Here is an 84,745-nt window from a genome sequence, read left to right on the forward strand (position 1 = left end):
ACAAGGCAGACGACAAGGACGGGCATCTGGGGTTTATCGCAGAGGATGTGCCTGACATGCTTGCGACATATGACAGAAAGAGCCTCGACCCCATGGACATAGTGGCTGTACTGACAAAGGTTGTGCAGGAGCAGCAGAAGATATCCGAGCAGTCCGAAAAGGTTCTTCTTCAGCAGCAGAAGACTATATCAGAGCTGTCAGGAAAGGTGGCTGACCTTGAAAAGGCGTTAAAGTTAAAGAACAGCCTCGCATCTGCTGAAATTTATTTGCATTAAGGTTGTTTGTATTCTGTTATTGGAAGTTGGCAGCAGGAGAGGTGTCTTTTGACTATAGAGTCTTATTTCGGTATGTTACAATACCATGTATATTGAAGTTGATATACACAGACTCTCCTTTTAAATCTTAATGAATATTCCTAATACCGCGACAGATAGCACATGCACCCACTGTAAACTGCAAGGGCTGAAAGCTTTGCAGTTTGTGCTGATACTTGTTTTCCTGCTATCAATATTGCCCGTGGCCTCGCCTGAGGCAGCATTAATATCGGTCAACCCCGTATCCGCCCCGGCAGACACGCCGACCGGATTTACCTTCACTACGGAAGCATCTGCGGCAGGGGTGTCAGTTGAGCTTAGTATCTATAACGACTTCAATAATAACAGCATCATCGATTCAGATGAGTGGCCCATTATCAATGGCCCCATAACTGATAACGGGAGCAACACATTTAATGAACTTCTCACATGGGATGGAGACCCTGCTCCAGCAAGTATTACCGCTGTCCTGAACCCCTTTTCAGGTTACGGCGGCTTTCTGCCGCCCGGCAATTTCATTGTGCGTGTCCTGGACTCCATGAATGCATCCGCGACCGCCCGGTTCAGTGTCGCACCGGCATCCGGGCCCATGACCGTAAGCGGCACCGTCTATAAGGCGGGAACCCTTACACCGGTAGCCAATGCCGCAGTCGCCTGCATATCAGCGGCAGGAGGTGGCTCCGCCATCACAGACGGAAACGGCTTGTTTACATTGCAGATACCTTCTGCGGGGGAATACTATATCGAGACCAGAAAACAGGGGCACTTAAGTGATACAGGCAGCATAACCGTACCAGCCTCAGGTATCGGCAGCTATATCATTTACCTTATCCCGCAACTCACTGGAACAGTGACCGAGCAGGGAAGCACCTCCGCAGTGGCAGGGGCGGAGATATGGGCCCGGTCAACGGATGGGAGATATAGCCAGGCCCTGACAGATGCAAACGGAAGCTATGCCTTGCCGCTTCCGGGCGGCGTTGAGTGGTTTCTTGGGGTAAACGAACCAGACGGATATTTCGGCTCTCTCATCCCGTTACATAACTACAGCAGCGGCGCTTTCATTACCCCGGAGACATCACCCGGTTCAGCTGATAACGGACAGTACGCGCTTGATTTCAGTGAAGCGCCTCCAGATACGGGCCATGACGAAGAGGTCGGGTATGTCGGCCTCGGCCAAAGCCTTCCAAACCTCGCAGATACCGAGTTCACGATTGAGGCATGGGTAAAGAGAAACTCCGCCAACAGCCTCAACGGCGGCATATTCTCTCGCGCAGTGGACCATCGCGGTATCCTCATGTATGTGAACAACAGCATCCCGAAGTTCGCAATGAAGAAGGACGGGCTTGCTACGTACAACATTGACAGCCGGTTCACCCTTCAGAACGGCATCTGGACGCATATAGCTGCAACGCTTGTCAATGAAGACCACTCCGCAGTCCATGCCGCCTGCAACACATATGATGTCGGCATAAACTCATCCATCGCTGTTGACGCTTCCGGAAATCTGCACATCAGCCATTACGATGCGGACCATGGCGACCTGTTGTATACCACTAACTCATCAGGCTCATGGATAACCGAAACGGCCAGCAGTGCAGGTAATGTCGGGCAATTCACCTCTATCGCTCTGGACTCCTTGGGCAAGGTGCACATCAGTTACCATGACGCAACCGATCTCAGCCTGATGTACGCCACGAACGCATCAGGCTCATGGGCTGCTGAAATAGTGGATGACGGAGGAGTGGGTGGCAATGTCGGCAAATACACCTCTATCGTACTGGACTCATCGGGCAAGGTGTATATCAGTTACTTCCGGCAGAAAGACACCACCTCAGGCACCGCATACAGCGATCTCATGTTTGCTTCAAACGCTTCAGGCAGCTTCCAACACACGGTAGTGGACTCCGCGAACACGGCAGGCCGCTATACATCCATCAAGCTCGATTCTTCAGGCAACCCGCATATCAGTTATCTAAGGACATACAATGGCGGGCTGAGCGAAGATCTGAAGTATGCCACCAGAAGAGGCGTTACTCCTGGTGGAGGTTCCTGTGCCGGCACCGGCGGTTCATCCGACTGGGCATGCACATTCATTGACACCGGACTCGTTGGAAGATTTTCATCCTTAGCGACAGACTCTGCGGACAAGATACATATAAGCTATTATGATGCTGCGAATAAGCGCCTGAAATACGCTACAAACGCTTCCGGTTCCTGGGTAAATACGGTCGTGGACAGCACGGGTGATGCCGGTACTCACACATCTCTTATAACTGACGCTGCTAATAAACCTCACATCACATATTTTGATGCAGCCGGTCAAACGCTCAAATATGCCACAAACGCTTCCGGTTCCTGGCAAACAGAGACTGTGGACAGCAGTCCGGGGGCATGGGTGACAACTCCGATAAACCCCACAACTTCTGACATCGAGACAGGAGGGGCATCGATAGCCATTGATGGCGCAGGCGACATCCATATCAGTTTCCTGAAACAGCGCACCGGCGACCTTATGCATTCCAGCGGGCAGGCAGGTTCATGGAATACCGAGGCCGTCCTGGTCGGGAGCGACGCTGGAGAATCGGAGATGCCGCATGTCGATATGTATGTCAACGGGACATATCAGAACTGCGGCTCAACAGCAGGGAACTTTTCTGATGCGCTGGACTTGGGCAACAGCGGGAATCCTGTGAATGAAGTTATCGGAGAGTCACAGATAGTCAGTGTAGATACCGGAACCGGGAACGACTGGAAGAATATCCAGGACCCTAACTATATCAGCCCAAGGTCGCGGCTCCTTGCCGTTATCGATGAGGTAAGGTTCTGGAAGGTCGCCCGTACCGTATCTGATGTCGCACAGTGCATGAACAGCGAACTGCTTCCCGGCAGCGGCGCCTGCGGGATTGACAACAGCATACTGAAAGGGTATTGGAGGTTTAATGAAGGAACCGGAGCGACCGTTATTGACAATTCAGGCAGCGGAAATAATGGGGCGAAGGTCTACTGTGATCTGGATTGTGAGAACTTTACGGCAACCAATTTCTCATGGAATAACGGATGGACGGATGGCAATCCGTTTCAGGCATCTTCAGATACCTCCATTCCTGTCATCAACTTCACGGTGCATCAGGAGACTGCATGGATACAGGGTACTGTCAAAGATGAGACCGGAATAAATGCAGTAGAAAACGCCCTTATTTATGCGAGAAGGATAAACACGGCATCCCCGCCGCTCCGGAGCCTGCATAATGCAGGATTTACAGACAGCCTGGGGAGTGCGTCTATCGGGCTGGAACCGGGTGACTGGGAGATAGGGACATGCATGCGATGTCACAATAAACCAGTTATGATAGGAGGAGTGCAGAAAGATATCGTGCCCGCCTCTACGGTATCTGTAACCCTTGTGCCGGGTGAGACAAAGCAGGTCTCTTTATCGACGTATTACGCCGATGGCGCAATTGAAGGGGTAGCCTACCTTGCTAACGGGACGACTCTTGCCCCTGCAGGGACTGTGATTTTAGCGAGTACTGACAACGCATTCAACGGAGCCGGCCAGTCTTCCGTAGGATCTGTTCAGGCCAAGACGGAAGTGAACGCAAACGGGGAGTTCAGGCTCCCACTGCTCAGCGGGACCTGGATACTGCAAGCCGACTGGATGGGCAAGTATCAGTCCCCGAAAAGTGTGGTGACCCTGACGACAGATGGTGATGAAGTCATTGAAGCGGGTGAAATGATAACAGGCCATATCCTTTCCCTAAACGGCACCTTTGCCGTTAATACAGCGCCCTTTGCTGACGCAGGAGGACCGTACGCAGGGACTGAAGGATCATCTTTAACACTTAACGGTTCATCCTCAAGCGACCCGAATAACAATATCTCTACTTACGAATGGGACATAGACAACAACGGGACATACGACTACAGTTCAGCATCATCTTCACAGAGCCATACATACGCACAGCAAGGTACATATACGATCAAGCTGAGGGTAACTGATGCTATGGCCGCAACATCAGAGGCTACCACAACAGCCGTCATTTCTGACACTTCACCGACAGCAGGATTTACCGGCAACACAACAAACGGGAGAGCGCCGCTTACCGTAAGCTTCACAAACAGCTCAACAGGCTATGACACGCCGCTTACATACGAATGGGATTTTGACAACAACGGAACTGTTGACTCGACATTGTCAAATCCTTCATATGACTATACAAACGCAGGCACATATGCTGTAAAGCTTACAGTCACAGATTCAGACAGCAGCGCCAATTCGCTGACAAGGCTGAGCTATATAAGCGCCACCTCATGCTATTCACCTGTAAAGATCACAGGTGCGGTTAATTCATACCATACCTATATTCAGTCTGCATATATTGATTCATCGCAAGGAGACGACATCCGTTTCCAGAATGTTTCATTTAGCGAAAACCTTATATTCAATTCCAGCAAGGCGATAACGCTGAGGGGCGGATATGACTGTGATTTCAATCCAACAACCAATAAGACAGTCATAAACGGCAATGTGACCATCAGTGACGGTGTTGTAACAATGGAAAATGTAATAATCCAGTAAATTGGTTTTGTATTCTTAAAATAACAAGGTTTCATCATAAGCTTCCCCTTTAGGTTTACAGTTCTGAATTAGCGCAACCTCGCATATAGAATTACATTGACAAATCCGCTTAATATCGTTATTGTTTTACTAAATATAGCCACTCAACAATAGCGGTTACCGGTTTAACTTAATCAGAGTTATAAATAATTATTCATCCCGGAGGATACGTTGAAAAGAACCGCACTCCTTATACCGATCCTTTTTAAAAAAAAATAATTATCTTGTTAAACAAGACCATACTCATAACGGCAGTACTGATTCTTTCTTTAAGTCTTAATGCATCAACTTCTTTTGCGAGTCTGGAGAACCCCGAATCAGCGAAGAAGATCTTCGGCATTCAGATCCCATTTATTGAAAATAAGGGACAAATAGGTGAGAGTTCTGTCGTTTTCTATGCAAACACATTTGCCGGCACGGTCTTCATAACTGATAACGGTGATATCGTTTACAGTCTTACAAGATCTGCAGGCGGCCGTGAGGGTAGTGATAATGATCAGGCACCATCTTTTGTAACAGTCTCAATAATGGAGAGCCTTGATCGTCCCGGGCCCCTGAAGATTGAAGGTATTGATAAGGCTGTTACAAAGGTCAGTTACTTTGGCGGAGCAGAGGAGGAGTGGAGGACGGATATCTCGACATGGCAGGAGGTGAGTGTTGGAGAGGTTTATGAAGGTATTGAATTGAAGCTTAAGGCATATGGAAATAATATTGAGAAGCTCTTCACAGTCTATCCCGAAGGCAAGGTAGAGGAGATAAAGCTCAACCTCAAAGGAGCAAGCGGTTTAGCTGTTAATGAAGATGGGGAGCTTGAGATAAAGACAGGGTTGGGCATAGTAAAGATGACAGCACCTGTCGCCTATCAGGAGACAGGTGGAGAGCAAAAGCGTGTGCAGGTGGCATATATGGTTTCAGATGGTTCTGCAAGTTATGGTTTTGAAGTTGGAGAATATGACCATACAAGGCCGCTTGTTATAGACCCCTTGCTGGCATCTACTTTTCTCGGCGGAGGTTCCTCTGAGTCTGAAGGGATGATCGCTCAGGATTCATCAGGCAATATATTTATTGCAGGACGGACTTACTCCACTGATTACCCAGCGACCCCGGGGGCTTTTGATACAACACTTCCTGACTCTTATGGAAATATTTTTATATCCAAGCTTAACAGTGACCTTACGAGCCTCCTGGCATCCACCTTTATCGGCAGTTGGGGTACATATCCACTAGACATTGCAATAGACTCATCAGATAACGTCATTATTGCAGGATATACCAGAAGTGTAGATTATCCGACCACGTCCGGAGCATTTGATACCATAATTAATTCAAACCATTCTAATACTGATTCCTTTATATCCAAATTTGACAATGATCTTACGACTCTTATCGCATCAACGTTTCTTGGCGGGACTCTGGATGAACGCGGTAATTCCATAGCTGTAGATTCATCAGGTAATGTCATTATTACAGGATATACCAAAAGTGCAGATTATCCGACCTCAGGCGGAGCTTTTGATACAGCATATAATGGTTCTCTTGATGCTTTCATATCCAAGCTTGACAGCGATCTCACAACCCTTCTTGCATCTTCATATATCGGAGGAAGCAGAAATGATCAAGGAGAATCTGTTGCCATAGATTCTTCAGGTAATATATTTGTCTCAGGAGAGACGCTTTCAAATAATTACCCGACAACACCGGGGGCTTATAGCGGCTATTTGAATGATCTTTTCATATCCAAATTTGACAGTGGCCTCACGACTCTTCTTGCATCAACTTATATAGGTGGAAGCTCCTCTGAGTATGATGTAGTGATGGCCCTGGATCCATCAGGTAATGTATTTATTACGGGAAGGACATCTTCAACTGATTATCCAACTACCCCGGGGGCTTATGATACCACACATAATGGCGGTTTTGATTTTGTTATTTCCAAACTTGACAGCAGCCTTGCGAGTCTTCTTGCATCAACTTATATAGGTGGAGGTTCCACTGAGAGTGTGCGGCTCTTGGCCCTGGATTCATCAGGTAATGTATTTCTCTCCGGAACTACAAATTCAATTGATTATCCCGTTACTCCCGGGACTTTTGATGCCACATACAATGGCGGCGCTTATGATATTATTCTATCCAAATTTAACAGTGACCTTACCAGCCTTCTTGCATCCTCGTTTGTCGGTGGAAGTTCCGGGGATTCGGGCCGTGGATTATTGATAGATCCTTCAGACAATATCATTATTTCAGGGAGTACCAGTTCACCTGATTATCCTGTAGCTGCAGGTGCGTATAATACTATACATAATGGTTCAAGCGATATGCTGGTCTCAATATTTGATAACACATTATCCAGGATCGGCCCCAATACCTATGTGAGCCCATTAAATATAGATTTCGGCAGTGTGTACCTGGGGAGTTCGGCTGACAGCACAGTTACAGTAAGCAACTATGGTACTGAAAATCTTGTGATCAATTCAGTCGCTTTATCTTCATCAGAATTCAGCATTATATATCAGACCTGTACAGGGGCGGAGCTTGCGCCTCTGGCGTCCTGCACAATTGATGTCAGGTTCACCCCGCCATATATGGGCACATTTTCTGACCCAATCATCATTAGCTCAAATGACCCTATTAACAGCGAGGTTACAGTCAGCCTGAGCGGATCAGAGATAGGCCCTGAAATTACAGTTGATATGGAGTTTATATATTTCAATACAATAATGGAGGTCTCTACCGAACAGACGGTTACTGTAACTAATGACGGGCATGAGGACCTGCTTATAGGAACTATCACCTCACCGCCGGCCCCGGTCAGCATTGTTTCCGATACCTGCTCAGGAACTGCAGTGGCTCCTAATGATACCTGTGTCATAACATTGAGGATCGACCCTGCATCCGCATATACGTATACGGATTCTCTTATTATTCCCTCTAATGACCCTAATGAAGCCAGTAAAGAGATAATAATTGAAGGCTACTATAGAGCATGGCCTGTAAGTGCTGTCGGCAGCGGAAGGTCTATCTTGGATATCTCCATTGCTCTGGATTCAGCAGACACTGCTCATTTTGCCTACATCATCAAGCTGGATTCTATGCACTGTGTAGTGGCAAGAGTAGATCCAAGCGGAACCTATCAGTACTCTACTGATTTTACGGGAACTGGTGAGTGCTATTTTGAATGGGAACGAGTATCTATTGCTTATGATGAAACAGACACACTGCATGTGAATGATACCTTTGCTTATCAGTACAACTCAAATAAGAATCTCGACTCACTTGGCAATACACACAGTTGCGGATACGATTCAGTCAAAGGCACATTAACTCACAGTTATTACGACGGAGCAGTATTGCATACTGAGGATGTGGCTTCAGTAGATTACGCAGGAAGATGTGATATTGCAATTGACTCCGCTGACAAGGTGCATATTGTTTTCAAGGAATATACGGAACCTTACCATATGCCTTCTGCCGTCATGTACACTACGAACAAATCGGTCCCATTAAATGATGCTGACGGAGACGGTTACTCTGTGGCGCAGGGAGACTGCAACGATGATGATGCAAATGTAAACCCCGGAGCTGCAGAGATACCCGGCAACGGCATTGACGACGACTGTGATCCTGCCACACTTGATGATATATGCAGCCCTGCCTCAACCAGATGTGTCCCGTCGGAATATGCCACGATACAGGCCGCCATTGATGCGGCTATTGACGGTGACTCGATATTTGTTGCGCAGGGCACCTACACGGAGAACTTGAGCTTCTTAAAGGGAGGTACATACAGCATAGAGGGCGGGTGGGATTTCGTGACCCACAGCCATACCGCAGACCCTGCACTTACAACTGTAGACGGAAACAGTGCGGGTAGGGTCATTAATATAGACCCGGCTGATGCCGCCCTGAACCTGACTATCAAAGACCTGAAGATACAGAACGGTGCCTCGAGTTATGGAGCCGGCCTTTATGCCGGCAGCAACACAGCGTCATACATTATAACTCTCAGCCTCCTGAACAATATATTTACGGCCAACCAGGCGACCGGGCCGTGGAGCGGCGGCGGCGCCATGACGATAGAGGCTCAGAATAATGATATTGATGTGACATTAAGCGGCAACGATATCTATGGTAATCATGCAGACTATGATTCAGGCGGCATCCTCTTCCGCTCACCCGGCCACTACAGACAGCTGACAGCGACGGTGTATAACAATAATATCCATGACAACACCGCCAGATTCGGCGTAGGGATGTTTTTTTACAACGACGGGAACTACAGCATTCAGAACCTTACGGTCACAGGCAATACCGTCACAAACAACAGCACCACAGACAACACTTATGCTGAATGTTTTATACAATCTGACGATATTGGAGGGCCTGCATACGGGGGCGGTATAGGTTTTACAGTTAATAGTGACACAATCAGCAATATCACGTTAACAGGCAATACGATCTCAGGCAATAAGGCAGTGGCGGGAGCTGGTGTCTATCTGGGGGTGAGTGAAAACAGCGAAGACGGGTTTTATAACTCTCAAATAAACCTGACTTCATCTAATAATTCTATACTGAACAATACTGTTCCAGCTGCCTGCACATCGCTTACAAATATATCAAACGGCGGCGGGGTGGTTGTAAACGCAGATACGAACTTAACAAGTATATCAACCTTCTCATTTAACAATGACACAATCACAGGCAGCAGCCTTTATGACCTGATACTTGAGGCAGACAACAGAGGAGCTGTTGACATCAAAAAACTCAATTCAGGCATAGCGACAACCCACAGGTACGGATGGAGGGGATATGACGCTACGCTCTGCCCTTCAACCGGCTGGTGGAGAAGGCCGTGTTTATTGAATGATCTCGGAGCGTTTACTTTTAACACGACAGACCTTGCCGTGGACAACGACGGAGACGGATACACGGAGAATCAGGGAGACTGCGATGATACAACCGCTGCAATCAATCCCGGAGCTTCCGAAACCTTCGGCAACACAATAGACGATGACTGCAACCCTTCAACACCTGACACTAACATTGCTCCAACCGCAAACGCAGGCGGGCCGTACGCAGGGACTGAGGGAGTGGCTGTAACACTCAACGGTTCAGCCTCAAGCGACCCGAATAACAATATCTCAACATACGAATGGGACATTGACAACAACGGGACATACGTCTACAGCTCTGCATCATCTTCACAGAGCCATACCTACACACAGCAAGGCACATATACGATCAAGCTGAGGGTAACTGATGCTATGGCCGCAACATCAGAGGCTACAACAACAGCGGTGATATCAGACACCTCACCGACATCAGGCTTTACCGGCAATCCCATAAGCGGCAGGGCACCTCTTACCGTAACCTTCACAAACAGCTCAACAGGCTATGACACACCGCTGACATACGAATGGGACTTTGACAATAACGCTACTGTTGACTCGACATTATTAAACCCTTCATATGAATATGCAGGTACAGGAACATATTCCGTAAAGCTTACAGTCACAGATTCAGACGGCAGCACTAATTCACTAACAAGGCTGAATTATATAAGCGCTACATCATGCCTGTCACCAGTAAAGGTCACAGGCGCTGGAACTTCATATTACACATCCCTTCAGCCAGCGTATAATGATTCATCAGAAGGAGATGACATCCGTTTCCAGGATGATTCATTCAATGAGAACCTTATATTCAATGTTAACAAGGCGATAACACTGAGAGGCGGATATGACTGTGACTTCAATGCAACTGCCAACAAGACCGTCATAAACGGCAATGTGACCATAAGTGACGGCGTAGTAACATTGGAAAATGTAATAATCCAGTAAAGAATCAGGAAAAAGAAATAGGTTGTGACCATGCCCTGATTTTTCTAACTATGCTTATAGTTACAGTAGAAAACAGCAGGTGTTAGCAAGAAATAACTACTTATAAACCCTCTCAACTCTCTTGCCAATCGATGTAAGGACTTCGTATGAGATGGTGCCGATCTGGTCGGCGATGTCCTGCGCGGTGATTCTGTTTTTGCCTTTTGAACCTATCAGAATAACTTCGCTCTTCTGCGTAACATTAGGAATGTTTGTAACGTCCGCCATGAATGAATCCATACAGACCCTTCCCGCAACCGGAGCGAATTTGCCATTAATGATGGCCTTGCCTATGTTTGATAGCCTTCTGTCATAGCCGTCGGCATAACCAAAGGGTATGGTTGCAATGGCGCTCTTTCTCTTTGTAATAAAAGTTCTGCTGTAACTTATCGGAGTTCCCTCAGGCACACTTTTCACAAAGAGAACTTTGCTCCTGATGCTCATGACAGGCTTAAGCTTTTCATTCTCACAACAGCCGTATCCGTAAAGCATGATGCCGGGACGCACCATATTGAAGTGAGATTTTGGCAGGGTCAGGACAGCGGCGCTGTTTGCCATGTGAATATATTTAAAAATTATGTGCTTCTCTTTAAGAGAGTTTATGACATGGTTGAAAAGTTTGATCTGTTGATTGGCAAAACGCTTGTCTTTAAGGTCTGCTTCAGAAAAGTGGCTCATAATCCCTTCAAGTTTGATGTTGCTGAGAGCTGCTATCTTCGGAACATCTTTCAGCGCGCTTTCAGGATCAAAACCAACGCGCCCCATGCCTGTATCTATCTTGATATGGATCGGCACCAGCTTTTTCTTCCTGGCTGCGGCAAGAGATATCTTCTTTGCGATGCTGAGGTCAAAGACTACAGGCCTGAGGTTATATTCAATGAACGCGTCAATATTTTTTGTATCAAAGAAGACAACTATCGGAGCCTTTATTCCAGCCTCTCTTAATTCAACACCCTCGCTTGCGCAAGCTACGCCGAGCATAGTGACCTTGTTCTTGAGGAGGTGTTTTGAAACTTCCACCGCGCCGTGCCCGTAGGCGTCGGCTTTGACAACGGCAAGGATATTTTGATCGCCTGTCTTCTTTCTGACAAGCTCTAAGTTACTGGAGAGGTTTTTAAGGCTTATTTCAGCAACAGCTCTTTGAAGCTTCACTTATGAATTTGTTCCCTCTTTTTTTTCGTCCTTGCTGTCTTTCTCTTTATTTGGAGTTACATCAATTTCATCAGGCCCTGATACCGCCTTTTTGAAGTTCCTTATCGCCTTGCCTATCCCGTCTCCCAGTTGCGGCAGTTTTGAGCCGCCAAAGATCACAACGACAATAACCAGTATTATTATTAGTTCTGTTGCTCCAAGACCAAACATATTATCCTCCTTCTTACTGAATCCATATTAGAATTTAGTATATCCGATAATGCAAATAAAGGTTCACATCTTCAGGAGTATTGAGGTTAATAAATGACCTTGCTCCCGCATCAACCTTATTCACCTCTTTAGAATTGATGTATTTTACCTTTTTGCCTGTTAAAAAATCTTTCAGCCCTTTTTTGCCGGTGAGAAGTGATTTCTCCATGGATAACAGCAGGCTTCTGGAATAAAATGCAAATAGCGGCTCTGCATAATTCCCGCCCTGCCCTCCTGGGGATTCGGGCACCACGGCATCGTATTTTTTTCTCATCCCTGCCATGTAAGTTATGAGTTCCCTGTTTATAAAAGGCATATCGCAGGCTGAGACAAATATCCATTCAGTTGATGAATTGAACAGAGCCGTAAAGATGCCGGTCATCGGGCCTCTTATATCATAAATATCACCAAACATGGGCGTATCAAGATGAGCGTAAAGTTCAGGCTGATTGGTAACGATATAATTTTTCTCAAAGAGCTGCCCGAATGTCTCAAGATTTCTCTTGATGATAGTTTTTCCATCAACCTCAATGAAAGACTTCGGCACCGGCATCCGGGTATTCTCGCCGCCTGCTAGGATAACGCCTGTACAGTTATTGATAAATTTGTGCAAAGGAGATCACTTTTTTAAGGCTTGTATTATGCTGTGTACATCTAATGAGACTTTAGACTTTTCCCCGCTATCCATTACTTTCAACTCAGCAGTATTGCTCTTTAATTCATCTTCTCCAAGCACTATTACATTTTTCGCCTTTATGCGGTTGGCTTTATTCATCTGGCTGCGGATAGAGGCTTGCTCATAATTTATCTCGATCCATTTACCCTCTTTCCGTAACTGGTCAGCAAGCACAAGTGCTGCCTCAGCCTCTTTCCTGCCAAGTGTGCAGATGAATACATCAGGCCCTTCATGAGCATCCATTGAATCTTTTATAAGCGGGATGATCCTATCCATGCCGATGGCAAAGCCTATGCCAGGAGTTGACGGGCCGCCGAACTCCTTAACAAGCCCGTCATATCTGCCGCCTGCTGCAACGGCATTCTGGCTTCCGAGTGATTCGCTTGTCACCTCAAAGGCCGTCTTTGTGTAATAGTCGAGCCCCCTTATAAGATTAGGGTTGATTGTGTGCGGAACATTGAGGAGTTGCAGATAATGCTTAAGATCATTGAAATGTTCATTGCATCCCTCGCATAGATGACCGATAACAGCAGGCGAACCTTCTCTCTCTTTTATGCATGCCGGAACTTTGCAATCAAGTATCCTTAAGGGATTTGTATCAAAGCGCCTTTTGCAGTCAACACAGAAACTTTCCAATTTACCCTGCAGATAATCCCTCAGGGCTGCTATATAAGAAGGCCTGCATTGAGCACAGCCTATGGAGTTCACCTGAAAATTCAGGTTCTTTAAGCCAATGCCTTCAAGTATCTGCGAGAGCATGGCGATTATCTCGGCATCTACCTTCGGGTCCTCAACACCAAGCGCCTCAGCACCTATCTGGTAGAACTGCCTCTGCCTGCCTGCCTGAGGCCGTTCGTAACGGAACATCGGGCCCATGTAGTAATACTTTTGAGGCGCAGGCTCGTTGTAAAGATGGTGTTCTACATAAGCCCTGATAAATGGCGCAGTGCCTTCGGGCCTCAGTGTTACGCTTCGGCCGCCCTTATCAGTAAAGGTATACATCTCCTTCTCAACGATATCCGAGGTTTCCCCGATGCTCCTTGTGAATATATCTGTCGACTCGATTATCGGCAGCCTTATCTCAGAGAAGCCGTGGTTTTTAAATATGCCTCTGGATATATCCTCTATCTTGTGCCAGATAAAGATATCGGGCGGGCATACATCCAGAATGCCTTTGAGGCTTTTAAACTTCATCCGGCCTCTCTTCCTCGCGTTTCTTGTCAAATTCCAGCATGCTCATATGGCTTTCTATCAGCCGTTTAAGCTCTTCCTTGAAATGCGTCCTTACGCCCTTCAGGTCGGTGATATCCTCATGTATCTTTACGACACCCTCCTGAGCATGGTGGATCATCTCTTCCGCTCTTAGCTCAGCCTCTTTCCTTATCAGCTCAGCCTCTTTCCTGGCATTGTTCTGATAGTCTTCCACCATCTTCTGTGTCGCTATGAGAGTATCTTTAAGCGTGGTCTCAATGCTCTTGTAATCTTTCAGCTGTTTCTCATACCTCTTTACATCTTCCCTCAGGTTTGCATTCTCCCTCAGAAGCTCCTCCATCTCTTCCCTCACATGTTCAAGGAATGCATCGACCTCTTCTATGTCAAAGCCCCTGAACTTGGTTGCGAACTGCTTTTGCTGAATATCAAGCGGTGTTATTCTCATCTTATTCCTCCGTAATTAAAGCTCATATTATTTTCAACCTTTAAGCCTCATGGCTATATCAAAAAGCGACACTATCAGAAAACGCCTGATGAACATGATAATAAGTATTATGATCATAGGTGAAAGGTCTAAACCGCCCATACCACCCATATGCCTTCTTATAGGATAGAGGACAGGTTCAGTTATTCTATACAAAAACCTGACAATAGGATTATACGGGTCAGGGTTCACCCAGCTCAGGAGCGCGGAAATTATTATCGCCCACATATATAATCCCAGCGCTATGTCAATAACATACGCTGCGGCATAAAGAAAGTTGCCTAATATAAACATCTACTCTTTCCTCCCGAGTTCTTCTGCCCTTTTAATTGCCGCATCGATAGCCGACTGCACGATGTCACGCAAGCCGCCGTCTTCAAAGACCTTCAGCCCGGCTGCGGTTGTCCCTCCGGGAGATGTGACCATCTCTCTTAATTTTGCAGGGGTTATTCCTGTCTCAAGCTGTCTGGCGGTGCCGAGAAGGGTCTGGTTTGCAAGTGTTGAAGCATCATCTTTGCTGAGCCCATTCCTGATACCGGCCTCTATCATCGCTTCCGTAAACAGAGCGAAAAATGCAGGGCCGCTGCCTGAAAGCGCTGTAACCGCATTCATATGCTTTTCAGGCAGGGTGAGCACCTTTCCTACAGACATGAATATCTCCCTGACAATTGATATTTCATTGCCTGAAAAACATTCGCACATTGATAAAACAGTCATCCCTTCTCCTACAAGCGCAGGTGTATTAGGCATTACCCTGATCAATTTTTCAGTCTTTAGTTTTGAAGAGAGATAACCGAGCGTGATACCGGCTGCTATCGATACAACTGTTTTTGATTCGTCAATATCACCGGCAACCTCATTCAGTACGCCTTCCATATTCTGAGGCTTTACCGCAAGGATGATTATATTGCAGGAGGATACAACTGCTTTGTTGGAAGATGTAGTAGTTATCCTGTATTTCTCTTCCAGAAAATTCCTTCTCTCTTCCCTCGGCTCTGATACGATTATATCCTTCATGCCGCTGGAGGCCATCCCTTTTATCAGAGCTTCAGCCATATTCCCGCCGCCTATAAATCCGATCTTCATGATATATCCTTAATAGTTCCTTTCCCCGAAAATTGCACTGCCCACACGAACCATTGTAGCTCCTTCTTCTATGGCAACCTCAAAGTCGTTTGACATGCCCATAGAGAGATGAGCGATGTTGAAACCTCTCGTCCTTGCCTTTTCAGCAAGCCTTCTCAGCCTTATGAAGTAGGGCCTTGCCAATTCAGAATCCTCGGAAAAAGGAGGTATGGTCATCAGTCCGTCCAGTCTAAGATAATCCATCTTGGATACTTTCTCAAGTAGCCCGATTACTTCTTCTTCTTTGATGCCGTGTTTGGCAGTCTCGTCTGAAAGTTTAACCTGCACCAGCACCCTCTGTACCTTATTCATGCTGCCTGAGCATCTGTTTAATTCCTCTGCGAGGGATACAGAGTCTACCGAATGAATAAGGTCGAATAATCCGACAGCAGTCTTTGCTTTGTTCTTCTGGAGGTTGCCGATAAAATGCCATTCAACGCCGCCTATGACGCCCTGGATGAAGGGGGAGGTAGCTCTGAATTCTGTTATCTTGCCTACAGCTTCCTGCACCTTGTTTTCACCAAGAATGGATACCCCGGATCTCACCGCCTCTTTGATACTTTTGATGTCAACGGTCTTGGAGACCGCGACAAGCTTTATCTCATCAGGAGACCTTCCGGCTTTGACTGCGGCGTTAACTATCTTTTCCCGGACGTTATGCAGGGCTTCGGCAATCCCCATGGTATAGAAGATTAGCATTTTCTCCCTCTATTGGCAAGGCAGCCGAGTCTTAGAACTGATCCCTGTTTACAGATATATACAGAAAGTTTTTTTCATAACTACTTCATAAGAAATGTGCTATTATTTGAACATGAAAAAGAGCAGGATACTGATAGTTGAAGATGAGAAAAAGATTGCCGAGATAGTGACCGCGTATCTGGAAAAAGACGGCTTTGACGTGACAGTTGCGGAATCAGGGCTTAAGGCGATATCTTTACTGAAAAACGGCTATGACCTCGTTATCCTTGACCTGATGCTCCCTGATATGGAGGGTGAGGAGATATGCAAGACCATACGAAATGACTCGGATCTGCCTATCATTATGCTTACCGCAAAAAGCGAAGAGGAAGACAGGATAAAGGGGCTTGGTTTAGGCGCTGATGACTATGTTGTTAAGCCATTCAGCCCGAGGGAGTTGGTAGCAAGGGTTAAGGCTCTCCTTAGGAGGACCGGAAAGAAGAATGTTCACAAATTTAATAACGGAAACCTTCTTATTGACTCTGAGAAACTGCAGGTGACAAAGGGCAATGCAAATGTGGTTCTCACGCCTACAGAATTCAACCTCCTCAGGTGTCTTGCGGAACGTCCTGAACAGGTATTTACACGGCTGCAGCTTGTCAATGTAATACTCGGATACGACTATGAAGGATATGACAGAACGATAGATGCGCATATCAAGAATATCCGGCACAAGATAGAGGATGACCAGAAGAACCCCTCCTACATAAAAACGGTCCATGGTGTAGGTTATAAATTTATCGGCCTGCCAGATGAGGACTAAACTTTTTCTTGCATTCACGCTCGTAATCTTTTTAGCCATTCTCTCCAATACCGTCTTCGAGAGGTTTATCATCAGTGATTTTAATAACTTCCTCAAAGGAACCGAGGAGGACAAGGTCTATTGGGTGATGTCCTCAGTTGAAGGAAGTTATATGGATAATGACTGGAATACGGCGCACCTTAGTAATTCTATCCACTGGGGCATTATGCTGGGTTTTGAAACTTATGTGGAAGACATATCCGGCAATAGGATCATATCCTCCACAGAAGTGCTCTCTTATCTGCCGCACAATATGTCAAAGAGAATGCACTCCTTTTTTAAACTGCCGGAGGGAACAGGCGAATTCATCTGGTATCCGCTTTATGTAGATGGCAATGAAATAGGAAAGTTGTATATAAGGCCGCTGGAAAGGGTCGGCGTGCTTCCCCATAAAGAAGAGATATTCAGGGAGAGGGGAAAGAAGTTCCTTATCCTGTCATTTTTAATTGCAGGAGTGGGAGCGTTATTCCTGTCCATACTGCTTACCATTACCCTTTCCAGGCCGATAAGGCGCTTAACAAGATCTGCTGAGGATATCGCAAAGGGTGATTTCTCTGTAAAAGCTCCATACCGGAATAAAAAAGGGCTGCTCAGATACGATGATGAGATAGACAGGCTCACCAGCACATTCAACTATATGGCAGAGGCACTGAGACGAGAAGACGCACTGAGAAAGCACCTCACATCCAACATAGCCCACGAGTTGAGAACGCCTCTCACGATAATCAAGGGGAACCTGGAAGCGATCGAAGACGGCGTGATCTCCGACCCGCGTACAGTTATCAAAAACATCAATGCCGAGATACTGAGGCTCATATCGCTTGTGGAAGGGATCAAAGATGTGACAAGCGCCGAAGCCAGCTTCTTTAAAAAGGGCGAACTTCAGGAGGTCAACCTGAAGGAGATCATCTCTTCAGTAACAGATGGAATGCGCAAGCTCATAGAAGGAAAAGGGCTTTATTTAAAGGCCGAGGGACCTTCAATGAAGGTCATGACATATCCGGACAAGTTTCATATCATATTAAAAAACCTGTTAACAAATGCGTATAAATATACTGACAAAGGCGGCATTACCATAAGCTGGGATCAGTGTAAAGAGTCAGGCAAGGCAGGCTTTTACCTTACAGTTGAAGACACCGGCAGAGGAATTTCAGCGGATAACGCCTCAAAAGTATTTGAGAGATTTTACAAAGGCAGGGATTCAGACGGAAGCGGACTCGGGCTTGCTATTGTCAAAGAGCTTACTGAGGTTATCGGAGGCAAGATAGAGCTTCAAAGCAGTCTTGGCATGGGTTCGCAGTTTACTATAAAATTTATCGCAGGTTAGATATTCATATTTTATTCACCAAGATAATAGTATATATATATATGCATCTCCCACATAAAAAAATTGTAATAGCATTTGCAGCAGCAATAATTATTTTGTCTGCCTGTTTCCCTTCTGCGTTTGCCGGGCATGAGGGTAAAGAGGTGACGCCTTATGGTGATTCCTGTCGGTTATGCACTGAGTACGGAACATGCGATTCCCCAATGAGCAATGAAGGAGCGAATAAGGCCATTATGGAGTATTACCATGCAAAAGGGCTTAAAGTAATGATAGAGACGAACAGGGGACGGTTCATCAAGGCAAAGATAATTAACAAAGACGATGTGGTTGATGTAATAATCTTTGACCGCCGCACCGGCAGGGTCAGGTCTATTTATTAGAGGTATGTTTCAATGATCCGGCCTACAAAAAATCCTTCTGTATACCTCCCAGCTCTGCAGATGGTTTTGCAAAGAGATAGCCCTGCCCGTACTCAACACCGATATCCAGCAGCATCTCGTACTCTTCCTTTGTTTCAATGCCTTCCGCAATAAGCTGAGAGTTGATATTTTTGGCAAGATTGACGATAGCCTTGACTATCTCCTGCTTAATGTAGCTTTTATGGATAAGCCGGCTGAAAGAGATATCTATCTTAAGAAATCCCGGATTCAGCTCCATGATCCTCTCCAGCCCGGAGTACCCGGTTCCCATGTCATCACCTGCATGGACGATCCCGAGGTCTGAATAATCCTTCATCGCCTCCCTGAAGAGCGCGTAATTATCAATTGCCAGTTTTTCACTGACTTCGAATACCACATTTTCAGGCTTCAACTTCAGGTCATCAAGAAGATCCTTAAGATACACGCCGCGGAACTCAGGATCATGAATGGTCATGCTCAGAGTGTTAATGAATATCTTTTTGTCAGTTTCGAGATGGCGTGCGTTCTCAAGGGCTATTTTCCGGCAGAGGCTGTCAAGTTCAAAGGAGAGCCCGCATTTTGTAGCCAGGAGAAAAAGGATAAGCGGATTATGGAATTTTGAATTTTCCGGGCCCCTTGTAAGCGCTTCATAACCAAGGATATCCAGGGTTTTAAGATTTACAATAGGCTGAAAGACCGTAGACAGGTTCTTCTCAACTATTATCTTCTGAAGTTCATACCTGCCTGTATAATCCTGCTTCATTGCCGTGAACTCGCCCATCTTCTTGGCATTATTTACCAGCTGCATTATAAGGCGCATGTTGTTGACCATAGGGTTCTGTATCTCAAGGGCATACCCGACCGTGGGTATGGAATATTCTTTAAGGTACGGAAAGAGCAGCGTAAAGACAGCCTCTTCCAGTTTTATCCTGATCCGCTCAGCTATGTTCTCAAGATGGTATAAAAGATTGGTGCTGTCTTCCCTCGGAGAAGAGAGGAAGATCACGAAAGTATCAACATCATATATATCAATAATGAATATGTCGGACTTGCGAAGTTCGCCTTCTCTAAGCTCTTTAAGTGTATTGGTGAGGTGATTAAAAGTGTCAAGGTAGACGTTGCTCCCGTAGAGATGCTCTATCTTTCTAAGGTCCGGGATCTGGATCGTAATACAGGAGAGATACTTATATGAGACCAGCAGTTTCTCGATATTGTCATATTCCTTGATAACGGTAGGAAGCGACAGTTTGTTGTTAAAGTAAAAATTCTCATTTATCGAGACATTTATTTTTGAATTCTTAAAACCGCCATCATTATTACCGGACAACTCTCCACCTCCGAAGATCAATACCCAATTGAATTTCAAGGAATAGCTGATTGAGATTTTATATCTATTTAAATAATCTGTCAATATAAATATTTAATATTTCCATGCATTACATCTTCATGAATTATTCATGCTTCCTTCATCATTTCTTCAAGCTCTTAAAGTAAATTATTACCATGAAATCTTAAGAAACCAAAAATGGAGGTGAAGAGTATGAAAAAAATTGTAACAGGATTGGCGCTGATAGCTTTGCTTGCCGTTGGTGCCGTAGTTTATGCCCACGGTCATGGTTCCGGGGGAGGCCACAAGATGGGACAGGGCTTTGATGGCGGGGATATGATGGGCGCAGGATGCGGCGGCAGGCAGTGCGGGATTGACAATGAAGAAGGCCGGAAGTTCCTTGATGAGACATATTCGCTCAGAAAGGAGATGCATGACAAGAAGTTTGAGTACCGGGAAGCGCTGCGTAATCCGGACACAACCATAGCAGCCATCACAAAACTTGAAAGAGAGATACAGAGCCTTAAAGAGAGTATCCGTGAAAAGGCGCCAAAAGATTCACAGATGAGGATGGGCAGCAGAGATGGAAGCTGCAGGCATTAATTAAGCTGTGAGATATTAATCTTAAGGCAGTCGGAACCATCCGGCTGCCTTTTTTTAGCATCTAAGCTGAAACAGGTATTCAAAGGTTAAATCTTTCTTTACAAGTCTGTTATATTGACCTTGTCAGATATCTTTGTTAACATTCATACCCATGAAGAAAATATTAATAACAATAACATTACTCTTCTTTTCCTTTCATTCTGCTGCTGCTGAGTTACGCGATGAAAACACCGCAAGAGTACACGAAGAAGTTCTTCAGAACGGGCTTAAGGTCTTTGCCATAAAAGACACTAACGCTCCCCTCGCCGTCTTCCAGATCTGGTATGACGCCGGTTCTATTAATGAACAGGTCGGCAAGACAGGGTTGAGCCATCTGCTGGAGCATATGATGTTCAAGGGCACTCCCAAATACGGCGCCAAAGTATTTTCAAAAATAATACAAAGAGCAGGCGGGGTTGACAACGCCGGCACAAGCAAGGACTTTGTCTACTACTACCAGAAGCTTGCTCCTGACAGGCTTCATCTTTCCATTGAGCTTGAAGCTGACAGGATGCGGAATTTGATCATGGAGACGGATGAATTCCTTTCCGAGAGGGATGTTGTAATGGAAGAGCGGAGGATGCGCTATGATGATGACCCGCAGAACCTTGTTTATGAAGAAGTGCTGTCCGCTGCGTTCAAGAACCATCCTTACAGATGGCCGGTCATAGGCTGGATGGAGGACTTGAAGACAGTAACACGGGATGATCTCTGGGCATATTACAGAACACGTTATTCGCCTAACAATGCCTTCATAGTTGTTGCAGGCAATATTGATGTTGTGTCCATTATGGAAAAGATAAGAAAAGAATTTGGAGACATTCCGAGAGGGCCTGATATCCCGGCTATGAACATCACAGAACCTGAGCAGAGGGGTGAAAGACGGGTTTATGTTAAAAAGGAAGCAGAGCTCCCTTATGTCATGAGCGCGTATAAAACGCCCAACATACTTAATGATGACAGCTATGCGCTTGATGTCCTTGCCGGAGTGCTTTCAGGCGGGAAGAGCGCAAGGATATACAAAAGCCTGATAGATGAACAGCGTATAGCGCTTTCGGCAGGAGCCGGCTACAGCAATCTGGATAAATTTCCTTTCCTGTTTTATCTATACGGCACTTCACTGCCAGGTAAGAAGATAGAGAATGTTGAAAATGCCTTATATGCAGAGGTCGAGAAGATAAAAGAAACGCCGCCTACAGAACTGGAAATAATGAAGGCAAAGAACCAGATCGAGTCAGATTTCATCATGAACCAGGACTCCATATTTTATCAGGCGATGATACTTGCTGAATTTGAAATGCTCGGAGACTGGAGATTGAAAGACAGGTATATTGAAGGGATCAGAAAAGTCAGCCCCGAAGATGTTCAGCGGGTTGCTAAAAAATATATTGTAGAAGACCAAAGGACGGTAGGTATATTGATACCGGTAAAGAGAGAAGTGAAGAATGAGAATTGAGAGATTGCGGAAAATAATTTTTATTACATTAATTTTGCATTTTGCATTATTGATTTTCAACCCTTCATTGTTCGCTCTTGATGTAAAGAGAAAGGTGCTTGAGAACGGCCTGACCTTGATGATCGTTGAAAGGCATAACCTCCCTGTTGTAAAGGTTTCCGTAGGAATCAGCGCAGGCAGTCTCTATGAGACTGAAGCAAAGGCAGGGCTTGCGGATCTGGTCGCGAACATGCTGAGTGAAGGGACAAAGAACAGAACCGCCCAGCAGGTCAGCGGAGAGATCGAGTTCGTAGGAGGATCGGTCGGCGCGTCAGGCGGCGAAGATTATATAACAGTCAGCCTTTCTGTTCTAAAGAAAGATCTAAACCTTGGTTTTGACCTTCTTTCAGATATTATCCTGAATCCGGTCTTTCCGGAAGATGAGCTGAAGAAGAAGATAGAGCGTACCAAGGCGGGATTAATAGCCCAGGAAGAGGATCCAGGGTTCATCGCATCAAGGGATTTCAAAAAAGCGATCTTTGGTACACATCCCTACGGCAGGCTCGTTGCCGGTTCAGCTGAGACTCTTGATAATATAACCAGAAATGATCTTATTGATTTTCACTCCGTATATTACGCCCCTAACAACGCAGTTATCGCTGTAGTAGGCGATGTTACACCTGAAGAAGCTGAATCTCTGATAAATAAATATTTTGCACAATGGAAAAACAGGAAGATAGCCCCTCCGTCTTTACAAAATATTGTTATGCAGAGAGAACGGAAAGTTATAACCATAGACAAAGACCTCACACAGGCAACTATTATTCTCGGGCATCTGGGAGTCAGCAGGGACAATCCGGATTATTATGCTTTATCAGTCATGAACTATATCTTGGGCGGAGGCGGTTTTGGCTCAAGGCTTATGCAGAACATACGCGAAGATAAAGGCCTTGTCTATGACATTCACAGTTTCTTTGAACCTGATAAATACAGCGGCAGTTTCCAGGTCGGCCTGCAGACAAAAAATGAATCAGCCAATACGGCTATCGATGAAGTACTGAAGGAGATTAATAAGATAAGAAGCGAGCCTGTTTCTGATATGGAACTTTCTGATGCGCAGTCGTTTCTTACCGGCAGTTTTCCGATGAAGATCGAGACGAGCTCTCGCATAGCGGGTTTCCTTGTTGCCGTTGAATACTACGGCCTCGGACCTGATTATATTGATAACTACCCTAAATTGATAAACAGTGTAACAAAAGAAGAGTTGCTGAGAGTCGCACATAAATATCTCCACCCTGAAAATTACACCCTTGTTGTAGTAGCGAAAGAGAAAGAAGCTGCAGTAAAGGAAAGATTCGAAAAATAACCCCTCGCAGATAAATCCATATTATCAAAAGGTTGTAATAATAATTTGAAATATCTTGTATATTATGATAATTATTAAGCATGAAATGTCATTTAGATAAACCACGTATTAAATACAACCGGCAAGCAGGAATTTTTCATGGCTAAGATAGATAAATATTTTAAAATCGTTCTCCAGAATGAAGCCAGCGACCTGCACCTTGGTTCCGGTGCAAAGCCGACTATGAGGAAGGAAGGCGAGCTTATTGCGATAGAAGATGAAATATTGCTCAATGACATTCTTCAGGATATGCTTTTTGAGATTATTACTGCGGGTCAAAAAGATATTTTTATCAAAAGAAAAGAGCTGGATTTTTCTTTTGAGGTGCCGTCAGGCCCAAGATTCAGGGTAAATTACTATATCGGCAACCGAGGGATTTGCGCGGCATTCAGGATCGTGCCTGTACGCATACCTTCTGTTAAAGAGCTTGGGCTTCCTGAACATATCCTAAGGTTCGCAGACATGAGCAACGGCCTTGTGCTTGTAACAGGCCCCACAGGCTGCGGTAAATCTACCACACTCGCTTCAATAATAGATCATATAAATGAGACCAGAAAAGATCATATTATTACAATTGAAGACCCTATTGAGTTCGCCTATAAAAACAAAAATTGTCTTATAAACCAGAGGGAACTTGGCGCCCATACTAATTCTTTTGCAAATGCCTTAAGGGCATCGCTTAGGGAGGATCCTGATGTTATCCTTGTCGGCGAGATGAGAGACCTTGAGACTATCGAGCTCGCAATAACTGCCGCAGAGACAGGGCAGCTTGTCTTTGCGACCCTGCATACGCCTTCTGCCGCGCAGAGCGTGGACAGGATCATTGATGTATTTCCTGAAGGTAAGCAGGCACAGATACGCACAATGCTCGCAGATACGCTTAAAGGGATAGTTGCCCAGCAGCTCCTTAAGAGGGCTGATAAGACAGGAAGGATCGTTGCAGTGGAAGTGCTTTTTGTAAACTATGCGGTCTCAAACCTTATCAGGGAGGGCAAGACATATCAGATCCCTTCTGTCATGCAGACTTCGAAGCAGGAACAAATGCAGATAATGGACGAAGAGATAATGAAGTATTTAATGCATAAAATAATCAATCCTGAAGAGGCATATCTGAAGGCAAATAATAAGAAGCTTTTTTCTCCATACCTGACCGGCGATAGCCATAAAGGAGGCGCACAATGAGAGAAAGAATTTTTCATAGACATAACATCCTGTTAATCACACTATTTTTAGTTTTATTTATTTCGGTAGGCAGCAGTACGGTTGGGGCAATAAGGAATGATTCAGAGCTTAAGACAATTTCTACCGGGATTGATGATCAGGTAGGAATAGCCCTTACCGTTTATAACGTTAACCTGGGGCTTGTTAAAGATGTGAGGGAACTGACGCTGGATAGGGGGATAGGAAATCTCAGGTTTATGGATGTGGCCTCAGGCATCATCCCGACAAGCGTATCAATAAGGTCACTGATAGACGCAAACAGCTTCAACATACTTGAACAGAATTACGAATATGACCTGCTTAATCCGCAGAAGCTTATGGATAAGTACGTCGGGAAGAAGGTGAAGCTATTCAATAAAAACCCTTATACCGAAAGGGAAGATATTGTAGATGCCACGCTTCTTTCGGATAACGGAGGGGTCATATATCAAATAGGTGATGAAATAACATTCAACTACCCTGGCAGAGTCATATTCCCTGAAGTACCTGATGACCTTATCTCAAAGCCCACACTCGTATGGATGTTTGAGAACACGCTCCCTTCAAAACAAAAGGTCGAGGCATCCTATCTTACAAACGGAATCAACTGGCGCGCTGATTACGTGGTAACGCTTAATGATAAAGATGATATGGCTAACCTCTCAGGATGGGTGACTATAGAAAACATGAGCGGCACTACATATAAGGATGCAAAGCTGAAGCTTGTTGCAGGTGATGTGAACAGGGTAAAAGATGAACGTGAATATGATGAAAGGATGATGTATGCGGCAAAGGCTATGGTATCAGAGGAGCAGTTCAAGGAAGATGCGTTCTTTGAGTATCACATATATACACTTCAGCGAAATTCAACCATCAAGAACAACCAGACAAAACAGATAAGCCTTGTTACCGCTGATGATATTCCAGTGAAAAAAGAATTTATTTTTCAGGGAGCGGCATATTACTACCGCACACAGTATGGGCAGCCTTTATCAAACCAGAAGGTTGGAGTTTACGTTGAGATAGCCAACATGGAAAAGCACAATCTGGGGATTCCTCTGCCTAAAGGCACGATCAGGATATATAAGAACGATAATGAAGGGAGCCTCCAGTTCGTTGGGGAGGACTCTATCGACCATACCCCGAAAGATGAGAAGATAAAGGTGAAGCTCGGAGATGCATTTGATGTTGTCGGCAGCAGGAAGCAGACAAGCTGGGAAAAGATAGCTTATGATACTTATGAAGCCGGATATGAGATATCGCTCAGGAACCACAAGAAAGAAGATATTGTTGTAAAAGTTGTTGAGCCGGTCCAGGGTGACTGGAAGATGATAAGCTCATCCCATGATTACAATAAGACAGAAGCATTCACAGCAGAATTCAATATCCATGTTCCCAAAGATAAAGAATTTAAACTCAATTATAAGGTAAGAATGAAGTTCTGATAAATATTTTGCAGATATTTAGGACTGCTACAAAATCCCTCCCCTTTTAACAGGGAGGGATTTTGTGTTTGGATGATTATTTTATTTATTTGTAACGGTAATCGATTGCGCCGCATTGCTTTCTCCGGCTTCCTTGTAGCTGGCTGTAATCTTGTCTCCGACCTTTATATCGTTGATTGATACGCCTTCATTACATTGTGCTACCTTTGTTTTATCATCAGTAGTTAAAATGATAACTGTGTCTTTCTTTTTTACTGTAACTGTGTTGTTAGCTGCGTTAACATCAGAAACACTTCCGGTAATCTGCCTTGCCCCTGAACTCTTTTTCTCAGAAGCATTAACTGAAACAACAAAAAACATGATTAAAACCATTGCTAAAAATACTGCTGTTATCTTTTTCATCCTGTGTTGCCTCCTTTTGGGACTGTGTTAGTTCGTCTTAAAGACGAATGAAATTAGCATTAAACGAATCCGCGTTCACTTCCTTTTTATGATTCGATATATTGCTCTCCTTTTTAACCCGAACAATGTTGCGATGCCGCTGGAAAACAAGACAGCTGTGGAAGGTTCAGGCGCCATTGAAGGCATAGAGTCGCCATCCCGTGCAGCCCAGGCATATCTGGTTAATCCTTTATCACTTACTCCCTGGGTGCCATATTTAAAGCTGTAACGCCATGCCTGAGAATTGTTTGCAGCATACTCAGTTGACGACCAGTACATGAATGGCTTTACATTTATAAAAGAGCCCGGAGAATCTGATGTGATACCGGCTGATACGTATAAATGCCCCATCTCACTGCTTGAACAACCTGAGCCTGAACAACTGTCTGAATCAGGAAGTCTCCAGTCGTCAAAACTTTGGAAGATAAGGGCTGCAGCCCAGGCATTGGCTTCCTCCCAGGTCATTGTTTGGCCTGAGTAATTGGCATCCTGCAGCCAGGTTATATTAAGCGTATCATCGTATATCAGGCCGTTCCCTCTGTCAATAAGAGATGCTTCAGATGAAGTGACAAAGACCAGGAATACCAATATCCCAGATAGAAATATAAATGGAATTCTTGTCTGCATAATATTTCTTATTCTCATAGGCCAGTCTTTAGTTCATTCCTCATTTGATAGTTTATTTGACAGCGAATAACCGGTCATTGCGTTAATATCAGCCGTAAGTTCCTCAAGTCTAAGATCTTTTTCTATTTTCTCCTCTATTAATTCAGGAGGGTAAAGCAGTATTTCAATCTGGAGCCTGCGTCTTTCATAATAAAGCCTTGTGACATCATTCAGTACATCATCTCTAAGCTGTGTCATCAATCTTGATCTTGTATCTATCGATGTTTGGTCGCTGTTCCATATCAGATCCCCCAATTCCCAGGTCATTGAGATCGACCACCCGTCATCTTTTCCATCTGTAACATCATCGTCTTTGTATTTCTCAGATGATGTGCTGTAAAAATATGTGCTGCTCTGCCAGTTTTTTCCTATGCCATAATCTATCTTCAGGTCAGGAAGCCAGGCCTTTCTTGCTGCAGCATCACTCCATTTTCTTATCTTATCTGGATTTACCTCGGCATATTCGATTGCAGCTTTCTGAATATCTTCTATGCTCGGCTCATTATCAAAATAGGATAGATAGTTCTCTGCGATAAGGTTATTATCTTTATGAAATGAATGTGCTGGTTTGCGGACGGTCTTGTATACACCTTTATCAGTGGCTGCCCATAAGGTGACGGAATCTTTCATAGATGACGAGACAGTTGCCAGACGATTTATAGCAGTTGCCTTAATCCCTTTGTAAAGTTCTTCCCATCTGTCAGATTGTCTTGAGTATTTAAATACTCCTCTGTCAGTAGCAGAATATAGGATGTCTGTATCATCGGGATTAACAATAATGTGGTTTATGTTTCGGCTTAGCTGTCCGAAATCGCTAACATTACTCCAGGTCTCTCCTCTATCATCACTTTTTAACAATCCTTCAAAAGTACCTATATAGATAACATTTATTTCATGAGTGCTAAGCGCTACTGATTTGATCAACATTGAATATAGAATATCTATATCGGTCGTATCATCTTGGTCTGATAATTCAAGTTCGTCGCTGCTTTTTTCTGTGTAATAGCCGGTTCTGTAAATCAGAGCCCAGTTCATGCCGCTGTCTTCACTTCTGTATAGGTCATTCCCTGATGCGGCATATATGATATTTGGATCAATATTATTAATAGAGATGATTGATACGCCATTTTTTGATGGCAATGATAGGATCTTCAACCAATCTTTCCCCTTATTATCAGTCCTGAAAAGGCCTGCTTTAACCCCAATATAAATGATCTCATCATTATCAGGATGGACGGCAACTGATAACACTGCATTTTCAAGAGTTCCACTTCCTTTAAATAATTCTTCCCAACTGTAACCTTCATCTTTACTTCTGTACAGTCCACCACTTGTTCCTATATAAACTATTTTCGGATCTTCAGAAGATAGCGTGACAGAGTTTATCGTATTGCCTGTTCCTTTGAACGATAATATCTCTTTCCAGTTCACCCCGCTGTCATAAGTTAAGTAAATCGTATCGTACGAACTAACAAAGATTTTATTAGGATTGTCAGGTGTTATAGATATATTCAGAAGCTCAGTGTCTTTAATTCCATGGCTTGAGTATTCCCATATAAAATCAGAGGTTGTGTCATATCCAGAACCTGCAGAAGGCGACAAAACAATGAAAATAGATAGGATAATAAAAAGTATTATGTTAGCCATATAGTAATAAATTCACACTTTCTTCACAAAAAAAACATACAATTAACACAAATCATATTTGACTACTTGATTAATACAATACTATTTGACTTCTTACAATCAATTAAATTGATTACTAAACCGTATATTAATCACGCGGCCTTTTCGCTGTCAGGCCACAGTTCTTCCACTTTTTTACCTAATTCTTTAGCTATTGCCCATTTGATGCGCTTTGATTCGCAGGCACCTTTTATGACATTGCAAACGGCAACATTTGATACTCCCAGTTTTCTTGCTATGTCTGCCTGCTTTATGTCTTTCTGGATGAGTAGAATTTTTATTGTTTTTTTCATGATTCCATTACCTTTAATTAACATAAATCATTTCAATGAAGAGATTATAATCGTACAGACATAAATTGTCAAGTCAGATAATCATATGGGAAAAGAATTAGGTCAAAGAATGAAAATAGCCCGAAAGGGGATGAAGCTTACACAGGAGAAACTCGCCAAAAAATTAGGCATAGCTTATCCAACTCTGAACAAGTATGAAAATGGCCACAGAACTCCTGATGCTGAGCTTCTGTCAAAAATTTCAACCATTCTTGATTGTGACCCCGGCTGGCTTTTATCCGGAGGAGAGGCGAATATTGAGAATTTGCCTAAACCAAAAGGGATATCTGTCTTCAGGACCCCTGTGCTTAATAAGATATCTGCTGATTTTCCCAGGGACGCTTCAAAGGAGATAGTAAGCTATATTTGTTTGCAGGATATCCCTGAGCATGCTTATTCTCTGATCATGAAGGGGGAAAGCATGTCTCCTACAATGCGGGAAGGCGATTATATAATATTTTTGCCCGATGAGAAGATTCAGGATGGGGACGTTGTTGTGGTACTGAACGAATGGGGCGAATCCATGCTGAAAAGGTACAGAAAAAAAGAAGAAGAAATCTATCTTATAAGTGATAATGCTGAATATCCTAAGGTCAAACTTCAAAAAGAGTGCAGGATAGTCGGTAAAGTAGTCGGGGTTTTGAGAAGGATCAAGATTTAATTATTTTATAGCTTTTATAGCACAAAACTACATCACAATCTCTGTTCCGATACCTTCCTCTGTAAATATCTCCAGTAAAAGCGCGTGAGGCAGCCGGCCGTCAATTATGTGTGTCTTCTTGACCCCGCCGTCTAATGCAGTATGACATGCCTGAGTTTTTGGAAGCATGCCTCCCTTAATGATCTTTTTAGCAACAAGTGATTTTACTTTCTTTTTGTCCAAAGTTGAGATCAGCTTATTATCCTTGTCCAATACACCCTCGGTATCTGTTAGCAGGATCAGCTTTTCCGCCTTCAAGGCCGCAGCAATCATCCCGGCGACATAATCAGCATTGATATTCAGTGTCTCGTTTTTGTGTCCTGCGCTGATGGGCGCAATGACAGGTATAAAGCTGTCCCTTTCCATAGACAAAAGTATCTTCGGGTTGACCATCTCAACCTCACCGACAAGCCCGATATCGATAATCTCAGAAACTCCAGTTTCAGGCGATATTTTTTTAATGATCTTCTTTTTTGCCTTAATGAGATTCCCGTCTTTACCGCTTAAACCGATCGCATTGCCGCCATGACTGTTTATTAGAGTGACGATCTGTTTGTTTATCAGCCCGCCCAACACCATCTCTACAATATCTATAGTTTCTTCATCAGTGACCCGCTGTCCCTGAATAAATGAGGGTTCCTTGCCCATCTTCTTCATGATGCTGTTTATCTTCGGCCCGCCGCCATGTACAATGACAGTCCGTATGCCTATGAAGTTCATAAGAACGATATCCTGGGCAAATGCGTCCTTCAGCTTTTCATCCACCATCGCAGCGCCGCCGTATTTTATAACAAAAGTCTTTCCGTAAAACTTCTTTATATACGGCAGGGATTCGATAAGTATGTTTGCTTTATCAATAAGTTTTTTCATAATGTTTCCTCAGATTATGTTCATTATACCAGACATTTATTTAAGATGTCCTTCCAAGAAGTTCATTGATCTTTGCCCTTATGTCATGAGACTTCATAAAAGCAGAGCCTATAAGCATCGCATCTGCCTTGCTTCTTTCAAGAGATTCGACATCAGCCCTCGTCTCAATGCCGCTCTCGCTGATAATGATCTTATCATCAGGAATATCTTTAAGAATATCAAAAGTAGTATTTAGGTCTATATCCAATGTCTTTAAGTTTCTGTTGTTAATACCTATGATCTCAGACTTGCAATACAGAGCTGTGTCCAATTCCTTATAGTCATGCACTTCAACGAGACAATCCAAAGAGAGCTCTTTTGCAAGTCCCATAAGATCCTGAAGCTGAGATCTTTCGAGCGCCGCAGCTATAAGCAGTATTGCATCTGCACCGTATGCCTTTGCCTCGTAAATCTGATAATCATCAAAAATGAAATCTTTTCTAAGCAGCGGCTTGTCTGTCTCTTGCCTGACGCTCTTCAGGTAATCTATCTTACCCTGAAAATAACGTTCTTCAGTAAGCACAGAGATAGCAGCTACATCATTCATATCGTAAACAGAGATGATCCCATGAAGATCAAAATCTTCCCTTATAAGCCCTTTTGACGGTGATGCCTTCTTTATCTCAGCTATCAGATTCACAAGGCCGCCATTCTTCCGCTTAACAGCAGACTTGAAAGACCTTGTCTTCCTGAAATCATTCGCAATGGCCTTAAGCTCTGCCATAGGAACGGCTCGCTTTGTCGCCTTTAGTTCCTCGGCCTTATATCTGAGAATTTCTTTAAGTATGCTCATTACAAATTACTTTCTCTCGACCTTCTTTGCCTTTTTTAAAACCTCTTTTACCATCTTCTTTTTGTAGGCCTTAAGCGCTTTGGCCAGGCCGGCGTTATTGAACTGCATTATCTGGGCAGCAAAGATGGCGGCGTTCGTAGCGCCTGCACTTCCTAACGCCATCGTAGCAACGGGAATGCCTGGAGGCATCTGGACAGTTGAGTAGAGGGCATCAACGCCTTTAAGCGGTGAAGAGTCTATCGGCACGCCAATAACAGGGAGCGTTGTATGAGCCGCTATGACACCGGCAAGATGCGCTGCGCTGCCCGCACCTGCTATTATCACTTCTATGCCATTGCCTTCTGCTTCAACAGCCAGCTTTACCGCCCGCTCAGGTGTCCTGTGCGCGGATGCGACAGTCATCTTAAAAGATATCTTGAATTCCCTTAAGAGCTTGGCTGCCCTCTCCATTACCGGCAGGTCGGAATCACTTCCCATGATTATCAATACTTTTTCTTTCATATCTGGTCTCCTGTCTATTATCTGTTTATCGCCTTATCACCTATATCTTTTCTGTAGTGCATGCCTTCAAAATCGATAGCCTCTACCGCTCTGTAAGCATTCTCCTTTGCGCTCTGAATGTCACTGCCGAGCGCTGTCACACCAAGTACCCTGCCGCCTGATGTAATTATATCACCTTTATCATTACGGCTGGTGCCGGAATGAAAGACAAAGACATCATCACGCCCCTTTAAGGAATCAAGGCCGTTTATCACCCTGCCCTTCACATATGAATCAGGATAACCCTTGGCAGAGAGCACCACGCATATAGATGTATCATCCTTCCATGAAATATCTATCTCATTGAGCCTGCCCTGTGCAGTCGCCTTCATCAGATCATAAAGATCAGTCTCGAGTCGCATAAGTATCGGCTGTGCCTCAGGGTCTCCGAAACGGCAGTTATACTCAAGCACATAAGGCTTCCCGTCGCACACCATTATCCCGGCATACAGAACGCCCCTGTAATTTATCTCTTCCCTTATGAGCCCTTCCATGAACGGAGCCATCACTGTATCCATGATCTGCTTCTGAAGCTCTTCTGTCACTACAGGCGCGGGGCTGTATGCGCCCATGCCGCCTGTATTAGGCCCTGCGTCATTATCAAATATTCTCTTGTGGTCCTGCGAAGAGGCAAGCGGAAGAATGTTCTTGCCGTCTATTAAGACCATGAAAGATGCCTCTTCACCTCTTAAACATTGCTCAATAATTACCCTGTTGCCTGCCTTGCCGAACTTCCTGTCAAAGATGATCATCTTTAACGCATCCATGGCTTCATTGACCGTCTCTGCTATGATAACGCCTTTGCCTGCGGCAAGGCCGTCGGCCTTGATAACCAGCGGTGCGCCTTTCAATCTTACATAGTCTTCTGCTTCTGTCAGAGTTGTGAATGTCTTGTATTCAGCAGTCGGTATCCCGTACTTGAGCATGAAGTCCTTTGCAAAGACCTTGCTCCCTTCAAACTGTGACGCCTTTTTATTGGTGCCGAAGATCAGCCTTCCCTCTTTCTCAAAAGCATCCACTATCCCTTTTGTAAGCGGATCTTCAGGACCTACAACTGTGAGGTCAATGCCTTCATATTTCACAAAGTTAAGGAGCGAGTCAATGTCATCAGCTTTTATATTTATACACTTTGCCTGCTGAGCTATCCCTGCATTGCCCGGGGCGCAGAATATTTTATCCACTCTTGTGCTCTGTTTAAGCTTCCAGACAAGGGCGTGCTCCCTGCCGCCGCTTCCTACTACAAGAACCTTCAAATTATTGCCTCCTAAACAGAAAAAATATGTTAATGCCTGAAATGCCTCATGCCTGTAAATATCATAGCCACATTATGCTCATCAGCCGCGGCAATCGTCTCGCTGTCCTTTATCGAACCGCCCGGCTGTATGATCGAGGTCGCACCCGCCATAGCTACAACCTCAATGCCGTCTCTGGCAGGAAAGAACGCATCAGACGCAACAGCAGAACCTTTAAGAGATACATTGTAATTGCCGGCCTTCATGGCAGCAAGCCTTGCAGAATCAACCCTGCTTGTCTGGCCGCAGCCTATGCCGAGGGTCTGATCCTTTGATGCGTAAATTATCGCATTGGACTTCATATGCTTGCAGACCCTCCATGCAAATGCCATTGCCGCATACTCTTCATCAGTCGGCGCCCTCTTTGTGACGACCTTGCAGGACTTCAGCTCATTTATCATGCCGTTGTCCTTCTCCTGAAGAAGCAGCCCGCCCTGTATCTTTCTCATCTCAAAGCCGGTGACATCCTTTGATATGTCAAGCTCAAGAAGCCTGATATTCGGCTTTGTGCTTATTAGTTTCAATGCCGCATCATCAAAGCCCGGAGCAATGATTATCTCGATAAAGAGGTTGAGTATCTCTTTTGCCGTTGCCTCGTCAACTTTTTTGTTCAGCGATATTACGCCTCCGAATGCTGAAACAGGGTCTGTCTCAAATGCCTTTCTATACGCCTCGCTCAGCGTGTCAGCAGATGCAACTCCGCAGGGATTATTGTGCTTAACTATGACAGCAGTCGGCCGTTCATTAAACTCCTTTGCAAGGTCTATGACCGCGCTTGAATCAAGATAATTGTTGAAGGACATCTCCTTGCCCTGAAGTATCTTTGCGTCAACAAGCGAAAGCCCGCTGTAAAGCGGCTCCTTGTAAACAGCCGCCTTCTGATGCGGGTTCTCTCCGTATCTCACATCAGATATCTTTCTGTAGCTCTTGTTGAAATTCTGCGGGAATGTCTCAGTTTGTTCGCCCTGACTGTTAAGGTAATTGGATATGAGCGTGTCATACTGAGCTGTATGTGAAAAAACTTTTTTGGCAAGATAGAATTTAGTTTCATAACTTACCTCTCCGTTGCCTGACTTCATCTCATCAAGCACCTTTGCGTAATCAGCCGGGTCAACTATAACAGCCACATCCCTGAAATTCTTTGAAGCCGCCCTTATCATCGTGGGCCCGCCAATGTCTATATTCTCGATTGCGGTCTCAAGTGAAACTCCGGGTTTTGACACCGTCTGTTCAAAGGGATAGAGGTTGACAACGACCATGTCTATGGATGAGATGCCGTGCTTCTCGATCTCTTCCTTGTCCTTTGCATTATCCCTTCTCCAGAGCAGTCCGCCATGTATCTTCGGATGGAGCGTCTTGAGCCTGCCGTCCATCATCTCAGGAAATCCCGTATGCTCGGAAACATCCTTTACCTTTACCCCTGCGTCCTTTAAAGTTTTTGCAGTACCGCCTGTTGAGAGTATCTCAACCCCGCGCGTGCTTAACTCCTTTGCAAATTCAACAATGCCGTTCTTGTCTGAGACGCTTAAAAGCGCCCTCTTGATCGCTGCCATTTCTCCTCCGTGTTTTTATTTATAGTTTGATTTTTAATTCTTTATTTTGAATTTATATACCCCTGTTCAAAAAGGCTCAGATACCCGCTGTCTGAAATAATTATATGGTCAAGAACCTCTATGCCGACGATCTTTCCTGTCTGAACGAGACGCTCTGTGATCGCTATATCATCCCTGCTCGGTGTCGTATCGCCGCTCGGATGATTATGGAGAAAGAGCACAGAGGCTGACGCCTCTTTTATCGCGCTCCTGAATACCTCCCTCGGATGAACAAGTGAAGATGTCAGCGTGCCCTCGGATACAAGCGTCTCCTTGAATATCCTGTTCTTCGTATCGAGCAGGGCGCAGATAAACCTCTCTTTCTTAAGGCCGTAAAATTTAGGCCTGTAATAATCAAACACATCGCTGCTCTTCTTAAAAGACGGCTTGCTCTCTCCGCCTTCTGCCTCGCTTGACATCAGCCGCCGTCCAAGCTCAAAAGCAGCCTTAAGCTGGGCGAGCTTTGCGCTGCCGATGCCTTTTATCTTTGAAAACTCGGCCAATGAAGCGCCTTCTATCTCCTTCACACTATTGAACTGCGTCAGAAGCTCCCTCGAAAGTTCAAGCGCGCTCTTCTGCCTGCCGCCTGTCCTCAGAATGATCGCCATCAACTGCGCGGTGCTAAGTTCATCAGCTCCGAACTTCAGAAGCCTCTCTCTCGGCCTCTCATCCTCAGGCCAATTCTTTATGCTCTGGTATTCCATAGATATAAACGGACAACCCTAAAACTTATCCTTCAGCGCCTTCTTCTGAATGGCAATTAACTCAGTGATGCCGGAATTGGCGAGGTGAAGCATCTTCTGAAACTGCTTGTTGTCAAAAGGCTCGGTCTCTGCCGTGCCCTGTATCTCTATGAACTTGCCTGAACCTGTCATAACGATATTCATATCCACCTCTGCTGCTGAATCTTCAACATATGAAAGGTCCAGCCTCGGCTCTCCCTCGACTATCCCCACGCTGACAGCTGCAACATAATCCTTGATCGGATTCTTCTCTATCATGCCTGTCCTGATGGCATATGCTACAGCGTCTTTGAGCGCTACAAACGCGCCTGTTATTGAAGCGGTCCTTGTGCCTCCGTCAGCCTGTATCACATCGCAGTCAAGCCAGATAGTTATCTCTCCCAGCGCGTCAAGGTCAACGACAGACCTCATGGACCTGCCAATCAGCCTCTGTATCTCATGTGTCCTGCCGCCAACCTTGCCCTTGGATGATTCCCTGAATGTCCTTGTGGCTGTGGACCTCGGGAGCATTGCATACTCTGCAGTTACCCATCCCTTGCCCTTGCCTTTGAGAAAAGGCGGCACCTTCTTTTCAATAGAGGCGTTGCAGATGACCCTTGTCCCGCCCATCTCTATCAGCACAGAACCTTCAGCAGCCTTTATAAAGTGTCTCCTCAGTTTGATCTTCCGCAGTTCATCAGCAGCTCTGTTATCCGGGCGCATTATATCATCCTCCAAGTTCTATTTTTGAAATGTTAAATATATCATGACCCAGAAAACGTCTTCCTGTTTCAGTGAATTTCTCAGGCGCGTCAGTGACAAAAAAATCACGGAAAGGAATGCTATTATTATTGCGGAGCATCCCCTTCTCTTGCAGTATAAGCCGTGCCTCCCTGGCTGTCTCTATTGCAGAATCTATCAGCGGGATATCAACGACACCGGCTATTATATCTTTAATCATGGGATAATGCGTGCATCCAAGAACAAGGGCATCAGCACCGCTCCGGGTCAAAGATGACAGGTACTTCTGAACAACAAGTGTCACGACCTCGCCGTTAATCCATCCCTCTTCTATAAGCGGCACAAAAAGCGGGCAGGCGATGCCGGTCACTTCTATGGAGCTGTCTATAGCTTTTATCGCCTTAATGTAAGACCCGCTCCTGATGGTAGTCTCTGTCCCTATTACTGCAATTCTTTTATGTTTTGTCTTTGACGCGGCAGCCCGCGCCCCCGGATTCACAACCCCTATCACCGGAACCGGCATCCTCTCTGAAAGAATATCAAGGCTGACGGCAGAAGACGTATTGCACGCAACGATAAGAAGCTTAATCCCCTTTGATACCAGGAACTCGGCATTCTCAATTGAATACTTTATGATCGTCTCAGGAGACCTGCCGCCATATGGAACCCTTGCGGTATCGCCAAGATATATAATGTCCTCATGAGGCAGTTCTTTCATCACCTCTTTCATGACCGTGAGCCCGCCGACCCCGGAATCGAATATGCCTATAGGCATGCTACTTGATAGCGGCTGCAATTCCTTCTCCTATGGGTTTTGATATATCAATATGGCCGCCAAGGCTCTCAGCCTCTTTGCCCTGAATCAGTATCTTCATAGCCGTAAAGCCCGGAACAGCAGCCTTCAGTTTGCCGTAAAGGCCTGAGATAATATTGAACTCTTCCATCGCATCCCCTTTGAAGTTCTTGAGCAGTCCGTCGCCGAGGTCAATGTATATGACTCCAGTCTTGTCCACATAAAGATCCAGAAGCTGAGTGTTGTAAGGCTTGATGTACTCCCTTATCACACCCTCAGCAATGACGAGGACTGAATCCTGCCTGTCCCCCTCTTCAGAAGAAGCAGGGGAACTCCCCTTGTAAAGATTGCCGGGATCGGTATTATCTGTCTCTTCAGATGTCTTTCTATTGCCGGAAGTTATGTCTGATATAAATGATGACTCAAATGAGAATCTCGGCTTGAAATAGATAAAACTCGCCCCTGCGGTTATGAACAAGACCGCTATCATGAGGATGAAGAACTTCCATGAGCCGCCCTCTTTAGAACCTTTTTTATCTCTTTGCGTTTTCTTCATAATTAGTTATGCCTCTATAGATCGCTCCGGCTATCTCAGCCTCAAATTCATTTATGTATGAAGCATCTTCAAATGAAGGCAGCTCAACCATGATTGCTGCCGCCTCAACGTTAGAGAGAATGTTGTATGGCAGATGCCTTACGATAATCATGTCGCTGCTGAATTTCTCCGAAAGAGAGTTCTGTATCGCCTCAAGCAGGGCATTGGTCTTTGCCTGATAATCATATTGCCCTCTATGGGCCAGATAAGGAAGGATATTTTCAGCAGGGATCTCTGTGACAACAGGAAGATAAAGCACTATCTCCTTATGATTGCCGACATGCAGGCTTATAAAAACATCAGCATCTTCGCTGTCAGCCGCGTTTACTCTGTCACTGACCGATATGAAATTATCACCCGATCTCGTCAGAGAAGATCTCAATTTATTCTCCAGCGCGAGAAGATTTATTCTCTTTGCGATATCAAGAACAACATTCTTCTCATTAAAACCGCCTTTCACAATCCCGTAATCAGGCCCTCCGTGGCCGGGGTCAATCACAACAGTTTTGGACTTGTGAGAAACACCTTTCTCATTACTGACCTTAGCCACGATCTCCTGAGAAACATCGATCACGAGCCTGTCAGGGTCTTTGAGAATAAATGCCTTGAAAGCTGTGAAATTACCGGGTGAAAAGAGTATCGCATCATCGAGTTTTTTATATTTAACATCAACATTCTGCTCAGATATTTCAAATGCAGATCCAGGGAACGCAACATGGATGTTGTTTGCCCTCTGGCTCACGATAGACTTTGCGATAAGGCCTTCAGGCCCTTCCAGTACTATCCTCTGAAAATCAGAATGACGGCTCGACCTGAGCTTTAAAATATTCAGGTCATCAGCATCGGCATAACTGGCAAAAAAGAAGAGGGAGAGTAAAAGCAGCGCCTTTTTCATGATGGGAAATTTTAGCATTTATCGCTCTTTATATGCCATATAGACATAACAGTCTTTATAATTTCCAAAATCTGGTGTAAAGTATAGAAATCTTATAAATTGTCCTGAATAAATTCATTCAGCAACATAATACTTCATTACAATAATAAAGGAGGATGAGCAATGTCATCAATACTTGAGAAGGTAAAGGGATGTGTCTCTGTTTCAGGCGGAAAGGTGGAGATTAAAGACGCCAAAGCAGTAAGGGACATTATGGATGGCCTTATTTATGAGGCTGTCTTTACCGCAGATGATGCGCAGAAGAAAGACCTTTTGAGGCTTGTTATCGAGATAGCCAAGAAGATGGGAGCTGTGCCGTCTTCTATCCAGTCGATCTATGAGGAGATGGGAAGAAGCTACCCGGGGTTTACCGTACCTGCCATAAATATAAGAGGGCTCACATATGACGTCGCCAGAGTGATCTTCAGGAAGGCGAACCAAATGAATGTCGGAGCTATGATATTTGAGATAGCCCGTTCAGAGATAGGCTACACAAAACAGAAGCCTCTTGAGTATTCTGCTGTTGTGCTTGCAGCAGCGGTCAAAGAGGGATATACAGGCCCGGTATTCATACAGGGCGACCACTTTCAGCTCATAAGAAAAAATTACCTTGCCGACCCCAAACCTGAGACAGAATATGTGAAAGGGCTTATCAAGGAAGCTGTTGAAGCGGAATTCTACAACATAGACCTTGACACATCCACACTTGTTGACCTTGATAAGAAAGACCTTAAGGAAGAGCAGAGGCCGAACTTTGAAGCTGCCGCTGACCTTGCGGCGCATATAAGAGGGATCGAGCCTGCGGGCGTTACAGTTTCAATAGGCGGCGAGATAGGAGAGATAGGCGGCAAGAACAGCACATCAGAAGAACTGAGGGCGTATCTTGACGGCTTCAAAGAGACGATGAAGGCAGGCAAAGGCGTAAGCAAGCTCAGCGTACAGACAGGCACATCCCACGGCGGGGTCGTGCTTCCTGACGGATCGCTCGCGCAGGTAAAGATCGCTTTTGAGACATTGAGAGAGATGTCTGATGTCGCAAGAAAAGAGTACGGTCTTTCAGGCGCAGTTCAGCACGGCGCATCCACACTTCCTGATGAAGCATTCCACATGTTCCCTGAGACAGGCACCTCAGAAGTCCACCTTGCAACAGGTTTCCAGAACATCATATACGACAGCCCTTCTCTTCCCGCTTCATTCAAGAACGATGTTTATGAATATCTGAAGACTGAATGCGCAAAGGAGAGGAAAGAGGGGCAGACAGAGGAGCAGTTCTTTTACAGCACCCGCAAGAAGGGATTCGGCACTTTGAAGAAGAAGTGGTGGAACCTGCCGGCAGAAGTAAAAACACCCATAATGAAAGAGCTTGAGGACAAGTTCGATCTCCTCTTTAATAAATTGAAAGTCGGAAACACTAAAGATTACGTTAACAAGAATATGAAGGTCGTTGCTGTTGAAAAGAAAGTTGCGGATAATGTTTTAGGATAATTATAGAAACAAGAAAGCCCGCCTCGAAACTTCGGGGCGGGCTTTATATTTTTTGACTATCAGCGTTTAATGCATCCTCTCAATCTCGCCCTTCTCTTCTGATACTTCAGGATTATAAGCTTCCGGCTTTCTGCCGAAACAGACTCCGAGCGTCTCATAGAAAGAGACGATATCGAGGCTGACATGCCTCTGCTTAATCACCTCTGCCGTAGGCTTGTAAGATATCTTTGTCCCCTGTACCTTGACTACTGTATTTCCGCCAAGCCCTTTTGTTAAGAGTATGACTGCCGCGCCTCCTGCCTCTTTGCCGAAGTTGGTGTCATAAGCTGATGAAGCGCCCGAACGCACCAGATGCCCCGGTGTCACTTCCCTCACTTCCGGTATCTTGTAAACGCCCGGCACAAACATGCCGACCCTCTTCATGAACTCCTTGATATCAGGGTCTTCCTTCATCCTCTTCTCGATCTGCTGCCTCACATACTTTCCAGCGCCTGCGAGTTTTTTATGCCCGAAAGCATCAACGCCTGCTGACTCATCATAGAGCAATTCCCCTGTTGCAGTAGTCACACCTTCCGCAGCTACGATGGAATATGTGCCTGCCTTCACATCGCTGCGCTCTATCCTCGCAAGGAACCTCTGCTTCACATGCGCGTATACGATATCAAAATCAACCGGTATCTCAGGTATCAGGATACAGTCAGCATCACCGCCGATTCCGCCCCTGAAGGCTGTATGCCCGGCGTACCTGCCGAACGCCTCAAACACGATAACACGATTGTGAGTATTGCCCGTGGTCTTAAGATCCCTTACAAAGGTCGCGATCCTGTTGATGGCTGAATCGCCGCCAACGCTGTAGGTCTGTAAATCAAGGTCCATGGTCTTTGGAGCATGCACGCAGGCGATCCCCTGAGCGGCAAGGTCAACCATCACACTGCCTGAATCATCGCCCCCGCTTATGACAAGCCCGCCTATATTGAACTTCTCCAGCCCCTTTTTGATCCTCTCATACTTATGCTCGTCTTCGATCTTCTTGACCTTTACCCTTGAATTTCCCGCTTCGGAACCGGCCATATCAGCCTGGATCAGATCAAGCCTCTCAGGTGTGAGAACAACGACCTTCTCCATATCAATGAGGTTGTACAGCCCGGCATAGCCGTTAGGAATAATGACCGCCTCGATGCCCATGGAATTCGCCATCTGTGCAGCGCCTTTGATAACTCCGTTAATGCCTCCGCAATCTCCGCCGCTTGTAAGTATTCCGATTCTTTTAATGCTCATATTGATACTCCTTTCTTTAAGAGATTAATTCTGAAGAATGCGTAAATTTTACCACATTATATTATCGTCTGCCAGAATTAATTTTCCATTGACCACTCGTTGAATGTATGCTACTTTTACTCAGTAGTTCAGATAATACATGGTTGAGTTGTAAATGGAGGCGATTGTGGGGTTTGTAAAACCATATGAGAATTTCCCTTTTTCGATGGTTCTCTTCGCGGTTCTGGTGAATGTTTCGATCTATGCCCTTGGCGCTGTCATCCTTTCCGGCTTTGGGTATATTATGGCTGCGCTCTATTTGCTTTACTGTCTCGGCGTCGAGATCCATGTTATGAAAATGAGCTGTGTTGACTGCTGCTACTACGGCAAATGGTGCGCTTTCGGCAGGGGCAAAGTAGCCACGCTCCTTTTCAAGCAGGGAGATCCGAAGCGGTTTACTTCCAAATGTATATCGTGGAAAGAGTTGCTGCCTGATATATTTTTGTTACTGATCCCGCTTGTCATAGGGATTGCGCTCCTGATCCGAGGTTTCTCATTGAGCATGGCTATGATGCTCGCGGCACTTGTGGCGTTATCCTTCGGCGGCAATTACATCGTCAGGAGTAAAATAGCCTGCAAATACTGCAAGCAGCGTGAACTCGGCTGTCCTGCGGAGCAGTTTTTCAACAAGCAGCAAGCTTAGCGGTTTTAAGGATGACTCGTCGGGCTTGTTCTTAAAGCGTCCCTTTAGTCGAAGGCACGCCCTTTGTATTGGGATGTATCTTGACAGCTGACTGGAGCGCCCTGCCGAAGCCTTTGAATATCGCTTCAAATATGTGGTGAAGGTCACGGCCGTAGCTGAGATTTATATGCAGGTTCATGCCTGCTGAATTTGAGACCGACCTGAAGAAGTCCTCGAACAGAGAGACATCGATATCCTTTATCTTCCTCCCGCCTTTTGGAAGCTTAACGTTGTAGACAAGATACGGCCTTCCGCTCAGGTCAATAGCGATCTGCGCGAGGCACTCATCCATCGGAGTAAGTGATTCGCCGTATCTTCTTATGCTCTCTTTATTCCCGAGCGCGTCTTTTATCGCAGCGCCGAGGACGATGCCGAGGTCTTCTATGAGGTGATGATAATCAACATCAATGTCGCCATTTGCATCTACAGTGAGATCCAGGTGGCCGTGCTTTGACATAAGGTTCAGCATGTGGTCAACAAAAGGGATGGATGTGTTTACTTTATAAGTGCCCTTGCCGTCAAGATTAATGCTCGCCTTGATGTTCGTCTCTTTTGTCTTTCTCTCAACCTTTGCTCTTCTCGCCATTATATCCCCCTGTAAGGATTGATCTATTTTATTAAAACATCATAGCAGATCTTTTAAAGTTTTAAGAAATATGCCATTCTCTTTCGGAGTCCCGACAGTCACCCTGAGACAACCGTCAACTACGCCATGCATATTCCTTATAAGTATGCCGCTTTTAAGAAGCATCCTGTGAACCGTATCTGAATCCTCAACCTTGAAGAGAATGAAATTGGCATCAGACGGAAAAGGCAGAACACCGTCTATCTTCTGCATCTCATGAAAGAGCCTCTTTCTCTCTGATACGATCAGCTTTATCTTTGAGCCGGTGATCTTATCTCCCTTCAGAGTCTTGACCGCGACCTCCTGAGAGAGCGAGTTTAGATTGAACGGGAGCCTGACCTTGTTCACCTCATTGATGATCTCTGTGTCAGCTATCATGAAGCCGACCCTCAGTCCTGCGAGGCCGATCTTGCTCAATGTCCGTAGGATGATGAGACTTTTATATTTATTGAGAAGCGGTATAAAACTTTTCTTATCTGAAAATGCCTGATACGCCTCGTCAACAATGACTATGCCTTTTGATTGCTTTATTATCTTAAGTATTCTGTCAGTGGAAAAGGCGTTACCTGTAGGGTTGTTGGGTGAGCTTAGAAAGATGAGCTTCGGGTTTATCTTCTTGACCGCCTTTAGCATCTCTTTTGTATCAAGGTCGAATTTATCATCAAGAGGGATGCCAGCGCTCTTTTCTCCCAGCGCCTGAGAGATAATACGGTACATGGAGAATGTTGGAGTCGGAAATAAGACCGGGCCTCCAAAGGTTGTGATAAGGCATTGTATAAGTTCGTCAGAGCCGTTTCCGTGAAGGATGTTCTCAGGATTCACCTTGAGCTGTTTTGCAAGGAGGTCTCTTAAAGCCTTTGCCTCAGGGTCAGGATACCTGTTAGTCTTTACGGTTTTAAAAACCTTTACGCCGTAAGGGCTTTCATTCGCGTCAAGCTTGACCCTGCACGGGATCTCTTCTGCCTGATAGGCGCGGAGTGAACGAATGTTAGGTTTTACAAGTTTTTTGATATCCATGAATATGACTTGTCTAAGGTATTACCTTATTAAGCGGATATTCTATAATCCCTTCTGCTCCTGCGGCTTTGAGCTTTGGGATAAGGTCGCGGACTATCTTCTCCTCTATCATCACCTCAAGCGCGACCCAGCCCTCATCTGAAAGCAGCGATAATGTAGGCGAGTGCATGGCAGAGAGCAGGCTCATGACCTTCTTGAGGGCCTTCTCAGGGACATTCATCTTGAGGCCCACCTTCTCTTCTGCTGCAAGGGCGCCTTTGACAAGAAGCACGATATTCTCCATCTTCTGCCTCTTCCACTTATCCTTCCAGGCATTCTTATTTGCAATGAACCTTGTGCTTGATTCAAGTATCGTCTCGATCACCCTCAGGTTATTCGCCTTTAGCGATGTCCCGGTCTCAGTAAGTTCGACAATGGCATCGCACAGATGCGGGGGCTTCACCTCTGTAGCGCCCCATGAGAAATCTATCTTTGCCTTGATGCCTTTGGACTTTAGATATTTTGTGGTGTAGCCGACAAGCTCGGTAGCTATGCGCTTGCCCTGCAGGTCTGCAACCTTTTTTATCTTTGAATCATTCGGAACAGCGATGACCCATTTGACAGGCCTCAGCCCGCCCTTTGCATAGTTAAGCTCGGCAACCTCTTTCACATCAGCGCCCTGCTCAAGCACCCAGTCCAGTCCTGTAAGCCCGGCGTCAAGCACGCCGTCATCAACATACTTTGCCATCTCCTGCGCCCTTATAAGCAGCGCCTCTATCTCAACATCATCAAACACAGGATAATAAGAACGCGCGTCAATGGAGATGTTGTACCCTGCTTTTTTGAAAAGTTTGAGCGTCGATTCCTGTAGGCTGCCCTTGGGAAGCCCGAGTTTCAGTACCTTTTTCATTGCGATTCTTCCTTATTAAATAAACTATTATTAAATTTATAAGCTATTTTTCGTATTATAATACAGGCAATACAGGAAATATTCAAACCTTGATAAGTAAAAATAAAGTTTCCTAATTTAGCTATTATTAATAATACCTTGACATGAAAGTCACCTGTTAATTTATAATTAGACCTGTTTTTCATCAGGCCGCGGTTATGATTACCGGGCTATAAAAATATTCTGAATAACTATCAGGTTATTTCACAAAAAATATTTAAAGGAGGATTAAAATGAAAAGAACTTTTTTACTCATCTTTTTCGCGGCTCTTTTGCTAATGCCCTTTTCAGCATTTGCTGAACCGGCCGGGTCAATCGATGAACTGGTAGCTCCGTATGATTCATCCAAGTGCGTTGACTGTCATGAAGACATACACAAAAATTGGGCAAACTCATGGCATGGCAAATCAATTGTAGACCCGAGGGTATTAAGGACTTTCAGGACATTTATCTTAAGCGGCCTTGATAAATCAAAGGGCACAAGAAAGGACTTGAAGGATGTATGCCTTCCATGTCATGCCCCGATGATCTCAAACGCTTCTGATGCGCTTATCAATCAGATCTCTGACATGATAATAACAGCGGTTGATGATGTTGACCTTACCAAGAGGGCCTCAGCAGTCAAAGAGCTCTCAAAGCTTAACATCAACTGCCTCGGCTGCCACAACCTGAAAGGCACGCCTGACGGCAAACCTGCTGATAAGACCATTTACGCGCCTGGCATCTCAACTGATACACCTCCTCACAAAGAAGAGTTCGGGTACGAGACGGTAAAGACCGATTTTCTGAAGAAATCAGAGTTCTGCGCAACCTGCCACCACGGATGCGGAGACCTGCCTTCGTCAGAATGCCCCACGATCTATTCAAGCTATAAAGAGAAGTACCTGGCTCACGGCGGTGACAAGACCTGCCAGCAGTGCCACATGAAGGGCGGGGATGAGCAGAGCCACAAGTTTCCCGGCATATATGAGAAAGATTTTGCAAGCGAGGGCATAGATATAAAGCTCACAACAACACCTACACAGATGGTGAATCACCTCGAGAACAAGTTCGTGCCTACTGTTGTGATCAACGTCCAGTTGACCAATCTATCAGGGCACGGCATGCCCCATGGGTGAATATACATGCCAAAGACGGCACTGGATGTGACCGTTAAAGACGAAAAAGGCAATGTAATATTTTCAAAGAATGAAGAGTTCGCCATCTATGACCTGCACCTGCCTCAGAATAAAGAAGGCTATCTCGGCCTGAACGACTGGGACATTACAGCCATGACGCATTTCGACCTCGGGCTGGAGCCGCGTGAAACAGAATCATATACATTTGTCGTGCCTGTAAATGAGGGCATTAAGTCAGTGACCGTTGATGCTTCCTACAGCTACCTCTACGAAGAGGTCCCGGGCAAATCTGCTGTCCTCAAATCAGTAACAAACAAGGTGGATTTCGCAAAGTAACCGATATCTTCACAAAGAGGGTTCCGGGTGCAGATCCGGGGCCCTCTTTTTTTTATCTTCTGATGCCGTTTGAAAAGTATCGCCAAAAGATGTAAAATCTTCAACAGATATATTCATGTTTTTTATAAGGGGAAAATGAAAAAGATATATTTATTACTGATGATCATGGCTATTTTTACTGCAGGCTGCGGCAAGGATGAGGTTAAACCTTCCTATGATTCAGCCATTACATTGAACGCTCTCCAAACTGTAAATAAGATCAAAGAGGCTTACATGGCAAAAGATACTGCAACCCTCGGGGCAAACATGAACAAGGAACTTTATGACGGCATATCAGACAAACTCGTTTTTGAAAAAGCCGACCTCTCCTTCTCAACCCCTCGGATAGTCAGGATAAGCGACCCTGATGTAAAAGTGCTCCTGAACTGGCAGTGTGAATGGACGGTTGACGGCACGATGCTTCGAGACAGGGGCGTCAGCACGCTGGTCTTTAATGTTGATACGATGAAGCTTGTCCGCATCGAAGGCGCAAGCCCCTTTAATACGCCTGGAATGAAATAGGTCAGGAAAGTTTATTTGTAATCTGCAGCTCGTTTGGTTAGCCGAAGTGGTGGAATTGGTAGACGCGCTAGATTCAGAGTCTAGTAAGGTCAAACTTGTGGGGGTTCGAGTCCCCCCTTCGGCACCATTAACTTATATCTCAATCACCTGCCTCTCCATGCGAGGCCGTTGATGGTGCTTACTTCCTTTGATGCGGTCATGGTCTTATTATACAAGAAGAGTCTGCTGCATCAGTAATTCAGCTCACTCAAGGCCATATCTTTTAAGTTTCCGCCATAATGAGACTCTGTCTATGCCAAGCGCCTGCGCTGCTGCCGTCTTATTGCCGTTTACTTCTTTCAGCGTCCATTTTATGTATTCGATCTCCTGATCCTCAAGAGACGGGATCACATTATCTTTCTTCCTGAATGTCTTGACGCTCAAGGTCCTGATATCTTCCGGCAGATGCCCCTCATCAATAATATTCCTGTTAGCAAAGGCGACCCCACGCTCTATAATATTTTCAAGCTCCCTTATATTGCCCGGGAAATCATACTTCATAAGTATTGAGATCACCTCAGGCGATATCTCTGTGACATTCTTCTTCATGAGCGCTGAGTACCGCTTTAAAAAATAATAGCTCAGCATGGGGATATCATTTCTTCTTGCTGAAAGCGGCGGTATATTAAGGGCAACAACATTAAGCCTGAAGTACAGGTCTTCCCTGAATTGGCCGGTCTTTATTATATCCTTGATATCCCTGTTGGTTGCAGCGATGAACCTGACGTCCGCCTTTATCGGCTCTGTGCCTCCAAGCCGCATGAATTCCTTCTCCTGTATCACCCTCAGAAGCTTTACCTGCATGGCAGGCGTCATCTCTGTTATCTCGTCAAGAAAAAGTGTCCCGCCGGATGCTGTTTCAACAAGCCCTTTTTTAAAAGCGTTTGCTCCTGTGAACGCGCCTTTTTCATGGCCGAAGAGTTCATTTGAAAGAAGCTCCTCTGTCAGTGCGCCGCAGTTTATGGCTACAAAAGGTTTTTCCGCCCTGTCGCTGTTAAAATGTACGTATCTTGCAACCAGTTCTTTTCCGGTCCCGCTTTCACCTGAGATGACCACATTGCAGTCTGTCGGCGCCACCTGTCTCGCTGTTTCGAGAAGCTTCTGCATTATAGGGTCCTGAGTTATGATCTTTGCCTTGCCTTCAAACTTGGCTATCTGCTCTCTGAGAAGCGCATTCTCTTTTTTAAGGTTTACCTTCTCCAACGCGTCCTTTACAACCTTCCTTACTTCATCGAGTTTGAAAGGCTTGGCTATATAATGATATGCGCCTTTTTTGATCGTATCCACGGCAGATGTAATGGTTGCGTATGCCGTGATCATGATAACCTCTGTGTCAGGGTGTGTCTCCTTGGACTTCTCAAGTATCTCTATGCCGTCAACTTTCTCCATCTTCAGGTCTGTCAGTACAATATCGAACTCCTGGGTCTGGAGCAGCTTGATCCCCTGAGGGCCGCTGGATGTTGCTACAACATCGTATCCCTCTTTTTTCATTATATGTTCGAGATTCCTCAGTGCGACTTTTTCATCCTCAACTATCAATATCCTGCCGTTATTCGCCATATCCATCACTCCCCTGGAAATATTTCAATGATGAAGCTCGTGCCGTATCCCGGCTCGCTCTCAACAATGATCGAACCGCCGAGTTCCTTGATAATGTTATGGACAATAAAGAGCCCGAGTCCGTAGCTCTTTTTTGTCTTCTTTGTTGTAAAGAACGGGCTGAAGATATTCTGGACCATCTCTTCGCTCATGCCTGAACCGGTATCAGACACAACGATCTCTATCCGTCCGTTCTCAGGGATCTTTTTCGCGGCGATAACTATCTTACCCTCATCGCTGATCGAGTCCACACTGTTCTTGATGAGATTTATGAATACCTGCTGGAGCTTCTGTTTATCAGCTACAAACTCGATGTTCCCCGGTATCTTTATCGAGAGCTGCACCTTTGTAGGAATATCTCCCCTGAGAAAGTGAAGGGTCTCATCAACCGCCTTTTTAAGGTTCACCATCTCCTTATCGCTCTTCCTTGAGTAGCCGAGCATGGAGTTGACAATATTCTTTGCCCTGTCTGTTTCATCTTCTATCTGGGTCAGGAGCTCTTTCTTATATTCATCATCACTGCTATCAATCTCCTCCCTTAATATCTGAGCTGAGGTGGAGATATTGGAGATAGGGTTATTAAGTTCATGCGCGACCCCGAAGAGAAGCGTGCCCAGTGAGGCGAGTTTTTCCGATTGCACAAGGTATCCCTTCCTCTCCTCAAGCTCATGCAGCATCCTGTTAAACGCGCTGTTGAGTGATATCATCTCCTTGTCTTTGGTCTCTATCGGAACAGGGGAGAACTCCCCCATTGCGACCCTCTCCATGTGCTCTTCAAGTATCCTCAGCGGCTGTATCATTTTTTTATAAAAGAGGATCGCGCCTATTGAGCCGGCCGCCATAAAGAACATTATTGAGAGAAGAACTTTGTGCCTGGCTGACTGAAGCGTTTCCTGCATGATCTCCCGTTCAGTCTTTGATATCTTCTCCGCTGCCGTAACAAGTTTCCGCCCGACCTCCCGCAATATCTCCTCGCTGCTGCTGATATTCGTATCTATGGAAGGCAGCGCTGTCAGCAGCTCCTTGTATTGTTCTAAATCTTTTTCGATCTCAAGCAGCACATCATTTTTTGCAAATACACCAAGCTGGGCTCCATTATTTTCCAGAAGTCCTTCAGCCTTATTCACATAAGTAAAAAGCTCCCTGTAATCTTCATCTTTTTTATATAAGAAATAATTTTTCTCAAATCTTTTTATCTCAAGGGTTGTGTCAAAGAGATCAGAGACTACAGCACCTGATTTCACCATCTTCTCCACTTCCCCTAGGCTTGTGCGGTTCACAATGATGACCACTGCCATCAATATCAGGGCAACCACATAGAACAATGCCAGTTTCTGTTTAATGCTGCTGGGCGCTCGTACCATAAAACTATAATAATCAGAATCGTTGCAAATTGCAATCAACAAACACTTATCTGCAACACTTACTCCACGCCGTAGATTTAAAGGATTTCCAAAGAATCCTAAGCATGCTATTGCATTGTGCAACAAAGCAAAAAATATATCGTTTTCACTGACTGACAAAATTCCTTTTAATACCAAAGTGTTACGGGCTTAAAATGTATTGGCACGGAAAGTGTATTAGATAATGCAAAAGCTTTTCGAAAAGGGGGAAGAAATGAAGGGTATATCAAAGAAATTTGAACAGATATTTTCAGCAGTAGCATTTGCGGAAGAAGGAGAGTTTGAAACAGCGAGGGAGATTTTAGGAGAAGGGCAGACATTGGTAGGCAAGATCAAAATACTTAAAAGTGAAGTTGAAATCTCAGTTGATAATCTCGTATCAATGGCAATTACATTTGCAGAGGCTGGAGAACATGACAAGGCGCTGGAGATCATGAAAGAGGCAGAGGAAAAACTTGCGGGTTTAAATCAGGAACTGCAGAGAGACTTTGTATCTTTATCAACATCAACAAGTTCAGCCCATTAATAAAATAATCTTAAATAAGGAGGAAGGCAATGAAGACGATCGCAGAGAAATTTGAACAGATATTTTCCGCTGCGGCATTTGCAGAAAGCGGAGAGCATGAAACAGCGAGACTCATAATGAAAGAATGCGCGCCGGCAGAAATAAAGAGCCGGAAGCAGGCAGCAGCAGACAGCATCCTAATCCAGTCCGTAAAGGCAAATTAAGCACAAAGGCGATATGAAAAGATTACAGAAAAGATTCGAAGACATTATGTCAGCTGTAACCTTTGCTGAAGAAGGTGAGTTTGATACAGCGAAAGAGTTTCTCAACGAAGGGAGAAAAGTCCTTTATGCGGTAAAGGAAGGGCAGGACGACAGCAGGGCGTTCAGATACGCGATGAATGTGTGCAGCAGGATCGGGGCAAGCCTTGACATACTGTATGTCTCTCCAAAGAAGATCGTCAGCCCTTTCATAGACCAGTTTGTCATCGAATTAAAAAAAGAAGGGATCAGGCACAGCTTATTTCATACAAGCGGCTGCCTGAAAAACCAGATAATCGATCATACAGATAAAAAGAAAGGGATCCTCTTTGTAATTGTCGGTTCATCAGAAAACCTTGCGGTTGACTGCAGAAGAAAAAATAAAAAGCTGTCAGATGCGTGGGACAACCTGGGATGTCCGTTAGTGGTTGTCTCTGATCTTGAAACAGCTTAAAAATAATAAGGAGAGAAAAATGGCAAAGAGTTATCAATCTAAAAAGCCTGTCGGGAAGATGATCTTTATGGGCATAATTTCCATAGCGCTTTATGTCACCCTGCTTTCACAGCAGGACATGCTTAACGAGTATTTCGGAAAGGGCGGTGTATACGCATTCCTTCCGATAGTCACAGCTTTTCTTTTTTCGTATATACACGGTACATTCACAGGCGACTTCTGGACTGTGTTGGGAATAGAAGCTGCCAGGAAGAAACAGGAGGTAAAGTAAGATGCACGACACAGTTAACGCAGTTGCCAATTTTATCAATCTTGATACAGCGAATATTATCTATCTCTTTCTTGTTGGATTCGTCGGCGGCCTTGTAAGCGGATTCATCGGTTCAGGCGGCGCATTCGTTCTCACACCGGCAATGATGAGCATGGGAGTTCCCGGACTGGTAGCAGTTGCCAGCAATATGTGTCACAAATTTCCAAAGGCCCTCATCGGAGCCATCAAACGCGCAAAATACGGACAGGTGGATGTCAAGCTCGGCATCGTCCTCGGCATCTCAGCGGAGGCCGGAGTCCTTTACGGAGCTCACATACAGGAGAGTATTAAAAAGTCATTTGGAGAAGCCGGTTCAAACCTGTATGTCAGCGCGGCATTTGTAGTGATCCTTGCCGTTGTCGGCGGATTTATATTGATAGACGCATGGAAGACTTACAAATCAGGCAATGCTCATGAAGAAGAAAAGGTTACCAAACTCGCGCGCTGGGTGCAGTCAGTCAACATCCCGGGGACAATGGTCTATTTCAAAAGCATCGACGCAAAAGTATCTGTGCTCTTTACTCTTCCGCTCGGTTTTGCAACCGGAATGTTAGCCGCAACTATCGCAGTCGGCGGTTTCATAGGAGTGCCGTCAATGATCTATGTGTTAGGCGCGCCAAGCCTCATGGCGTCTGCGACAGAGCTTGTCATCGCATTTGTAATGGGACTGGGCGGTTCATTTAAATTCGCAATGCACGGGCTTGTTGACATCCGCCTCGCAATGATCATACTCGCGGGTTCCCTCTTCGGAATTCAGCTTGGCGCTATCGGAACAACCTATGTAAAGCCTTTTATGATAAAGGTCGTTATGGGTGTTATCATGGTGACAGTGCTCTTCAGCCGCGCTCTGATGGTTCCGGTCTACATGTCACAGCTTCATCTTATACAGGAACTTAGCGAAGGCACGGCAAAATCATTAAAGAATGTCAGTTTTGGCATTATGATATTCGCCCTTGCAATGGGAGCATTTATCGTCCTGAGGGCGATGTGGCAGGGACGCAAGGCTGAGAGGCTGCTGCACACATCAGAAGCTTTAGGGCACGGAAAGGTATAACACAATGGGAAGATACAGAAAGATCCTTGTAGCGGTTGACGGTTCAGAATCAAGTTTGCACGCATTAAAAGAATCCTTTAAGCTTGCGTCTAATGAAAAAAGCTGGATAACTGTTGTATCCGTGGTTCCGCCATACATGGGCGATCTGGATCTGATAGCTGTGGGAAATGTCCTTGCGTCAGCCAGAAAACCCTGTGAGGATGCCCTGCTGAAAGCCAATAAAGCAGCAAAGGCCGAAAGGGCGCTGATAAAGACGGTCTGCGAGGAGGGAGAGATACACGAGAGGATCATTGACCTTGCTGATGCGGAAAACTGCGACCTGATAGTCATGGGGAGAAGAGGCATGAGCCGGCTTGAAAGGGCTCTGCTCGGCAATATTACCGCAAGAGTTATCGGTTACAGCAATAAAGATGTCCTTGTTGTGCCAAGAGACACTACTGTCGGGTGGCAGAAGATACTCGTCGCAACTGACGGTTCAAGATTCAGCAAAGCCGCTGCCGCAAAGGCGATAGACTTTGCGAAATCATACGGAGGAGAACTGATCGTCATATCGGTTGTGGATGTCCCTACAGAGTTTTACGGCGAGGCGCCGCAGATCGTTGAGGATATGGTCAGGAAAGCAAAAGGCTTTGTAGATGATGTAATAAAAGATGCGACAGCATCCGGTATAAAAGCAGAAGGATTTGTCAGGGAGGCAGAGGCATATCAGGCCATTACCGGCATTGCAAAAGAACAGAATGTAAATACAATAGTGATGGGGTCACACGGCAGGACCGGATTAAAGAGGCTTCTCATGGGCAGTGTCGCTGAGAAGGCAATAGGACATTCACCCTGCCCTGTGCTTGTGGTTAAGGCTTAACTTAATTAGGATCCGGGATAACAACATGATACTTTTAAAGCCCCTTAGAAGAATTTGAGGGGCTTTATTATTTGTTTTTTGAGTTAAAATAAAAACATCATGTCATTAAAGAAAAAGATAATCCTCAGCTTTCTTGTCAGTGCATTGATCATCACCCTGCTCTCAGTATTTTTATATCTGAATTTCGTTGAGATAAAAAAAGAGACCGCCTTTCTTGAGCTGACCGATACCATACGAAGCAAATCGCTGCAGCTCAGGCGGCATGAAAAGAATTACTTTCTTTACGCGCCTGCAAAGGCTGAGGAAGAATCAAAAGCTATCTATGCGTATCTAAGAGAACTTGATGACATTCTCAATAACATGAACCCTTCTTCAATGGACCGGACAGCCTCCCTGAAGACGCTTGTGCGTGAATACCGCGAACAATTCGGTAAAATAGAAAGATTGCTGGGTACGGCAATGGCTGAATCGGAAAGATTGAAAATATCTTCCCCGGCCTACTTGAAGATCAGCCGTCTGATAGAGTCTAATTTCCTGGATAAACCGCTTGAGGATGTGAATTATCTGCAAGAGGTTTTTTCACTGCCATCAAGCCATAACCTGATATCCTGCCTGAATGAATTTGACGCTGAGATCAGCGCCCTCAGAAAGACCGGTGAAAACATCCTGGCGAGTTCCAAAGAGCTCGATAAAACCGCAAGGGGAAAAGTTGACAGCTTTATCAATATGTCACGGACCGCCATTCTCGTATTCTTCCCACTCTTCCTGATCGTCGGATTCGGGGCTATTCTATTCATCATCAGTAATGTTGTGAAGCGTTTGCAGCTAATCACAAATCTTATAGAAAAGACCGGAAAAGGGGATTTTACACATATTTCTAATCCTGCATATGAATGGGGCAAGGATGAGGTGGGGCAGCTCATCAGGAAGTTCAACGATATGGAAGAGCTGCTTTCCCATAGGGAAAAGGAGTTGCTCCGGAGCAAGAAGCTTTCAGCGATAGGCATGCTCGCATCAGGAGTCGCGCATGAACTGAATAATCCGCTGAATAATATCTACACCACTGCCCAGCGGCTTACGAAAAAGTCAGGCGATCAGATCCCGTTATCTGTAAAAAACGGTCTGGATGATATCTTCAGCCAGTCCTTGAGGGTCAAGGGCATTGTCAGTGACCTCCTTGAATTTGCAAGAGGCAGGGAGCCGCATATTATGGCTGTAGAACTGCGAAGCTTCATATCCGGAGCATATAAACACCTTGGCAGCACAATAAGCACGGGAAACGTACGGTTCTCCCAGGAACTGCATCCGGATGAGATAGTCATGTACGCAGACCCTGAACAGCTGGAGCAGGTCTTCATTAACCTTTTTATCAATGCTGTTGATGCCATGTCAGGAGAAGGAGCGCTGACAGTGAAAGCAGAGGAAGAGGATACCCTCGTAAGGATAAAAGTATCTGATACCGGAAAGGGGATATCCCGTGAAACACTTGAAAAGATATTCGAACCTTTCTATACCACAAAGGGTAAAGGCACGGGCCTCGGGCTTGCCATTGTTTACAATATTATCCAGAAACATCGCGGCGAGATACAGGTCGAGAGCGAAGAAGGAAAAGGGACGACATTCATCATCACATTGCCAAAGGAGAATGCATAGCTATGTCTTTTAATATACTTGTCGCAGAGGATGAAGAGATAACACTCAACAACATTATCGATACATTGCAGGAAGAAGGCTACAGCGTTTCTGCGGCAAAAGATGGAAGAGAGGCGCTTCAGAAGATCGAGAGCGAATACTTTGATGTAATTATCACCGATATAAAAATGCCTTACATTAGCGGTATTGAACTCCTTGAGAAGATCAAAGAGAAGAACCTTGATACAGAAGTAATAATGATCACCGGGTTCGGGAGCATCGGCTCGGCGGTTGAGGCCATGAAGAAAGGCGCCCATGATTATATAACGAAGCCTTTTGACCTTGATGAACTGTCGCTTCGTGTAAAGAAGTTCTACGAACAGAAGTCGCTTAAAAAGGAAAATCTCGCATTAAAGACCTTTCTGGGGATGAACAAAGAAGTCCCTATTATTGCAAAAAGCGAAGGCATGAAGAAGATATTGTCTGTCGTTGAAGGGATGAAAGACTCGGATTGCAGCGTATTCCTCACAGGAGAAAGCGGGGTCGGGAAAAATCTTGTTGCCAAGATAATTCATTCAAGCAGCAGGAGAAAGAACATGCCCTTCCTCTCCATAAATTGCGCGACCCTGACAGAAGAGCTGCTCTCAAGTGAACTGTTCGGGCATGAAAAGGGCGCCTTCACCGGAGCTGTTATGACAAAGCAGGGGCTTGTTGAGATAGCTGATACAGGAATACTTTTTCTTGATGAGATCGCAGAGCTTTCGCCGAGCCTTCAGGCAAAACTTTTAAAGGTTGTCGAAGAAGGCGAGTTCTACAGGGTCGGAGGGACAAGGCCCAAAAAGGTTGATGTCAGGTTTCTCGCCGCCACAAACCAGAATGTAAAGAACCTGATAGCAGACGGCAGGTTCAGGGAGGACCTCTATTACAGGCTGAATATAATGGAGATCTTTATTTCACCGTTAAGGGAACGGATAGATGACATAAAACCCCTGAGCGCATACTTCCTTCAGAAGCATCTTCCGAAGTCCAATAAAAAGATAACAGGCATTACAAAAGAGGCGATGGAAATTTTAATTAATTACAGTTTCCCCGGGAATGTCAGGGAGCTGGAAAATATTATTGAACGCGCCATCATTCTCGAAAAGAGTCCCATGATAACGCCTGAAAGCATCCCCCAAAGCATCCGTCTCCTGCAGATAGAGACACTTGACCCTGACAAACTGAAGACTGCTGATGAACTCGTTAAGGAATATGCCGAAAAGGTTCTAAAGATGTTCAGCAACAACAGGACAAAGGCGGCAGAAGCGCTGGGTATCTCAAGGACAAGCCTCTGGAAGATATTGAAAGAAGAATAGTGTTAACACTGTTCATATTCTAAACGCTGCAAAAACCTTCTCTCTTAATTCATTCATTCCGTTTTTAATCACTGTATTACCTTTAAATCTCTTCATCAACATCTGCAAAATCTGCTGCTTCTCACTGTTTACATTCTAAACACATTTTTTAACCCTCCAAATTTAGACTTTAATTTCAATAGGTTTTAAGTGGCATGTTTAGTGCATTGCCTTATATGAAGCTTAAGGAGGGTAAAAATGAGAAAACAGATTTTATTCGTTACATATGAGAATGAAGATTTTGATGAAGGCCTTTCGTATGCCGTTGATCTTGCAAAGGCGATGAATGAGGATCTGACGATCCTGATGGCCAAGAAGAAAAGCCTGATGAGAAGGTTTGAGGATCTCATGACCGCAGTCACCTTTGCCGAGGCCAATGAACATGAAACAGCACAGCAAATCCTCTCTCATAAGATGGACGGCCTGTCTAAAAACAAGCTTAATCAATTCCTTGAAAAATGCCAGGGAGAGGGCATCGCTACACAGGTCTATACGGTGGAGCTGGATGCGCTCTCGGCAATAAAAGATTTTCTCAAGGAGAAAAATACAGTTGATATGGTCCTGTTGAGCCCAAGCGTTATTGAGAACGGGAATATTACACCACGCGACTTGCAGAGGCTTGTAAGGACAGCATCAAGGCCGATCGTGACAATGGCGCGGCAGATATATGCGACGTAACTTTTAATGACAATATCAAAATTTCAGGAGGAGAAGGTTTCATGAATTTTATGTATCTGTATTTACCGGTAGCATTAACCAGCATTAATGTTTTGATTCCTGTCGGGCTCGGGCTCGCGGTCGGGCTGCTCTCAGGCCTTTTCGGTGTCGGCGGCGGATTTCTGCTGACCCCGCTTTTAATTATGTTCGGCATCCCCGCAACTGTCGCTGCAGCAACGGATTCAAACCAGATAGTCGCGGCATCAACATCTGGAACATATGCCCATTGGAGGGTTGGCAACGTAGATTTTAAAATGGGGCTTTATCTTCTTGTCGGAGGTTTTGTCGGAGGGCTATTCGGCGTCCAGGCTATCAAGATCCTCAAGGCTACAGGCAATGCGGACTTTGTTATAAAGATGACATATGTGCTCATGCTCGGGTCAGTCGGCTCTTATATGCTCTTCGAAAGCCTCAGCAGCCTGAGAAAAAACAAGGTGGAAAAAGTTGAAGATGAAAAAGAGACGGGCTTCACGAGATTTTTAAAGTCGCTTCCTCTGCAGACCCATTTTGAAAAATCAGGCGTTACTCATTCATTGCTCCTTCCAGTCATCTTTGGCGGTTTTGTCGGGGTGCTTGCCGCGATAATGGGTGTCGGAGGCGGGTTCTTAATGGTCCCTGTCATGGTATATATATTGAGAATGCCTATGCATGTTGTTGTAGGCACAAGCCTCTTCCAGATACTCTTTAATTGTATAGAGGTCACTTTTCTCCAGGCATATACCAATCACAGCGTGGATTTTATCCTTGCGGTACTTTTGCTGTTAGGTTCCACAGTAGGCGCGCAGGTAGGGGCGGTATTCGGAAGGAAATTAAAAGGCGAGCAGCTTAAGGTATTTCTTGCGGCAATAGTGCTTATGGTCACAGTAAAGATAGTCTTTGACCTTACATTAACACCGTCATTGCTTATATCACAGGCAGGAGGACACTAATATGAAAGCGCATAGAATTATTTATCACATTGTTTTTTCGTTAATAATTTCATTATTCATTTCAACTATATCACCGGGCAAAGCGTCAGCGGAAATGACAGTAAAGGCGAATCATGACGATATAAAGATCGACTTCTTTTATCACGGCAGCACAGTGAGCGTTGCGGGAGTAACAGACCCCGGCACTGATCTTATCATCAAGATAGCTTCTGCTGAAGGGCACGAGGTGCTGAAGCAGAAAGGAAAGGTAGCAGGTTTTTTATGGATGAATACAGGAACGCTGAACTTCGAAAAGACTCCGAACCTCTATTCCATTTACAGCACAAAAAATATTGATGATATTCTGAGTACGGATGATATGGATAAATATGTTATCGGCTATCCTGCGCTAAGCAGGCATGTAGAAATTGCGCCTATCTCAAATGAAGACGAACGATCAAAATGGTTTAATGAGTTCGTGAAATACAAAGAATCATCCAACCTTTACAAAACCTCATCCGGCAAGATATTGATCTCTGATAAGGACGGCAGACAGGCATATTATATTCTGACTGCCTGGCCTTACCAGGCACCTCCCGGAGATTATGTTGTTACCGTATACGCAGTAAAAGATAATAAGGTCATTGAAACAAAAGAAGCTAAGGTCCTGGTTGAACAGGTCGGCATTATAAAAATGCTTGCCGGCATGGCAAAGAATAATGGCGCTTTATACGGGCTCATATCAATTATGTCTGCACTGGCTGCAGGGTTTGGAGTCGGCCTGATATTCAAGAAAAGCGGTGGAGCGCATTAATTATGTATAAAACGATTTTGGTAGGTTTTGATGATTCTGACTTTAGTAAAGCAGCGCTGATCGAGGCGTCGAACTGGATAAAAAGGCACGGCGGAAAACTCATTCTGGTTCATACAGTATTCTTTGACACCGAGGAATTCGGAATCGCGCCTGAACAGCTTGATAAACGCCTTAGGATCGGCGAAAAGGTTTGCGTACAAACAAAGGAAATGCTGACTTCCGAATTCGGCATAGAAGTTGAATCCCTGCTTTGTGAGGGAGAGCCGCCTGAGGTCATAGTTGAAATTGCACGGGAAAAGAAGGCTGACCTTATCATGCTCGGCACATATGGCAGAAGAGGTTTTAAGAGGCTGCTCATGGGAAGCGTAACGTCACAGGTTGTTGTAAATGCGCCTGTTGATGTGCTGGTGGTGAAAAAACCGTGTACCGAATGCACGGGAGAATATAAATCTATTTTAGTTCCATTTGACGGTTCGCCATCCGCTCAAAAGGCATTAGAACGCGCCTGTCATCTGTCAAAGATCGATAATGCGGAGATAAATATTCTGTATGTTATTCCCCGCTATGAAGAGATGGTGGAATTTTTCAAAAGCAGCTCAATAAAGAAGAGCCTTTTTCAGGAGGCGCAAAAGATCATTGATACGGCAAAGGAAATTGCCTCAAAGCTTGGAGTCTCTGCAAAAGATGAGATACAGGAAGGAAACGCGGCGGAGAAGATCGTAGAGTCCTCCAGGAAACTTAAACACGGTTTGATAGTAATGGGAAGCTACGGATACACAGGCGTTAACAAGGCGATCATAGGAAGCACCGCTGAAAGGGTGATAACCAATGCCGCCTGTCCGATACTTGTGGTGAGGTAAATCAAATGAGAGGTTACAGGAAAATATTAATAGCAGTGAACGGTTCCAAAGATGTCCTTACGCAAGGTTTGAAACTGGCTCACGATGAGAGCTGCTGGGTAACGGTTGTTAAGGTGATACCTGCAAACGAAGGAGATTTCAATCTTCTAGGGGTGAAAAACATAGAAGACGTATTGAACAGCGGCTCCTATGGGGAAGTCGCTGAGATCAATTCTATCGCAAAGACCGAAGGGGCTTTGATAAAGACAAGGCTCGAAGAAGGAGAACCTTATAAAAAGATCTTGGAAGCCGCAGAAGAGGAAAGATGCGACGTTATAATAATGGGCATGAAAAAACGCAATTGGCTCAGAAAACTTTTCGGCGATAACACCGTCGGGAAGGTCATCAATCAGGCGCCCTGCCCTGTTTTTGTAGTCGGAGCATAAAGACTGCCTCGCATCACAGACAGCGTAAAAGGTATGTAGTATAATATTTACATGCCTCCTGAAGATAAGAACGCTGTAAAAGTTCTCAACCGCCGCGTCCATATGGCAAACGAGAGGACATTCCTCGCGTGGATAAGGACGAGCATAAGCATCATGGCATTTGGTTTTGTTTGAGAGACAGATAGATAAAGATACTTACCAGCCATCACTGATCCTTGACATATTGCTTGCCATATCTGTGCTTGCCATCGGTATTTTTCTTGTGATCTATCTGATCCACAGTGTCTGAAAACGGGAAGTAAAAGAAGACCCTACCCTCTGTTCGGCTCGCCTCAGGACATTGAATGGTCCATTGACCAGAGCGGCAGGATCATCATCCTGCAAAGCCGTCCTCTCAGCTATATCGCTTTAAATGGAAAAGCAGATATCGAAGATACTGCCAATAATGATGCGGAGAGATCTTTGCTTAGCGGCGGGGTCACTGCGAGCAGCGGGGTTGCCTGCGGCCCTGTTCATATTGTGCGTACAAATGTTGACCTTCTGAATTTTCCAAAAAGCGCGGTACTTGTTGTAGAACACCCTTTGCCCGAATGGAGCACACTTTTGAGCCGGGCGGTTGCCCTGGTCAGCGAAACCGGACATGTCACGTCTCATCTCGCGACCGTCTCGCGTGAATTCGGAATACCTGCAATCTTCAGCATTAAGAACGCAACTAAAAAACTTCATAATGGAGATATCGTCACTGTTGACGCTGTGGGCCGCCGCGTATATTCAGGCCGAAGGGATGACCTGCTGGCGCAGGCTGCCGCGCCTACCAACCTGATGGCAGGCAGTCCGGTTTACAGATTGCTTGAAGAAACGATGAAGCTCATAACCCCGCTGAACCTGACCAATCCGGCATCCCCGTATTTCAAGCCTTCGTCCTGTGAAACCTATCATGACCTAACGCGATTCTGCCATGAGAAGGCGGTTGCTGAGCTCTTCAACCTCAGTTCCAAACACGGATTTGATGAAAAAGAGGCCAAACAGCTGACAGCGGATATTCCTTTTCAATGGTGGGTGATAAACTTGGAAGACGGTTTCAGTGAAAAGGTGGACATAAAAGAAAAGTTTATTCATATCGACGATATCGTATCCGTGCCTATGCTTGCCATCTGGGAGGGCATGACCGCTGTCCCCTGGAAAGGCCCTCCTCCGGTGTGTTTAAAGGGGTTCGGCTCCATCATCTTTGAATCCACCATGAGGCCGGGGCTGGATCCCGGAGTGCGCTCAAGGATGGTATCAAAAAATTACTTTCTGATCTCTAAGAATTTCTGCAATCTGAACGTGCGGCTGGGCTATCATTTCGCTTTGGCTGAAGCGCACCTGAGCGACCTTCTTACTGAAAACTATGTCAGTTTCCAGTTCAGGGGAGGCGCAGCAGATGCAACCCGCAGATTCATCCGCATAAACCTTCTAAAAGATATACTGGAGAGATTCGACTTCAGGGTTGAATTAAAGGGGGATGCGCTTACCGCGCGTATTGAGAAGAAGCCCGCCCTCTTCCTGATCGAACGCCTGAAGGTCTTGGGATATCTGCTTATACATGCCCGTCAGATCGATATGGTCATGGGGGAGCAAAGCATGGTAGAAAATTACCGCAGATCCATCATGGCCGATCTTGAGAGAATTATAAATATAACTGATAAGGAGAATACGGTATGAATGACAAGATCAGTATCCTGCTCGTTGATGATGAAACCGATTTCCTCGAGATGACAACGAAAAGGCTTTCACGCCGGGGTTATGATGTAAGGAGCGCAGCGAATTGCGCAGAAGCGATCCTGGAACTTGAACGCGGCTGCCCCGACGTGGTGATCCTGGATGTAATGCTGCCTGACAGAGACGGCATCCAGTGCCTTAAAGAGATCAAGCAGAAATGGCCGTCAGTTGTCGTTATCCTGCTCACCGGCCATGCATCTATGCAGACTGGGCGGCTGAGCATAGAGTACGGGGCAAATGATTATTGCCTGAAACCTATAGAGCTGGATGATCTGATAGAGAAGATCGAGATAGCATGTAAGGAGAAATAATATATTGGATAGTAAACCCGTAACCGGACTTGCCCTCATAATTTAAGGCAGAACAACATTCCTCAATTTCTCCGCGGCTGTTTCAGGACAGATCGTATTCACATAAAGTCCTGAGCCAAGTTCAAACCCTGTCGGGATGCTTGTGCGCGGGCAGATCTCGATGTGCCAGTGAAAGGACTCCGCGTTCCCTGAGTACTCTGTCCCGTGCGGCAGTGAATGCAGGAAGAAATTATACTGAACACCGCCGAGCACCGCATTCAGGCGCGCCATTGTTCTTTTGAAGAGGATCGCAAGATCTGCAAGGTCATCAGGGCTTGCGTCAAGATAATCAGCCTGATGCGAAAGAGGCAGGATATGTATCTCCCACTCATACCTGCTTGCAAATGGTTTTATGGCGACAAATTTTTTGCTGCGCTCAATGACAAACTGGCCGGCATTGACCCTGCGCCGTATCTCGCCTGATTCCCTGTCATACAGTATCGCCTCAAAGGTAAATGCCTCATCGATCAGGCTACAGAAGATACATTGATGCGAGGCCTCGTAATGCGCCTTGCTGCTGCGGACCTCGGCCTGAACATTATCAGGCACCACAGGCATTGCGATCATCTGGCTGTGAGTATGTCCGATACTCGCGCCTGCGGCAGGGCCGGAATTTTTAAAGACGAGAACATACTTCAGCCGGGCATCAGAATGATAGAGCTGCTCCATGCGGTCGCGGTAGAGTGAGAAGAGAAGCGTAAGATGCTCATCGGCCATTTCATGTATACGGATGCCGTGTGATTTATGATCTATGACCACCTCATGCCGTCCGTAGCCGTCAATGGTGTGCTGCAAACCAAAGGCAAAATTCTGGTTCACCCGGTCATCATCGAGCACAGGATAAAGGTTCTCTACGATGCGGAGTTCCCAGTCACCTGCGGCAGGCACCTGCATAATAGAAGCAGGTGTCATAGCCTCATTCCCCTGACAAAAAGGACAGGTCTCTACATGCGGCCGCGAATCATGCTGAACTTGCGCTTCCTCCTTCTTCGGCCGCATGCTGCGGGCTGTGGCAACGAGCACAGATTCACTCGGCACAATAGGATTGATCCGTATCTCACGGATATTTTTTATAGGCAAAGCAGTATTATCAGCCTGTTCTGTCATTTAAATCCTCCTGAATCGAGAGATAAGTTTTAGAATTTTATCAGCCTGAGATGCTGGCCGCTGCCAATCACGTCGAGAAATACCTCAACAGCGTAAGGGTCGAACTGTGCTCCGGAAAACTTTCTGAACTCGGATATCGCGTAATCTTTGCCGGGAGAAACTCTGTAGGGCCTGTCAGAGGTCATGGAATCAAATGAATCAGCAACATGGATGATTCTTGACTGCAGGGGTATCTCATTACCTTTTAACCCGTCAGGATATCCCTTGCCGTCAAAGCTTTCATGGTGGTGCCTGATAATAGGCACGATATCCTTCAACTGTTTGATCCCTTCAAGAATAGCGGCGCCCTGGGCAGGATGGCGCTTTATGATCTCATACTCCTCACTGGTAAGCTTACCCGCCTTATCAAGAAGCGCGTCATATGTCCCGATCTTTCCGATGTCATGAAGTATCCCTGCCAGCCAGATGTCTTTTAGATCGTCCTCGCTGAAATCCATCTTCCTGGCTATGATCTTAGAATATTCAGCAACTCTCTGAGAGTGGCCCTTTGTCCATGGGCTCTTTGCGTCAAGGGCATTTACCATAGACTTGACCAACCCGGTAAAAAGGAGTTCAAGCTCTCTGTAAGACTCACTGACATCCTCAAGCATATTAAAAAAAGCTTCCCTGTTCTTCAGGAAAAGAGCATCTTTATCGCCGTCTTCAGCTAAGACCCCGCTTTTATAAAGCGCTGCAAGTTCATCGAGCCCCGAAAGATCCCTGACTTTTTTATCTTCCTTCATGCCCCTCTGTCCTGTATTTTGAAAGCTCTTCATTTAACATCTTTATGTCTTTCTTTAATTCCTTCATCCTGAGTTCCCTGTTAACCGCCATTTCATAAAACTTCTCAAGGTCATCAACTCTCTTCTTGAGTTCATCTTCTGATCTCTTTATCTCTGTAATATCCTTCATATAATGCACCGACCCCTTGATCTCACCTGCCTCATTAAATATTGGTGATACGGAAATCATGAGATAACGTCCGAGGTGGTCGTCATTAATCTCTTTTGTTACGGTCTTTCCGGTCTTCAACATCTCAATATGCGCACAATCGGCGATCGGCTCGCTGAGGTTATGGAGAATCTCATAGCAGTGCCTGCCCACAATATCCTGTATCCGGACTCCAAGAAAGTCAGCCAGCGCTTTATTCGCTTTCACTATCCTGAAATCATTGTCATGTACGGTCACAAAATCAGCTATAGCATCAAATGTAACCCTCCACTCCTCAGCAGCATGAATTATCTTTTTTTCAGTCTCTTCCAGCCTTCTCTCCCGTTCCACTTCCTTAATGGCCTTACCCAGCACAAAAGGCAGTATCTCCATAAATCCTTTGTCCTTAACTATGTAGTCCCTCGCTCCCAGTTTCATCATCTCTACAGCTATCTTTTCATCACCATGGCCGGTGACAATGATGAAAGGGACATTATTATTCTTTTCTATAAGGGCCGCAATAAGTTCACTGCCTTTCATATCCGGCAGCTGATAATCAAGAAGCATCATATCGATATTATTGTCAGCTATTTTGGAAATAGCCTCCTTAGCGTCAAATGCAGACTCAACCCTCATACCTGCGCGCTCCAATGTCTTCTGGATGAGGGAATTCAGCCCCTGATCATCCTCAACAATAAGAATGCTCTCCTGCCGGCCAGGTTTACTTTCTGATCCATTCTCGTTTTTCATGGGATACCTAATTATAAATGTATCATAATTTTACTCGTTATCATATAGGAAATAATAGTAGGTGATTATAACGGTAGAGAAGAGAACAATTTTCAATCATGCCGATTATCTAACCATATAACAAACTGACATAAAATGGTAATTTTGATATAATTTATTACTTTTTATTAACAAACAATAGATCGATCCCGGAGGATGAGATGTCAGAGGAACTTTATGATGTAATAATAATCGGCGGCGGGCCGGCAGGCCTGAGTGCTGCTCAGTATGCGTCAAGGTCAAAGCTCAGGACTGTAGTTCTTGATAAATCTCCTACTGCCGGAGCGCTGGCATTCACAAGCAAGATTGTGAACTATCCCGGACAAACCGCGCCCATGAGCGGGACCGAACTTCTGAATATCTTCCGCAAGCAGGCTTTGGACTTCGGCGCTGAATATGTAGAGACTCAGGTCGTCGGAGTGAGCCTCGAAGCTGAAGTTAAAGATGTAATTGCTATGGACAAAATATACAAGGGCAAGGTAGTGGTCATCGCAACTGGTTCAATGGGCAGGAAGCCTTCCATAAAGGGAGAGGCGGAACTGTTAGGCAGGGGCGTGAGCTATTGCGCAATATGCGACGCGGCCTTTTACAAGGGAAGGACGGTCTGCGTTGTCGGAGATTCGGAAGAGGCTATAAAAGAGGCTGACCTTTTGACAAGGTTTGCAGAGACTGTATATTTAATAGCTCCGGCAAAAGAGATAAAAGGCGAACATCCTGCGCTTGATTCAGGCAAGATAAAAGTTCTCACAAACCACAAAGTGCTCTCAATTGAAGGTGAAGACGGAGTAACGGGCATCAAAGTGCTTAACTCTGAAACTTCTGAAGAGACTGAGATGCCTATGGACGGCGTATTTGTATACCTCCACGGAAGCCAGCCTATCGTCGACTTTCTTAATTTTTCCGTTGATCTGAGCGATGAAAAGTGCGTGCTTGCAAACAAGATGATGGAGACCTCGATCCCCGGCGTATTTACTGCAGGAGATGTCTCATGTACCGAAGTGAGACAGGTAGTTGTGGCAGCTGCCAACGGTTGCCTTGCAGCGCTTTCAGCAGAAAAATATATTCATCATAAAAAGAGAAGGAAGCTCGACTGGGGATAATCCTCATTCTTTTATTCCGATCTCGATCATCTTATTTCTTATCGCCTTTATTTTGTCCCTGAGTTGAGCGGCCCTCTCAAATTCAAGCTTCTGAGCTGCCTCTTTCATCTCTGACTCAAGCTTCTTGATGTCTGCCTCGTTTTTATATTCAACCATCTCTTCCGCAACAGCAGGAACTGTCCAGTAGTCAGCCTCATATATAGAGCCGAGAATATTCTTGATATCCTTTATTATCGACTTCGGGGTTATGCCGTGCTTCTTGTTATAAGCTTTCTGCTTTTTCCGCCTTCTCTCTGTCTCATCCATCGCAACCTGCATGGAGCCTGTGATCTTATCCGCGTAGAATATGACCTTGCCGTTGATATTTCTTGCAGCCCTGCCCGCAGTCTGAATCAGCGACCGCGAAGAGCGAAGAAAACCCTCCTTGTCAGCGTCAAGTATCGCGACAAGCGAGACCTCAGGCAGGTCAAGCCCTTCCCTTAGCAGATTCACGCCGATGAGTGCGTCGAATTTGCCCAGCCTCAAATCTCTCAATATCTCAACCCTCTCGATCGTGTCAATATCCGAATGCAGGTATCTCGTCTTCACACCGAGTTCTTTATAATGTTCAGAGATGTCTTCAGCCATCTTCTTTGTAAGGCTGGTCACAAGCACCCTCTCGCCCTTTGCCGCCCTCTCTCTGATCTCAGCAAGCAGGTCATCAAGCTGTCCGCTGACAGGCCTTATCTCTATCACAGGATCGATCAATCCTGTAGGCCTTACTATCTGCTCTACTATCCTCCGCTCTGATATTTCAAGCTCATATTCGGCAGGTGTTGCGGATATATAGATCACCTCATTTACTTTTTTCTCAAACTCGTCGAACTTCAGAGGCCGGTTATCGAGGGCTGACGGCAGCCTGAAGCCATAATCTATAAGCGTCTGCTTTCTTGACCTGTCGCCTGCGTACATCCCTCCTATCTGGGGTATGGTCGCGTGAGATTCATCTATAACGAGAAGGTAGTCATCAGGGAAATAATCTATAAGGCATGAGGAAGGTTCTCCCGGCGCCCTGCCGCTCAAATGCCTCGAGTAGTTCTCTATGCCGTGACAGTAGCCGAACTCCTTCAGCATCTCCATATCAAACCTCGTCTTCTCCTCTATGCGCTTCGCCTCAACCTCCTTCCCCTGTTTGAGAAAATATTTTATCCTCGCCTGCATCTCGTTATTTATTTCTGCAAAGGCATTCTGTATCCTCTCTTTAGATGTTATCCAGTGGCTGTTAGGATAGAGCACGGTCTTTGAGAGCCTTCTAATCACCGCGCCTGTGAGAGAATCAAACTCTGACAATGCGTCAATATCATCGCCGAAGAATTCGACCCTTATGGCGTTCTCTCCTGAAAACGACGGGAAGACCTCGACAACGTCTCCCCTCACCCTGAAATCGCCCCGCTTGAAATCTTCATCATCCCTGACATAGAGCATCTCAACCAGCTTCCTCAAAAATAGATCCCGCTCTATCCTCATGCCTGACTCAATCTGCAGATGCATCCCGAGATAATCTTCAGGAGAGCCGATGCCGTAGATGCATGAGACAGATGCGACAATTATAGTGTCATTCCTCTCAAGCACTGCACGCGTAGCAGAGTGCCTCATCCTGTCAATATCCTCATTGATCATCGCATCCTTTTCAATATAGGTATCAACTGTCGGAAGGTACGCCTCAGGCTGGTAATAGTCATAGTAGCTGACAAAATATTCAACCGCATTTTCCGGGAAGAACTCTTTGAACTCGCCGTAGAGCTGCGCGGCAAGGGTCTTGTTGTGGGCGATGACAAGAGTGGGCTTGTCCAAATTGGCTATCACATTCGCAACAGTGAATGTCTTGCCAGAGCCGGTCACGCCGAGAAGCACCTGATGAGCATGGTTTTTCAGCAGGCCTTGAGTCAATGCCTCAATCGCCGCAGGCTGGTCACCGGCTGGTTTGAAATCAGATACGAGTTTGAATTTGTCTATTGTCTTATTATTTGGCTGGGACATTACAGTATTCACATTATGTTTCAGATAAATTCAAATCAGCAATTCATATTTTAACATTTTCGCAAAAGGAGCTTTTAATTGTATAATTCATAAATTAGTTATCATGGAGACAAGATGAAAGAAGATATCTTCTCATATAATGAAGCGGTGAGTTTTGGATGGGAGACGATGAAGAAGAATATCAAATTCTTTGTCATCCTTCTCTTTATAGCCTTGCTTATCGTAGAGCTTCCTGGATTTATCGGGGATCTGGCAAAGAAACAAGGGCTGACCTTTGTAGGAATTGTCTTAATGACTGCAGGGGTTATTCTGAATTTTGTGGTCAAGCTCGGCTTTATCAGGATCAGCCTGAACTTCTGTGACGGGGTAACGAGCGAGTTTGATGAGCTTCTTTCATCCTTCAGCCTGCTCACGAACTACATATGGGCAACGATACTTTATGTTCTCATCATTGTCGGCGGGCTTGTGCTCTTTATCGTTCCGGGGTGCATATGGGCGGTCAAGTTCAATCTCTTCTCCTACTTTATGGTTGAAAAAGGGCTCGGGCCGATCGAATCTTTAAAAGCCAGCGCCCTTGCCACTGAAGGCGCCAAATGGGATCTCGCAACATTCGGTGTACTTATGCTGCTTATCAATGTCGCGGGATTTCTCTGCTTTATAGTAGGGCTCTTCGCTACTATCCCGACCACTATGCTCGCTTACGCATACGTTTACAGAAAGCTTGCGGCGCGTGCAGCATTGTTAAACGGGCCGATGCCGCTGAATCCTGAGATCTAAACGAGCTTCTTTAAAACCCTCTCATACGCCTCAAGATTGTTCCTGCCGAACAGGACAAATCTTATGAACTTTATTTCAGGATGAGCATTAATAAAATCTATCGCGGTTTTAAGAGCTATCTCTGCTGCATCGTCTATCGGATATCTGTAGGCTCCTGTGCTTATCGACGGAAAGGCGATGCTCTTAATGCCTTTTAATGATGCGAGCTGGAGAGAGTTTTGATAAGCATTACGGAGAAGCGTCGGTTCATTGTGTTTCCCGTCTCTGAAAACAGGCCCGACCGTATGTATGACGAACTTAGCTTTGAGATTACCGCCTGAAGTAATTACAGCTTCACCCGTTTCGCAGTGTCCTATCTTTATGCACTCCTCAAGTATCTTCGGCCCTCCTGCCCTGTGAATAGCTCCGTCAACACCTCCTCCGCCCAGCAGAGTTTTGTTAGCTGCATTCACTATCGCATCAGTGTCCTGCTTTGTTATATCGCCTTCAATGAGGGCGAGTGTGCTGTTGTTTATTTCGATTTCCATGCTAATTCATCCTAAGACTATGTTCACATATTCCTCTTAAACGTCAGTATCGCAATCACCATCATCACATTGGTGAAAACCAAGAGAAAGACAATGTCATTGAAGATAACATTCATGCCTGCGCCCTTGAATAAAACAGACTTGAGCGCATGCACGGCGTATGCTTCGGGATTTACTTTTGCAAACGCCCTGAGCCAGCCGGGGAAACTCTCTATCGGATATATCGCGCCGCTTGGAAAGAAGAATATTACATTCAGGAAACCGCTTGAAAGGCCTACGATCCTGGGATGTGTTGCCCTACCGAGGATGACGAACATGAGACTCAGCAGTGCGAGAGTGGTCAGCACTATTATCATCAAGATGGAAAACATCTGCTCTATGCCTTTTGAAAAAGGTATGCCTGTGATCAGCATGCTCGCTATTAATACTACAAAGGCTATCACAGTCGTTATCAAAAGGCCGCTTATGACAAGCCCGGAGACGATGTCAGTCTTGGACAGAGGTGTGAGAAGGTAACTCTCATCTATTCCGAGAAACCTGTCCATCACAAGGTTAAAGACCCCGGCAGTCATCGTGCCGAGGAATATCGCCATTATCACAACACCGGGCACGAGCGTCTGGTAGTAATCAACCATACTGTAGATCTCAATATTCCTGACATAGAACTCAGAAGGCTTTTCTCTTACAGAAACATGCTCCTCCCTTACACTGTTTAATACGCTGTTCACAAGCGCTTTGATCGTCACGGTGGAGACAGTATCGGTGTTATCAAGAAATAGTCCGACATCAGGTTCACTCTTCAGGTTCGCCCTCTTGGTGAAATCAGGAGGGATTATCAGAGCTGCTTTATATGCCCCGTTCCTGACGCCTGCAAGAGCGGCATCCTGATCATTGAGCATATGGATCGAGACAGTCTTTGCGCCTGCCTCGACAGCCCTGAGGTTATCGATCAGCCTTCTTGAGTAGACTCCGGAATCCTGGTCAACTATCGCAAGCGGAAGATCCTTAAGCTTTCCCTGAAAAGAGTTCCCGAGGATAAGAAGATAGACCATAGGCATGACAAGGCTCATCATCACAACAATAGGATTGCGTATGAACTTCTTGATGTCTCTCTCAATAACAGCGAGTAATCTGGTCATCTTGAAAGTTTTTGAGGCAGGCCGGCGCCGACAAAGAAGTTTATCTTCTTTGCGCCTTCCTCGCGTATTGATTTTCCTGTGTGATGTATAAATACATCTTCAATGGACAACTGGTGAATGTTCACTGACGTCACTATCCCGCCTGCTTCTTTCACACTATCAACAAGGGGGGAGAAATCAAGAGCTCCGTTATCCACATATACCCGCAGAGTAGCTCCGTCTATAATGACATTATGGACAAACGGCAGCCCTTTTATCTTATCTTCAACATGGCTGATCTTTGAAATATCAGATAGCGTAAGGTAGATTATGTCATTGCCCGGAAGTTCAGATTTCAGCTTTGCCGGAGAATCAAGCGCTATTATCTTTCCGTTATCAATGATAGCCAGCCTCTCGCACAATGCCTCAGCCTCTTCCATATAATGCGTGCTCAGGAATATTGTGAGAGAGTAATCTTTTCTGAACTTCTCAAGGAACTCCCACACAACGCGCCTGCTCTGAGGGTCAAGGCCTATGGTTGGTTCGTCAAGAAAGAGCACCTTAGGCGCGTGGACGAGAACGCGCGCTAGCTCAAGCCGTCTGCGCATACCGCCCGAGTATGTCGCGACAAGGTCATTCTGCCTGTTGGACAGGCCGATGATCTCAAAGAGATTCTTTATCTTTTCCTTCCGCTCCCTCGATGGTATGCTGTAAAACCTGCCGTACAGGTCCATGTTCTCATACCCTGTCAGGTCAAGGTCGCTTGTCAGGGCCTGCGGAACAACTCCTATCTTCTTTCTTACTTCCTGGGGAGACACAGATACATCAATGCCTGCAACAACAGCCTTGCCGCTGGTGGGTTTAAGCAAAGTAGTGAGCATCCTGATAAGCGTCGTCTTGCCTGCTCCGTTAGGCCCGAGAAAACCGAAGAACTCGCCTTCAGGAACATTAAAACTAACATCGTCCACTGCGGCAAGAGAGCCGAACTTCTTGACCAGTCCTGAAACCTCTATGGCATTTTTTGCATTGACCATATCTTATCTCTTAAAAGGGATATCAGCATTAACCGTCATGCCGGGCTTAAGCATCTTTTCCGTATCATCAACCTTTATCTTTATATGGAAGGTCTTTATATCCTGCTGCCCGCTCTTAACATCTCTTTGAGTGGCGAACTCAGCGTACCTCCCTATCTCAAAAACCTTTCCCTTGATCGTCCTGCCGGGCATCGCATCGGTGCTGATGACCGCATCATCTCCGATGGCGACCGTTCCGAGCTTGGTCTCCTCAACATCAATCCTCACCCAGATATCATTCATATCAACAAGTGAGATAATTGAAGCGCCAGGGGAGACGAACTCTCCCGGCTCGATCGATCTGTAAACTACAGTTCCGGATATCGGCGACTCAATGACGATGTCCAGCAATTGTGCCTTCCTGACCGACAGCATCGCCTCAGCTTCATTCCGCCCGGCTACTGCAGAAGCCAGGCCGCTGAGAGTTGCCTTGTAATTTGCCGCTGCTGTGCTGCTGTTTCTTTCTACAATGTCAAAGTCAGACTGAGATACTAGGCCTTCTTTCAAAAGTTCTCCCTTTCGTTTGAGCTGCGCGGATGCCTCGTCCATAGCTGCTCTTGCCGCCTCTCTCTTTGCTTTGGCAGTCTCTATATCCGCCGCAGCCCTCTGCACTGAGGCTTCTGCCTGTTTAATAAGCGCATCAAGATCGTTATTTTCAAGCCGCGCAACAAGCGAACCTTTGTCAACAGAATCCCCCTCATTACAACATAGAAAAGAGAGCTTCCCTGCGACCTTTGATGTAATGTTGACCTCAATAGCCTGGACGATGCCGGCTTTGCTGATAGACGTAACCGGCTTGTTATTCGCTTTGCGAAAGTAAAGAACAGCAGCTATCACTATTACAATAAGAACTAATATGGACAATCGTTTCTTCATCTCTTCACCTCATTAAAAAAATTCTTCAGCTTTCTCCGATTATTGTTATTCCGGCTTGTCCGGAATCTTCCCCTCTAAAAAGAGGGGTTAGGGGTGTGTTTTATTTCAACATCCCCCTGTGTCCCCCTTTTCTAAGGGGGAATTTACTAAACAAATTCCGGACAAGCCGGAATGACCGCACTATTTAATTTTATCATGCATTAACAATGTCAATCACAGTCACCTCCGGCGGGGAGAGAAAACGCACCGGAGGCCCTGCTGTTCCTGTGCCTCTGCTGGTATAAAGCGCTGAACCTTTTGCAAGTTTATAATATCCTGCGTAATAAGGATAGAAAGTCCTTATCGCAAAGTGAACAGGGAATATCTGCCCTTTGTGCGTATGGCCTGAAAGCTGAAGGTCAAAAAGCCCGAGCGATCCTTTATCAATATCAGGCCTGTGTTTCAGCAGGATTGTGAACAATCCTGTTTTGAACCCTGAAAGCATATCGCTCTCTTTCAGCATCTTTTTCTCTCTGTCCGGTTTCATGGCGTCGATCGCAGGGTCATCAACTCCGGCAATGTTGATGACATCCTTTACTGTCACTCCTTCTCCGCGAAGAAGCCTGAATCCCGCATCAGAGATATACTTATCGGCATGCTTCAAGCCTGAATAGGATTCATGATTGCCAAGCACGGCGTATTTCCCCAGCGAAGGCCTTATTGCATTAAGCTCACCTGAGAGATGATCAATATGATCCATCTCAGCGTTAAGCATATCGCCGGTTGAAACAATAAGGTCAGGTTTTTCTGTCTCAATTATTTTAATCACTTTATCCAGCATCTCTTTCCCAAGAATAATCCCAAGATGCAGGTCTGATATCTGGAGTATTCTGATTCTATTTAGACCATTAGGAAGTTTTGTTGTTTTAACGGTAAGTCTTTCAGTTCGGATCTTTTTCGCGTCAAAAAAACCATATGCCGTGAAAATTATGGAAACTGAAAGAGATACAAATAATATTTGCGCAGGTGAAAGGATAATACTTGCGTAAGCTTCACTAAATAACGGGGCTGAAATTTTTATTAAAAGGTTATAAATATCTAAAGAAACAGCAGAAGAGAAGAATATAATAAGCAGTGCCACCCACATGTGGCTGATCAATGTTACTTTCCTTGATTGGTTTCCTTTGCCTCTGGCAAAAAAATGTATTGAAAGAGGAGATGCCGCTAAAAACAGGAGAATCAGCGACAATAAAAAAGTTTCAACAGTACTGAAATTAAAGACGTCAGTTATCTTATAAAACAGATGTACATGAGCTGCGATAAATACTGTGCAAAAAAATAATAAGATCATAATGTCCTGACTCTTGCAGTGGTATTATATGCGGAATTCATTAATTACAACGCTGCGCTTTCTCCGCGGTCTCGAGAGGCGGTTTTAAACATCTTTCGTGTCTTGGCCTGCATCCTGTCCATATAGTAATAAACCACAGGAGTTATGTAGAGCGTCAGCAGCTGTGATACAAGCAGTCCTCCGACAACCGCAAGCCCGAGAGAGCGGCGTGAATCAGCGCCTGCGCCGAATCCGATCGCTATCGGCAGAGTGCCCATGAGCGCCGCCATGGTTGTCATCATGATCGGCCTGAAACGCACAATGGCCCCTTCATAGATCGCCTCAAGCGGAGTCTTGTTGCCCTGCCGCTCAGCCTCAAGCGCGAAGTCTATCATCATGATAGCGTTCTTCTTCACAATACCGACGAGCATGATGATACCGACGAAGGAGTAAAGGTTCAGGTCCTTGCCGAATATGAGAAGTGTTATGAGCGCTCCGAAACCTGCCGCAGGCAATCCTGAAAGTATGGTCAAAGGATGTATGTAGCTCTCGTACAGAATACCGAGCACGATATATATCACAACAATGGCAAGGAGCAGGAGCATGGCAAGCCCGACCGTTGATGCCTTATATACCTGAGCTGTCCCCTGGAATCCTGTTGTGATCGAAGAAGGAAGCGCCTTTGCCTCCTTCTCAACTGCTGCAACGGCATCACCTAATGGGGTGCCGGGCTTAAGGTTGAAAGAGATTGTCACAGCTGTTATCTGGCCGAGATGGTTAACAGATAAAGGGCCAAGTCCCTTCTTTATGTCTGCAACAGAAGAGAGCGGCACAAGCTGGCCTGTGTTTGAGCGGACATAAAGCATGCCGAGCGCTGACGGGTCCATCTGATACTGCGGCTCCAATTCCATGATCACCTGGTACTGATTTGTGGAAGAGTATATGGTTGAGACCTGACGTGCGCCGTAGGCAGAATAGAGAGTGTCTTCTATCTGCTGTGCTGTGATGCCAAGGGCAGCTGCACGGTCGCGGTCGATCTCAAGGTTCACCTGCGGATTCTTGATCTGAAGGTCGCTGTTCACGTCCTGGATCATGGCTATCCCGCGAAGCTTTTTCTCAAAGTCAGCAGCGTTGGCATACAGATCTTTTATGTCCGGGCTCTGAAGCACGAACTGATACTGCGCCTTGGAAAGGGTCGCTTCGAGCCGTATAGGCGGCGGGTTCTGCATGAACATCATAACGCCGGGAACACCCATCACCTTCGGCCTGAGCCCCGCTATTATCTGATCGGCATTCAGCTTGCGTTCATCCCGCGGCTTCAGCTTCATGAACATCAGGCCTCCGTTTGAAGCCACCCTCGGGCCTGCTGCGCCTACAACTGACATAAATGCTTCCACATTGGGGTCCTGAAGCACTATATCGGCAAGCTTCTGCTGATGACGCTTCATCTCGTCAAAGGAAATGCCCTGAGCCGCTTCGGTAAAGGCAAATATCGCGCCGATGTCATCCGGCGGAAGCAGGCCTGCCGGCATTATGGTAAAGAGCCATGCCGTTGCCGCTGTCAATGCAAGAGTAACCACAATGGTTGTGCGGCGGAAATGGAGAACTCCCTTGAGGGTCCTCTCATAGAGGTTGCGCATGCCGTCAAAGAACCTCTCCATGAAATTATATAGCCGTCCGTGCCGCTCTTCTCCCAACGGCCTCAGGAAACGGCTGCATAGCATCGGTGTGAGCGTCAGAGAAACAAATCCCGAGATGAGTATTGCAACAGTGATGGTCACGGCGAACTCGTGCAGCATCCTGCCGAGCATTCCTGCCATAAAAAGTATGGGTATAAATACGGCAACGAGCGAGAGCGTCATGGAGATAATTGTAAATCCTATCTCTCTTGAGCCGCGTAATGCGGCATCCATCGGCTTCTCTCCATGCTCCATGTGACGGACGATATTTTCAAGCATAACTATCGCATCGTCCACTACAAATCCGACCGACAGTGTGAGCGCCATCAGCGTTATATTGTTGACCGAGAATCCCAGGCCGTACATGGCGGCAAAAGTACCGATGATGGAAAGCGGCAGCGCGAGGCTTGGGATCACCGTTGCTGACACATTGCGCAGAAAGAGAAATATAACAAGGACAACAAGGGCGATGGTCAGGAGAAGTGTGAATTTAACATCCACTACTGACGAACGGATAGAGTCAGAGCGGTCAAAAAGGGTGTTCAGTTCCACTGTAGCCGGAAGCTGGCTTCTGAAACTTGGTATCTGCTCCTTAATGCTGTCCACAACCTCTATTGTATTGGTTCCGGGCTGGCGCTGTACCGCAAGAACAACAGCCCTGACAGACTTGCCTTTAGTGTTGTACCATGCGGCGACCTTGTCATTCTCAATGCTATCCATTACCACAGCTATGTCCTGCAGACGCACCGGCGAGCCGTCGCGATAAGCAACAATGATCGCCTTGAACGCTTCAGCATTATAAAGCTGCCCGCTTGCCTGGATGGTAAATGCCTGCTTATCCCCCTGCAGCCCGCCTGTCGGCAGGTTTACGTTCCAGCGTGACAATGAAGCAGCTACCTCATCAAGTCCGATCTTCCGGTTCGCCAATGCCTTTGGATCTACCTGAACACGCACAGCGTACTTTTGTGAACCATAGATCTGCACCTGTGCCACGCCTTTGATCATGGAGATGCGCGGCGAAATAATAGTGTCAGCGTATTCATTTACATCAGAAAGCGGAAGTGTCGGCGAGCTGAGAGTCAGATAAATTACCGGCTGGTCTGCCGGGTTGACCTTCTGATATGATGGAGGGCTCGGCATGTCCTCCGGCAGCTGCCGCGCAGACTTGGAGATTGCGGCCTGTACATCCTGCGCAGCTGCATCTATATTACGCTCCAGAGCAAATTTAAGAGTGATGACCGAAACACCCTGCCCATTGGTGGATGTCATGGCATCAAGGCCGGAGATGGTAGAGAACTGGCGCTCCAGCGGAGTAGCTACAGCGCTTGCCATCGTCTCAGGGCTTGCGCCCGGAAGGCTTGCGCGCACCTGAATGGTCGGAAAATCAATACTCGGAAGATCATTAACCGGAAGGATCCGGTATGCAAAGACCCCGAAGATCATTACCGCTATCATGACAAGGCTGGTCATGATAGGTCGTTTTATAAATAGTTCAGAGATATTCATATCTGTCAGTTGTTCTTTATCAAAACCTTTGCGCCGGGCATAAGCATCATCTGTCCGTCTGTAACCACCTCTTCGCCTGACGAAAGCCCTTTCTCAATGACAGTCATACCTTCATGTGTTAGTCCCGCTGTGACAGGGCGAAGCTCTGCCGTATCTTCCTTAATAACAAATACGAACTGCCCCTGCTGCCCTGTCTGCACTGCCTGAGAAGGCACGACCACTGCGTCCTGTATGGTTGATAAAGCAATCGTGATGTTAACGAATTGTCCGGGCCATAAAGCCATCTCCCTGTTCTCAAAAGACGCCTTCATTTTGATAGTCCCGGTTGAAGTGTCTACTGTATTATCTATAAATGTCAAAAGACCGTTTTCAGATATCTTATCTTCCTTGGAGAACAATGCCTCGACATTTAATCTCCCTGACGACATGTATCTTCTTATCTCTGCGAGGTCATGCTCCGGAACTGAGAAGCTCACATAAACAGGCTGTATCTGATTTATGATCACCATCGGATTATTATCATTTGCCTTGATGAGATTACCCTGGTTCACAAGAAGACTGCCTGTACGGCCTGCGACCGGGGCATAGATGTAACAGTAACCAAGCTGAAGCTTTGCATTCTCCACGGCTGCCTTGCCAGCTATCACAGTTGCCGCAACAGCATCAGCATTTGTCTGTATCTTCTCAAGGTCATTTCTGCTTACAAGATTCTCATTGAAGAGCGCCTTATACCTGATAAGGTCATCTTCAGCTTTTTTTGCAACAGCCATATCCCTCCTGAGATTGGCCTCAGCTATCTCATAAGTTGTCTGATAAGGCGCAGGGTCAATCGTGAAAAGCAGCTCGCCTTTTTTAACATCCTTCCCCTCATGAAAGCCAACGCTCAAGAGTTCACCTCCGACACGCGCAGTAATCTTGACTGAGGAGAATGCTTCAACTGTCCCCATGGCCGTTAACTGTAAAGGCACCGATTTATTGGTCACAGATTCAGTCGTCACAGGGACAACCATGGATTTAGGAGCCTGTTTCGGCTTCTCCTTTGAACATGCCGTAAGAAAAGATGCAGAGCAAACAGCAAAAAACAAACAGCATATAATTGTCAGGAACTTATTCTTCATTTATAAATTCTCCTTTCGCCCCTATTGATTGCCGGCTACAGTCTTTAAAAGTGTTCCGGTTGCGCGCTGCAATATTAAAAGAGCTAACTGTTGATCATACTGCGCATTTGCAAGCTGCCTTTCAGAAGTAACAAGCAGAGTGTTTGCATCCATGATATCTATGCTGTCAGCAAGGCCGTACTCGAACTGTTTTGTAACAGAGTTGTAATTGTCTTTTGCATATTCCACTTCCGAACGCAGTTTTTCCAGAACCCCTGAAACGGTTGCCAGATTAAGATAGGCGTTATCAACCTCGACATTAACAGAATCCTGCATATCCTGAAGCCTGTAATCCGCCTGCCTGAGCCTTGCCTCTGCCTGCCTGACTTCTGCCTTTCTCAATCCTCCGTCAAATAACGGATAATTAATGCTCAGAACTCCGTAAATATTTTCACTGTTTGATGAGCTTATAGACGGATGATCCTCTTTCTTTGAATACACTCCTTCAACTGAAAGGCTCGGCCAGTATAAGCCCTTTGTATATTTGATCTGCTTGTCAGCGATCTCTTTCTGAAGGCCAGAACTTTTCAACTCCGCCCGTTCCGATAATGCTGTCTGCTTCAGGCTGTCAAGAGTCATTGTTGATATTGCATACGGCTGATCTTCTTTCAGATCGAAATCATTGCTGATCCCGACGGTTCGTGCAAGGAGCACCTTTGTGAATTTCAGCGCATTGTCTGCCCTTATCAGATCCGACTGCGCGCCTGAGAGCTCTGCTTCAGCCCGCAGAAGAACTGTCTTGGTGCTCTCGCCGACCTTGAGCCGTATCTTTGCTGCATCCCTGTGTTTTGTCAGCCTTTCTACATTGGCATTTATTATCTCAAGCGCCTTCTTTGATTTGAGCACGTCATAATACGAAGTGGCAACGCTTAGTAAATAATTCCCCCTGACCGTATCAAGATCAAACCTGCTCTTTACAATCGTCTCTTTTGCTATGTCCATGGCTGTCAATTCCCTGCCGCTCATTGAGATGGACTGGCCCAACTTCAAACCCCACGCAGTGCTGTTATCAGGCAGTGAGCTGCCGCTATTGCTGTATTCAGTGCTGCTTCCGAATGCTGAGAGCGCAGGTGTCAGCACTGCCGTAGCCCTGTCTTTGTCGCGTTCAGAAAGATAAAGCTCTTCCTCTGCTATCTTGATGCTCTTGCTTCGCTCAAGCGCGATTGAATAAAGCTCGCTGAGGCTGTACTCCTGCGCCGGCAATGTCACGGGAACTGCGGCCATAAATAAAAACAGAAACAGAAGAGTTCGTTTCATCATATCGTATCCTTCCTTATCCCTTTAGTTATCAGATCATAAAGCGAGTCGCCCATCTTTTTTTCATCCCCTGTCTCAAACCTGAGCCTCAACAGGATGCCGCCTCTTATACACGCGAATATCATCAAGGCTGTATCATCAATATCAAGAGGCCTGAAATCTTTGCTCTTTATCCCGGCTTTAAGAATATCCATTATTATGTCGTGCTGTGTCTTTAAAAAGTTTTTCCTGAACGGCTTTAAAAACGGCATGTCATGTTCCTTGATTAAAAGAGAGATGAGCTGCTTCTTTTTAAAAGCGACTTCAAGGTTTGTATCAATATATATTTTTAACGCCTTGAGCGGCGGCTGCGAAGAAAGGCTTTTTGTAAACTCGCTGAAATCCTTTGTCTGATCCTTTATCAGCTCAAGGCAGACTTCCTCTTTACTTTTGAACCTCAGGTAAAGCGCGCCGACACTAAGCCCGACCTCCTGCGCTATATCGGTCATCTTCGTGCCAGAATATCCCTTTGAAGAAAAGAGCTTCAGAGCAGCCTTCAATACCCTTGTTTTGGAAACATTATTAGATGAACGCTGATTCATATGAACGATGGTTCAGTTTATAACAGTTGCGAAGGGGATGTCAAACAGGATGGTTGGAATTTATATGCAGCTTGTTATGCCATGACCTGCGGCTTCCAGCACTTGGTCAATATGTTCTACTTTTGTCTCGGATTTGTTCATAAATTATTTTTGCTTCTGCTTTACGCCAATCTTCCAGATGCCTTTTTCAAGAAAGGCTTCTATGGTTTGGCGGTTTGCCTTATTTATCAAATTCGAGTGTGATACTTTATGCTTTTTTGCATATTCAACAAGCGTCATGATGTGCGCGCCTTCCAGATAGGCAAGCCTCTTGTGATAACTGTTAGTAAGCGCCTTGCCGACTATTTCCTCCATGATCTTTGCAGCGCCTTTTTCGTCAAATTCCTTAAACGCCTCGTAATACATTTTCCTGTCAATGAATTTAATATTTACCGGCACAAAACCTTCCCGTATAAGCAGATAATTATTCAGTACTCTTCCGATGCGGCCATTGCCGTCAACAAACGGGTGTGTGTGTTCAAAAGTAAGATGCAGCAGCGCAATACGTTTTATAATATTTTCATGGCTGTCAGCGTTATACCTCGCAAGCATTTTTTCCAATCTTCCATCCACTTCTTTCGGGTCCGGCGCAATGTGGCTGGCAACCCTGACCCATTCACCGTCCTTGCGAAATCTTCCGGCGATATCATCCCGGATATTCGCTATAAGCATTTTGTGAAGCGACAGAATAACCTCAAGAGTCAGCTCTTGCTCTTTGGCTTTTGTATCGATATATGAAACTACACGCGCAAGATTTTTGGCTTCAAAGATTTCTCTCTCGGTTATGTATCTGTCCAGGTCTATTTGCAAAAGGATTTTTTCTGTTTCTTCAAGAGTGAGGGTGCTGTTCTCGATGGCATTGGAGTTATACACCTGCTCAGCGACCTCTGCTTCGCTCAGTAATTTTATAAGCGATTGTTTCCCGGCAGACGCGGCATAATACCGCTCTCTGAGGCGGCTGATTGTATTAAATACGTGTAATACTTTTGCCATAGCTTAAAGTATATACAAATTCACTCTTTTGTCAACATAACCGTGAAAAACCCACAATAAACTGACATTTTTCACGATTTTGAGCTACAACTCAACAGGAGATTCATTAAATAAATATACAAAAAAAAGGAAAGAACGCTTTACTCACCGAACAAGGCATCAACAAACTCCTGAGGGTTGAAGTCCTGAAGGTCTTCGACAGCCTCACCCACGCCGATCAGTTTGACTGGTATCCCGAGCTCTTTATTTATTGCGATTATGATGCCGCCCTTTGCAGTGCCGTCAAGCTTTGTGAGCGCTATGCCTGTCACGCCGACGGTCTCATTGAACATCCTTGCCTGGTTTATCGCATTCTGCCCTGATGTCGAGTCAACTACGAGAAGCACTTCATGAGGTGCAGAGGCATGTTCTTTAGCTATAACGCGTTTTATTTTTTTAAGCTCTTCCATGAGATTTGATTTAGTATGAAGCCTGCCGGCGGTGTCGATTATCACAACATCAACACCTTTTGACTTTGCAGAGGCTATAGCGTCAAATGCTACAGCTGCGGGGTCTGCTCCGCTGCGGTGCTTTATGATATTCGCGCCGGCCCTGTCAGCCCATATCTCAAGCTGTTCGATCGCAGCAGCCCTGAATGTATCACCTGCGGCAAGGGTCACTGAAAAACCATGATCAGTAAAACGCCGGGCAAGCTTTCCGATGGTGGTCGTCTTGCCTACGCCATTGACCCCGACGGTCAGTATCACATACGGTTTTTCTCCTGAACACATTAAAGCGGGTCCCTGCTTCAGTATCTTCTTCACTTCCGCTTTGAATGCAGCAACAAGGTCCTTCTCATTTTTGATGCTGTCCTGCCTGGCCCTTTCCCTTAAGGCTCCTGTTATTGCACCGGCAGCCAGAGGCCCTATATCAGCCATGATGAGCAGGTCTTCAAATTCATCAAGAAGGGCGTCATCCACCTTTCTTCCCTTAGCGAGCTTTTCAGTGTCTTCTATAAGAAACTTCTTGGTCTTTAATAGTCCATTTTTAAGCTTTTCAAAAAAACCCACGATATTCTCCTGAAAAATAATTTAATTTTACCCATACATCGGGGAACAGCTAAAAGGAGATATTATCATAACGCCCCCCGCCCCCTCTTAACTTAAGATGGGGATATGAAAATATCAGTAAAAACAACCGTGGAATTTTAACAGGTTTGGATAAGAAATTGATATATCAGGAAGAGAAAAAAAGAAAGGCAGGATCTCTCCTGCCTTCCCATGACTGATTTATTAGTGAGCCTTTTCTCTATATGCCGAACGGATTTGCAAAGAGAACGATAAGTACGACAACAAGCGCGTAAATACAGAGAGACTCGATCATTGCAAGACCGATGATAAGGGTTGTTGTTACCTTACCTGAAGCCCCCGGGTTCCTTGCAACACCTTCAGCCGCTTTGCTAAGGCCGATACCCTGGCCGATGCCTGTACCAAAAGCAGCAAGGCCGATAGCAATACCGCAGCCGAGAACCGCCATTCCGAAATAAGCGAATTCTGCGTCTGTCTTGGCAGCGCCTTCAGCAAAAGCAGCAGGAGCCAGCAGGCATGTTACAGCAAGAGCAAGTAAAAATACAGCAAATGTCTTCTTCATTTTTTTCCTCCTTTCCTTTAAACTTTGGATTATTATTTATCTTTAATGCGCTTCCTCAACCGCACCAGCCAGATACAGAACAGTAAGCAGCACAAAAACATAAGCCTGAATTACAGATACGAGAACTCCAAGCCCCAATATTGCCGAGGGGATGATTGCCGGAGCCAAAAAAACCAATATCATGATTATCTTGTGTTTCGCGATCATATTCCCGAAGAGCCTGACCGCTAATGTCAACGGCCTGGCAAGATGTCCTATCACCTCTATAAAGAACATCAGCACCATCAGAGGAAATGCAACGATCGACCTCATGGGACCAACAAAATGTTTTATATAGCTGAGCTTGTGTATCTTGATCCCGTAAAAATGCGTAGCCAGAAAAACAGGTATGGCAAGAGATGCCGTCATATTAAGATCACTGGTAGGAGCCTCAAAGCCAGGGATAAGCCCAAGAAAATTACATGTAAGTATATAAAGGAAGAGTGTTGCGATAAGCGGGAAAAAGTAACGGCCCATATGGCCGATAGATGCCTCAGCCAGGTCAAGCAGAAATTCGACTAAGGTTTCAGCAAAATTCTGCACGCCGGTAGGTACCACTTTTAGTGATAGCCTTACAGCAACCGCAAAGACAAGAAGAATTATTGTAGCAATCCAGGCATATGATACTGAACCCGGTATTCCGCTGATATGAAAAAATAAAGGGAGTTCTTTCATCCAATTCCTCCAAAAATTGCATTAATAATAATCCAGCATATTACTGCATGTCAAGCTATGAATTTAATAATTTGAAAAACTTATAGGATAAGCGCCTATTGCTGAATAAACAAAGAAGGCCCGGTTTTTAAACCGAGCCTTCTTTTAAATTTTAATCCGGCGACTACCTACTTTCCCAGGGCCTCGCAGCCCAAGTATCATCGGCCATGGAGGACTTAACTGCCGTGTTCGGAATGGGAACGGGTGTTGCCCCTCCGGCATTGCCACCGGAAATTTTTCATACTTGGTGATGAACTATAACATTTTAAAAAAAATAAATCAATGGTGGAGGTGAACGGGATCGAACCGATGACCTCCTGGTTGCAAACCAGGCGCTCTCCCAGCTGAGCTAATTCCCCGAAAAGCTGGTGGGCCTGAGTAGATTTGAACTACTGACCCCACGCTTATCAAGCGTGTGCTCTAACCAGCTGAGCTACAGGCCCTCTCGAACTCTGTCGCCATCAGAACCCCACCGAGTCCTGATTTCAGAACCAGCCCTGACCCCTCGCCGTCGCCGCCCCCGCGTTTTCTGCGAAGCCGGCGCGCCGGCGAAAGAACCCGGTTCTCTCAAAACTAGACAGAACGTGTGCACATAACCTGTTTTCGTACCAGATCGATCATTGATTATCCGACTCCGCCCGCTTGCGCGGACATTGTCAGATGCTCTAGAAAGGAGGTGATCCAGCCACAGGTTCTCCTACAGCTACCTTGTTACGACTTCACCCCAATCACTGACCATACCTTAAGCACCTGCCTCCCTTGCGGGTTAGCGCAGCGATTTCTAGTACAGCCCGCTTTCGTGATGTGACGGGCGGTGTGTACAAGGCCCGGGACCGTATTCACCGTGACATTCTGATTCACGATTACTAGCGATTCCGACTTCATGGAGTCGAGTTGCAGACTCCAATCCGGACTA

Annotated in this window: 82 protein-coding genes, 3 tRNA genes and 2 rRNA genes; 37 read left to right on the plus strand and 50 right to left on the minus strand. The window is 45.6% G+C overall.

Annotated features, from left to right (window positions below; all coding sequences use genetic code 11):
- The 3 genes from Q7U10_00350 to Q7U10_00360 form a co-directional block, all read left to right on the plus strand.
- A partial coding sequence (locus Q7U10_00350; GenBank protein MDO8281071.1) for a hypothetical protein occupies positions 1-275 on the plus strand: 275 nt, incomplete at its 5' end.
- Positions 276-480: 205 nt separating this feature from the next.
- On the plus strand, positions 481-4,890 hold the full coding sequence (locus Q7U10_00355) for a PKD domain-containing protein (protein ID MDO8281072.1): 4,410 nt from the start codon (positions 481-483) through the stop codon (positions 4,888-4,890).
- Positions 4,891-5,153: 263 nt separating this feature from the next.
- Positions 5,154-10,766 carry an SBBP repeat-containing protein gene (locus tag Q7U10_00360; protein MDO8281073.1) on the plus strand — a complete coding sequence of 1,871 codons (5,613 nt, stop codon included), beginning with the start codon at positions 5,154-5,156 and terminating at the stop codon, positions 10,764-10,766.
- A gap of 96 nt (positions 10,767-10,862) precedes the next feature.
- Here Q7U10_00360 and alr read toward each other — a convergent pair whose 3' ends face one another.
- From alr to Q7U10_00400, 8 genes are read right to left on the minus strand one after another with little or no spacing between them, the layout of a single operon-like run.
- The gene (gene alr, locus Q7U10_00365; protein MDO8281074.1) at positions 10,863-11,957 is read right to left on the minus strand and encodes an alanine racemase; all 1,095 of its coding nucleotides are present in this window, start codon (positions 11,955-11,957) and stop codon (positions 10,863-10,865) included.
- Complete coding sequence (tatA, locus tag Q7U10_00370; protein ID MDO8281075.1) at positions 11,958-12,167, minus strand: twin-arginine translocase TatA/TatE family subunit; 210 nt, start codon at positions 12,165-12,167, stop codon at positions 11,958-11,960.
- Positions 12,168-12,201: 34 nt separating this feature from the next.
- Positions 12,202-12,819: a molybdenum cofactor guanylyltransferase gene (locus Q7U10_00375; GenBank protein MDO8281076.1), complete on the minus strand. Its 618-nt coding sequence runs from the start codon at positions 12,817-12,819 to the stop codon at positions 12,202-12,204.
- A gap of 6 nt (positions 12,820-12,825) precedes the next feature.
- On the minus strand, positions 12,826-14,076 hold the full coding sequence (gene hisS / locus Q7U10_00380) for a histidine--tRNA ligase (GenBank protein MDO8281077.1): 1,251 nt from the start codon (positions 14,074-14,076) through the stop codon (positions 12,826-12,828).
- The gene (locus Q7U10_00385; protein ID MDO8281078.1) at positions 14,066-14,539 is read right to left on the minus strand and encodes a DivIVA domain-containing protein; all 474 of its coding nucleotides are present in this window, start codon (positions 14,537-14,539) and stop codon (positions 14,066-14,068) included. Before Q7U10_00385 ends, hisS begins: the two co-directional genes overlap by 11 nt.
- A 33-nt stretch (positions 14,540-14,572) precedes the next feature.
- The gene (locus Q7U10_00390; protein ID MDO8281079.1) at positions 14,573-14,872 is read right to left on the minus strand and encodes a YggT family protein; all 300 of its coding nucleotides are present in this window, start codon (positions 14,870-14,872) and stop codon (positions 14,573-14,575) included.
- On the minus strand, positions 14,873-15,664 hold the full coding sequence (gene proC / locus Q7U10_00395) for a pyrroline-5-carboxylate reductase (protein ID MDO8281080.1): 792 nt from the start codon (positions 15,662-15,664) through the stop codon (positions 14,873-14,875).
- A gap of 9 nt (positions 15,665-15,673) precedes the next feature.
- Positions 15,674-16,402, minus strand: a complete 729-nt coding sequence (locus tag Q7U10_00400; GenBank protein MDO8281081.1) for a YggS family pyridoxal phosphate-dependent enzyme — start codon at positions 16,400-16,402, stop codon at positions 15,674-15,676.
- Between the two features lie 112 nt (positions 16,403-16,514).
- Here Q7U10_00400 and Q7U10_00405 point away from each other — a divergent pair, with 112 nt between their 5' ends.
- From Q7U10_00405 to Q7U10_00415, 3 genes are read left to right on the plus strand one after another with little or no spacing between them, the layout of a single operon-like run.
- Positions 16,515-17,204, plus strand: coding sequence for a response regulator transcription factor (locus tag Q7U10_00405; protein ID MDO8281082.1), 690 nt, complete (start codon positions 16,515-16,517; stop codon positions 17,202-17,204).
- Positions 17,194-18,570: a HAMP domain-containing sensor histidine kinase gene (locus Q7U10_00410; GenBank protein MDO8281083.1), complete on the plus strand. Its 1,377-nt coding sequence runs from the start codon at positions 17,194-17,196 to the stop codon at positions 18,568-18,570. Before Q7U10_00405 ends, Q7U10_00410 begins: the two co-directional genes overlap by 11 nt.
- 41 nt (positions 18,571-18,611) lie before the next feature.
- Positions 18,612-18,950, plus strand: a complete 339-nt coding sequence (locus tag Q7U10_00415) for a hypothetical protein (protein MDO8281084.1) — start codon at positions 18,612-18,614, stop codon at positions 18,948-18,950.
- 22 nt (positions 18,951-18,972) lie between these two features.
- On the opposite strand, the gene Q7U10_00420 is transcribed toward Q7U10_00415, so the two are convergent.
- Positions 18,973-20,334, minus strand: coding sequence for an EAL domain-containing protein (locus Q7U10_00420; protein MDO8281085.1), 1,362 nt, complete (start codon positions 20,332-20,334; stop codon positions 18,973-18,975).
- A 174-nt stretch (positions 20,335-20,508) separates the two neighbouring features.
- Here Q7U10_00420 and Q7U10_00425 point away from each other — a divergent pair, with 174 nt between their 5' ends.
- The 5 genes from Q7U10_00425 (at position 20,509) to Q7U10_00445 (ending at position 26,422) form a co-directional block, all read left to right on the plus strand.
- The gene (locus Q7U10_00425) at positions 20,509-20,898 is read left to right on the plus strand and encodes a hypothetical protein (GenBank protein MDO8281086.1); all 390 of its coding nucleotides are present in this window, start codon (positions 20,509-20,511) and stop codon (positions 20,896-20,898) included.
- 151 nt (positions 20,899-21,049) lie between these two features.
- Complete coding sequence (locus tag Q7U10_00430; protein ID MDO8281087.1) at positions 21,050-22,393, plus strand: pitrilysin family protein; 1,344 nt, start codon at positions 21,050-21,052, stop codon at positions 22,391-22,393.
- On the plus strand, positions 22,383-23,738 hold the full coding sequence (locus Q7U10_00435; protein ID MDO8281088.1) for a pitrilysin family protein: 1,356 nt from the start codon (positions 22,383-22,385) through the stop codon (positions 23,736-23,738). The genes Q7U10_00430 and Q7U10_00435 overlap by 11 nt, the downstream gene beginning before the upstream one ends.
- Positions 23,739-23,876: 138 nt before the next feature.
- Entirely contained in the window at positions 23,877-24,959 is a 1,083-nt protein-coding gene (locus Q7U10_00440; protein MDO8281089.1) for a type IV pilus twitching motility protein PilT, read from the plus strand.
- Positions 24,956-26,422, plus strand: coding sequence for a DUF4139 domain-containing protein (locus Q7U10_00445; GenBank protein ID MDO8281090.1), 1,467 nt, complete (start codon positions 24,956-24,958; stop codon positions 26,420-26,422). The genes Q7U10_00440 and Q7U10_00445 overlap by 4 nt, the downstream gene beginning before the upstream one ends.
- An 81-nt stretch (positions 26,423-26,503) precedes the next feature.
- On the opposite strand, the gene Q7U10_00450 is transcribed toward Q7U10_00445, so the two are convergent.
- From Q7U10_00450 to Q7U10_00465, 4 genes are all read right to left on the minus strand, one after another.
- The gene (locus Q7U10_00450; protein MDO8281091.1) at positions 26,504-26,824 is read right to left on the minus strand and encodes a hypothetical protein; all 321 of its coding nucleotides are present in this window, start codon (positions 26,822-26,824) and stop codon (positions 26,504-26,506) included.
- A gap of 75 nt (positions 26,825-26,899) precedes the next feature.
- Positions 26,900-27,490: a DUF1566 domain-containing protein gene (locus Q7U10_00455; GenBank protein ID MDO8281092.1), complete on the minus strand. Its 591-nt coding sequence runs from the start codon at positions 27,488-27,490 to the stop codon at positions 26,900-26,902.
- 33 nt (positions 27,491-27,523) lie between these two features.
- Positions 27,524-29,176 carry a YCF48-related protein gene (locus tag Q7U10_00460; GenBank protein MDO8281093.1) on the minus strand — a complete coding sequence of 551 codons (1,653 nt, stop codon included), beginning with the start codon at positions 29,174-29,176 and terminating at the stop codon, positions 27,524-27,526.
- A gap of 131 nt (positions 29,177-29,307) precedes the next feature.
- The gene (locus Q7U10_00465) at positions 29,308-29,508 is read right to left on the minus strand and encodes a helix-turn-helix domain-containing protein (GenBank protein ID MDO8281094.1); all 201 of its coding nucleotides are present in this window, start codon (positions 29,506-29,508) and stop codon (positions 29,308-29,310) included.
- Between the two features lie 85 nt (positions 29,509-29,593).
- Here Q7U10_00465 and Q7U10_00470 point away from each other — a divergent pair, with 85 nt between their 5' ends.
- Positions 29,594-30,208 carry an XRE family transcriptional regulator gene (locus Q7U10_00470; protein MDO8281095.1) on the plus strand — a complete coding sequence of 205 codons (615 nt, stop codon included), beginning with the start codon at positions 29,594-29,596 and terminating at the stop codon, positions 30,206-30,208.
- A gap of 27 nt (positions 30,209-30,235) precedes the next feature.
- Here Q7U10_00470 and argB read toward each other — a convergent pair whose 3' ends face one another.
- From argB to Q7U10_00520, 10 genes are read right to left on the minus strand one after another with little or no spacing between them, the layout of a single operon-like run.
- Positions 30,236-31,117 carry an acetylglutamate kinase gene (argB, locus tag Q7U10_00475; protein MDO8281096.1) on the minus strand — a complete coding sequence of 294 codons (882 nt, stop codon included), beginning with the start codon at positions 31,115-31,117 and terminating at the stop codon, positions 30,236-30,238.
- Between the two features lie 40 nt (positions 31,118-31,157).
- A complete protein-coding gene (trpC, locus tag Q7U10_00480) occupies positions 31,158-31,949 on the minus strand; it encodes an indole-3-glycerol phosphate synthase TrpC (protein MDO8281097.1) in 792 nt (263 codons plus the stop codon).
- Between the two features lie 6 nt (positions 31,950-31,955).
- Entirely contained in the window at positions 31,956-32,450 is a 495-nt protein-coding gene (gene purE, locus Q7U10_00485; GenBank protein ID MDO8281098.1) for a 5-(carboxyamino)imidazole ribonucleotide mutase, read from the minus strand.
- 17 nt (positions 32,451-32,467) lie between these two features.
- Positions 32,468-33,742, minus strand: a complete 1,275-nt coding sequence (gene purD / locus Q7U10_00490; protein MDO8281099.1) for a phosphoribosylamine--glycine ligase — start codon at positions 33,740-33,742, stop codon at positions 32,468-32,470.
- Positions 33,743-33,771: 29 nt separating this feature from the next.
- Positions 33,772-35,334, minus strand: a complete 1,563-nt coding sequence (gene purH / locus Q7U10_00495) for a bifunctional phosphoribosylaminoimidazolecarboxamide formyltransferase/IMP cyclohydrolase (GenBank protein ID MDO8281100.1) — start codon at positions 35,332-35,334, stop codon at positions 33,772-33,774.
- Between the two features lie 41 nt (positions 35,335-35,375).
- Entirely contained in the window at positions 35,376-36,077 is a 702-nt protein-coding gene (radC, locus tag Q7U10_00500; GenBank protein ID MDO8281101.1) for a DNA repair protein RadC, read from the minus strand.
- Positions 36,078-36,095: 18 nt separating this feature from the next.
- On the minus strand, positions 36,096-36,818 hold the full coding sequence (rph, locus tag Q7U10_00505) for a ribonuclease PH (protein ID MDO8281102.1): 723 nt from the start codon (positions 36,816-36,818) through the stop codon (positions 36,096-36,098).
- Between the two features lie 4 nt (positions 36,819-36,822).
- Positions 36,823-37,611 carry a glutamate racemase gene (murI, locus tag Q7U10_00510; GenBank protein ID MDO8281103.1) on the minus strand — a complete coding sequence of 263 codons (789 nt, stop codon included), beginning with the start codon at positions 37,609-37,611 and terminating at the stop codon, positions 36,823-36,825.
- Between the two features lies 1 nt (position 37,612).
- The gene (locus tag Q7U10_00515; protein ID MDO8281104.1) at positions 37,613-38,185 is read right to left on the minus strand and encodes a hypothetical protein; all 573 of its coding nucleotides are present in this window, start codon (positions 38,183-38,185) and stop codon (positions 37,613-37,615) included.
- Complete coding sequence (locus tag Q7U10_00520) at positions 38,163-39,137, minus strand: N-acetylmuramoyl-L-alanine amidase (protein ID MDO8281105.1); 975 nt, start codon at positions 39,135-39,137, stop codon at positions 38,163-38,165. Before Q7U10_00520 ends, Q7U10_00515 begins: the two co-directional genes overlap by 23 nt.
- Before the next feature lie 144 nt (positions 39,138-39,281).
- Between Q7U10_00520 and Q7U10_00525 the strand changes: the two genes are divergently transcribed.
- Positions 39,282-40,643 (plus strand): class II fructose-bisphosphate aldolase, encoded by a 1,362-nt coding sequence (locus tag Q7U10_00525; protein ID MDO8281106.1) that lies wholly within the window; start codon positions 39,282-39,284, stop codon positions 40,641-40,643.
- Between the two features lie 66 nt (positions 40,644-40,709).
- Here the strand turns inward: Q7U10_00525 and Q7U10_00530 are convergent, their stop codons facing one another.
- Entirely contained in the window at positions 40,710-41,915 is a 1,206-nt protein-coding gene (locus Q7U10_00530) for a 6-phosphofructokinase (protein MDO8281107.1), read from the minus strand.
- 172 nt (positions 41,916-42,087) lie between these two features.
- Between Q7U10_00530 and Q7U10_00535 the strand changes: the two genes are divergently transcribed.
- Positions 42,088-42,603, plus strand: a complete 516-nt coding sequence (locus Q7U10_00535; protein MDO8281108.1) for a hypothetical protein — start codon at positions 42,088-42,090, stop codon at positions 42,601-42,603.
- A 31-nt stretch (positions 42,604-42,634) separates the two neighbouring features.
- Here Q7U10_00535 and hisB read toward each other — a convergent pair whose 3' ends face one another.
- From hisB to hisG, 3 genes are read right to left on the minus strand one after another with little or no spacing between them, the layout of a single operon-like run.
- Positions 42,635-43,228 (minus strand): imidazoleglycerol-phosphate dehydratase HisB, encoded by a 594-nt coding sequence (hisB, locus tag Q7U10_00540; protein ID MDO8281109.1) that lies wholly within the window; start codon positions 43,226-43,228, stop codon positions 42,635-42,637.
- Between the two features lie 39 nt (positions 43,229-43,267).
- Positions 43,268-44,284, minus strand: coding sequence for a histidinol-phosphate transaminase (gene hisC, locus Q7U10_00545; GenBank protein MDO8281110.1), 1,017 nt, complete (start codon positions 44,282-44,284; stop codon positions 43,268-43,270).
- 13 nt (positions 44,285-44,297) lie between these two features.
- Positions 44,298-45,173: an ATP phosphoribosyltransferase gene (gene hisG, locus Q7U10_00550; GenBank protein ID MDO8281111.1), complete on the minus strand. Its 876-nt coding sequence runs from the start codon at positions 45,171-45,173 to the stop codon at positions 44,298-44,300.
- A 272-nt stretch (positions 45,174-45,445) separates the two neighbouring features.
- Between hisG and Q7U10_00555 the strand changes: the two genes are divergently transcribed.
- From Q7U10_00555 to Q7U10_00570, 4 genes are all read left to right on the plus strand, one after another.
- Positions 45,446-46,330 carry a multiheme c-type cytochrome gene (locus Q7U10_00555; protein ID MDO8281112.1) on the plus strand — a complete coding sequence of 295 codons (885 nt, stop codon included), beginning with the start codon at positions 45,446-45,448 and terminating at the stop codon, positions 46,328-46,330.
- A gap of 6 nt (positions 46,331-46,336) precedes the next feature.
- Entirely contained in the window at positions 46,337-46,666 is a 330-nt protein-coding gene (locus tag Q7U10_00560) for a hypothetical protein (protein ID MDO8281113.1), read from the plus strand.
- Between the two features lie 135 nt (positions 46,667-46,801).
- Positions 46,802-47,227, plus strand: coding sequence for a hypothetical protein (locus Q7U10_00565; GenBank protein ID MDO8281114.1), 426 nt, complete (start codon positions 46,802-46,804; stop codon positions 47,225-47,227).
- Positions 47,228-47,267: 40 nt separating this feature from the next.
- Positions 47,268-47,354, plus strand: a tRNA-Leu gene (locus tag Q7U10_00570).
- A gap of 116 nt (positions 47,355-47,470) precedes the next feature.
- On the opposite strand, the gene Q7U10_00575 is transcribed toward Q7U10_00570, so the two are convergent.
- Positions 47,471-48,826, minus strand: coding sequence for a sigma-54 dependent transcriptional regulator (locus Q7U10_00575; GenBank protein ID MDO8281115.1), 1,356 nt, complete (start codon positions 48,824-48,826; stop codon positions 47,471-47,473).
- A 5-nt stretch (positions 48,827-48,831) separates the two neighbouring features.
- Positions 48,832-50,229: a HAMP domain-containing sensor histidine kinase gene (locus tag Q7U10_00580; GenBank protein ID MDO8281116.1), complete on the minus strand. Its 1,398-nt coding sequence runs from the start codon at positions 50,227-50,229 to the stop codon at positions 48,832-48,834.
- Positions 50,230-50,482: 253 nt separating this feature from the next.
- On the opposite strand from Q7U10_00580, the gene Q7U10_00585 reads away from it, so the two are divergent.
- The 17 genes from Q7U10_00585 (at position 50,483) to Q7U10_00665 (ending at position 62,532) form a co-directional block, all read left to right on the plus strand.
- On the plus strand, positions 50,483-50,794 hold the full coding sequence (locus Q7U10_00585) for a hypothetical protein (protein MDO8281117.1): 312 nt from the start codon (positions 50,483-50,485) through the stop codon (positions 50,792-50,794).
- A gap of 29 nt (positions 50,795-50,823) precedes the next feature.
- On the plus strand, positions 50,824-50,997 hold the full coding sequence (locus Q7U10_00590) for a hypothetical protein (GenBank protein ID MDO8281118.1): 174 nt from the start codon (positions 50,824-50,826) through the stop codon (positions 50,995-50,997).
- Between the two features lie 13 nt (positions 50,998-51,010).
- Positions 51,011-51,487 carry a hypothetical protein gene (locus Q7U10_00595; GenBank protein MDO8281119.1) on the plus strand — a complete coding sequence of 159 codons (477 nt, stop codon included), beginning with the start codon at positions 51,011-51,013 and terminating at the stop codon, positions 51,485-51,487.
- Between the two features lie 19 nt (positions 51,488-51,506).
- Positions 51,507-51,758 carry a hypothetical protein gene (locus tag Q7U10_00600; GenBank protein MDO8281120.1) on the plus strand — a complete coding sequence of 84 codons (252 nt, stop codon included), beginning with the start codon at positions 51,507-51,509 and terminating at the stop codon, positions 51,756-51,758.
- A gap of 1 nt (position 51,759) precedes the next feature.
- Positions 51,760-52,851: a sulfite exporter TauE/SafE family protein gene (locus Q7U10_00605; protein MDO8281121.1), complete on the plus strand. Its 1,092-nt coding sequence runs from the start codon at positions 51,760-51,762 to the stop codon at positions 52,849-52,851.
- 4 nt (positions 52,852-52,855) lie between these two features.
- The gene (locus tag Q7U10_00610; GenBank protein ID MDO8281122.1) at positions 52,856-53,710 is read left to right on the plus strand and encodes a universal stress protein; all 855 of its coding nucleotides are present in this window, start codon (positions 52,856-52,858) and stop codon (positions 53,708-53,710) included.
- Positions 53,711-53,809: 99 nt separating this feature from the next.
- Entirely contained in the window at positions 53,810-55,363 is a 1,554-nt protein-coding gene (locus Q7U10_00615) for an ATP-binding protein (GenBank protein MDO8281123.1), read from the plus strand.
- Positions 55,364-55,365: 2 nt separating this feature from the next.
- Positions 55,366-56,697: a sigma-54 dependent transcriptional regulator gene (locus tag Q7U10_00620; GenBank protein MDO8281124.1), complete on the plus strand. Its 1,332-nt coding sequence runs from the start codon at positions 55,366-55,368 to the stop codon at positions 56,695-56,697.
- Between the two features lie 237 nt (positions 56,698-56,934).
- The gene (locus Q7U10_00625) at positions 56,935-57,414 is read left to right on the plus strand and encodes a hypothetical protein (protein MDO8281125.1); all 480 of its coding nucleotides are present in this window, start codon (positions 56,935-56,937) and stop codon (positions 57,412-57,414) included.
- A 41-nt stretch (positions 57,415-57,455) separates the two neighbouring features.
- Positions 57,456-58,382, plus strand: coding sequence for a sulfite exporter TauE/SafE family protein (locus tag Q7U10_00630; GenBank protein ID MDO8281126.1), 927 nt, complete (start codon positions 57,456-57,458; stop codon positions 58,380-58,382).
- A 1-nt stretch (position 58,383) separates the two neighbouring features.
- Positions 58,384-59,175 (plus strand): TIGR02186 family protein, encoded by a 792-nt coding sequence (locus Q7U10_00635; GenBank protein ID MDO8281127.1) that lies wholly within the window; start codon positions 58,384-58,386, stop codon positions 59,173-59,175.
- Positions 59,176-59,177: 2 nt separating this feature from the next.
- Positions 59,178-60,035, plus strand: a complete 858-nt coding sequence (locus Q7U10_00640) for a universal stress protein (GenBank protein MDO8281128.1) — start codon at positions 59,178-59,180, stop codon at positions 60,033-60,035.
- A gap of 5 nt (positions 60,036-60,040) precedes the next feature.
- The gene (locus Q7U10_00645; protein ID MDO8281129.1) at positions 60,041-60,460 is read left to right on the plus strand and encodes a universal stress protein; all 420 of its coding nucleotides are present in this window, start codon (positions 60,041-60,043) and stop codon (positions 60,458-60,460) included.
- A gap of 51 nt (positions 60,461-60,511) precedes the next feature.
- Positions 60,512-60,634, plus strand: coding sequence for a DUF202 domain-containing protein (locus Q7U10_00650; GenBank protein ID MDO8281130.1), 123 nt, complete (start codon positions 60,512-60,514; stop codon positions 60,632-60,634).
- Positions 60,627-60,749 carry a hypothetical protein gene (locus Q7U10_00655; protein MDO8281131.1) on the plus strand — a complete coding sequence of 41 codons (123 nt, stop codon included), beginning with the start codon at positions 60,627-60,629 and terminating at the stop codon, positions 60,747-60,749. The genes Q7U10_00650 and Q7U10_00655 overlap by 8 nt, the downstream gene beginning before the upstream one ends.
- Before the next feature lie 173 nt (positions 60,750-60,922).
- A complete protein-coding gene (locus Q7U10_00660; GenBank protein MDO8281132.1) occupies positions 60,923-62,164 on the plus strand; it encodes a PEP-utilizing enzyme in 1,242 nt (413 codons plus the stop codon).
- Entirely contained in the window at positions 62,161-62,532 is a 372-nt protein-coding gene (locus Q7U10_00665; protein ID MDO8281133.1) for a response regulator, read from the plus strand. Before Q7U10_00660 ends, Q7U10_00665 begins: the two co-directional genes overlap by 4 nt.
- Before the next feature lie 42 nt (positions 62,533-62,574).
- Here the strand turns inward: Q7U10_00665 and Q7U10_00670 are convergent, their stop codons facing one another.
- From Q7U10_00670 to Q7U10_00680, 3 genes are read right to left on the minus strand one after another with little or no spacing between them, the layout of a single operon-like run.
- Positions 62,575-63,678 (minus strand): DUF4931 domain-containing protein, encoded by a 1,104-nt coding sequence (locus tag Q7U10_00670; GenBank protein ID MDO8281134.1) that lies wholly within the window; start codon positions 63,676-63,678, stop codon positions 62,575-62,577.
- A 29-nt stretch (positions 63,679-63,707) separates the two neighbouring features.
- On the minus strand, positions 63,708-64,493 hold the full coding sequence (locus Q7U10_00675) for an HD-GYP domain-containing protein (GenBank protein ID MDO8281135.1): 786 nt from the start codon (positions 64,491-64,493) through the stop codon (positions 63,708-63,710).
- A complete protein-coding gene (locus Q7U10_00680) occupies positions 64,447-65,397 on the minus strand; it encodes a response regulator (protein MDO8281136.1) in 951 nt (316 codons plus the stop codon). Before Q7U10_00680 ends, Q7U10_00675 begins: the two co-directional genes overlap by 47 nt.
- A gap of 200 nt (positions 65,398-65,597) precedes the next feature.
- Between Q7U10_00680 and Q7U10_00685 the strand changes: the two genes are divergently transcribed.
- Positions 65,598-66,536, plus strand: coding sequence for an FAD-dependent oxidoreductase (locus Q7U10_00685; protein ID MDO8281137.1), 939 nt, complete (start codon positions 65,598-65,600; stop codon positions 66,534-66,536).
- Positions 66,537-66,539: 3 nt separating this feature from the next.
- Here the strand turns inward: Q7U10_00685 and uvrB are convergent, their stop codons facing one another.
- The gene (gene uvrB / locus Q7U10_00690) at positions 66,540-68,531 is read right to left on the minus strand and encodes an excinuclease ABC subunit UvrB (GenBank protein MDO8281138.1); all 1,992 of its coding nucleotides are present in this window, start codon (positions 68,529-68,531) and stop codon (positions 66,540-66,542) included.
- Positions 68,532-68,669: 138 nt separating this feature from the next.
- Here uvrB and Q7U10_00695 point away from each other — a divergent pair, with 138 nt between their 5' ends.
- Positions 68,670-69,332, plus strand: coding sequence for a hypothetical protein (locus Q7U10_00695; GenBank protein MDO8281139.1), 663 nt, complete (start codon positions 68,670-68,672; stop codon positions 69,330-69,332).
- Here the strand turns inward: Q7U10_00695 and Q7U10_00700 are convergent.
- The 17 genes from Q7U10_00700 to Q7U10_00780 form a co-directional block, all read right to left on the minus strand.
- Positions 69,329-69,859 carry an O-acetyl-ADP-ribose deacetylase gene (locus Q7U10_00700; protein ID MDO8281140.1) on the minus strand — a complete coding sequence of 177 codons (531 nt, stop codon included), beginning with the start codon at positions 69,857-69,859 and terminating at the stop codon, positions 69,329-69,331. The genes Q7U10_00695 and Q7U10_00700 overlap by 4 nt on opposite strands.
- Positions 69,860-69,882: 23 nt before the next feature.
- A complete protein-coding gene (locus Q7U10_00705; GenBank protein ID MDO8281141.1) occupies positions 69,883-70,998 on the minus strand; it encodes an ABC transporter permease in 1,116 nt (371 codons plus the stop codon).
- Entirely contained in the window at positions 70,995-72,011 is a 1,017-nt protein-coding gene (locus Q7U10_00710) for an ATP-binding cassette domain-containing protein (GenBank protein MDO8281142.1), read from the minus strand. Before Q7U10_00710 ends, Q7U10_00705 begins: the two co-directional genes overlap by 4 nt.
- Positions 72,012-72,014: 3 nt before the next feature.
- Positions 72,015-72,926, minus strand: coding sequence for an efflux RND transporter periplasmic adaptor subunit (locus tag Q7U10_00715; protein ID MDO8281143.1), 912 nt, complete (start codon positions 72,924-72,926; stop codon positions 72,015-72,017).
- Between the two features lie 193 nt (positions 72,927-73,119).
- Positions 73,120-74,256: a metallophosphoesterase gene (locus Q7U10_00720; protein ID MDO8281144.1), complete on the minus strand. Its 1,137-nt coding sequence runs from the start codon at positions 74,254-74,256 to the stop codon at positions 73,120-73,122.
- Positions 74,257-74,300: 44 nt separating this feature from the next.
- Positions 74,301-77,420, minus strand: coding sequence for an efflux RND transporter permease subunit (locus Q7U10_00725; GenBank protein ID MDO8281145.1), 3,120 nt, complete (start codon positions 77,418-77,420; stop codon positions 74,301-74,303).
- 5 nt (positions 77,421-77,425) lie between these two features.
- On the minus strand, positions 77,426-78,538 hold the full coding sequence (locus Q7U10_00730) for an efflux RND transporter periplasmic adaptor subunit (GenBank protein ID MDO8281146.1): 1,113 nt from the start codon (positions 78,536-78,538) through the stop codon (positions 77,426-77,428).
- A 21-nt stretch (positions 78,539-78,559) separates the two neighbouring features.
- Positions 78,560-79,837: a TolC family protein gene (locus tag Q7U10_00735; protein ID MDO8281147.1), complete on the minus strand. Its 1,278-nt coding sequence runs from the start codon at positions 79,835-79,837 to the stop codon at positions 78,560-78,562.
- The gene (locus tag Q7U10_00740) at positions 79,834-80,415 is read right to left on the minus strand and encodes a TetR/AcrR family transcriptional regulator (protein MDO8281148.1); all 582 of its coding nucleotides are present in this window, start codon (positions 80,413-80,415) and stop codon (positions 79,834-79,836) included. Before Q7U10_00740 ends, Q7U10_00735 begins: the two co-directional genes overlap by 4 nt.
- Positions 80,416-80,559: 144 nt before the next feature.
- The gene (locus Q7U10_00745; GenBank protein ID MDO8281149.1) at positions 80,560-81,447 is read right to left on the minus strand and encodes a Fic family protein; all 888 of its coding nucleotides are present in this window, start codon (positions 81,445-81,447) and stop codon (positions 80,560-80,562) included.
- 140 nt (positions 81,448-81,587) lie between these two features.
- A complete protein-coding gene (gene ftsY / locus Q7U10_00750; GenBank protein MDO8281150.1) occupies positions 81,588-82,496 on the minus strand; it encodes a signal recognition particle-docking protein FtsY in 909 nt (302 codons plus the stop codon).
- A 238-nt stretch (positions 82,497-82,734) separates the two neighbouring features.
- Entirely contained in the window at positions 82,735-82,962 is a 228-nt protein-coding gene (gene atpE / locus Q7U10_00755) for an ATP synthase F0 subunit C (protein ID MDO8281151.1), read from the minus strand.
- Between the two features lie 156 nt (positions 82,963-83,118).
- The gene (gene atpB / locus Q7U10_00760) at positions 83,119-83,790 is read right to left on the minus strand and encodes a F0F1 ATP synthase subunit A (protein ID MDO8281152.1); all 672 of its coding nucleotides are present in this window, start codon (positions 83,788-83,790) and stop codon (positions 83,119-83,121) included.
- A gap of 154 nt (positions 83,791-83,944) precedes the next feature.
- Positions 83,945-84,061: ribosomal RNA gene (gene rrf, locus Q7U10_00765) — 5S ribosomal RNA — on the minus strand.
- 51 nt (positions 84,062-84,112) lie between these two features.
- Positions 84,113-84,186 (minus strand) — tRNA-Ala (locus Q7U10_00770).
- 9 nt (positions 84,187-84,195) lie between these two features.
- Positions 84,196-84,272: transfer RNA gene (locus tag Q7U10_00775), tRNA-Ile, on the minus strand.
- Between the two features lie 226 nt (positions 84,273-84,498).
- Positions 84,499-84,745 (minus strand): 16S ribosomal RNA (locus Q7U10_00780); the annotation flags it as partial.

It is taken from the genome of Thermodesulfovibrionia bacterium (assembly GCA_030646035.1).
In the GTDB taxonomy this organism is placed as follows: Bacteria; Nitrospirota; Thermodesulfovibrionia; order UBA6902; family UBA6902; genus JACQZG01.

Bases quoted from the DNA above. Each gene is read 5' to 3' on its own strand.
- Q7U10_00590 (MDO8281118.1), top strand. From the start codon at position 50,824: ATGAAGACGATCGCAGAGAAATTTGAACAGATATTTTCCGCTGCGGCA.
- Q7U10_00645 (MDO8281129.1), top strand. From the start codon at position 60,041: ATGAGAGGTTACAGGAAAATATTAATAGCAGTGAACGGTTCCAAAGAT.
- Q7U10_00665 (MDO8281133.1), top strand. From the start codon at position 62,161: ATGAATGACAAGATCAGTATCCTGCTCGTTGATGATGAAACCGATTTC.
- hisG (MDO8281111.1), bottom strand. From the start codon at position 45,173: ATGAAAAAGGTACTGAAACTCGGGCTTCCCAAGGGCAGCCTACAGGAA.
- Q7U10_00390 (MDO8281079.1), bottom strand. From the start codon at position 14,872: ATGTTTATATTAGGCAACTTTCTTTATGCCGCAGCGTATGTTATTGAC.
- Q7U10_00605 (MDO8281121.1), top strand. From the start codon at position 51,760: ATGCACGACACAGTTAACGCAGTTGCCAATTTTATCAATCTTGATACA.
- Q7U10_00425 (MDO8281086.1), top strand. From the start codon at position 20,509: ATGAAAAAAATTGTAACAGGATTGGCGCTGATAGCTTTGCTTGCCGTT.
- Q7U10_00520 (MDO8281105.1), bottom strand. From the start codon at position 39,137: ATGCTAAAATTTCCCATCATGAAAAAGGCGCTGCTTTTACTCTCCCTC.
- purE (MDO8281098.1), bottom strand. From the start codon at position 32,450: ATGAAAGAAAAAGTATTGATAATCATGGGAAGTGATTCCGACCTGCCG.
- Q7U10_00720 (MDO8281144.1), bottom strand. From the start codon at position 74,256: ATGATCTTATTATTTTTTTGCACAGTATTTATCGCAGCTCATGTACAT.
- Q7U10_00515 (MDO8281104.1), bottom strand. From the start codon at position 38,185: ATGAAGAAAACGCAAAGAGATAAAAAAGGTTCTAAAGAGGGCGGCTCA.
- radC (MDO8281101.1), bottom strand. From the start codon at position 36,077: ATGGAATACCAGAGCATAAAGAATTGGCCTGAGGATGAGAGGCCGAGA.
- Q7U10_00725 (MDO8281145.1), bottom strand. From the start codon at position 77,420: ATGAATATCTCTGAACTATTTATAAAACGACCTATCATGACCAGCCTT.
- Q7U10_00470 (MDO8281095.1), top strand. From the start codon at position 29,594: ATGGGAAAAGAATTAGGTCAAAGAATGAAAATAGCCCGAAAGGGGATG.
- Q7U10_00700 (MDO8281140.1), bottom strand. From the start codon at position 69,859: ATGGAAATCGAAATAAACAACAGCACACTCGCCCTCATTGAAGGCGAT.
- tatA (MDO8281075.1), bottom strand. From the start codon at position 12,167: ATGTTTGGTCTTGGAGCAACAGAACTAATAATAATACTGGTTATTGTC.
- Q7U10_00460 (MDO8281093.1), bottom strand. From the start codon at position 29,176: ATGGCTAACATAATACTTTTTATTATCCTATCTATTTTCATTGTTTTG.
- Q7U10_00595 (MDO8281119.1), top strand. From the start codon at position 51,011: ATGAAAAGATTACAGAAAAGATTCGAAGACATTATGTCAGCTGTAACC.
- Q7U10_00580 (MDO8281116.1), bottom strand. From the start codon at position 50,229: ATGGTACGAGCGCCCAGCAGCATTAAACAGAAACTGGCATTGTTCTAT.
- Q7U10_00600 (MDO8281120.1), top strand. From the start codon at position 51,507: ATGGCAAAGAGTTATCAATCTAAAAAGCCTGTCGGGAAGATGATCTTT.
- atpB (MDO8281152.1), bottom strand. From the start codon at position 83,790: ATGAAAGAACTCCCTTTATTTTTTCATATCAGCGGAATACCGGGTTCA.
- atpE (MDO8281151.1), bottom strand. From the start codon at position 82,962: ATGGCGGTTCTCGGCTGCGGTATTGCTATCGGCCTTGCTGCTTTTGGT.
- Q7U10_00415 (MDO8281084.1), top strand. From the start codon at position 18,612: ATGCATCTCCCACATAAAAAAATTGTAATAGCATTTGCAGCAGCAATA.
- Q7U10_00435 (MDO8281088.1), top strand. From the start codon at position 22,383: ATGAGAATTGAGAGATTGCGGAAAATAATTTTTATTACATTAATTTTG.
- Q7U10_00585 (MDO8281117.1), top strand. From the start codon at position 50,483: ATGAAGGGTATATCAAAGAAATTTGAACAGATATTTTCAGCAGTAGCA.
- Q7U10_00685 (MDO8281137.1), top strand. From the start codon at position 65,598: ATGTCAGAGGAACTTTATGATGTAATAATAATCGGCGGCGGGCCGGCA.
- Q7U10_00385 (MDO8281078.1), bottom strand. From the start codon at position 14,539: ATGAGAATAACACCGCTTGATATTCAGCAAAAGCAGTTCGCAACCAAG.
- Q7U10_00625 (MDO8281125.1), top strand. From the start codon at position 56,935: ATGAGAAAACAGATTTTATTCGTTACATATGAGAATGAAGATTTTGAT.
- Q7U10_00555 (MDO8281112.1), top strand. From the start codon at position 45,446: ATGAAAAGAACTTTTTTACTCATCTTTTTCGCGGCTCTTTTGCTAATG.
- Q7U10_00670 (MDO8281134.1), bottom strand. From the start codon at position 63,678: ATGACAGAACAGGCTGATAATACTGCTTTGCCTATAAAAAATATCCGT.
- argB (MDO8281096.1), bottom strand. From the start codon at position 31,117: ATGAAAAAACTTATTGATAAAGCAAACATACTTATCGAATCCCTGCCG.
- Q7U10_00465 (MDO8281094.1), bottom strand. From the start codon at position 29,508: ATGAAAAAAACAATAAAAATTCTACTCATCCAGAAAGACATAAAGCAG.
- Q7U10_00575 (MDO8281115.1), bottom strand. From the start codon at position 48,826: ATGGCGAATAACGGCAGGATATTGATAGTTGAGGATGAAAAAGTCGCA.
- Q7U10_00705 (MDO8281141.1), bottom strand. From the start codon at position 70,998: ATGACCAGATTACTCGCTGTTATTGAGAGAGACATCAAGAAGTTCATA.
- murI (MDO8281103.1), bottom strand. From the start codon at position 37,611: ATGCCTATAGGCATATTCGATTCCGGGGTCGGCGGGCTCACGGTCATG.
- trpC (MDO8281097.1), bottom strand. From the start codon at position 31,949: ATGAGCATACTTAAAGAAATTCTCAGATATAAGGCCGAGGAACTAAAG.
- Q7U10_00710 (MDO8281142.1), bottom strand. From the start codon at position 72,011: ATGGTCAATGCAAAAAATGCCATAGAGGTTTCAGGACTGGTCAAGAAG.
- hisS (MDO8281077.1), bottom strand. From the start codon at position 14,076: ATGAAGTTTAAAAGCCTCAAAGGCATTCTGGATGTATGCCCGCCCGAT.
- Q7U10_00405 (MDO8281082.1), top strand. From the start codon at position 16,515: ATGAAAAAGAGCAGGATACTGATAGTTGAAGATGAGAAAAAGATTGCC.
- Q7U10_00525 (MDO8281106.1), top strand. From the start codon at position 39,282: ATGTCATCAATACTTGAGAAGGTAAAGGGATGTGTCTCTGTTTCAGGC.
- Q7U10_00565 (MDO8281114.1), top strand. From the start codon at position 46,802: ATGAAAAAGATATATTTATTACTGATGATCATGGCTATTTTTACTGCA.
- Q7U10_00640 (MDO8281128.1), top strand. From the start codon at position 59,178: ATGTATAAAACGATTTTGGTAGGTTTTGATGATTCTGACTTTAGTAAA.
- purH (MDO8281100.1), bottom strand. From the start codon at position 35,334: ATGGCAGCGATCAAGAGGGCGCTTTTAAGCGTCTCAGACAAGAACGGC.
- Q7U10_00400 (MDO8281081.1), bottom strand. From the start codon at position 16,402: ATGCTAATCTTCTATACCATGGGGATTGCCGAAGCCCTGCATAACGTC.
- Q7U10_00715 (MDO8281143.1), bottom strand. From the start codon at position 72,926: ATGAAGAAACGATTGTCCATATTAGTTCTTATTGTAATAGTGATAGCT.
- Q7U10_00450 (MDO8281091.1), bottom strand. From the start codon at position 26,824: ATGAAAAAGATAACAGCAGTATTTTTAGCAATGGTTTTAATCATGTTT.
- Q7U10_00675 (MDO8281135.1), bottom strand. From the start codon at position 64,493: ATGAAGAGCTTTCAAAATACAGGACAGAGGGGCATGAAGGAAGATAAA.
- Q7U10_00610 (MDO8281122.1), top strand. From the start codon at position 52,856: ATGGGAAGATACAGAAAGATCCTTGTAGCGGTTGACGGTTCAGAATCA.
- Q7U10_00695 (MDO8281139.1), top strand. From the start codon at position 68,670: ATGAAAGAAGATATCTTCTCATATAATGAAGCGGTGAGTTTTGGATGG.
- Q7U10_00650 (MDO8281130.1), top strand. From the start codon at position 60,512: ATGCCTCCTGAAGATAAGAACGCTGTAAAAGTTCTCAACCGCCGCGTC.
- Q7U10_00620 (MDO8281124.1), top strand. From the start codon at position 55,366: ATGTCTTTTAATATACTTGTCGCAGAGGATGAAGAGATAACACTCAAC.
- Q7U10_00560 (MDO8281113.1), top strand. From the start codon at position 46,337: ATGCCAAAGACGGCACTGGATGTGACCGTTAAAGACGAAAAAGGCAAT.
- Q7U10_00735 (MDO8281147.1), bottom strand. From the start codon at position 79,837: ATGATGAAACGAACTCTTCTGTTTCTGTTTTTATTTATGGCCGCAGTT.
- Q7U10_00430 (MDO8281087.1), top strand. From the start codon at position 21,050: ATGAAGAAAATATTAATAACAATAACATTACTCTTCTTTTCCTTTCAT.
- Q7U10_00635 (MDO8281127.1), top strand. From the start codon at position 58,384: ATGAAAGCGCATAGAATTATTTATCACATTGTTTTTTCGTTAATAATT.
- proC (MDO8281080.1), bottom strand. From the start codon at position 15,664: ATGAAGATCGGATTTATAGGCGGCGGGAATATGGCTGAAGCTCTGATA.
- Q7U10_00630 (MDO8281126.1), top strand. From the start codon at position 57,456: ATGAATTTTATGTATCTGTATTTACCGGTAGCATTAACCAGCATTAAT.
- Q7U10_00680 (MDO8281136.1), bottom strand. From the start codon at position 65,397: ATGAAAAACGAGAATGGATCAGAAAGTAAACCTGGCCGGCAGGAGAGC.
- Q7U10_00730 (MDO8281146.1), bottom strand. From the start codon at position 78,538: ATGAAGAATAAGTTCCTGACAATTATATGCTGTTTGTTTTTTGCTGTT.
- Q7U10_00410 (MDO8281083.1), top strand. From the start codon at position 17,194: ATGAGGACTAAACTTTTTCTTGCATTCACGCTCGTAATCTTTTTAGCC.
- rph (MDO8281102.1), bottom strand. From the start codon at position 36,818: ATGCGCCCGGATAACAGAGCTGCTGATGAACTGCGGAAGATCAAACTG.
- Q7U10_00440 (MDO8281089.1), top strand. From the start codon at position 23,877: ATGGCTAAGATAGATAAATATTTTAAAATCGTTCTCCAGAATGAAGCC.
- Q7U10_00740 (MDO8281148.1), bottom strand. From the start codon at position 80,415: ATGAATCAGCGTTCATCTAATAATGTTTCCAAAACAAGGGTATTGAAG.
- hisC (MDO8281110.1), bottom strand. From the start codon at position 44,284: ATGGATATCAAAAAACTTGTAAAACCTAACATTCGTTCACTCCGCGCC.
- Q7U10_00455 (MDO8281092.1), bottom strand. From the start codon at position 27,490: ATGCAGACAAGAATTCCATTTATATTTCTATCTGGGATATTGGTATTC.
- Q7U10_00445 (MDO8281090.1), top strand. From the start codon at position 24,956: ATGAGAGAAAGAATTTTTCATAGACATAACATCCTGTTAATCACACTA.
- hisB (MDO8281109.1), bottom strand. From the start codon at position 43,228: ATGGCGAGAAGAGCAAAGGTTGAGAGAAAGACAAAAGAGACGAACATC.
- Q7U10_00745 (MDO8281149.1), bottom strand. From the start codon at position 81,447: ATGGCAAAAGTATTACACGTATTTAATACAATCAGCCGCCTCAGAGAG.
- Q7U10_00615 (MDO8281123.1), top strand. From the start codon at position 53,810: ATGTCATTAAAGAAAAAGATAATCCTCAGCTTTCTTGTCAGTGCATTG.